We start from the raw sequence: 109,457 nt of genomic DNA on the forward strand, positions 1-109,457 counted from the left end.
GCATCGTCGGCATCAACGAAGGCGCGCTCGCAAGCGAGGCCGCGCCCTTCGGCGGCGTGAAGGAATCGGGCTACGGCCGCGAAGGCTCGAAGTACGGCCTCGACGATTACCTGTCGATCAAGTATCTCTGCCAGGGCGGACTTGAATGAGCAACCCGGCCTATCCGATCGAGATCGCGTTTCCGGACATCGCCGCTCACGAAGCGAGCGACTCCGGCATCGCGTATGTGCACACGTTCGACTCGGGCGAGCCCGGTCCGCACGTGATGATCAATGCGCTCACGCATGGCAACGAAGTGTGCGGCGCGATCGTCGTCGATGCGTTGTTGCGCGCGAAGCTGCGCCCGCGCCGCGGACGGCTCACGCTTTCGTTCGCGAACGTGGCGGCGTATGGACGCTTCGATGCATCGAAGCCCGATGCCGCGCGCTTCGTCGATCAGGACTTCAACCGCGTATGGACCGCGAAGACGCTCGACGACACCTCGCGCGGGTCGAGCGAACTCGAACGCGCGCGCGCGATGCGTCCGGTGATCGATACGGTCGACCTGCTGCTCGACCTGCATTCGATGCACGAAAAGAGCGCGCCGCTGATCGTCGCGGGACCGCTCGCAAAGGGCATCGAACTCGCGGCGAAGCTCGGTACGCCCGCGACGGTCATCTGCGACGAGGGCCATCCGGAAGGCCGACGCATGCGCGATTACGAAGGGTTCGGCGATCCGTCGAGTCCGAAGAACGCGCTCCTCATCGAATGCGGGCAGCACTGGGAAGCGAGCGCCGTCGATGTCGCGCGCGATGTCACCGCGCGCTTTCTCGCGCTCTCGGGCGTGGTCGACGCGAGCGATCTGGCGCAAGACTGGTTCGCGCCGCTGCCCGATGAAATGCGCGTGGTGCGCGTGACGGAGCCGGTCGTCGCGAAGAGCATGGACTTCCGGTTCGCGGGCGATTACACCGGCCTCGAAGTCTTCGACAAGGCGGGCAGCGTGATCGGCTGGTCGGACGGTGCTCCCGTCACGACGCCCTACGACGACTGCATGCTCGTGATGCCGTCGGTGAGGCAACTGCGCCCGGGCGTGACGGTCGTGCGGCTCGGCAGGATCGAACAGCGCATCGCTACTCCACGCTGATCCACTCATCATCATCTCCAGACGAGCGACATGAAAGTACAGCAGATCAGGCAGAGCATCGCATTGCAGGGACTCGAAGACTGGGGCACGGCCGGGCTTCCCGGCACGCCGGAGATCAGGGTATCGGGCGCGCAGCGTGTGATACCGGGCAATGAAGCCATCGACACGGGCGTGTTCGAATGCACGCCGGGCACCTATCGGCGCGCGGTGAAACAGGCGGAAGTGATGCACATGCTCGCCGGCCGCGGCCGCTTCACGCCCGACGGCGAACCGACGATCCACTTCAATGGCGGCGATACGCTGTTCTTCGAAGCGAATACGGAAGGCCTGTGGGAAGTCGAGGAAACGATGCGCAAGATCTATGTGATTCTCTGAAGGACGCAGGCAGGATGCGCCTGCGTCCACGCCGTGCGGCGGGATCAGAACTGCAGCGTGGCGCTCGCGACTGCCGTGCGCGTCGCCGACGGCACCACGTAGTAGCCCCACGCGGTCGTCCAGTAACGGCGGTTGAACAGATTGTTGATGCCCGCGCGCAGGATCACGTCCTTGCCGGCGATCCGCGTGTCGTAGCGGCCGCTCAGGTCGTAGGTGACATACGCCGGCACGAACTGCGTGTTCGCGGCATCGACCGCCATGTCGCTGACGTACTTCCCGCCGAACGCCACCGTGAGCGAGCGCAGATACGACGGGTTGTATTCGACGCGGCCCGTCGCCGTGAAGCGCGGCGCGCCATAGACGCGCTTGCCCTCGATCGTCGGATCGTCGACGTCGGTCGCCTTCGAATTCAGCCACATCACGCCGCCGAGCAGACGCCAGTCGCTCGCGATCTGCACCCAGCCGCTCGCATCGAGGCCGGTGTACTGCTTGTTGCCGCTCTGCACGAAGACGTTCGCCGAGTTCGAGTATTCATAGCCCTGATCGACGCGGAACAACGCGAGATTCGCGCCCCACTTCTGACGATCGGTCTTGAAGCCCACTTCATACTGCTTGCTTTTCAGCGGCCCGAACGTGTCCGGAAAGTTGGCGTTGGTATTCGACGCCGATCCGCCCTGCTGCAACGACTCGACATAGCTCGCGTAAAGCGTCGAATACGGATCGGTCTTGAACATCAGGGCGATGGTCGGCGTGACCGGGTCCGCGTCGTATTGCGCGGTCGTCGCGCCGCTCGGATCGTAGGTGTGCTGGCGGAACTGCGTGTAGCGCAGGCCGAGCAGCGCCGAGAAGCGCGAGTTGAACTGCACCGTGTCGCTCGCGTAGACGGCGGTTTGCGTCGTCAGCGACTGGCGATACATGTTCCCGCCGATGTGCACGGCCGAATTCGTGAGCAGCGTGCTGCCGTAGAGGTTGCCTTCGCCGAGCGGATAGCCGACGTTCCAGCCTTCGCTGTCGTCGTACTCGCTCACCTGCGACTGATAGCCGGCGCCGACCACGACATCGTGCTTCACGCTGCCCGTGTAGAAGTTGCCCTGCACCATCGCATCGACGTTCTGGTAGAAGTAGCGCGTCAATGCCGCGTAGAGCGTGTTGGTGTAGTTGCCGGCGGCGTCGGAGACGAACAGCAGGCTGTCCGAGTTGTAGCGGTTCTCCTTCGCGAAGCGGTACTTCACGCTCGCATGCCAGTTCTGCGACAGGCGATAGTCGACACCCGCGCCGAACGAGGCCATCTCCGTTTCGTACCAGTTCTGCGGCTGCGTGAGCTGGTGCGTGACCGTGCTGGCATCGGGGATTCCGAGGCCCGAGCCGAACAGAAGGCCGAACAGCGTGCCGTTCGTCTTGCGCTTCTGATAGAACGCGTCGATGCTCGCGGTCAGCTCCGGCGTGATGCGAAAGTCGAATGCCGCCGAGGCCACCTGGCGCCGCACGTGACCATTGGCCTCGGCCGTGTTGCCTTCCTCGTTCACGAGATTCACGCGGTAGCCGAAGCGCTTGTCGGCGCCGAGCCGCCCGCCCACGTCGATCTTCTCGCTGAACACGCCTGCCGACTGGTAGCCGATCGAAATGCTGCGGTACGGGTCGTCGGTCGGACGCTTGAGCACGTAGTTGACGATCCCGCCCGGCGCGCCGAAGCCGTACATGAAGCCGGACAGGCCCTTGAGCAATTGCACCTGTTCGAAGGGTTCGAGCGAAAGATCGGTGTCCCACGACGGGAAGCTCTGCCCGTCGACCTTGATGCCGTTGAGCGTGTCGATCGGCATGCCGCGCACGCTGAACATCGAGTTTTCCGCGATTGCGTTGGTGCTCGAAACCGACACCGCCGGGTCGTACTTGAAGAGATCGTTGGCGGTCGTCGCAAACATGTCCTCGCCCTCTTCGCTCGTGACGACGTGCGTCGAGAACGGCGTATCGACCTGCTTGCGCGAACCGAGTGCGCCGGCGCTGACCGTGTCGGTCTGCGTCGCGGCATCGGCGCGCGAAGCGGTGACGCTCACGGCCGGCAGCGTCGTCGAATCGGCGGCGGTCTGCGCCCAACCCGTCGACGACAAGGTGCAGAGCGAAATGCCCACGCTCGCCATGAGCGCGGCACTGAGAAACGAAGGGCGGCTCGCGGTGCGCAAGAACACCGGACGACAGTCGACGGTAGAAATCTGCATATTGTGTTTGAGTTGGACGTAGTCGGGCGCCGCGCAGCCTGGGAGTAGCTGGGCGTCGTCGCTCGAAGCGTGGAATTGACCTAAGCGGATTGATGAATGGCGAGCGCCATCTTAAATGCCAATGATTCGCATTTACAACTCATTTTTGCATTTGTCTTCTTTTGGTCACAACGCAAATAGCGCGGCCGCGCGCTTTCTCCCACGCGATGACCCGACTTAGCGCACGGCCTGCGTCGCTGCTTCACCGCGACTGCCTGCGCGGCGCCCGCCGATCATTTCCGCGAGCCAGTTCACGACCAGCGCGGTGTACGCGCGCTGGCTGCCTTCGTCCGAAAGGCCGTGATCAGCGCCGTCGATCACGCGGTACGTCAGCGAATGCGCCTTCAGAAACGCCTGCAGGTAACTGGCGATCACGGTATGCGGCACGATTTCGTCGCGCTCGGATTCGACCAGCAGCACGTCGCCACGAAAATCCGCAGCGGCGCGCAGCGCGCGGTTCTCGTCCGAGCCCACGATGCGCCGCCGATACGCCACCAGATCGTGCTCCTTGTGCAGCGCGCGCTTCGGGATGTCCCAGCCTTCGTCGAGATAGAGCGCGGGCACGCGCAGGCCGAGCCAGCGCACCGGCCGGATCGACGTGAGAATCGATGCCAGATACCCGCCGTAACTGCTGCCCACCACGGCGATCGAACTGCGGTCGATCAGCGGATGCGCGGCGAGCCTGTCATAGGCGGCGAGGACGTCGGCGAGGTTGGTCGCGCGCGTGACGGTTTCCTGCTCGTGCTGCGTGCGGGCGTGGCCGGTCAGATCGAAGGTGAGACACACGCAGCCGAGCGCCGCCGCCTGACGCGCGCGCTCCATGTATTGCTCCTGATTGCCGCCCCAGCCGTGGACGAAAAGGATGCCCGGGATCGTCGTCTGCGGCGCGACGAAGGTGGCGTCGAGATAGCCGCGCTCGATAGGAATCTCGATCTGGTATTTATCCGCCGTCATGGCTTTGCGCTCCTCTTTGCGGCCATTTCCGCCGGCCTCGTCGGGCGACTTACCGCGCTCGTTCGCCGTCGACCGTGCAGTACTTCGTGATCTCGCCCGCTTGCGGATCGATGCCGTGGTAGTACACGCATGCATCGGCCGGAACCGCCGCGTTCGCGCCGTAGACTTCGGTCGTCGAGGCTCGCACGATTCGTACCGCCGGGTCGTCGCGAAATGCCCTGAGCGCGCCGATCTCCGCGCCGCTCGCGCCGCCGATCCGCCACGACTGTTCCAGCACGCCGCAATATGCCTGCCCGTGCGCGTCGGTGCCGTGGCCGACGTCGTAATTGCGCCGCGATGCGAAGAACCCGTCGAATGTTTCGGACACGGCTTCGTCGAACGCGCGCGATTGTTCGATCGCCTTGCGCGCTTCGGCCGGCATGTCGATGCGTGTGAGCGCGTCGAAATCGCCGCGCACCACGACCAGACCCGAGCCGCCATACACCTGATGGCCGTGATTATTGGTGGTCGGCCGCTGCACGCCGTAATAGCTCGCTTCCAGATCGCCGAGCCGCAACCGCCCGACGCTCAGCGTCTCGATGTCCGGCAAGTCGCGCTCCAGCACGACGCCTTCCGCGCGCAACACCGCGTCGCCGATATCGTCGAGCTGGGCGTCGAGCGCCGCGCGGTCCGCGACGACCGCCTGGCCCGCTCCGCCGATTCCCGACGGCCGCTTGAGCCGCACCGCGCCGTCACGCCACAAGCGCGACGCCGCCGCGTGCGCATCGTCGCGCGTGAACGCCGCGAAGCCCGGCAGCACGATCGCGCTCACGCGCTCGCCGAAGGCGGGCACCCAGCCTGCGGGCGCCTCGCGCGCTCCGGGCGGCAGACCGTGGACGACCACTTTCGTCGCGACGAACGGAAACGGTACGACGCCGCCGTAAAGGTCCCGCTCGCTCGCGAGGTTCAGGCGCCGCGCGTCGCGGCTGTCGAGCGTGTCATCCGGAATCATGTAGCGGTTTGCCGGATACTGCCGCGCCGGATCGAACACGCCTGCGAACGACGCGCCCATCAGCGCCGCGATTTGCCGCGCGAGTTCGAGCTGGGTCTCGATCTCATGCTGTCCGCGGGCCGCCTTGCGCCCCTCGCTGTACACGATCACGACCGGTCCTTCGTCTGACGGCAGCGCGTTCATGTTGGCACTCCCGGCGCTCGACGCCGAATGGAAATGTCCGCCGAACGGGTGCAGCCGGCGGGATCAAACACCGACCGCCTCAGCAAGTCACGTACCGCTCGTCATCCGACTGAAAGCACACGGTTGTGCGAAAGCAAACTTTCTCGCGACACGCGCGGCCGAAACGCGGATCTAGCGCGATCCCGAAGCGCGCCGGGTCGGCGGCGGCGTCTGCACAACGGGCGCAGCCGCTTCGAGGATGTCCGCTCGCACGCGATTGCGCGGCGGATAGATGCGCTCGCAGTTGATCGTCTGCTTGGTTTTCTTCGCCGCCGCACCTTCGGTCACGAGTTGCCGGTCCCAGCCTTCCGTATAGACGGCGCCCCACGGACCGAGGTCGAGAATGGTCGTGTACCAGTCGATGGAAAGCGGCAGCATTGGCAGGCCGAACAGATCGCAGACGACGTTGTGTCCGGCAAAACGCCCCATCGGCCGGCTGTGCTGGCACGACATCACCGATGCCCGCACGCCATCGACCAGAAGTCGCGCGCAGTCGCCGGCGGCGAACGCGTCGAGCACGCCTTCGACGCGCAGGAACGAATCGACGGGAACGCGGCCCAGCGCGTCGAGCGTCACGGGAAACTGCGCCGCGAGCGGGCTCGCGCGCATGCCGCCGCACCACGCGACCGTGGACGCCTCGATGCGCGTGCCGTCGGTCAACTCGACGCTCTCGCCGTCGAGCGCCTTCAATGACACGCCCGACAGCAGTTCGACGCCGAGCGTCGTCAGCGCTCGCTCGATGACGCGCTGCGCGCCGCCCATCGCCTGCGCGATTTTGGCGGTGCGGTCCGCGAGCACGACGCGGATTGCGTGCCGGTCGGCCTCGGGCACGATGCTTTGCAGGCGCGAGGGCAACTCGGCGGCAAGTTCGACGCCCGTCAGTCCCGCACCGACCACGACGGCCGCATAGCGCCCCGGCGACGCACCGCGCGCACCGAGCGAGTGCAGATGATCCTGAAGCCGGCACGCGCCCGCGTAGGAATCGACGTCGAACGCGTATTGCGCGAGGCCGGGAATATCGGGATGAACCAGCCTGCTGCCCGCGGCGAGCACGACGCGGTCATACGGAATCTGCTGCGCGGGCTTCGAGTCATCGAGGACGTCCGGTAGCACCGAAACGCACTGATTCGCCACGTCGATTGTCGACACCGTTCCTTCGATCAGACGCACGCCGATCGGGTCGAGAACATCGGTCAGCGGGACGAGTGTCGCCGCGAGATCGGACTCGTAGTTGCGCACGCGGATGCTGTGAAAAGGCGCGCCGTTGACGACCGCTACCTCGACCTCGTCCGCTGTAACCGACAGTTCGTCGAGCTTGCGAGCCGCGCCAATGGCGCCCCACAGCCCGGCGAAACCCGCCCCGATCACCACGATTCGCTTCATGAGCCTCTCCCGTCAGGCGATGCGCAGCAACGGAGAACCGGCCGCCCGGCGCGGCCGGACGCTGCACGTAGCCTACTCGCCGCGCCGGCCGATGAAAAGGCGCGCCTAACGCAACGTCCCGAAGAACGCGCGCACTTCCGAGGCGAGCAAGTCCGGCTGTTCGAGCGCCGCGAAGTGGCCGCCTTTGGGCATGACGCTCCAGCGGCGCAGATCGGTGAACACGCGCTCGGCGGCCGAGCGCGGCGGCCTCAGGATTTCGCACGGAAATTCGGCATAGCCCGTCGGCACGCCGATGGTATCGCCCGGTGGCAGCGTCACGGCACCGTGCGTGCGTCCGTAGTACGGCCAGAACGACGCATTGATCGATCCGGTGAACCAGTAGAGCGCGATGTCGGCGAGCATCTTGTCGCGGCTGATCGCCCGCTCGACGTAGCCGCCGCAGTCCGACCACGCCCTGAATTTCTCGACGACCCACGCAGCAAGCCCCGCCGGCGAATCCGTGAGCCCGAACGCGAGCGATTGCGGCCGCGTTCCCTGAATCGACGAATACGCGCTTCCGTCGAAGGTCCAGTGGGCGAGCTGGTCGAGATAGCGCTTCTCCTCGGCGGTGGGGTCCGCATACGCCGCCGGATTGCGGCTCGCCGCCGACAGGTAATTGAGGTGCACGCCGATCATCGCATCCGGATGCACGTAACCGAGCCGGCTCGCGATGGCCGAGCCCCAGTCGCCGCCCTGCGCGCCGAAGCGCTCGTAGCCGAGGACGTCGTGCATCAGGTCGAACAGGCACTCGGTCATCGCGGGGATGTCGAAACGCGGCTGGTTCGGACGAAACGACAGGCCGTAACCCGGCAGCGACGGCACGACCAGCGTGAACGCATCGCGCGGATCGCCGCCGAAACGGGCGGGATCGGTGAGACGCGGGATGAGCTCGATGAACTCGAACACCGAACCCGGCCAGCCATGCAGCAGCATGAGCGGCATCGGCGCGGGACCGTTGCCCGGCACGTGCAGGTAATGCACGTCGATGCCGTGCAGGGCCACCTTGTATTGCGGGAATGCGTTGAGCGCCGCTTCCTGCGCGCGCCAGTCGAAACCCTCCCGCCAGTAATCGACGAGATCCGCGAGATAGGCGACGTCGGTGCCCGCCTGCCACGGCTCGCCGGGCGCCTGATCGGGGAAGCGCGTGCGGGCGAGACGCGCGCGCAGGTCGTCGATGTCTTCCTCGGGGACATGGAGGGAAAACGGAACCGGCTTCTCTTTCATGGTGTGATCCGCCTTGTCGATCGCGTGCCGGCCCGATGCCAGCCGTCAAGCAAGCACGTTACCAGCAGGCGCGCTCGCTGACGAACGATGAAAACTCACAGCAGTTGTGAGTAAAACTCGCTTGACATGCAACCGGATGGTTGCATAATCGGGTTCATGGACGACGACGCGGTATTTCGTGCTCTGGCGGATGCGAACCGCCGGCTTCTGCTCGACAGGCTGCACGCGAAAAATGGTCAGACGCTCGGCGAACTGTGCGTGGGGCTCGACATCACGCGCCAGGCGGTCGCGAAGCACCTCGCCATTCTCGAAGACGCGAACCTCGTCTCATGGAAGCGCCGCGGCCGCGAGAAGCTGCATTTCATCAATCCGGTTCCTATCAACGAGATCGCGGAACGCTGGATCGGCAAGTTCGAGCAACCGCGGCTCGCCGCCCTGTCCGATCTCAAGAAGTCCCTTGAAGGAGACGAGCATGACTGACGCAGGTTCCACTCAATTCGTTTATGTCACCTTCATCCGCACCACGCCCGAGCGGCTCTGGTCCGCGCTGACGAGCACCGAATTCACGAAGCAGTACTGGTTCGGCATGCATCAGGAAACCGACTGGAAAGCAGGCTCGCCGTGGCGGCTGATGTTCCCGGACGGACGCGTCGCCGATTCCGGCGAAGTGGTCGAGAGCGATCCGCCCCGGCGCCTCGTGCTCAAATGGCGCAACGAGTTCAGGGAAGAACTGAAAGAGGAAGGCTATTCGCATTGCCGCTTCGAGATCGAACCGGTCGAGCGCGCCACCAAGCTGACCGTCACGCATTCGATCGCCCGGAAGGAGTCGAAGTTCATCGGCGCGGTGTCGGGCGGATGGCCGCGTATCCTGTCCAACCTCAAGTCCCTGCTCGAAACGGGCGAACTCGTTTTTTCCCCCACCCCATCCACCTGACCGGGAGGAAACCGCATGAGCATCGACGTGCGTGTCAATCAAGCAACCCGCTATCCGTCGCAAGGCCTTCCGCCAACGCGCGACCAGATCGTGCGGCATCTGCGGCATGCAAGCGCCGTCGCCGAGCGCGCAACGCTGATGGGTCATCATCCGTTCGGCGCGATCCTGGTCGGCCCCGATCAGGATCGCGTGCTGATGGAGCAAGGCAACGTCGATACGGTCAATCACGCCGAGTCGGTGCTGGCGCGCGTCGCGGCGCTGAACTTCACGCCCGAGTATCTGTGGGGCTGCACGCTGTACACGACGGTCGAGCCGTGCTGCATGTGCGCGGGCACGGCGTACTGGGCGAATATCGGCCGCGTGGTGTTCGGCATGACCGAGGAACGGCTGCTCGAAGCCACCGGCGATCATTCCGAAAATCCGACGATGAGCGTGGCATCGCGCTACGTCTACGACCATTGCCAGAAGGCCGTGGATCTGATCGGCCCGGTGGCGGAGGTCGAAGAGGAAGTGCTGCGCGTGCAGCGCGCGTTCTGGTCGAAACGCTGACGCGCTAGATCAGCTTGCCGGGGTTCAGGATGCCGTTCGGGTCGAGCGCGCGTTTGATCGCGGTCATCGCCGCGATCTCCTCGGGCGAACGCGAGAGCGGCAGGAACTCGCGCTTGAGCAACCCGATGCCATGCTCCGCCGAGACCGATCCGCGATACGGCACGACCCTGTCGTAGACGAACGCGTAGACCTCGTGATGCGACACGCCCGGCACCGAATGTCCGTCCACGGTCACGTGCAGGTTCGAATCGCCGATATGGCCGAAGTAGTACGAGCGGTTCGACGGCCAGAGCGCATCGAGCGCGGCGCGGCATTCGTCGACGAAGTGGCCGATCGAGCCGATCGGCAAGCTGACGTCGAAATTGATCGGATCGAGCCGCGCGGGAAATTCCGCCGTGCACTCGCGGATTTGCCAAAGCGCGCGTGCATCCGCCACCGATTGCGCGACGATCGCATCGCGCACCGCGCCGGCGTCGAAGGCGTCGGCGAGCGCGGCGGCGAAGCGCTCGCCGTCGTCGTCGGCATCGAAGCCCGCATGTTCGATCAGCGCGTAAAGCGGATGCGGCGCGGCAAACGGCGAGCGCGCGGAGGATGTGAGGGAAACGCCGAAGTCGAAGAAGTCCGGCCACATGATTTCGAACGCGCCGATATCGTTGCCGAAGCGTGCCGAGAGCGTACGCAATAGCGCCACGACCTGATCGTAGCCATCGAGCGCAACGAGCGCCGTGTGACGCCCCGCGCGCGGCGGATGCAGCCGCAACACCGCGCGCGTGATGACGCCGAGCGTGCCTTCCGAGCCGACGAAAAGCTGCTTCAGGTCATAGCCCGTGTTGTTCTTGATCATCTTGTTCATGGAACTCAGCACGGCGCCGTTCGCGAGCACCGCTTCGAGGCCGAGCACCTGTTCGCGCGCGGTGCCCGACTGGATCACGCGATTGCCGCCCGCGTTGGTCGCGAGATTGCCGCCGATCTGACACGAGCCGCGCGCGCCGAGATCCAGCCCGAGTTCGAAGCCCGCCGCCGCCGCCGCTTCCTGCGCGGTCTGCAAGGTGGTGCCGGCGAGCACGGTCATCGTGGCCGATGCCGCGTCGATTTCCTCGATTCCGGCGAGCCGTTCGAGCGAAATCGCGATGTCGGTCGGGCGCGCGATCGCGCCGCCCGCGAGCCCCGTCATGCCGCCTTGCGGCACGACGCTTTGGCGCGCTTCGTTGCAGATCGCGAGCGCGCGCGACACCTCGTCGGTCGAGCGGGGCAGCACGAGCGCCGCGGGTCGCGCGGGCGCGTGGCCGGTCCAGTCGGTCATCGAGCGTTCGCCGATAGCTTCGCCCACGCGCACGCGGTCGTCGCCCAGGGCTTCGCGCAACGCGGCGATGGTGGCGTCGAGCGGCGCGCTCATGCGGCCGTGCCCTGCTGCTCGGCTGCGCGCTTCTTGCGATACCCCATCGAATCGTTGATGCGCCCGAGGATGTAATCGCCTGCCGCCACCGGCGCATGACGCACCTCGCCCGCCGGCGTGCCGAGTTCGGCCGGATCGACGATGGCGCCGTAGGTCGGATCGTAGAAGGTCGCGATCGAATAGCGCTCGCGGCCCGACGCATTGATCACGCGATGCAGCGTCGAGCGGAACCGGTCGTTGGTCCAGCGCGCGAGCAGATCGCCGACATTGACGACGAAGCTGCCCGGAATCGGCGGCGCATCGATCCAGGTGTCGTTCGCGATTTCGCGCACTTGCAGGCCGCCCACCTGGTCCTGCCAAAGCAGCGTGATGCAGCCGTAGTCCGTATGAGGCGCGACGCCGAACTGATCTTCGCCGGATTGCGGCGGCTGCGGCGGGTAATAGACCATCTGCGTGCGCTGCATGCGCTTCGTGTAGCGCGACGCGAAAAAATGCTCGTCGATGTCGAGACTCGACGCCACCGCGCGCAGCAGATGACCGCCGCACTCGCCGATCGCGTCGTAATAGCCGTAGAGCGCCGGCCGCAGTTCGGGCATGAAGTCGGGCCAGTTGTTCGGGCCGCGCAGCGCCTGACCCGCGAGCACGTCCGGATCGTCCTCGGGTAGTTCGAGGCCGATGCTGTAGAACTCCTTGTAATCGGGGCGCTTGGCCTGATACATGGTCGCGTCGCCGAGCGAATTGAAGCCGCGATGCCGGTGATTCACCGCCGCGCGCCGCTTCGTTTCGACGGGAAACGCGAAGAACTTGCGCGCGGCGGCTTCGGCTGCGTCGATCACATGTTGCGGCACACCATGATTGATGATGTAGAAGAAGCCGAGCGTCGTGCAGGCGTCGCGAATTTCGTGGCCGACGCGCGCGAGCGCGGCAGCGTCGCCTTCGCGCACGCCGCTGAAATCGATGAGGGGAATTCGGGTGACTGACGGCATCGGCTGGCTCCTGGAGCGGCGTGGCGACGGGGATGTTCGGCTCGCCGTCGCGCACATAAACACGCGCACGGCATGGCGCATCTCCGGTTGTATATACCGCCAATTCCAGCACCGCAAGTTGCAATGCAGCGACCGCACCGCGCGTTTTCCGGCACGCTCATGCGCCCATGAATCCGCGCGGAATTTCTTTTTGGTCATCGAAATTTCGCGGTATATACTGCCTCGCATACCGCGCTGACCCGCCCTCTGCCGGACGCGCGACGAGCTTTTTTGCCACCCCGGAGACTCTGATGAATATCCTTGCAGGCTGGAGAAGTCGTGTGCTGATGCTGACCCTGTGCGCCGCGAGCGTGTGCGCGCATGCCGAAGATCAGCTCGCGAAGGTGAAGAAGGCGGGCGAACTCGTGATCGGCACGGAGATGCAGTTCGCGCCGTTCGACTTCCTCGAAAACGGCCAGCAAGCGGGTTTCAACAAGGACCTTTTCGCGGAGATCGGCAAAGAGATCGGCGTGAAGGTGCGCTTCATCGACCTGCCGTGGCCGAGCGTGCTGCCCGGTCTCGAAGCGGGCAAGTTCGACATGGTCGGCGGCCCGATCACGGTGACTAAAGCGCGCATGGAACGCTATACGTACACGCTGCCCGTCGCCGATGCCACCGACGCCTTCCTCAAGCGCGCCAACGATTCGAACCTCAAGCAATCGTCCGATGTAGCGGGCAAGACGGTCGGCGGGGGCAAGGGCTCGGCGCAGCTCGATCAGTTGAAGGCCTACGCGGCCACGTTGCCGAAGCCGCCGGAAATCCGCGAATACGTCGACAACAACCAGGCCTATGCGGACCTCGCGGCGGGCCGGATCGTCGCGGTGGCGAATTCGATGACCAACATCGCGTACGTCGCGAAGCAGCGGCCGGAGACGTTCGCGGTCGTCCAGCCGCCGTTCGGCGCGAAGGTGTACTTCGCGTATTGCCTGCGCAAGGACGCGGACAGCAAGCCGCTCGCCGACGCGTTCAACAATGCGCTCCTCAAGCTCGACAAGGACGGACGCCTCGCCACGTTGCAGAAGAAGTGGTTCGGCGTCGCGATGCAGGTCCCGCCGACGCTGCCGGCGCCGAACTACTGAGCCACCGCCTCAAGCGTCCGAACACGGAGGCCCCATGTTCAGCATGACCGTTTTCGTGCAAGGCATCCCGCTCTTGTTGCAGGCGGCGGTCGCGACCATCGGCATTTCGCTCATCGGGCTCGTGATCGGTTTCTTCGTTGCGGTCGGCGTGTGCTCGGCGCGGCTCTCGCCGAGCCGGGCCTGGCGCGCGGCGGGCGGCGCGTACGTGTTCTTCTTTCGCGGCGTGCCGATGCTCGTGCAGTTGCTGCTCGTCTACTACCTGCTGCCGTTCGCCGGTATCAACGTGCCGCCGCTCGTCGCCGCAATCAGCACGGTGTCGCTGTGTTCGGCGTCGTATATCGCGGAGATTTTGCGCGGCGGCTTTCTCAGCATCCCGCCAGGCCAGATCGAAGCCGCGCGCATGCTCGGCCTGCCGCCGCTCGACACGCTGCGCCGCATCCTCGTGCCGCAGGCGTTCCGGCTGACGCTGCCGTCGCTCGTGAACGAGATGGTGCTGCTCATCAAGGCGTCGTCGCTGATTTCGGTGGTCGGTATCGCCGAAATCACGCGCACCGCGCAGAACATCGCGGCGAGCACCTACCGGCCGCTGGAGGCGTACGTCGCGGCGGGGCTTATCTATTTCGTGATCTGCGGCGCGCTGTCGCTCGTCGCGCACGCCGCCGAAGCGCGGCTGCAACACGCCTGAGGACGACGCCATGCAGCAGTTCGACCCCGCCGTCATCACGCACAACCTGTCCGCCATCGGCGCCGGACTCGCGACGACACTCGGCACGTGGATCGCCGGCGTCGTGCTCGGCCTCGCGATCGGTTTCGTCATCGCGCTGCTGCAACTCTTTTGCGGACGCTGGGTGCGCGCCGTGCTGCGCGCCTACATCGAACTCTTTCGCGGCACGCCGTTTCTCGTGCAGCTCTTTTTGCTGTACTACGGCGGGCCGTCGTTCGGGCTGACGCTCGAACCGCTGACGGCGGGCATCCTCGGCCTCGGACTCTACGGCAGCGCGTACTTCGCCGAAGCCTTCCGCTCGGGCTTTCGCGCGGTGCCGCCGGGACATCTCGAAGCGGCGTCGTGCCTTGGCATGTCGCGCTGGCAAATCGTGCTGCGCATCCAGATTCCGCAGATGTTCGTGCTGATCGTGCCCGCGATCGTCAATCTGATCATCGTGCTCAGCAAGGAAACCGCCGTGCTGTCGATCGTGACGGTTCCCGAACTCACGTTCGTCCTGACGGGCATCGGCTCGGCGACGTTCGCCTTCGTCGAGACGCTGCTTGCGCTGTGCGTGTGCTATCTGCTGCTCGTCGAACTCGCGTCGCGCGCGGGACTGTGGGCGGAGGCGCGGCTCACGCGCTTTCTCGTCTGATGTGTGGACCATGCGGACCATGTGGATTGCTATGCCTCGTCACCAGGTGAACCGATGAATGCCATGATCGACCTTCCCGTTTCCGCGTCCGAGTCCTCCGTCATCGAGACGCCCGCGCCCTCCTCGCCGCTGATCGAAGTGCGCAATCTCGGCAAGCGCTTCGGCGAGCTCGAAGTCCTGCGCGGCGTCGATCTCGACATCGAACGGTCGGAGGTGGTCTGCATCATCGGCCCGTCGGGCTCGGGCAAGAGCACGCTTCTGCGCTGTCTCGCCGCGCTCGAAACGTACGACGCAGGCGAAGTGCGCATCGAAGGCGAACTGCTCGGCTACGGCGAGAAGAACGGCCGGCGCGTGCGCGCGTCGCAGGGCGAGATCAATCGCGTGCGGCGCAACATCGGCATGGTGTTCCAGCAGTTCAATCTGTGGCCGCACATGACGGCGCTCGAAAACGTGATGGAGGCGCTCCTGCGCGTGCGCCGCCTGCCGCGCGCGGACGCGAAGCGGCGCGCCAACGCGATGCTCGACACGGTCGGCCTCGCGCACAAGGGCGACGCCTATCCGGCGAAGCTCTCGGGCGGACAGCAGCAGCGCGTGGCGATCGCGCGCGCGCTCGCGATGGAGCCGCACATCATGCTCTTCGACGAACCGACGTCCGCGCTCGATCCCGAACTCGTCGGCGAAGTGCTGCAAGTGATGAAGCAGCTCGCGCGCGACGGCATGACGATGGCCGTCGTCACGCACGAGATGGGCTTCGCGGCGCAGGTCGCGGACAAGGTGATGTTCATCGACCAGGGACGCATCGCCGTGCAAGGCAAGCCGCGCGAAGTGTTTCATAACGCCGGAGAGCCGCGTCTGCGCCAGTTCCTGCAGAACTACTTCGACCGCAACGCGTTCTGGTCGCGCGGCGGCGAAGGAGAAACCGCATGAGCGCGGCCGATGCGTTCATCGCGGCGTTGCGCCCCGAAGTGCGCGATCTGCCCGCCTACAACGCCGGCGCATCGGCGGAGCGCGTGCGCGAACAGTTCGGCGTATCGCGCGTCGCCAAGCTCGCGAGCAACGAGAATCCGCGCGGTGCCAGCCCGCTCGTTCGCGAGGCGTTGCAGCGCGCCGTCGAGGAAGGTGTCGCGCTCTATCCGGACCCGTCGTGCAGCGCATTGCGCGAGGCGATCGGCGCGACGCTCGACGTCGAGCCCGCGCGCATTCTGTTCGGCAACGGGTCGGAGGATCTGCTGTCGGTGGCGGCGCAGACGTTTCTCTCGCCCGCCGATGAAGTGGTCACCGTCACGCCTTCGTTCGGCTTGCATGTGATCTATCCGCAACTCGCGGGCGCACGCGTGCGCGCCGTGCCGATGCGCAACCTGCGCTTCGACGTCGATGCGCTGTGCGAAGCGCTCACGCCGCGCACGCGCATGCTGCTGGTGAGCAATCCGTCGAATCCCGTGGGCGCGGCGCTTTCGGGCGACGAATTCGAACGCCTGCTGTCGGCGGTCGCACCGGGCACGCTGATCGTGTGGGACGAGGCGTACTTCGAGTACGCGCGCGTCGATCCGTCTTACGCGGCAAGCCTGCCGATCCTTGAGCAATCGCACTCGCCGTGGCTCGTACTGCGCACGTTCTCGAAGGCTTATGGGCTGGCGGGTTTGCGCATCGGTTACGGCATGGCATCGGATGCGCGTCTCGCCGATCTCATGAACCGCGTGCGCACGCCGTTCAACATCAACCGTCTCGCGCAGTGCGCGGCGCTCGCCGCATGGTCGGACACGGCCTATGTCGCCGACAGCGTGCAGCACGCGATCCGCGAGCGCGAACGCATGCGCGCCGCGCTCACCGCGATGGGCTACGCCTGCGCGCCGTCGCTCGCGAACTTCCTGTTCTTCGACGCGCGCGAAGACGCGGATGCGCTCGCGCAACGCCTGATGCGTGCGGGCGTGATCGTGAAGCCGTGGCACGAACCGGGTTTCACGCGATGCGTGCGCGTCTCGACAGGCAGCCGCGAAGACAACGATCTCTTCATCGAAACGCTCGGGCGTGTGCGCTCGGCGCGGCACTGAGGAGGCGGCGCGATGTCGGGAACTCCGCACACGAAGCCGGCCGAGCCGGCGCACAAGGCCCTCGACACCGCCGATACCGATGCCGACACGGACGCCCCGCTCGCCCGCTACGCGCAGGTGAAGACCTACATCCGCGGCAAGATCGAGGCGGGGACGTGGCAGCCGGGCGATCGCATTCCTTCGGAACTGAGTCTCGTCGAATCGCTCGGCGTGTCGCGCATGACGATCAACCGCGCGTTGCGCGAACTGACGGGCGAGGGCTGGATCACGCGGCTGTCGGGCGTCGGCACGTTCGTCGCGGAGGCGAAGCCGCAGTCCACGCTGCTGATGATCGCCCACATCGGCGACGAGATCCGCGCCCGCGGCCACGAGTACAGCTCCGAGACGCTTCTCGTGCAGCGCGAGAGCGCGCCCGCCGCCGTGGCGAACGCACTGAGCCTGCCGCCGAGTTCGTCGGTGTTTCATCTGATCTGCGTGCATCGCGAGAATGGCGTGCCGGTGCGTCTCGAAGACCGCTACGTCAATCCGGCCGTCGCGCCCGCGTTTCTCGACCAGGATTTCACGTCCCTGCGCCCGTCCGAATATCTCTCGGCGACGGTGCCGGCGCACGAGATCGAACATGTCGTCGATGCGTGCCTGCCGACGCGCTCCGAAGCCGAACTGCTGGAGATCGCAGCCGACGAACCGTGTCTCACGCTCGTGCGCCGCACCTGGTCGGGCGATGCCGCGGTCACGTTCGTGCGCTTCGTGCATCCCGGTTCGCGCTATCGGCTCGGCTGCCGCTTCAAGCCCGACGACTCGCGTTACCAAAGCTGATCCGCCGCGACGCCGTAACGCTCGCCGCTTCCTCTTCCCTCCTCCCGGTATGTCCTGCGTGAGCACCGACGCCCGCGTTTTATTTGCGTCGCCTTGCATCCGTCCTCGTCACGCCTTCGTAACTGCTGTTGAAGACAGCCCGCGGTCGCATCCGTTCGACCCGCCGCCTCTTCGCGTTCTTCGCGCCCGCGCATCGCCATCGTCCTGTCGCGCAAGGCCGTTTCTTGCGTCCCGGAGCGCGCAGTCCCGCAGGCACGTCGTCAAATCGACAAACCATTGAAGGAGATCACCATGAACGATGCTTCCATGCTGATGGGTGTGATGGACCGCCGCGCCGAACGACGCGCAGAGCGGCGCCGCTTCTTTCGCAACGCGGGCGGACTGGGGCTCGGGCTCGTCGGCGGCACGCTCATCAGCGCATGCGGCGGCGGGTCGGGCAACAACGTGATGGCAAGCACGACCGCGCCGACCGACGAAGAAATCCTCAACTTCGCGCTCAACCTCGAATATCTCGAAGCGCAGTTCTACGCGTATGCCGTGACGGGCGCCGGACTGCCGGCCGGCATGCTCGGCGGACAGGGCACGCAGGGCGCGGTGATCGGCGGCGCGCAGGTGCCGTTCCAGGACCCGCTCGTCTCGCAGTATGCGAAGGAGATCGCGCGCGACGAGATGGAGCACGTCACCTTCCTGCGGACCGCGCTTGGCGGCGCGGCGGTCGCGCAACCGGCCATCGACATCGGCGGGACCGATCCGAACGGCGCGTTCTCGACGGCGGCCCGCGCGGCGGGTCTCGTGGGCGCGGGCGTCGCGTTCAATCCGTACGCGAACGACAACAACTTCCTGCTGGGCGCGTTCATTTTCGAGGATGTGGGCGTGACCGCGTACAAGGGCGCGTCGCCGCTCATCAGCAACAAGACGTATCTCGAAGCGGCGGCCGGCATTCTCGCCGCCGAGGCCTATCACGCGGGACTCGTGCGCACGACGCTCTATGCAAAGGGACTCGAAACGCCGAGCCTGCGCACGGCGGCCGGCGCGATTTCGGACGCGCGCGACAGTCTCGACAACACGGTCGACGACGACCAGGGCATCGTCGGCGCAACGCCCGACATCGCCAATATCGTCCCGCTGGATCAGAACGGACTTGCGTTCAGCCGGAGCTATGCCGACGTGCTCAACATCGTCTATCTGACGAGCGCGTCGGCGGTCAAGGGCGGCTTCTTCCCGAATGGCGTGAACGGGACGCTGCACATGAGTTCGTAGGCGTTCACGACGCCCGTTCGAGCAGACCACGCAGCACCGCTTCCAGGCCGACATCGCCCTTCACGATGCCGGCCGGGTCGCCTCCGAAATCGATCCAGCCTTCGTTGAAGCCGTCGAGCATCTGGATGCGCGGCATCGGGTCCTTCGTGCCTTGCGATCGGAAAAGCGCGCCCCACGTTTCGCGCGGGACGGCTTCGGCGCGAACCGGCCGGCCGAGGATGCGTGCGAACGTATCGGCGATGTCGTTCGGCGTGACGCGCTGCGGCCCTTCCAGTTCGACGATGCGCTTTCCGTCCCAGGTTTCCAGGAGCATGCGCGCGGCCACGCGCCCGATGTCCGCCGTGGCGATCATCGGGACTGGCTTGTCGAGCGGCTGCAGGAAGCTTTGGATCACGCCCGTGTCGCGCGCCGACGCGGCATCCCACGCCGCGTTCTCCATGAACCACGCGGGGCGCAGGAACGCGACGGGCATTGGCAGATCGCCGAGCGCTTCTTCCATCAGCGTGCGCTGCGTCAGCAGGTTCGACTGCTTCGCCTGCGCGCCGATCGTCGACAGGCACACGACCTTCGCAGACCGCGCCGCTTCGAGTGCCGTTTTCACGGCGTCGATGACCGCGCGGGCTTCGGGGAAGCCTGGCGATGGGTCGAATTCCGATGGCGGCAGGATGAAGACGCCTTGGGCGTCGCGGAACGCTTCGGTGAGCGATGCGGCATCGGTCATGTGCGCCACGGCCAGGGCGCAGTTGCGATCGGTCCATGCGCGGCCCTTCTGCGCGTCGCGCACGACGGCGCGTACTGGGATGTGCTTTTCCAGCAGCGCGTTGGCTAGTGCTCCGCCGACCTGTCCGGTAATGCCTGTGATGGCGTACATGGTTCCTTTTCCTTGTGAAGTGGGAGTGCATGCGTTGCATCTTAGGCGTCCGCCAGTGTTGATGGAATCGACGCTGCGTCACATAATTGGTGACTTTTAGTCAGTAATTGGTTTGGACGGTGCAAATCAAACCCGCCCAAAGGAACAAAAAATGAGCTTCGACAGCCGCATGCTGTCCAACATCAGCATCCTGACGGCAATCGTGGAAAGCGGCAGTTTCGCGCGCGCCGCCGACGCGCTCGGCCTGACCCCTTCCGGCGTGAGCCGCGCCCTCGGCCGGCTCGAAGCAAAGATCGGCGTGCGACTCTTCGACCGCACCACGCGCTCGGTCTCGCTGACCGACGAAGGCCGCCAGCTCTACGCGGAAATCGCGCCGCTCATCGCGGGCATCGGCGACGCGCTCACGCTCACGTCCAGTTCCTCAGAAGCCGTGCGCGGCCGCCTGCGCGTCAACGTCGACGGGTATTTCTCCCGGCGCATGCTCGCGCCGCACATCGCGAAGTTCCTCGACCGCTATCCGGACATCTCGCTCGAACTGGCGGCGCGCGACCAGTTGGGCGATCTCGTCGCGGAAGGTTTCGATGTCGCGGTGCGTTTCGGCCAGCCGCCGTCGTCGTCGCTCGTCGCACGCAAGCTGCTCGATACGCGCACGATCACCGTCGCCGCGCCGTCGTATGTCCGCAGGCGCGGACGCCCCGAAACGCCCGACGATCTCGCCCGCCACGACTGCATCCAGATGCGCAATACGCTGACCGGTGAACCGCTCGAATGGCAATACCGCGCGGCCCGCAAGACGCTGACCGCGAAGACGAGCGGGCGGCTGGTCGTCAACGACGCGGGCACGCTGCTCGGCGCGTGTCTCGCAGGCGCCGGCATCGCGCGGCTGAAGGCGGGCGGCGTGCAGGAACTCGTCGAGAAAGGACGCCTCGTCGAACTGCTCGCCGACTGGACCGGCGAATCGTTCGATCTCTACGCGCTCTATCCGTCGCGTCACCTGCCCGCGGCGAAGGTGCGCGCCTTCATCGATTTCGTGGCGGAAGTACTGGATGCGCCAGCGGATCAGACGACGCCCCAGGCGCCGCGCGGCCGGCCTGGTCGAGCAGCGTCGACAGCACGCTCACCTGATTGACCGCGTCGGCTTCCAGCCGCGTGAGCCGGATCGCCGGAAACGTGCGGGCGGCGGCAGCGCCCGCGTGCGCGCGCAGGCGTTCGTCGAGCGCATGGGCACTCGCGCGCACCCACGCCACCAGCCGTTCGTTGGGCGCGGGCGCGTCCGTCGAAAGACGCGCTCGCGTGGCCGTGCCCGCGATCCGGCGCAACAGCGCGAGCGCCGTCGAACCGAGCGCTTCGGTCGCCGATGCGTTGAGCCGCTCCAGACGCAGCCGCGTGAGCGTTTCCTCCGCGTTGTTGCTCGCGAGGCCCGCCGCGCGGCGCAGCCGCTCCAGTTCGGCATCGTTCGTGCGCGCCTTCGCGAGCGCGGCGGCAAGGTAGGCGAGATTCGCGTCGATGGCGCGCGCGAGCTTGTCGTCGAAACCGGCGCTCTCGCGGCTCGGCCACAGCAGAAAAGTCGCCGCGATCGCGATCACGCAGCCGAGCACGTTGTTGCCGAGGCGTATCGCGGCGAACGCCGGCGCGGGGCCGGTCTGCGACGCGAAATCGGCGACCAGCACGAAAGTCGGCGTCATGAAAAACACGAAAAGCGCATAGCTCACGGTGCGCAGCGCCATCGTCGCGCAGACGAGCGGGAAGACGAAAAGCGAAATGCCGAGCGGCGTATGCACGACGAGGCCGAGCCCCGCGGCGACGAGCGCGCCCGCGACGCTGCCCGCCGCCCGCTCGACGCTGCGCGGCCAGCTCGTCGCGATCGACGGCTGGAGAATCAGCAGGGTCGCCATCGTCGCCCAATAGCCAAACGGAACGGAGAGCGCGCGCACGATCAGGAACGCGAGCGTCGTCGCCACGCCCACACGCGCCGCGTGCCGCACGGCGATCGACTCGCCCGACGCGTTCGCCCTGAGCGTCTCGCGCGCGCGGCGCAGCACGCTCGCGGCGGCGGCGCGCCAGTGCTGTAGCGGCTCGGACGCCGCTTCCACTTCGGCGGGCTCCGTGCAGAATTCGAGCGACGTCCGCTCGCCGATCGCCGCATCGAGCCGTCTGCCGAGCGTGCGCAGGCGTTCGTGCAACTGCGGTGATTCGGCCGACGACGCCCACGATTCATCCGTCACCACGCCGCCGATGCGCTGCAGCGTCGCCGCGATGGCGTTCAACGCGCGCGCGGCGCGACGCGGGCTCGGCAGCGGAGCGTCCGGCGCGCTGCCGCCGCGCTCGCACGCGTCGCTCGCGGCGATCAGGTAGGCGAAGATCTGCTCGCTGTTCGCGAACGCGATCAGGAGGTCGTTGTAGCTGCGGCGCCGGTCCGTCCTCGCCGGCGGAATCTTGCCGAGCGCGACGCGCGCGGTCTCCACGGCGATTCGCGCGCGGCCGCGGAACGCCGCGGCGTGCGCGGCCCAGTGCGTCGCATCGGCTTCCTTGTCTTCGACGAGGCGGGCGCAGTCGCGCGCCATGTCCGCGAGACGCTGATAGGCCGCGCGCAGTGCCGCGCGTCCCGGCCCGAACGGGTGGATGCGCCAGACGGTGAAGCTCAGGAACGTCGCGAACGCACAGCCGGCGAAGTACAGCGCGAGAAAGCGCCACTCGGCCGCGCCGCCGTGAACCGGCCGGTCGACCATCACGACGCAGGCCGTCGCCGCGAGAATCGCGACCTGCGAGGCCGCCGCGCCCCAGATCCGCCCGAGCGCGCCGAGCGTCGAAAAGACGAGGACCGCCGCCGTCGCCGCCGCGAAACCGTGCCCGGAAGCCCACGCGGTGAGGCCGCCGCAGAGCGTCGAGAGCAGCGCGAACGCCGTCATCGACGCAAAGCGCATGCGGTTCGAACCGGCCGCGTCGGCGAGACAAGTCCAGAACGCGCCGATGGCCGCATAGGAAAAATCGGGCTGATGCAGGAAATTGCCGACGAGCAGCATCGCCGTCGATGCGCACGCGGCGCGCAATCCTTCCGACAGGTTCGCCTCGGCGAAAGCGAGCGACACCATCCACGCGGGACGGCGGCGCGCGAGCGTGTCGAGAAATGCCGACCACGCGCGCGCCTGCCGGCCGGCCAAGGTCGCGGACCACGCGCGCCAGTCAGCCAGGCGGCGCATGGAGCATGGCCTTCGGACGCGCTGAAATCGAACGGGCGGTCGCGTTCATGAGGCCGCCGCGCACGTTCTCACCATGATTTTTCGCGGCATTGACACGCGTTTTTGACGCGCGCAATTTTGTGTTGCAACGCAGCAAGCGAGCCATCCGAGCCGTTTCTTTTCGTGCGCGAGGTGCGTCATGTGGAAAATCATCCTGTGCGGTTCCGTGATCGTCGTGGCGTCGACGTCGGTTCCCGGCCAGTCGTCGGTCGCGGCGGACGAAGATCGCCGGCAGGCTTCGCCGGAGGGCGCAGAGATGCAGGTCGCAGAAGCCGCCGGGCGGCCGGGGCCGGTCGTCCGGGCGCGCTACGACACGATGTGCGGCGCGAATGCGCGTCGCGTGCAAGTCGACCTGCGCGGCTCGATCGACGGCGGCGCGCGCTGCAAGCTCGAAGCGGGCGAAGAAGAATGAGCGGCCGGCCGCCGCGCCGGGGAAACGGCGGCGACGGCCGGGTACGAAACGACCGCGACGAATCAGTGCGCTTCGTGCTTCACGTGCTTGGCAGGCGGGTACTTGTGATGATGATGCGTGCTCTTGGCGATCGCCGCGGTCGAAACGGCGAAGGAAGCGAGCAGCAAAACGGCGAGACCTTTCTTGACGACATTTTTCATCGGACGATCCATAGGTGAGTTCGCGGGGCTGATTCGGTTGACGCATCGCGTGTGCGCCGACGCCGCGATGCGGGATTAGTCTAACGCGTCATTTTTCCGGATGTCGAGATGGGTCGGTGTGTGCGCATGGCATTACCTGTGACGTAATTGTTCCCCTTCCCTCGAACTGCGACGATGAAGTCATCGAACGGCGCCTGCCGCGCGACCTTCCCGCCACCCAGAGGAGAACATCATGCTCACCGCCGCCACGCCTTTTATCAGCCGTCCGAGCCACGTCACCACGCGCGACGGCGCCGAGCTTTTCTATCGCGACTGGGGCACGGGCCGGCCGGTCGTGTTCATCGCGAGCTTTTCGCTGCCGAGCGACATGTGGGCGTATCAAATGTTGCCGCTCGTGCGCGCCGGCTTTCGCTGCATCGCCTTCGACCGGCGCGGCCACGGACGTTCGAGCGACCCCGGCCGCGGCTACGACTACGACACGCTCGCGGACGACATCGCCGCCGTCATGGACACCCTCGATCTCGAAGAAGCGACGCTCGTCGGCTATTCGATGGGCGGCGCCGAAGCCGTTCGCTATCTCACGCGTCACGGGACGGCGCGGGTCGCGCGGCTCGCGCTGATCGCGTCCACGCTGCCGATGCTCGCGAAGACGCCCGACAATCCGGACGGCTTCGAACCCGCGCACGTCGAGATGTTCCAGCGCGATCTCGTCACCGACTACCCGCGCTGGCTCGCGGAAAACGCGCGACCGTTCGCGGGGCCGGAGGTATCGGAGGCGATGATCGAGTGGATTCGCGAGATGGCGTTGCGCACGTCGCAGTTCGCGCTTTCGGCGTGTTACGGCACGATCAACGGCGGCGACTTCCGTGCGGAACTTGCGACACTCGACGTGCCGACGCTGATCGTGCAAGGCGACCACGACGCGTCGAATCCGCTCGAACTGACCTCGCGGCGCACGGCCGCGCTGATGCCGGATGCGCGGCTTGTCGTGTATGAAGGCGCGCCGCACGGCGTGTTTCTGAGCCACGCGGAGCAGCTCAACGCCGACCTGCAACGGTTCGCGAGCGGCGCCTGAGCGCCACGCGCGTGACCGGGTAAACGAAGCTGAATCGCGCGAACGGGCGGTGATACCTTACAAGGCGTCGACGAAACCGGAGCATCGCGATGATCTTCCATGCATCCATACCCGCCCGCGATCCGCAACGCGCCGCGAGCGTACTCGCCGAACTGTGGGGCGGCTTCATCGCGCCCTTCGCCGTCTTCCCCGGCTCGTGGATCGCGGTCGCGGGCGACGAGCGCGGCACGGTCATCGAGGTGTATCCGGCTGGCCGCGTCCTTCATCCCGCCGGGGCCGAGCCGGGCGTCCTACCCGCCGACGCGCCGCCCGTCCGCTACAGCGCGTTCCACCTCGCGGTCGCGACGAAGCTGCCAGCGGAGGACGTGATCGCGATCGGCCATCGCGAAGGCTGGCGCGCGGAGCGCTGCACGCGCGGCAATCGCTTTTTCGACGTCATCGAACTGTGGATCGACAACGCGACGCTGATCGAATGCCTGACGGACGAGATGCAGGCCGACTATCTGGCGTTCGCGACGCCCGACAACTTCCGCGCGATGGCGAACGCCGCGCCGCCGCGCTGAACTACGCGCGCTTGGCCGGCTCCTTCGCGACACCCAGCATCAGCGCGAGGCCGCTCGCGAACAGCAATCCGGCGAGCAGATAGACGGCGAGGTCCATGCTGCCGGTCGTCGTGCGGATCTGGCCGATCACCCACGGGCTCACGATGCCGCTCGTAATCCCGATGCTGCTGATGAGCGCGATTCCCGCCGCAGCGGTCTTGCCCGTGAGATAGCTCGACGGCACGGCCCAGAAAATCGGCAGCGCGGCGAAAATCAGCACGCAGGCGAGCGAGAGAATCGCGAGCATCGCCGGAAAGCTCGGCAGATGCAGCGTGAGCGCGGCGAGCGCGATGCCCCCGCCGATCGTGCAGCACGCGAAGTGCTTGCGGCGTTCCTTCACGCGGTCGGAATGGCGCGCGATCAGGATCAGGCCGACCGCGCCGATCGCGTTCGGCGCGACCGAATACAGGCTGACCGAAACCACGTCCTTGATGCCGAAATCGCGGATCATCAGCGGCATCCAGAAACTCAGCGTCAGCGAGGCGCACGTCAGCGAAAAGTAGATGAACGCGAACAGATACACGCGCGGATTCTTCAGCGCGGCGAATAGGCTGTCCGAATCGTGGGCGCCCGCTGCGGCGTGACCCTGAGCGCACAGCGTTTCCAGCCGGTCGCGCTCGTGCGGCGTGAGCCATTTCGCGTGGCGCGGCGAATCGACGAGATAGACGAGCGCGACGAACGCGAGCAGCACCGCCGGCGCGCCTTCGATCGCGAACATCCACTGCCAGCCGAAGAGGCCCATCACGCCGCCCATGTCGCGCATGATCCAGCCGGACACGAGCCCGCCGAACACGCCCGCCACCGCGACGCCCGCGAAGAACACCGAGAGCACCGCCGCACGGCGGTTCGCCGGAAACCAGTAGGTCAGGTACAGCACGATGCCGGGGAAGAACCCCGCTTCGAACACGCCGAGCAAGAAGCGCAGCAGATAGAAGTGTCCCGGCGTCGAGACGAACATCATGCCGACCGACGCGATCCCCCACAGCAGCATGATCCGCGTGAAGGTGCGGCGCGCGCCGTACTTCGCGAGCAGCAGGTTGCTCGGCACTTCGAACATCACGTAGCCGATGTAGAACACCGCGGCGCCGAGGCCGTACATGGCGTCGCTGAAACCGAGGTCGTGCTTCATCTGCAACTGCGCGAAGCCGATGTTGATGCGGTCGAGAAACGACACGACATAGCAAAGAAACAGAAACGGGATGATGCGCCACGCAACCTTGCGCAGCAGCAGGTCGTCCTCATCCGCGACGACGGTCACGGGGACCGTCGCCGGATTGATCGGCTTCGACATGTCTCACTCCAGAAAGCGGAAAAAGCGGGATGGATCGGCGTCTTCGCGCGCCGTCGGTCCGGGATGGGAGGCGAACGGCGAGCGCCGTTCGCTTGGGTTAGGGCAAAGGATCAGTCCTGCAGCGCGGCCCACATTTCCTTGTCGCGCTGGGCGGTCCAGATGCGCGGATGCGCGAGGCCGCTCGCTTCGTCGTAGGCGCGCGAGACGTCGAACGGCAGGCAGTGCTCGTAGATGAACACCTGGCCGAATTTCGGGTCCATCGACTTGCGCGCGAGCGCCATCGCGCCCTTCAGGTCGAGCTTTTCCGCGACCGCTTCACGGCCCGCCTGAAGCAGCGTCGTGACGAAATCCTTCGTGTAGTCGATGCCCTTGTTCACGTCGGCGGGCGAAAGCAGCGCCGGGCCGCGTCCCGGCACGAGCTTGTCGGCGCCGAGCGCGCGCAGCGCTTCGAGCGTCGTCGGCCATTGTTCGAGCTGGGCGTCGCCGCAATAGCAGGCCGCGTCGTACTCGACGAGATCGCCCGAAAAAAGCACCTTCTGCGACGGCAGCCAGACGACCGTGTCGCCCTTCGTGTGCCCCGAGCCGAGATGCGCGATCTTCACTTCGAGCTTGCCGAGCCACAGCGTGATTTCCTTCTCGAAGACGAGCGTCGGCCAGGTCAGGCCGGGCACGGTCTCGACGCCCGCGAAGAGGCGCGGAAAGCGTTCGATCTCCGACTTCATGTCCTGCTCGCCGCGCTCGACGATCATTTCATACGTGCCGCGGCTCGCGATGACCTGCTGCGCGCCTTCCGCGAAATACGCCGACGCGCCCAGCACGCGCACCGCGTGGTAATGCGAGAGCACGACGTACTTGATCGGCTTGTCGGTGACGCTGCGGATTTTCGCGATCAGGTCTTGCGCCATCGCGGGCGTGGCCGTCGTATCGACGATCAGCACGCCGTCGTCGCCGATGATCACGCCCGAGTTCGGATCGCCTTCGGCCGTGTACGCGTAGGCGTTCTCCGAAAGCTGCGTGAACGTGATCTTCTTCTCTTCCAGATCGGCCTGCGATGCAAATGCCTTTGCCATATTCGTCTCCTGCGTGTTCGTGGGAATGAGCTTGTGGGGATGGGATCATGATCGGCTGCATCATGATATTTGTCAACAGCAAGTCGCTTTGTTATTTGCAAACACCGGGTAAACGCCGGGTCGTTTTCCATGCAAACCCGGCGGGCGGCGCGTCGGCTACCATTTGCCTTTCTCAATATTCACCGGGATTTTTTTTGGCACAGCAATCGACCAGCGACGCGCCGGAAAAGAAGCAGCGCGGCGTGCAGAGCGTCGAAGTGGGCGGACGGCTGCTCGACGCGCTCGCGCGCCACCGCACGCCGCTCGCGTTGAGCGCGCTCGCCGACGCCGCGCAGCTCTCGACCGCGCAGGCGCATACCTATCTCGTGAGTCTGACGCGGCTCGGGCTCGTCAAGCGCGACGCACTGAGCGGCGACTACGAACCGGGCCCGCTCTCGCTGCGGCTCGGCCTGATGCAGCTGGAGCAGCAGAACGCGTACCGCGTCGCCGTGCCGCACGTTGCGGCGCTTGCCGAGGCGACGGGCGCGAGCGTCGCGGTGTGCGTCGGCGGGCCGCAGGGGCCGACCATCGTGCGTTACGAGCGCGGCGGGTTTCCGCTGCACGTGAACCTGCACGTCGGCACGGTGATGTCGCTGTCGGCGACGTCGACGGGGCGCGTGTTCCGCGCGTTCTACGATCCGGCGCGCGTCGCCGCGATGCGCGCGCATCAGAAAGACGACGCCCCGCTCGCCGACGACGACCTTCGCCGGCGCGGCATCGAGCGCAGCATCGACGCGCCGAGTCCCGGCATCAGCAGCATGAGCGTACCTGTGTGCGATACCGACGGGCGCATGCAACTCGCGCTGACGGTGATCGGCTCGTCGGGCTCGATCGACGTCGCGTGGGACGGGCCGGTCGCGCGGGCGCTCCTCGCCACCGCGAAAGCCATCGCCAACCTGCTCTGACGACGCCATGAATTCCCCTCTCATCGACGACACCCGCGCCCAGCGCGGCATCAACGCGCTCGACAACACGGGCGAACTGCTCGTCGCGCTGGCGGGCGCAGGCAAGCCGCTCTCGCTGCGCGATCTGGCGGCGGCCGCCGGCATGCCGGCGGCGAAGGCGTTTCCGCATCTGGTCAGCCTGGTGAAAACCGGCTTGCTCGCGCGCGACGACGCCGGTCTTTTCGAAGCCGGGCCGCTCGCGCTCGAACTCGGGCTGATCGCGCTCCAGCGACTTTCGCCGATCCGCGACGCCGAACCGGAAATCGCCGCCCTCGCCGCCGATACCGGGATGAGCGTCGCGGCTGCCGCGCTCGGCCCGCTCGGGCCGACCGTCGTGCGGCTGGAGGAATCGGCGCGGCCGCAGCACGTGAGCCTGCGGATCGGCACGGTGATGTCGCTCGTGAATACGGCGATCGGGCGCGTGTACGCGGCGCATCTGCCCGACGATGTGCTGTTGCGCCTCTTGCAGCAGGACGCGATCCGCCTCGCCGGCGCGACGCTCGCGCCCGATGAAGGCTACCGCGAACGCCTCGCCGCGATCCGCACCGGTGGCCTCGACACGGCGCTCGGCGCGCCGGTGCCCGGCATCCACACGCTGGCCGCGCCGGTTTTCGATCACACGGGCAGCGTGTGCCTTGTGATCGCGGTCATCGGGTCGTCGGGCGGGTTCGAGAGCGATCCGCACGGCGCGCTCGCCACGCGCCTGTTGGCCGCGACGCGGCGGCTGTCGTGGCGATTCGGGTTCGTCGAGGCTTAAGCGAGCAGCCCGCGATACACCGCGTCGTATTGCAGCGCCGCCGCTTCCCAGCCGAAATTCTGCTCCATCGCCCGCCGCGTCACCGCCTTCCACTCCGTGCGCCGCGCCTTGAGCGCAAACGCGCGCCGGATCGCCGCGACGATGCCCGCGCGGTCGAATGTCTCGAAGACGAAGCCGGTCGCGCGTTCGTCGGCGAGGTTTTCCAGCGATGAATCCACCACCGTATCCGCGAGTCCTCCCACCCGATGCACGAGCGGCAGCGATCCGTAAGCGAGCGCGTACAACTGCGTGAGCCCGCACGGCTCGAAGCGCGACGGCACCATCACGATGTCGCTGCCCGCGATGATCGAATGCGAGAGCGTTTCGTCGAAACCCAGCTCCACCGCCACCGCGCCCGGATGCGCCGCCGCCGCGTTCTTCATGCCGGTTTCGAGCGCCGGGTCGCCCGTGCCGAGCACGGCGAGCTGGCCGCCGCGCTGCACGATGTCGGGAATCGCCGAGAGCAGCAGGTCCAGCCCCTTCTGCTCCGTCAGACGGGAAACGACGCCGAACAGCAGCGCGCCGTCGTTCTGTTCCAGTCCCATGCGCGCCTGCAACGCCGTCTTGCACTTCGCCTTGCCGGCAGGCTTCGCGGCCGTGTAGCGCGTGTCGATCGTCGTGTCGGTCGACGGATTCCAGATCGAGTAATCGACGCCGTTCAGGATGCCGCTGATGTCGTGCGAGCGCGTCTGCAAGAGGCCGTGCAGGCCCGCGCCGTGATGCTGCGTCTGGATTTCGCGGGCGTAAGTCGGGCTGACCGTCGTGATGCGCTCGGCGTAATACAGCCCCGCCTTCAGGAACGAGACGTGGCCGTAGAACTCCAGCCCCTCGACCGCGTAGAAATCGGGCGGCAGTTGCAGCACGCCGTAATGCGCGGCGGGAAAGACGCCCTGATAGGCCAGGTTGTGCACCGTCATCACCGACGGCACGCGCGGCCTGCCGCTCGCGCGCTCGAACGCGCGCAGGTACGCGGGCGCGAGCCCGGCGTGCCAGTCGTGCGCGTGCACGACGTGCGGCGTCCAGCCGGCATCGGCGCCCGTGGCGACGCGCGCGGCCGCCCAACTGAGCAGCGCGAAGCGGCGGTCGCTGTCGGCGTAGGGATGATGCGAGGCGTCGAGATACGGATTGCCCGGCCGGTCGTAGAACACATCGGCCCGCACGACGTACACGACGACGCCGTGCGGTTCCAGCACGCCGCGCTCCAGCCGCACGTCGCCGATGCCGAACGCGTGCCCCAGATCGGCGACCGGCTCGACGCCGCTCAAACCCGCGAGGACGGCCGGAAAAGCCGGCAGGATCACGCGGGCGTCGGTGCCCAACTGCGACTGCGCGGGCGGCAGCGCGCCGACGACATCGGCGAGCCCGCCGGTTTTCAACAGCGGATACATCTCAGCTGCGACGTGCAGCACGCAAACGGTCATCTGCGATTCCTTTTATTGATTGTGTCGCGGACGTCGGCCGCTCCAGCCCCTTCAAGCCACTTGAAGCCGCTTCGGCGCTACTGGTCGAGCCGCCGCAGCGCCTCCTGCGTGACGAGCGTAATGCCGTTCTCGGTGCGGAAAAAGCGCCGCGCATCGTCTTCCGCATCCTCGCCGATCACGAGTCCTTCCGGCACGGTACAACCACGGTCGATCACGACGCGCGTCAGCCGGCAATTCGGTCCGACAGTCACCTGCGGCAACAATACTGCCTCGTTGATATGACAGAACGAATGCACCCGCACCGCCGACGACAGCACCGACTTCGTCACATGCGAGCCCGAAATCACGCAGCCGCCGCAGACGAGCAGATTGGTGATCTCGCCCTGCTGGCCGTTGAGGTCGCGCACGAACTTGGCGGGCGGAAGCTGCTCCTGATTGGTCCAGATCGGCCATTTGCGGTCATAGAGGTCGAGTTCCGGGATCGTCGAGGCGAGGTCGAGGTTCGCCGCCCAGTAGGCGTCCACGGTGCCGACGTCGCGCCAGTAGGCGGGCGCGTCCGGGTCGCTGTCCGAGGTGACGCACGACATGCCGAACGGATGCGCGATCGCCCGGCCGCTCGTCACGACGCGCGGGATGATGTCCTTGCCGAAATCGTGATCCGTGCTCGACGCCGCGATGTTTTCCTCGAGCAACTGGAACAGGTACTTCGAACTGAACACGTAGATGCCCATGCTCGCGAGCGCGATGTCCGGCTTGCCGGGCATCGGCGGCGGATCGGCGGGCTTTTCCAGGAACGCGGTGACGCGGCGGTCCTCGTCGACGTGCATCACGCCGAACGCGACCGCCTCCATGCGCGGCACCTCGATGCAGCCGACCGTGCAGTCCGCGCCGCTCTCGACGTGGTCGAGCACCATGCGCGTGTAGTCCATCTTGTAGATGTGATCGCCCGCCAGCACGACGATGAATTCCGGCGCGATCGAACGGATGATGTCGAGGTTCTGGAACACGGCGTCGGCCGTGCCGCGATACCAGCTCGAATCGACGCGCTGTTGCGCCGGCCAGATATCGATGAATTCGTTGAACTCGCCGCGCAGGAAACCCCAGCCGCGCTGGAGATGGCGCAGGAGCGAATGCGCCTTGTATTGCGTGACGACCGCGATGCGGCGGATGCCGGAGTTGAGACAGTTGGACAGCGCGAAGTCGACGATGCGGTATTTGCCGCCGAAGTGGACAGCGGGCTTCACGCGCTTGTCGGTGAGGGGTCCGAGCCGGGTTCCGCGCCCGCCGGCGAGAACAATAGCAAGCGTGGACTTCTGCAAATCGGTGCGATTCTTTGCCAGCGTCTCCATTCCAGCCTCCTGATTTGACTTGCGTTTTTGGTGTCGGTCTTCGTCTTTGAATCGCCTGTTGTCCTATTTATCGTATGAAGGTTGCGTGGCACGCACGCGTCGGAACATTATCCGGCGCATAAGAGAAATAGTGTGCCCGGAATGTTCGATTTTTTATCGCGCAGCGCGCGATTGAAGCGCTTTTCGATCGGCCGTCGCGATGAGCGCCGTGAGCAATTGCCATGCCGTTCGCGTCGCACGAAACGCGCCGGTGTTGCAACGGCGCGACCATTCGTGCACTGCAACGCGCGTCGGATGCCGGCAAGCACCGGCTTTGCAATTAAATAACGCTGCCGCAATGCCACGGCGCGCGGCGGCGCGGCACAATAGGCTTCGGCGCTGACGGGCCGCGCTTTCCGGTTTCGTTCTGTTTCTGTCCGGATCGCGGGGACCGGCGCGTCGCGGCAATCCATGCTTCACGCGGCTCGCGCATCGCGGCGCGAGTCCTTCGATCAACCGAGCATCCCGTCTTGCAGGGCGCCGTCCGAATCCCGGAAGAGATCATGAACAACGTCCTCAGTATTCAGTCGCATGTGGTTTTCGGTCACGCCGGCAACAGCGCGGCCGTGTTTCCCATGCGCCGGCTCGGCGTCAATGTGTGGCCGCTCAACACCGTGCAGTTTTCGAATCACACGCAATACGGCCGCTGGACCGGCGGCGTGTTCGACGCCGACGAGTTGCAGAACGTCATCGACGGCATCGGCGCGATCGGCATGCTCGCGCGCTGCAACGCGGTGCTTTCGGGTTATCTCGGCGCGACCGAGCAGGCGCGCGCGGTGGTGGAGATCGTGAAGACGGTGAAAGCCGTCAATCCTCGCGCGCTCTTCTTTTGCGACCCAGTGATGGGCGCCACGGGCGGCTGCAGCGTCGAGCCAGGCATCGAAGACTTCCTCGTCACGACGATGCCCGAAGTCGCCGACGCGATGATGCCCAACCATATCGAGCTGGAAAAGCTGTCCGGGCGGACGATCGAGACGGTGGAAGACGCCGTCGATGCGTGTCGCGAGGTGATCGGGCGCGGGCCGCGCTTCCTGCTGGTGAAGCATCTGATCGACCGCAACAGCCGCGCCGACACCTTCAACATGCTGGTCGTCAGCGCGACCGAAGCGTGGTTCGCGCAACGGCCGCTCTACCCGTTCGCGCGGCAGCCGGTGGGCGTGGGCGACCTGACGAGCGCGGTGTTCGTCGCGCGCACGCTCCTCGGCGACTCGTTGCGCGACGCGCTGGAACACACGCTCGCGGCCGTCAACGCGGTCGTCAAGGCGACTTATCAAGCCGGGCGGTACGAGCTGGAAATCGTGGCGTCGCAGGACGAAATCGCCAAGCCGACCGACCGGTTCCCCGCGATCCGCGTATCGGGCAACGACAGCGCCCGGCGGGCCTGAGGCGCGCGCCAGCGCGCCTAAGCGCGCGACCGGCAGATCGCGCGCTTAGGCGCTGGCCGACCCTGCCGGGTCCGGCACTTGCTGCCTCGCCGAAGACGCGCCGCTGTGACTGGCATCCGCCGCCGGGGCGCGTCCCCAGAGGATCGCCATGCACAAACCCCTCGAAGGCCAGACCGCGCTCGTCACGGGCGCAAGTTCCGGCATCGGCTTCGGCGTCGCCGAGGCGCTTGCGGCAGCCGGCGCGGCCGTCGCGATCAATTACCACTCGCACGGCGAGCCGGCCGAAAAGCTTGCCGCCGACATCGAAAAGGCCGGCGGCAGCGCGTTTGCCGTCGGCGCCGACGTCTCCGACGAAACCCAGCTCGACGCCATGTTCGACGCGGTCCGCGAGCGTTTCGGCACGGTCGACATCGTCGTGGCGAATTCGGGCCTGCAAAAGGACGCGCGTTTCATCGACATGACGCTCGACGACTGGAACACCGTCATGAGCGTCAATCTCGCCGGCCAGTTCCTGACCGCCCAGCGCGCCGTGCGCGAATTCGTGCGACGCGGCCCGCGTCCGGTGTCGAAGGCGCTCGGCAAGATCATCTGCATGAGTTCGGTCCACGAGATCATTCCGTGGGCGGGCCACGTGAACTATGCGGCGTCCAAAGGCGGCATCCAGATGATGATGAAATCGCTCGCGCAGGAGGTCGCGCCGCAGCGCATCCGCGTGAACGCCATCGCTCCCGGCGCGATCCGCACGCCGATCAACCGCGACGCCTGGGACTCGAAGGAAGCGCTCGACAAGCTGCTGAAGCTCGTGCCCTACGGGCGCATCGGCGAAGTCGACGACATCGGGCGCGCCGCCGTCTGGCTCGCGTCGGACGAAAGCGACTATGTCGTCGGCACGACGCTCTACGTCGACGGCGGCATGACGCTCTATCCCGGCTTCGCGGACAATGGCTGACCCCGCCCGCGCGCAGGACGCCCGCGCGCACAAGCGCGTGCCGTGCAGCACGCCGATCGAAGAACACGGCGTGATCGGCAACATGACCACGACGGCGCTCGTCGCTACCGACGGCGCGCTTAACTTCATGTGCTATCCGCGCGTCGATTCGCCCACAATCTTCGGCGCGCTGCTCGACGCGGCGCGCGGCGGCCATTTCCGGGTCGCGCCCGCGTTCGAGCGTCCGCGCGTCAAGCAGATGTACCTGCCGGAAACGAACGTGCTGGTGACGCGTTTCATGTCGCCGGACGCGGTGTGCGAGGTGCTCGACTTCATGCCGCTCACGCGTTCCGGCGACGATGCGCCGAACTGCGTCGTGCGCGTGGTGCGCTCGGTGTTCGGGCGCATCCCGGTGGCGATGCGCTGCGCGCCGCGCTTCGATTACGCGCGCACCGCTCACACGGCCGTGCAGCCCGACCCGCACAGCGTGCGCTTCGAGCCGGCGGGCGGCGGCGAGCCGCTCACGCTGCTTTCGACCGTCGCGCTGTCGATCGAAGACCACGACGCCTCCGCCCATTTCGAACTCGACCAACACGACAGCGCGTGCTTCGTCTTCGGCGCGGCGTCCGAGCCGCTCGAGCGCGGGCAGCCGTGCAAGGCCTTGCTCGACGAAACTGTCGCGTTCTGGCGCGCGTGGGCCGCCGAATCGACTTATCGCGGACGTTATCGCGAAGTCGTCCTGCGCTCGGCGCTGCTGCTCAAGCTGCTGAGTTCGCGCGAGCACGGCGCGATCGTCGCGGCGCCGACGTTCGGCCTGCCGGAGACGCCGCAGGGCGGCCGCCGCTGGGACTATCGCTATACGTGGATCCGCGATGCCGCGTTCTCCGTGTACGCCCTCCTGCGCCTCGGCTATACCGGCGAAGCGCAGCATTTCATGCACTGGATCGCCGAGCGCAACCGGCGCTGCGACTCCGACGGCTCGCTCTCCGTGATGTACGCGGTCGACGGCGAAAAGCCGCCGGAAGAAGCCGCCGCCGACCGGTTGCACGGCAGCGGCGTCGCGCCGCCGCTCATCGGCAATGCGGCGCGCGACCAGATGCAGCTCGACGTCTACGGCGCGCTGATGGACGCCGTCTACCTGTACAACAAGTACGGCGAGGCGGTGTCGCACGACGGCTGGCGGCACGTGACGCGCACCGTGAATTACGTCGCCGGACACTGGCACGAGCCGGATCACGGCATCTGGGAATTTCGCAACGGCCCGCGCGCCCTGCTGCACTCGCGGCTGATGTGCTGGGTGGCGCTCGATCGCGCGCTGCGCCTCGCGCAAAAACGCTCGCTGCCTGCGCCGCTCGCGCAATGGTTCGACATGCGCGACCGCATCCACGCGGACATCCACGAGAATTTCTGGAACGACGACCTGCAAAGCTTCGTACAGACGCCCGGTTCCACCGTGCTCGACGCGTCCGTGCTGATGATGCCGCTCGTGCGCTTCATCGGGCCGAAGGACGCGCGCTGGCTGTCGACCCTCGATGCGGTCGGCCGCGACCTGCGCGTCGATCCGCTGATCTTCCGCTACACGCGCGGCGGCGCGCTCGACGGCCTCGACGGCGAGGAAGGCGGCTTTTCCGCCTGCTCGTTCTGGTACGCGGAAGCGCTCGCGCGGGCGGGACGCGTCGACGAAGGGCGGCTCGTCTTCGAGAAGATGCTTGCCTATTCGAACCACGTGGGGCTTTACTCGGAGGAAGTCGCGTTGGACGGCGCGTCGCTCGGCAACTTCCCGCAGGCGCTCACGCACCTTGCGCTGATCAGCGCGGCCTTCCAGCTCGACCGCAGTCTCGAAGGCCGTCACGCGCCGTGGTCGTGAGCGGCGCGTTCAACGCTTCCGAAGGAATCAGATGAAAGAAACTCAAGTGGACGTCGCCGTGATCGGGGCCGGCACGGCGGGCATGTCGGCCTTTCGGGCCGCGCGCTCGGCGTGCGGGCGCGCGGTGCTGATCGAATCAGGCGAGTTCGGCACGACCTGCGCGCGCGTCGGCTGCATGCCGTCGAAGCTGCTGCTCGCGGCGGCGAACGGCTTGCACGACGCCACGGCGCTCGCGCCGCGCGGCATCGACGGCACCGAGTCGCTGCGCGCGAACGGCGCGCGGGTGCTCGACTACGTACGGCGCGAGCGCGATTACTTCATCGGCGGCATCCTGGAAGAAACCGACTCGTTTCCCGCCGATTCCGTGATTCGCGGACGCGCGCGGTTCGAATCCTCGGCGGCGGGTCGTCACGTGCTCTCCATCGACGATACGCGGCGCATCGAGGCGAAGAGCGTCGTGATCGCGACGGGCGCCGTCCCGACGATCCCCGACGCGTTCAAGGTGTTCGGCGATCGCCTGATCACGAGCGACGACGTGTTCGACCTGAAGACCTTGCCGCAACGCGCGGCCGTGTTCGGCGCCGGGCCGATCGCGCTGGAACTCGGGCAGGCGTTCGCGCGGCTCGGCGTCGACGTGTTCATGTTCGGCCAGGGCGGGCGCGTGGCGTCGCTCACCGACACGCCCGTGCGCGACGCGCTCATCGCGGCGCTCTCCAAGGAGTTCTATTTCGATCCGGATGCGAAGGTCGAATCGATGTCGATGCAGGACCGCGTGCCGACGATCCGCTTCAAGGCGCTCGACGGCCGCACGCGCACCGAGCAGTTCGACATCGTCCTGGTCGCGACGGGGCGCGCGCCGGACCTGAAGGCGCTCGATTTGGCGAAAACGGGTATCGAGCTCAACGAGAAAGGCGTGCCGCGATTCGACGAATCGTCGATGCAATGCGGCACGAGCAGCATTTTCATCGCGGGCGATTGCGACGGCACGCGGCCGTGGCTCTCGGATGCGGCCGACGAAGGCAAGATCGCCGGCGACAACGCCGCGCGCTTTCCCGACGTGCAACCAGTGAAGCGCAAGGTGCCGTTTGCGCTGGTGTTCTGCGAGCCGCAGGTGGCGATCGTCGGCGCTTCCTACGACGACCTCGACAGGCAGATGACCGTCACCGGCTCGGCGTCGTTCGAAACGCAGGGGCGCAGTCGCGTGATGCGGCAGAATCGCGGCGTGCTGCACGTCTACGCCGATGCCAGGACCGGCAAAATGCGCGGCGCGCAGGCGTGCGGCCCGGCGGTCGAACATCTGGGGCATTTGCTCGCGTGGCTGCTGCAGCTGGACCTGACCGTGGACGAGGCGCTCAAGCTGCCGTTCTACCATCCGGTGGTGGAAGAAGGATTGCGCACGGCGCTCAAGGACGCGAGCCGCAAGTTCTACGAAGAGCGGTCCGAAACGCCGCCCGCCTTGCCGACTGCTGCGGGATGCTGATCGATTTGTCGCCGTGAAAACAACAAGGCCGGTTGCGAGCAACCGGCCTTGTCGGATCGAGCGTCGATTCAGCGATCAGATCGCGTATTGCAGCGCGAGATCGAAGCCCAGCACGACCACCGAGCAGAACAGCCCGAGCAGCAGATTGCTCAGGCGATGCCCGAAATCGTGATGTTTGCTGAGGCCCGCCGCGGCGAGAAACGCGAGTTCGACGATCACTTGCATGGCAAACACGGCGACCATCAGCGCGAACTCATAGCCCATCGACCTGAAGTTCATGAAGTTGAAGCCGTTGACCGACACCCACGACCCCACTCGCCACGCTTCATAGGCCAATAGCAGCAACGGGAAAATGTAGCTCGCCACGTACGTCGGCACCGTGGCGTGGCGCAATTCCATGTTCAGGTGACGGGTAACTTGCATCGCGTACTCCTTTGTCCATGTCGGCGAAAATGCCGAAGTTCTACGTGCATCCCAAGTTCCGGCTCACGATTCGGATCGCTAAAAACCTGTGATAGCCAGTGCTGCGTTTTCGGTAGCGCAGAACGTCGTGCTTTCAGAATAGGACAAATTTAAGAAAAGCGAATCATCGTATTCCCGATGCCTAAGCCGGATAAGCCGCTGCGGTCGTCGTTGTGCAGTGCAACTTAATAAAGCGGTTATAGGAAGCAGGGAAACAGACACGCACGTACGTGCCCGTTTCCTCCGTTAAACGCACGTTTCATTCCTTCCCGTATAGCTTGATGATGCCTGAAAAATCGATTCCGCCCAGGCCCTGCTGGCTCATCGACTGGTAAAGCTGCTGCGCGAGCGCACCCAGAAAAACGGGTTGCTTTGCCTGCCGGGCGGCATCGACGGCGAGACCGAGATCCTTGAGCATCAGGTCCGCACCGAAGCCGCCGGAATAGCCGCGCGACGCGGGCGCGTTCGGCACGATCCCGGGATAGGGATTACACGTATCCGAACTCCAGCAGCGTCCCGTCGACGTATTCACGATGCTCGCCAGCTTCTGCGGGTCGATGCCGAGCGACTCGCCGAGTTTCATCGCCTCCGCCACGCCGATCATTGAAATGGCGAGCAGCAGGTTGTTGCACAGCTTCGCGATTTGTCCGGTGCCGGTTTCGCCGCAGCGCACCATGTTTTTGCCCATTCCGGCCAATACCGGTTTGAGCGTTTCGAAAAGCGCTTCGTCGGCGCCGACCATGAACGTGAGCGTTCCCGCCTGCGCCCCGACGACGCCGCCCGACACCGGCGCATCCGCGAACGGATTGCCGCGCGCGCGTGCCGTCTCGCCGATCATGCGCGCGGTCGCCGGGTCGATCGTGCTGCTGTCGATGAGCGGCACGCCTGGGCGCACGCCGGCAAGCACGCCGTCGTCCTCGTTCAGGTAGACGGCCTTCACGTGCGCGGACGCCGGCAGCATCGTGACGACGACTTCACTCGCTTCGGCCACCGCGCGCGGCGACGCCGCGAGCGTCGCGCCGTTCTGCTTCGCTTCGTCGAGCGCCGCTTCCGACAGATCGAACACCGTCAGCGCGTGACCCGCTTTCAGCAGGTTCGCCGCCATCGGGCCGCCCATGTGTCCCAGTCCTATGAAACCGATTTGCATCGCTGTCTCCTGATTGTCTTATCGCAGCGAAATGGTCGTGTTGACGCCGTCGTTGACCGTCGCGTCATCGAACCAGCGCGCGGTCACGGTCTTCGTCTGCGTATAAAACTGCACGACCTGCTTGCCGTACGGACCAAGATCGCCGAGTTTCGAGCCGCGCGAACCCGTGAAGCTGAACGACGGCACCGGCACCGGAATCGGAATGTTGATGCCGACCTGGCCAATATCTATTTCACTCTGGAACTTGCGCGCCGCTGCGCCGCTTTGCGTGAAAAGCCCGACGCCATTGCCCATCGGATTGCGGTTGACGAGCGCGATCGCGTCGTCGAGCGTCGCGGCTTCAAGCACGCAGATCACCGGTCCGAAAATCTCGGTCTGGTAGATCGACATGTCGGTCGTGACGCCGGAGAAGATCGTCGGGCCGATGAAGTTGCCCTTTTCATAGCCCGCAACCGCCACGCCGCGCCCGTCGAGTGACAGCGTCGCGCCTTCGTCGACACCCTTCTCGATCAGTCCGAGAATCCGCTCCTTCGCGCTGCGCGAGACGACCGGACCGACGTCCGTGTTCGGCTCGGTGCCGCCGTTCACCGTCAACCCGCGCGCGCGCTCGACGAGATCCGGCAGCCAGTCCTTCGACGCCCCGACCAGCACCACCACCGACGTCGCCATGCAGCGCTGCCCGGCAGCGCCAAAACCGGCGCCGGCGAGTGCGTTGAGCGTCTGCTCCTTGTTGGCGTCCGGCAGCACGACGGCGTGGTTCTTCGCGCCCATCATCGACTGCACGCGCTTGCCGTGCTGGCTGCCGAGGTTGTAGACGTGCGTGCCGACCGCCGTCGAGCCGACGAACGAAATCGCCTTGATGTCGGGATGCGTGCAGATCGCGTCGACCACTTGCTTGCCGCCGTGAACGACGTTCAGCACGCCCGGCGGAATGCCCGCCTGCACGGCGAGTTCGACGAGTTCCATCGTCGAAAGCGGGTCCTGCTCGGAAGGCTTGAGCACGAACGTATTGCCGCAGACGATCGCCATCGGGAACATCCAGAGCGGGATCATCGCGGGGAAGTTGAACGGCGTGATGCCCGCGCAGACGCCGATCGGCTGGCGCAGCGTGTACGTATCGACGCCGCCCGCCACGTTCTCCGCGAATTCGCCCTGTTGCAGCGTGCTGATCGAACACGCATGCTCGACGACTTCGAGCCCGCGGAAGATATCGCCTTCGGCGTCGGGCAGCGTCTTGCCTTGCTCGGCCGTGAGCGTCGCGGCGACGCGTTTCATGTTCTGCCGCACAAGATCCTGAAACTTGAGCATCAGGCGCATGCGCACGCCGAGCGGCGTCGTGCGCCAGGTCTGAAACGCCTTGTGCGCCGCCGCGACGGCCGCGTTCACTTCGTCCACGGTCGCGAACGGCACGCGGCCGATCACTTCCTGCGTCGCGGGATTGACAATGTCGCGCCATTCGGCCGATTTCGATTCGACGAATTCGCCGTCGATCAGCAGTTTCGCGGTGCGCAGACCTTGCTGTGCGGCCTGCGCCGGATGTTCAGCAGCGATGTTCACGTGAGCCTCCTTGGGGCGTGATCGGAGAGAAAACGGCGGGGATGGATGCGCGAGGCCGCACGCGCTGGCGCGTGGAGGGAAATGGCATGTCGTCTCCGTTTTCGATTTGCCCATCGGTCGGGCGGCGGGTCTGTCTCATTGAGTATAGTTATGCAAAAGTCCATCAACCATCGACAAAAATACCCGTCTGATATGCAGAAAAGCATCAAACTGGATGTTGCCACGCTGAACTGGGACGACCTGCGCTATTTCCTCGAAGTCGCCCGCACGCAGCGCGCGAGCGGCGCGGCGAAGCGCCTGGGCGTCGATTCCACGACGGTCGCGCGGCGCGTGCGCGCGCTGGAGGACGCGCTCGGCACGCTTCTCTTCGACAAATCCCGGAGCGGAGGATTCGTGCTGACGGCTGAGGGCCAGCGGCTGCTCGGCTACGTCGATTCAATCGAAACCACGGTGCAGTCCGCGACCGAGCAGATCGCCAATACGGGCCACGCGTTGTCGGGGCACGTGCGGGTCGGATCGACGGAAGGTTTTGGATGTTTTTTCCTCGCGCCGCAACTCGCGCGCTTCCAGGACGCGCATCCGAACATCACGATCGATCTGCTGCCTGTGCCGCATTTCGTGAGCCTGTCGAAACGCGAGGCCGACATCGCGGTCACGCTGGAACGCCCCGAACAGGGACAGTACGTCTACACGAAACTCTGCGACTACCGGCTGAAGCTCTACGCGACGCCCGGCTATCTCGCGCGCCACGCGCCGATCGCTTCGCCCGACGACCTGCGCACGCACCGCTTCGCGAGCTATATCGACGACCTCGCGTTCAGCTACGAACTGCTGTATCTGGAGCGCGCGGTGCCGGGCGCGCAGTCGCGCTGGCGCAGCACGAGCGTGATCGCGCAGTATTTCGCGGCGTTGCAGGGCGGCGCGCTCGCGATCCTGCCGTGCTTCATGGCCGCACAGGACCTGCGGCTCGTGCCCGTGCTGCCCGGCGAGATCGAGGTGACGCGCGCGTTTTATCTGTCGTGCCGGGAAGATTTGCGCAAGCTCAAGCGCATTACGGCCGTGTGGGACTACTTGCGCGCGGCGGCGGAATCGAATCGCGCGCTGTTGATGGGCGAAAACAATGCGATGGTGTGGAACGAAAGCGGGACGCCGCCCTGACTGGCGCGCCCCGTTTGCGCGTGACGACGGCGCCGCGCTTCAGTGCACCGGCGTGACCGCGACCGACACGGCTTCCGTATAGGCGAGCGACACCTGTGTGCCCGGCATGACGCCGGCGAGCTTCGCGCGGTCGTGGACCTGCACGTTCAGCAGATTGCCTTGCGGGCCCTTCAACTGCACGACGCCGCTCGTCTGATCGACTTTCACGACGTCGGCCATGACTGTCACCGGGGGCGCGGAGCGCGCCATCGACGTGAGGGCGGCGGCCGCGACCGCGCCGCCCTTCGCCGCACGCCCGAACCGGACGACGACGTCGCGCATCATGCGAACGCGCACTTCGTCGCCGGCATTGAGTTGAGCGAAATACTTAGCATCGGGCCGCACGGTGATTTTCGTCCGGCCTCCCTGCCTGTCGCCGATCATCACTTCGCGCGTGGTGCGGTTGACCGCCTGGATCGAGCCAACCGTCTCCACGACGCTCACGCCTTCGACTCCGCCCATCGGCGCGGAGGCGTTGATGGCCGTGGCGGGCAGCGCGGCGGCCGGCGAAGGTGCCGCGAGAGCGATCGACAGGAACGCGGGCGACAGCGAAATCATCGTGCCGGCGACGATGTTGAAAGCGTTGTTATGCATGTTTCCTGGATACGTCGAAAAAAGTGGCGAAGCGTGCCCGTGGAAATCGGTTTGATTGGTTTTCCGAATTTTCTGAAAAGGCGGTCCGAACGCAGTGTGTTTTTCGAGATAGCGTTTGTCAACGGCGGCCGGCCGGACGCGATTACCAAGCATTGCAGATCATCCGAAACGGCGCCGCGCAAGGGAAGCCGGACTTCGCCGGTGCGGTTGAAAGCGGTTTCGACGACGCTCGTCACGTCGCGCGCCGGGGAAGATCGCACGCATCGACCCGGCAAATCCCGCAGCCGGAACAGCGCATTGCCGACTTACTGAGATGCGGCGCTCGCGAGGCCATGCATAATTGCCGACCGATTCAAATATCGCCCGCGAGTTGCCGCGGCACCCTTTCCACGACGTGACACTCATTCCGATCAAGCCGACCGCGCAGTCCGCGCGCCAGGCGGCCGCCTTCACCCGCAAGGTTCACTGATGGCGTTCGTCATCTGGTCCCGCCGATCCGTTTCCAGCCAGCGTGTGCGCTTCGTCGAAGCGCGCACGGCGCGCGTGATCGCGATCGTCGCCGGCATCGCGCTGATTCTGGCCGCGCTCGCGCTCGGCATCGCGATTGGTTCGACGCTCGGAAGCAGCCACGCCTTCGACGAGCGCGCCCAGTCCGCGCGTCATTCGTACGAGCTGGAGGAACTCGGCAAGGTCAGCGCGACGTTGACGAAGATCGAGCCGCGCGTCGCGCAACTGAGCGCGCAGGTCGGCGAGCTGCGCGACTTCGAGGATCGCCTGAAGGCGTCGCGCAAGTCCGCCGACGGCCCCGACGTTCATATCGTCCCGCCGCTGCCCGACAGCGAGGAAACCGCGCCGCTCGACGGCGCGGGCGGCCCGCTCCTGCCGCCGCGGCTCTGCGGCGCCGGCAAACCGGCGAACGAAGGCAGCGCGCCGCAGCGCATGAAACGCACGCAGAAGTTCATCGACTGTCTCGACGACACGCTCTCGCAACTCGAAAGGGACGTGTTGCCGCACTACGCTTCGTATATGGCGTTTCCGGGACGCGACCCCGCGCCGGGCTCGCACGCGGGTTCGCCGTACGGCAACCGCATCGATCCGTTCACGAAGCATGCGAGCTTCCACCCGGGCGTCGATCTCGTCGCACCGACCGGCGCCACGATCCTCGCCACCGCGGGAGGCCGCGTGATCCAGGCGGGTCCGCACGGCGGCTACGGCAATGCCGTCGACATCCGGCACAGCGACGGGATCGTCACGCGCTACGGCCATACGTCGAAGATTTTCGTGCGGGTCGGCGACGTCGTCATGCCCGGACAGAAGATCGCGGAAGTCGGATCGACCGGACGTTCGACCGGGCCGCACCTGCACTTCGAAGTGATCGTCGATGGCGCTCAGATCAATCCGACGCCTTATCTGGCGCTTTTCAGGCTCAAGTCCCATGCGCAAAGTTGACCGGAACCGCGCGACGCACCGGCTCGCGCGGCGCACCTATTCGCTCACGGCCCGGCGCGCGCCGACGCTCCTGCTGGGCGGCATCGCGGCGGCGTGTGCGATTTCGGCGCTGGCGGCAGCCGGTTTCGCGCTGAAGAGTTCGCGCGAGCACGTCCGGCAAGTCGACGCGATCTGCGCGCCGCCCGTCTCCGAGCAGGAACTGCGCGACCAGCTCACGCACGCGCAACTCGCGCTCGATCACGAAGCCGCCACGCGTGCCGCGCTCGAGAAGCAGGCGCAAGGCACGGCGGCCGAACTAAGCCGCCTGCACACCGACCTCGCCTTTTTCAGACGCCAGCACGACAAGTCCGACTGATTCAACGAAGTCCTACTGAACCACCGCTTTTCAACGAACCGACGCAACGGAAGAACCCCGCCATGTTTGCAAAGAAGAAATCCCCCGGCATCCAGCAGGCCAAGCTTGCCACGCTCATCGCGCATGACGTCCATCTCAGGGGCGATCTCGAATTCAGCGACGGCCTGCGCATGGACGGCCACATCACCGGCAATGTCACCGGGCGCCCGGGCGAACAGACACTGCTCGTCGTCAGCGATCAGGGGGCGATCACGGGGAACGTCTGCGCCTACGACATCGTGATCAACGGCACAATCACGGGCGATGTCACTGTCGAACATTTCGTCGAGCTTCAGTCCAATGCGCACGTGAACGGCAATATCTTTTACCAGCAACTGCGGATGGACGTCGGCGCGTCGGTGGAAGGCAAGCTCACGAAGCGCGAACACGCGCCCGCGCGTCCCGACGCCATCGCCGACCACACCACCGACTGATCGCGTCTCCCGTTCCATCCGGCCCGCGCCCGACCTTCGCCGGCGCGCGCACGGCACAAGCAAGCCCGGGCAAATCCGCTAAGATGCAAAACAAGAGCGACGCGCCGGAAGCATGCTGAAAGACACGCGCCACGGCCGTCGCAGCACAAGCGCGCTGTAAGCCGGCGGCGCGCGCGGACCTCAATACATCACACCCGGGGCACTCATTCATGCTGGTCAATTGCGCGGCCTATCAGAACGGCCGCAAGCTCGCCGATGTGCCGATCGACGATATCAACGCATATCGCGACCTGCCCGACAGCTTCATCTGGGTGGCGCTCAAGGAGCCCGGCCCGGGCGAACTCGCGCACATGATGCATCAGTTCGGCCTGCACGAACTCGCCGTCGAAGATGCGCAGCACGGCCATCAGCGGCCGAAGATCGAGGAGTACGCCGAGTCGCTGTTCGCCGTGTTCCACACCGTCGAATTCGACGAGGAAGGCGAACTGCTCGTCGGCGAAATCAATGTGTTCGTCGGGCCGAACTACGTCCTGTCCGTGCGCAACCGGACGACGCAGGGCTTCCAGGAAGTGCGCAAGCGCTGCGAGCGCGAACCGCATCTGTTGCGGCACGGTCCGGCGTTCGTGATGTATGCGCTGCTCGACAACGTCGTCGACCGCTATTTTCCGGTGCTCGAACAGCTCGCCGCCGAACTCGACGAAGTCGAGGAGCGCATCTTCGAGCGCAACGGGCTGGCGGCGTCGCGCGAGATCATCGAGGACCTGTATTCGCTCAAGCGCCGTCTCGTGCTGCTGCAGCATCACACGGCGCCGCTGCTCGAAGCCGTCAGCAAACTGTACGGCGGACGGCCGCCGGGCGTCTGCGCGGGCATGCAGGAATATTTCCGCGACGTCTACGACCACCTGCTGCGCATCGTGAAAACGATCGAAGGACGGCGCGAAATGATCGTCACCGCGATTCAGGTGAATCTCGGCCTGATTTCGCTCGCGGAAAGCGAAGTGACCAAGCGTCTCGGCTCGTTCGCGGCGCTTTTCGCCGTGCCGACGATGATCGCCGGCATCTACGGGATGAACTTTCACCGCATCCCCGAACTGGACTGGGCATACGGCTATCCGGCGTGCCTCGGCGTGATGCTGGTGGTCGACATCTTGTTGTATTGGCGGTTCCGCAAGTCGGGTTGGTTATAATGGATACTTCGGTGCATTGGACGCGACATTGAAAACACGATTCGCGGCATCGAGAGGCGGGGCTTCCGGCGACAGCGGAACTATTTTCCGATTTCGATGTCTTACTTGATCTTGCGCGTGAGCGGCACTACATGCGTCGCAGGATCTCCCCGGCAGCAGCGACCACCCAGCATGTCAGCGCGAACTCCCAGAATCAGGCGCTGAATGTCATCGCCCCGGCAATGTCGGCAGCAGTTTCCCGGCATTCGTCTTCAAGATTCGGCCCGGGTTCGGGCTACAGTTGAGTTTCAGCGACGTCGGCGGTCGTGACCGTCACGTTCTTCATTACGAAAAGCCCATGAAGCGACCGCGCCGCCGAAGCGCAGCGCTTCGTTTTTTTGCTCGCTTGGCATACGAGCCGGCCCCGAGCCGCGCTTTTGAGCCGCCTCTGGCCGCTTGTGGCTGTCCGCAGCCTCTTGCAGAGCCTCGCCGGCTCGCGGCCTCGGCTTCATGGCCGCTCACGTGCGCGTTCCGGGGCGAGCGCAACACAGGACACAGGAAACATGAAAGACACGATCAAGACGTATAAAGGATACGAAATTCATCCGCTGATTTATCCGCGCGGCGCGCGGGACGGCGTCGCGGTTCGCGCGGCGGATGCGGGCTACGAGGCGTCGGTGCGAATCCGCCGCGCGGTGCCCGAAGGCGAGGAAGCCGCGGGCGACAGCCGCGTGTTTCGCGTCACCCAGCCGCAGGCGTTCGAAAACGGCGGTCAGGCGCGCCGCGCATGTCTCACGCATGCCGAAAAGCTGATCGACGGAGAAATCGACGGCCAGACGGTCGCGGACCTCTGACACCCGTTTCGATATCCGCGTGATGCGGGAGCGCAAAGCCCGCGCGTCACCTACAATCTCATTATTGTTCAGACAGGAGCTTCATATGGCGAAAGAAGAACTCATCGAGTTAGACGGCATTGTCGACGAAGTACTTCCCGATAGCCGCTACCGCGTTACGCTCGATAACGGCGTCGTGGTCGGTGCTTACGCGTCGGGCCGCATGCGCAAGAATCACATTCGCATTCTCGCGGGCGACCGCGTGACGCTGGAATTGTCGGTGTACGACCTGACCAAGGGCCGCATCAACTTCCGGCACAAGGACGAGCGCGCAGGCGGCGGCGGACCCCGTCCGCAGATGCGTCGCCGCTGATGCATCGGCGTGCGTCCGCCATTTCGACGGACGAGCGCCAGGAAGAGCACGGTTCGACGTCGCCCGGCATTGCCGCCGGCGGTGCGCGCGCGTCGAAGCCGCCCTCTCCCGTCCCGTTTTCCTCACGGCCTATCCCGCGACCTCGGCGCGCGCAGCCAGCAGCGCATCGATCGCAATAGCAAATCCCTCTTCGTCGTTGCTCGCCGACACCAGGCACGAACGCGCCTGCACGGCTTCCGACGACTGCCCCATCGAAATCGCAAGCCCCGCTGCATCGAACATCGGGACGTCGTTCGCCATGTCGCCGAGCACGGCCACGCGGCCGAGCGGCACGCCCGCATGCCGCGACAGCTCGCACGCCGCGTCGCCCTTGTTGGCGAGCACGTGCGTGACGTCGAGGTAATAGCTTTGCGAACGCGCGGCGTTCGCGCGGCCGCGCAACGCCGCCTGCAATTCGCTTTCCGCGCGCGCGAGAAGCGTAGCGTCGGCGCTCGACCCGACGATCTTGTCCACGGCCGCCAAATCCACCTCGTCGAAGCTTTTCACCGATACGCCGTCGTAACCCACCGTGCGCCGTTCGAGCGGCACGTAGGCGCCCGCGGGGTTCGTCAGATACCACGCGTCGCCGATGAACACCCACGCGTCGATTCCGTCGCGTTCGAACCGCGCGAGCACGGTATCGACCGCCTCGCGCGGCAGCTTGTGCGCGCCCAGCACGTCCCACGTGCCCGGCGCCACGATATTGCCGCCGTTGTACGACGCGAACGGCAATTTCACATCGAGCGCCTCGACGATCTTTCGCATGCCCGCGCCCGGCCGGCTGCTCGCGACCGTGAACTTGACGCCCGCCGCTTGCAGGCGCCGGACCGCGTCGATGGCGGCGGCGCTGAGCGTCTTGTCGGTATGCAAGAGCGTGCCGTCGCAATCGGTGATCACGAGGTCGATTTGCGCGAGCGCGTCGAACGCGGCCTGGCCGTCGCCGATCACCGCGCGCAGTCCGTATTTGCGATGAGCCGTCATTCGAACGCTCCCGTGCGCTGATTGGCGGCGGGCAACTGACGCGACTCGCGCACCGAGCGCGGATGCCAGAGCCGCGCGCCGCCCTCGATGCCCGCCGCGTTCGACACCACGCCCACGTTCGCGGGCAGGTCGAACGTGAGATGCACGGCGTTGCCGCCGCCGATCCACAGCCGGTCGAAATTCACGAGCGACGCCAGCACGCCGAGGATCTTCTCGACGCGCCGGTTCCAGCGCTTGCCGCCGACCTTTTCGCGCGCCGCATTGCCGATGTACTCGTCGTAGGTCTTCTTCTTCGCGACCGGATGATGCGCGAGTTCCAGATGCGGCATCAGTTCGCCGTCGCGAAAGATCGCCGTGCCCGCGCCGGTGCCGAGCGTCAGCACGAACTCGATGCCGTGCCCTTCGATCGCGGCGAGACCCTGCATTTCGGCGTCGTTGATCATTCGCACTGGCGGGTTGCCGATGCGCGCGGCGAGCAGGTCGGCGAGCGGAAAATCGCGCCAGCTCGCGTCGCCGATATTCGGCGCCGTCAGCACGCGGTTGTTGCGCACGACGCCGGGAAAGCCGATCGAGACGTGCGTCGGCGGCGGTGCGACGAGCGGTGCGACCAGTTCAGCGAGCGTGTCGACGAGTTGTTGGGGCGTGCACGGATGCGGCGTCGCAACGCGCAGGCGCTCGCTCTGCATGTCGCCGTCCGCGCCGATGAGCGCCGCCTTCAGGCCCGTTCCGCCAATGTCGATAGCAAGAATTCGCTCGGGCCGGCCTGGTTTCTTTTTTGTTGCCACGTGTTGGGTCTCCTCAGTCTTCTTTCTTGCGAGTATCGACGAGCGGCCGCCAGGCGCGCCCATCGGCGGCGAGCAGCGCGTCGGCTTCGGCCGGACCGCTGCTTCCGGCCGCGTAACCGTGCACCGGCAGCGGCCCGTCTTTCGGATGCAGCACCGGATCGGCCGCGGCCCACGCTGTTTCGATGCTGTCGGCGCGCTGGAACAGCGTTTCGTCGCCGAGCATGCAGTCGTAGAGCAGCGTCTCATAGCCGACGTTCGCGCGCTCGGCGAAAAAGTCGGCGTAATCGAACGACGACCGCACCGCGCCGATTTCCATCACCGGCCCCGGCACCTTCACGTTGAAATCGAAGCTCGTGCCGTGCGCCGGATCGATGCGCAGCGTGAGCACGTTGGGCGTCAGGCGGTCGACGGGCGTATCGCGGAAAAGGCGAAACGGCACGGTCTTCAACTGCACCGAAAGCTCCGTGCGGCGCGCCGCGAGCCGCTTGCCCGTGCGCAGGTAAAACGGCACGCCGGCCCAGCGCCAGTTGTCGATGAACACGCGCGCCGCCGCGTAGGTCTCCGTCTGGCTGTCGGGCGCGACGTCGGGTTCTTCCCGGTAGCCGGGGCCCGCCGGCCCCTTTTCGTACTGCCCGAAGACGACGTCCTGCGCCGTGAGCGGCTTCATGGCGTCGAAGACTTCGGCCTTCTTGTCGCGCACGGTTTCGGCGTCGAACGAATTGGGCGGCTCCATCGCGATCATGCCGAGCAACTGGAACAGATGGTTCGGCACCATGTCGCGAAACGCGCCCGTCTGCTCGTAGAAGCGCCCGCGCCCTTCCACACCGATCGTCTCAGCCGCCGTGATCTGCACGTGGTCGATGTATTCGCGCCGCCACATCGGCTCGAAAAGCGCGTTCGCGAAGCGCACGGCGAGAATGCTCTGCACCGTGTCCTTGCCGAGAAAGTGATCGATGCGATAGATCTGCTGTTCGTTCGCGTAGCTCAGGATGTGCGCGTTGAGGTCCTTCGCGGAGGCGAGATCGGTGCCGAACGGCTTCTCGATCACGATCCGCCTGAAGTTGCCGTTCTCTTCCTTCAAGAGCCCCGCGCGCCCGAGATGCTCGACGATCGGCTTGAAAAAGCGCGCCGTCACGGCGAGATAGAACACGACGTTGCCTGTCTTGATCGTCGAGAGAAGCTGCTTCAGGCCTTCGAAGGTATCGTCGGATTCGAACTCGCCCGCGAAGTACTGCGTGCGCTCCACCACCCAGTTCCACGCCTTTTCGTTCAGCTGCGACGTGTGGAACGTGCTCGCGCGGTCGGCGGCGAACTTGCGCAGCGACTGCGTCAGCTCGTCGCGAAAGTCGCTGGTCTCGCGCGCGCCATGATTCACGCCGACGATCTGCATGCCCTCGTCGAGCAATCCGTCCGACGACAGGTTGTAGAGCGCCGGCATCAGCAGGCGCTTCGTCAGGTCGCCGCCCGCGCCGAAGATGACGAGCGCGCAGGGCGGCGCCGGATGCTTGCCGGCGAGCGGCGCGGCGTCGGTCCCTTCGGCATGCGTGGCGGGTTGGTCGTGTTCGGTGGGCATGGTCCGTCCGTAAGTGAGTGAAGCGGAGGGTGAGCGCGTGAATCTGGAAAGACCGCTTTGCCTGCGGCACAGTTCAAAACGTCGGCATCGCGCGTCGAGAAAGCGCATGAGAGAGCACGTCGTCGTAGGTATTTTGTAATTTTTAACCTTTCGTGTCGTAAAATGTGCGCCATTCGGCGGCGGGCGGTCGCGCCCCGGCACGCTTTCACGGACAAGACTTCGAACAATGAACGCACCCAATTCTTCGATCGACCTCGACGCGTATTTCGAGCGCATCGGTTATGACGGTCCGCGCGAGGCCTCGCTCGACACGCTCGCGGCGCTTCACCGGCTGCATCCGCAAACGATTCCGTTCGAAAATCTCGATGCGCTGCTCGGGCGTCCCGTGCGACTCGATCCGCAATCGATCCAGCAAAAGCTCGTCGGCGCGCGGCGCGGCGGCTACTGCTTCGAGCACAACCTGCTGTTTCGCGGCGCGCTCGACGCGCTCGGCTTTACGACCCGCAGCCTCGCCGCGCGCGTCGTCTGGGGCCGCACCGATCCGCAGATGCCGGCGCGCACGCACATGCTACTGCTGGTCGATCTGGAAGGCGTCACTTATCTGGCCGACGTCGGGTTCGGCGGCGTGACGCTGACCGCGCCGCTCGTTTTCGAAACCGGGCGCGACCAAGTGACGCCGCACGAGCCGTTCCGAATCGACGCCATCGACGCGAACAACTACCTGCTGCAAGTGAAGCTGGACGATACGTGGGCGCCGCTCTACCGCTTCGACCTCGAACCGCAGTTCGACATCGACTATGAACTCGCGAACCACTTCGTTGCAACGCATCCGCAGTCGATTTTCGTGAGCAACCTGCTCGTGGCGCGCGTCGCGGCGCATTCGCGCTACGCGATGTTCAACCGACGGCTGACCGTGTACGGCCCCGATCCGTCGCAACGCGAACTGACGACGGTCGACGCATTGCGCGACGTGCTGCAAAACGAAATCGGCATCCGTCTGCCGGATGACGCGAACCCCGCTCTCGACGCCATGCTCGCACGCCTGCCCTGACCCGCCGCCATGTTCAACAAGAAGAAGACGCCCGGCCGCGTCGCTTACCAGACGCCGCACCCGAATCCGATGCTCGCGAGCCGCCTTCCGAAGTGGCGCTCGACGCTCGTCCTCTTGTGCGTCTCCAGCGCGTTCGCCGCGCTCGCCGGCCGCGCGCTGTGGGTGCAGGTGCTCAACCAGGACTTCTACATCAACGAGGGCCAGAAGCGTTATCAGCGCACGCTCGAACTGGAGGCGACGCGCGGCCGGATCGTCGACCGCAACGGCGCGATGCTCGCTGTGAGCCTTTCGACCTACGAAATCTGGGCGACGCCGAAGCTCTTCGATGCCGAACGCGCCCGCGACATCGCGCGCCTCATCGACATGCCGGAGAAGGAATTGCTGCGGCGCCTCAACGCGAGCCGCTCGTTCGTGCTGCTCAAGCGCCAGGTCGACGCCGACACGGCGACGCGCATCGCCGAAGCCGGCCGTGCGGGCGTCACGCTCGTGCCGGACACGAAGCGTTTCTATCCCGAAGGCGAGTCGGCGGCACACATCGTCGGCTTCACGAACAGCGAGGACAGCGGCCAGGAAGGCATCGAACTCGCCGCCGACGCGCGCCTCACGGGCGAGCAAGGCCAGCGCGAAGTGATCCGCGACCGGCTCGGGCGGGTGATCTCCGAAATCGGCGAGAGCGCGCCGCCGCAGAACGGCGAAACGATTCACCTGACGATCGACCGCCGCATCCAGCAGCTCGCGCACACGCAGCTGAAGGCGGCGATCACGAAGCATCAGGCGCGCGCGGGGAGCGTCGTCGTGCTCGACGCGCGCAACGGCGAGATCCTCGCGCTCGCGAACTATCCGACCTTCGACCCGAACGACCGCGCCCGTCTGACGGGCGAGCAGTTGCGCAACCGCGCGCTCACCGACACGTTCGAACCCGGCTCGACGATCAAGCCGCTCGTCGCGGCGCTGTCGATCGACCTCGGGCTGGCGCGGCCCGACACGCGCATCGACACGTCGCCGGGCACGTTCAAACTCGGGCCGAACGTGATCCACGACACGTCGAATCACGGCGTCATCACGGTGTCGCAGGCGGTGCAGATGTCGAGCAACATCGCGCTCACCAAGCTCGCGCTCAGGCTGCAGCCCGAAACGATGTGGCAGAAGTATCGCGAATACGGCATCGGCAGCGCGCCCGACTTGACGTTCCCCGGCGCCGCCACCGGCCGGCTGCGCTCGCACGAGCGCTGGAAGCCGATCGAGCAGGCGACGATGGCCTACGGCTACGGACTCTCGCTCTCGCTATTGCAGATTGCGCAGGTCTACACCGCCTACGCCGGAACCGGCCACTTCCATCCGGCCACGCTCGTGCTCGACGACACGCGCGCCGCGCCCGTCGCCGTCACGAAACCCGCGACCGCCGCCGCGATCCGCACCATGCTCGAAATGGCGATGGGACCCGAAGGCACCGGACGCGCGGCGAACGTCGAGGGGTATCGCGTCGGCGGCAAGACGGGCACGGCGAGAAAGCAGGTCGGGCGCGCGTATGCGAAGAATAAATACCGCGCGTCGTTCGTCGGCATGGCGCCGATGAGCGCGCCGCGCGTGATCGTCGCGGTGATGATCGACGAGCCGTCGACGGGGTCCTACTACGGCGGGACGGTGGCGGGGCCGGTGTTCTCCGGCGTCGTCGGCGGGACGATGCAGCTGCTCGGCGTGCCGCCCGACGCGTGATTCGCCGCGTGCCGGGCGCGCGCCTTGCTGCCGTCATACTGTCGAAACCGTAAGGGCGCCGTGCTCTAATGACGCCTTCAGAACGAGAGAAACGAATGCTCAGAGAGACCATGAAGAAACGCGCAGCGCTCTTCGCGCTTCCCCTGCTGCTCGGCGCATGCGGCTACTTTCACAACCCGGACGCCGGCGAACCGGAAGTCGAGAAGGCGTCGAACAGTTCCGTCGACAGCATCGTGCGGTGCATCACGAAGGAAGCCGACAAGCACGACGCGCCCTACAAGAAAACGCCGATCCCGCAGGGCGTGATGCTCGAATTCGGCGAATCCAACGTGATCAAGGTGCGCTTCGACAACGGCGAGACGAGCTATCGCTTCTATCCGGGCCAGCGCCACACGTCGAACATGTGGATCGAGGGTGCGGGCAAGAAGTGCGCGCCTTGAGATAAGACCGAACATGCGCTCCACCAAGGCAATCGCCGCTGTCGAGCGGCTCAAGATCCGCAGCGGCAATCCGCAGTTCGCGGCCGTTAGCCTGAGCGGCGGCCTGTTCTATCTCGTCGACAAATCGGCGGACGGCGACCAGAAAGTCTCCGCGCCGCTGCCGATGGACCAATTCGTCGCGTTCGTCAACGCGATCCAGCCCGCGAAGCCGCGCAAGACCAGCAAGCTCGATCTCGCGATGGAAGAGCAGATCCGGCGCAGCGGCAAGACGCGCGACACCGGCGAAGGCTGAACGCTCGCACTTTTTCATTGCCCCTGCGCGCATCCCTGTTCGCCGCGCCACGGCACGACGCAAACATGGCGCCGTTCGGCGAAACAATGTGCGATGCCAGACGGAGCACCTACCCTCGCCTTGCGTACATTTTTGACAACGGTCGCAAAAACCGAGGGGCCGCCTGAAACGACGTCGAGCGTTCGGGCGAACGGGGTGCCCGCGCGGCGACGGAAGCGTTGATTCGCGTCCGTTGCCGCGTGGCTCAAACGGTGACGAGTACATGAAAAAGAAGAAAACCGAGACCACGGGCAGCCTGCTGCCCTCGGCGATGGCCGATGTCGAACTTCAGCACATCGAACGCGCGCTCGCCCAGCTTCGGACGATGAGCGCGCAATCCTCCGGAACACTGAACGTCGAATACTGGCGCGAGCGGCTCAACGCCGTTGGCACGCAGTACGCGCTCGTGCCCGCGCAGAGGCGGCGCATCGAGGCGCTGCGGGGCGCGCTCGACGCGGTCGGCAAAGGACCACGCGACTCCACGCCGGGTCGCAGGAAAACCACCAATAGGCTTTGGGCGAAAGCGGCCTAACCACCGCTTTCGCCCCTTCGCGCCGCGGCGCGAGCCACGAGCGCCGTCGCGCGAGCGACGGCGCGCAAGCTTTCCTGTAAGCGTTCCCGTCGATGCCGTCAGGCATTGTTCCTGCTCCTCGCAGAGACCTTGGTCTTTCTGGAGCCCGCATGTCCCGATTCGATTCCACTTTCCTTCGCCGCGCTGCAACGGCCGCTTTCGCGTGCTCGATCGCTTTGACCAGCAGCAGCGGCTTCGCGCAGATCACGAGCAGCAGCGGCTCCGAGCAGCAGGAAAATCGCACGTCGGCGATGGGCACGCAGCCCGCCGCCGCCAACTCGGCCGTCCACGAATCGCAGGCGCCCCAGTCGAAGGACGCCGCCGGCACGAACCGCGGCGCGACCGCCGGCAAGGGCCATAAGACCGAAGGCGCCGGCGGCTTCAACAACGGCCTGTACGGCACGGGCGCCGGCAGCAACAAATAACGCCGTCGCGCCGGCTCGCGTCAGTCCTGCCGGTTCGGCGCGCCGGCGATCTCCGGTGCGATCGCCGCGTGGTTGACGATCGCCACGAGCGAGATTCCGCCGATCATGTTGCCGATGAACGTCGGCAGCAGGAACACGCCGAAGTAATCGCCGATGCTCGCCGCGCCGGTCATCACCGCGTACGACGCCTCGACCGACCCCGCGATCACGTGCGACAGCTTGCTCACCGCGACCGTGTAGGTGATCAAGAGGATCGTCAGGAGTCGCGCCGAACGCGCGCTCGGCAGCAGCCACACCATCAGCGCGATCAGCCAGCCGGCGAACATGCCACGCACGACGGTCACGCCGAAGCTTCCCGTCAGCGGCGCCTGCGCGACGTTGGCGAGCGACTCGGTGACCTCGGGCGAGAACACGCCGGGAAACTGCAAAAACCCCGCGAAGATTACCGTGCCGACCAGGTTGAACAGCAGCACGATCGACCAGAGGCGCAGCGTCTTGAGCAGCGTCTTCATGTCGCGCCGCGTGAGCACCGGCAGCACCGCCGAGAGCGTGCTCTCGGTAAAGAGTTGCTGGCGCCCGAGAATCACGATCACGAAACCGACCGTATAGCCGAAGCTCGATACGAGCCCGCGCCAGCTCGTGTCGGGCAGCGCGCTTTCGAGGGTCGCCTGCACGAGAAAAGAAAATCCCATCGACAACCCCGCCGCCAGCGCCGACCAGATCAGCGCCCCCGCGGTGCGGTCCATCGCGGCCTCGCCTTCCTCGCGCACGATCTCGTGGATCACCAGCGCGCGCGGCGTCGAGTGCTCGGCGGCCTGGTCCTGCTCGTCACGGTTCAGGTGGGGCGAATTCGCGCCGGCCTCCGACGCTTCCGGCGTGGCAGCGGACGCGTCCGATCCGGAACGCGCGCGTGAAGGGTTCTGCTCGTCTGACATGGACTGGTTGCTCCGGGATGCTCGCCGACGATCCAGGAACGAACGCGGCGAATGAACGGGAATGGCGCGTCCGTGTGTGTGCGGAAACGACGTCCCGATCTAGCACGAACGATGCCCGCCACGCGCATCACTGGAGCATGAAGGTTTCGTATTCGAGCGTATCGAGCTTGCGGTCGAGCCAGTAGAGGCTCAGGAGCACGACGGCAAGCAGCGCGAGCGCAAAACCGTAGCCGTACCAGCCCGGGTTGAGCGCAAGCGTGATGCCGGTGAACGCGACGTTCAACAGCACGAACAGCGCGACGAGCGTGAGCACCACGCGGCGCTTGTCGAGATAGAAGAACACATTGATCACGCCCATGAAGATCACCTGCAGGCTCGCGGCGATCACGTCGACGTAGAAGAGCGGCAGATAGAGCGTCGAAATCCGCAGCCAGTCGAGCAGCACGGTGCCGATCGCGAACAGCATCAGCGCGGCGGTCGCCTGCACTTTCACGATCTCGTAGAGCCCGTTGCGCAGCGCCTCGACCATCGCGTTGCGCATGCGCTCGATGTGCTGCAGCGAGGCGCCCTCGCGCACGGCGTTGTAGAACTCGTCGTAATACTCGACGAAGTCCGTCTCGATGCGCATCAGGAACACCGCCATCCCCGGGATGATCGCGAGGTAGGAGAGGAACACCGGAATGTCGTAGATGATCGACGCGCGCAGCGGTCCGATCACGCTTTGCCCGGTCGCCGGCGAGTACCAGAACATGAACTTGTCGGCCCAGACGCCGAGGTTGTACAGGAAGCCGGTGAGCATCAGCGTCGGATAGCGATAGCGCTTCATGAAGAGCTCGAACGCCATGAAGCGGCTGCCGGTGTAGTCGCGATAGATCAGCGTGAGGAGCCCCGCGAGCAGCACCGTCTGTCCGACGACGAAGCCGCCCAGCAGGCCCGTGAGCCCGAACACGTTCAGCGTGATCGCGGCGCCGGTCGTCAACGCATAGCCGATGAAGAACACCCACAGGATCGACATGTACTGCTTCATGCCGGAGAGGAAGATCGTCGCGAGCCAGATGTTGCTCATCACGACGAAGCCCGCCAGCATCAGCAACCGGTAAGCGGCGCTTTGCGCCGGAAAGAGCATCACGACGGCGAGCCCGCCCAGCACCGCCGCCGCCACTGTGATGACGAGCGCCGCGCCGTGGAAATTCGGCAGCACGAGGTCGGCACGCTTTTCGAAGAGGCGATCCGACGTGAAGCGCGTATAGGCGAGTTGCAGCGGCCCCGTCAGCACGAGGCTCAGCGAAATCAGATACGTGACCGACACCTGGAACTGCGTGATGAGTCCCGTCGGCAGCACGAACGGCAAGCTGAGAATGCCGATCAGCAGAATGCCGACGATCGAGAGAATCCACGGCCCCGCGCTGATGAGGCCAGCGTACGCGTAGGCCTGCATCAGTCCCGCGAGCGTGTCGCGGCGGAGCATCTTGCGCAGTTCGAAGCCGATTCCAGCCATGTCCGTGCCTTGGAAGTGGGTGAGCGTTCAGCCCGGCGTCGCGATCAGGCGCGCGTAGAGCGACCGATAAGCGCCGACCATTCTGTCCTGCGTATAGAAGCGCTCGACCCGCGCGATGCCGGCCGCCTGCGCCGCGTGCCAGTTTCTGTCGTCGAGGAGGTCGAGCGCGGCCTGCGCGAGCGCGCGCGGATCGGCGATCTGCACGACGCGTCCCGCCGCGCCGAGCGCCGCGTCCTCGCCGGGCAGCCCGTCAATCAGTTGCCGGCACGAGCCGACATCCGTCGTGACGGACGGCACGCCCGCCGCGAACCCTTCGAGCACGACGAGCGGCAGCGCCTCCGAGATCGAACTCAGGATCAGCACGCCGCAGCGCGGCAACAGTTCGTCGATCTTCTGGAAGCCGAGAAACTTCACCTTCTCTTCGAGCCCCAGGCTCTCGACGAGACTGCGGCATTCCTTCGCGTATTCCTCGTCTTCGTCCTCGGGACCGGCGATCCACGCCTCGGCTTGCGGCTCCTCGCGCACCACCGTCAGCATCGCGCGGATGAAGGTCTTGATGTCCTTGATCGGCACCACGCGGCCGATCAGGCAGAGCGTCTTCGGCACCTGCGACGCGCGCTTGCCGCGCAGCGCCGCGAGCCGCGCGAGATTCACGCCGTTCGGAATGCTCGCGGTCTTGTGCGCGGGCGCGCCGTCGGCGACCTGGCGTTGCCGGTTGCCTTCGTAGAGCGCGATGATGTCGGCGGCGGCGTCGTAGCACACGCGTCCGAGCGTTTCGAAGAAGCGCACCCACAGATCGCGGAAATAGCCGACCTGCGAGACGTCGCGCTCGAAGATGCTGCGGTTGTCGCGAATCCACTGGCTCTGGAACAGGTCGATCTTGCGTTCCTTCGTGTAGATGCCGTGTTCCGAGACGAGCAGCGGGCGCCCGGTCCGATGATGCGCGAGCGCGCCGAGAAAGCCCGCATAGCCCGTCGATACCGTGTGGTAGACGCCCGCGAGCGGCAGCGTCTGCGCGATGCGCGCGAGTTGCCAGAGCGGCTTGTGCATGATCCGCACGGTCCAGAAGTAATCGACGAAGGACGGGTCCGTGCAGCGCTCGCGATACTGCTCGGTGATGAACTTCCACGCCTCGCGCGAGTAGAGGAATTCCTGCTCGGAGAGCTTGCCGCCGGGCGCCAGTTCGCCGAGCATGTCCTTGAGCATCGCGCCGGCCGCCGCGCGCATCGCGGGGTTGCGCATCGCGTCGTGCAGTTGCGCCGACTGCGCGAACGCCGCACGGTCGCCACGGCCCTTTTCGATCGACGGCGGCGCGTCGAAATCGTAGAGGAAGTGGTTTTCCTGATGCACGACGTTGTCCGGCAGCGGATACGAAAGCTTCGGATAATCCTGCGGCCGGCTGCCGAGAAAGCACAGCGCGAACGAGTGCTCCGGAAACGCGCGGATGATCTGGTTGACCCAGCTCGACACGCCGCCGCTCACATACGGAAACGTGCCTTCGAGCAGCAGGACGACATCGGCCTTCGAAGCCTTCGGAAGCGCCGCGCTGGCGGTTTGCTTCGAAACGTGCTCGACGGTACTCATGGCAGCGCCTTTTTTGGGGAGGCAGTTGAAGCAGCGAAAGCCGGCAGCCAGTAGTCGAGCACGGGCTCCATCACGGGCAGCACGGCGGACGAATTCATCTGCACAAGGAGCGATCGCACGCGGACATAATCGCCGCGCAAGTACGCGGCTTCCGCGAGATAAGGCAGCATGCGGTCGCGGGCGAAGCCGCATTCGATGGCGCGCGCGAGCAGCGCTTCGGCGTCGTCGAGATCGCGCCGGTCGAGCGCGAGACGCCCGCGCATGCGCCACAGCGACGCATCGCCCGGCTCGATGGCAAGCGCCGCCTGCGCGTAGGCGTCGGCCTGCTGGGCTGCGTTGCGATAGACGTCGCCCTGCACCAGATACCCGTAGATCAGCTCGCCGTAGAGCGCCGCCAGCGTCTTGTTCACGCGATACCGCTCGCGCGGCGCGAGTTCGCGCGCGAGCTTCGGGCGCTCGGCGAGAATCTTCTGTGTCAGGAGCTTCTCCTGGCTGTCGAGCATGCCGTAGGCGAGCAAGCGAATGTCGTCGAGCGGATCGGCCAGCATGCCGCGCAGCAGCGGACTGATGGTGTGCGCGGGCATCGACTGCATCGCGAGCAGCGCGGTCATGCGCAGCGACGTCGCCGCTTCGGCGTTCTGCAATTCGGCCTTCAGGCGCGCGCCGCGCCCGTACGACACGTGCGGGATCAGGTGCGTGGCGAACTGCGGCTCCTCCACATAGGCGATGCCGCTCGCCTCGACCCGGCGCGGCAGCGCGAGCGCGAGCGTCATTGCGCAGACGGTGGCGAGCACGCCGCCCACCGGCACGCTGAAGTTGAAGAGCCACAGATAGAACCACGACGCCTTGCCCGGAATCCGGTAGCGGCGCGGCAGCACCTGCCATGCCGCGAGCGCGATCAGCGCGGCGGCGAGCGCCTGCAGTTCGAGACAGCGCAACAGCAACGCGGTCTGCGGCCCGTCCCCCGCCGCCATCACGAAGACGCGAACTTGCAGCGCCGCCCCGGCGACTGCCGCGACGAGCGCGAACGCGGCGACGACGCGCGAATCACCGATCGACATGACAGAGCCTCAGAAAAGCGAGCAGCGCCTCGACGGGCGCCGCGCGTCCGACGCGCATCGAATAGGTCGCGACGTGCGCCGTTTCGAAGTCGGTGCCGAATTGCGCGCGCAGGTTCTCCTCGATGCGCAGCAAATAGCCGTCCACCGCGCCCTCGCCCGACAGCGGCATCAGCGTGAGCACGGCGCGCTGGCCCTGCTGCGCGATCGGCCACTGCACGTCGAGCGAGCGGCGCGAGCGCAGCACGTGCTCGTAGAGTGACGCGGACAGCGCGCTCGCATCGAACACCAGCGCGACGAGCGACGATTCGATGCCGGTATCCTTGTGCAGATGTTCGAGGCGCGCGTAGTCGAGAGCGAAGTCGTAAGGGACGCCCGGAAACGCTTCGATGAGCGCGCGCGTGATCTCGGCGTGGCGCACGCCGTCGGCGTAATAGCCGCACAGCACCAGCAGGAATTGCAGGTTGTCGCGCGTGAGCGCCAGGAACGGCATGCGCTCGACGACCAGCAGCGCCACCCGGCGCCCGCCCGCATCGAGCAGCGGCGCGACCGCCTGATAGCGCGTGTGCAAGCGCGTATCGGCGCCGCTCGCGTCGCCTTCGGCCGAGCGCGGGTGAGCGAGCGCGTGTTTGTCGAGCGCCTCCACGACGAGCGGATCGGCAAGATCCAGCTCGAACGGCGCGCCGACCGTCGCGGCGGGCGTCGACACGACGCCGCCGTCGCGCCATTCGTAGAGCGCCGCCGTCTCGATCTGACAGGCCTGCGCGGTCGCCTCCAGAAAGCGCGCAGCGCCCTTGAGCGCGCCCGGGTCGTCGTCGCGCAACGCGAGCGCGCGCAGGCGCCCGAGCGAATCGCGCAGGGTCGCGGGCCGCGCGAGCAGGTCCTGTTCGAGCCGCTCGTGCGAAAGCCGCAGCAGGAACTGGTTCTTCGTGAGGATCGACAGGCGCTCGGCGAGATAGTCGTTCGCGACGCGCGCCTGCCGTTGCCGCCCGATCCAGATATCGCCGAACTGGCCGCAGAGCAGCGTCGCGATGAAGCCGCCGAAGAAGAACGCGCCCGGAAACGCCGCGCGGACAGGCGCGCCCGTGTGCGCGCCGGACACGAGCGGCACGAGCGGCCCGGGCGCCTGCACATACCAGCCGGCGAGCAGCAGCAGGCCGCTCGCGGTCCCGGCGATCGTCCCGTAGCGCAGCGCGAGCACGATCGGCACGAGCCAGACCCAGCCGAAGCCAGTGCGCACTAGGAGCGGATCGGCGGGATCGACGAGCCGGCAGATCGCGAGCAGCACGAACGTCGCCACGACGACTTCCGCCGCGACATACGCGGCGCGCTTTCGCGAAATGCGCGACGGCGCGATCACCCGCGCCCACAGCATGTCCTGCGCGATGCTCTGGCCGCCCTGCGAGCTGGTGCGGCGCACGCGCGAGTCGCCGCGCTTTTCGCCTGCGGCACGCCCTGTCTGGTTCGCCACGTCGTCTCTCCTCATTGCCCGGCGCTGCCGCTCAGCGCGTGAGCGGCGCGAGCAGTTGCTTTTCGAGCTTCTGCGCGACGCCCGAAAGCGCGTCGCGGCTCCAGCCGGTGCGGCTGCCCGCCGCGCTCCAGAGCACCTTGCCGCTCTCGACGTCGATCACGTCGAAGGTCAGGCCGACGGCGGGCTCCCCGTCGACGCCCACTTTATAGCGCCACTCCGTCACGGTGCCCGTGAGCGCGTAGCGGATCTTCTGCGAGCGCGCCCAGTCGAGCGCCTTCGCGGCGGCGTCGGGCCGCGCGGGATCGAAGAGATTTTCGTCGTCGCCGCTTGCCGGATAGCGCGTCAACTGCCGGAAGCCGCCCGATGACAGCAGGCTCTGCGCAATCGACGCGGCCCGCTGACCCGCCTGCGGCGTCTCCGTCTGATTGACGATCGGCAGGACGGTGAAGCTGTCGTCCTTTGAAACGCTCGTCACCGCGTCGCTGCGATCGACGACCGCGCACGCGTTGAGCGCGAGCGCCGCCACGAGCGCAATGCTCACGCGGACGGCGCCGCCGTTGACCTTTGCAATCCTGTTCTTCATGTCGATTCTCCATGTGCTGCAAACCGGTTCAGTACAGCCAGCGATATCGCACGCCGTATTCCGTGAAAGGCTGCGAGCGGCCTGAACTCGCGCCCGCATGCTCGTAGTAGACGACCGCCTGATCGTTGCCGAAGACGCTGCCCGCGAGCCCGACGCGCACTTGCGCGACCCAGCCCTGGTTCGAGTCGTGCACGGGGCCGGCCGCGAAAAAAGGCCCCCAGCGGCGCGTGTAGCCGCCGTCGAGATCGTCGCCGACCGAGAACAGCACGCCCGCCTGCGTGAACGTCTGCGGCATGAACTGCGAAGCGGTGAGCGGCACGCCCGCCGGCAGGAGCCCGAGAAGCTTGCCGCCCGGTGTGCCCGAGGCGCTGTATTGTCCGTGCGTGAAAACCGCGCGCACGGTGTAGTCCGGATAGCCCGTGCGCAGCTTGTAGCCGGCGCTCAGGTCGTAGACGGCGCCCGTGCCGAGAAACGACTCGTCCTGTCCATAGAAGCGGTCGTATTCGAAGCGGCCGTTCAGGAACACATGCGGATCGGGGCGATACAGAAAGCCCACGCTCGCGAGATTCTTCATCCCGCCGACGATCAGCTGGCTCGTCTCGGTCGCCATCTGATGCACGCCGAGCGCGTAGCTGAAGCTCAGGTTGCGCGTATCGCGCAAGGTGCCTTCGAGGCGGAACGTCGTGAAATCGTCGAGTGCGTTGCGGCGGCCGAGCGTCGCCTTTTCGCTGTGATCGAGGCCGAGGTTGCGAAACGTCAGGTCGAGCCTGCGATCGTGCTGCGGCACGCCCGGCAGCGACTCGCTGCCGGTCTGGTTGCGCTCGCTGTAGTCGAGCGCGAGCGACTGCGTCGGCGAAAGACGGAGGCCCGCGCCGATGCCGCTTTCGGTGAAACGCAGCCCGCCCTGATCGACCACCCGGAAGCGCGGCGCGAGCGCCTGCGCGTTGCGCAGCAACTGCTCGCGCAGCACCGCGTTGACGGTCTCGTCGTCGGGCAGCGCGAACTGCTGGTCGTATGCGTGAGTCTGCACGGCGCCGAAGCGGCCCGTCGCCGCTTCGGCATCCAGACGGTTCTGGCGCGGCACCCAGTCCGGCTCGGTGTCGAGCAGACGTTCGATCGTCGGCGTGTCGCGTTCGGCGAGCGCGATCGTCATCTCGGCGTAGACGGGGCGCGTCGCGCTGTCGATGTATTCCCGCAGCAGCCACACGCGCTCCAGATCGTAGGCTTCGTGCGACTGCGCCCAGCCGAGCGCCGCCTCGCGCGCGACCGCCGAATAAAGACGCTGCCTGCCCGCGATGCGCGCCGCCTCGCTCGCGGGCAAGGCATTGGCGGGCGATGGCGCGGCCGCCGTATCCGAGTCGCGGTCTTCACGCAGCAATTCGATCAGCACCGCCCGCGACGCATCGCCGCCCCGGAACAGGTCCGTGAGGCCGACCATCCGCGCGCGCAGGTCGGCACGCTGCGCGTCGTCGAGCTTCGGGCCGGCGTTGCCCGCGCGCGCTGTCATCTGGCGGCGCCAGACGGCGTTGCGCACGCGCCAGGCTTCGTCGATCCGGCTGTTCAGCTCCAGCGCGTCCGCGTAGCCGAGCGCCCAGAGCGGATCGTCGCGGCGCGTCGCGGCTTGCTTGTGCATCATGTGCAGTGCGGCGCGGCCGTCGCCGAGACGCAGATAGGCCGCCGCATAAGGTCCCCACAGCGAGCCGTCGTCTTCGGCGTCGCGGGCGTAGCGTCTGAGCGCGGCGCGCAATTCTGCGTCGCTGCCGCGCTCGGCGAGCGCCCACATCAGCGCCGTGCGCGCTTCCGCATTGCCGGGCGCGAGCGCGAGCGCCGCGCGCACGTCGCGCAACGCGCCGTCCGGATCGCCCGCGTCGCGCAGATACTGCGCCCGCGCGAGCAGGAACGCCGGACGCCGTTCGGCGGCGGCCCGCTGCGCCGGATCGAGCGACGCCAGCAGCGACGCGATGCGCGCCGTCGCATGCGCGCGCGTGTACTCGTAGACGGCGAGTTCGAGCAGGCGCTCGCGGCCCGTCGAGCGATAGGCGAATTCGGCGAGCCGCCCCGCTTCGAGCGGCGCGTCGTCGTAGAGGCCGACCATCGACGCCATGTCTTCGGACGACGCCTTCCCGCCCTGCACGAGCGCCTGATAGCCCTCCTTGGCGGCGGCGTCGTCCTGACTCACGGACGCCGTCATCGTGTAGAGACGCCAGAAGTCCTCGTCGGCGGGCGTGGCCGCGCGCCTCGCGTTCTTCAGGACCGCGAGCGAGCGCTCGAAGTCCGTGCGCACGTAATACAGGATGCCGAGCCTGAACGCGTACTTCGGATCGGGACCGTACTCGCCGTTCAGGCGCGTGTAGGTGGCAAGCGCGAGATCGTCGTCGCCCTTGCGACCGGCGAGCGCCGCATAGCGTTCGAGCAGCGCGCGGCGAACCGGGCCGCGCGGCTGGCGGTCGATGCGCGCTTTCAGGAAGCGCAGCGCGGAATCCGGGTCGCCGAGCAGTTCGTAGGCGTTCACGACGCGATCGACTCGATTCATGTCGGCGGGATCGCGGTCCGCTTCGAAGATCGACGCTTCGAGCAGCGCCGCGTCGTCGCCCAGCGCCGGGGCGAGGCGCTCGACTTGCGCCCAGCTTGCGGCGTCGTTGCGACGGCGGGCGAGGATCGCGTAGTTCTTCAGCGCGACGTCCGGCGCGTGATTCCATTCGGCGACCTGCGCCAGTCGCTCGCGCCAGACGATCGAATCGGGATCGTGGTCGACGGCGCTTTGCGCGACGCGCTGCGCGTTCGCCACGTTGCCGTTCGCGAGGAAGACCTTGAAGGCGAGTTCGTAGTCGTCGTTGTCGAAGGCGGCGCGCGGGGCGCTCTGGTGCGATGGCGGCGCTGCATCCGATGCGATCCGGCTCAGGCCGTCGCGCAGCGTGTCTCGCGGACCGGGCGTCCAGACGGCGCGTCTCACGTTGTCTCGATTCGACGCCATATTCGCGCGGACAAACGGCGTTTCGGAAATCGCTTCGGGTCGCGATTCGCCATCGCCACGCCCGCGCGCGGACATGTCGACGAGCCGCCGCGCATAACGGTCCGCGAGATCCGGCCGCCCCGCCGCCAGCGCGAGCCGCGTCAGAAAGCGCAACGTCTCGCGGTCGCGCGAGAGCGAGCCGAGTTGCTGATCGGCGGCCAGCAACGCTTCGTTCAACCGATTTCCCGCCTGCAGCGCCTGCACTGCGCTCAGGAAAAGACGCCGCTCTTCGTCGATGCCGTGCGCCTTCCCGCGCGCCGCGAAGAACGCATCGGCCGCTGCGGCATAGTCGCGCGCGCCCAACTTCAGCTTCGCGCTCGCCTCCAGCCAATCGCCTGCGCGCGCCGGCTCCGCATCGGCGAGACGCGCGTAGTAGCGGCCCGCGAGCGCGGCATCGCCGAGCGCCGCGGCCTTCGCCGCGAACGCTTCCAGTTCGCCCGGCGGCCACGGCCTGGTGGCCGCGACCGTCAGCAGCCGGTCGAGTTCGCGCAGCCGCGCTGCGCGCGCCGGATCGTTCGGCTTCAACGCGTACGCCTGCGTCTCCGCCAGTTCGATGCGCACTTTCAGCGAGCGCGTCTGCGCGTCTTCGTCGGACGACCCGGCGAGCCGCGCGAGCAGCCGTTCGGCATCCGCGATGCGTTGCGCTTTCAGATACTGCCGCGTCAGTTCGGTCAGCACTTCGGCGTTGTCCGGCGCGATGCGCAGCCACGCCTCCAGGTACGCGATGGTCAGCGTGTCGGTCTTCTGGCCCTGCAGCAGCCGCTCCTGCAAGCGCTCGCGCGGAAACGCGAGCATCAGCGTGAGCATCACGAGCAGGCCGAACGCGGCGATGACAATGGGCGAGAACAACCGCTCGCGATCAGGTTCCGCAGGCGACATCGACGTGGACCGGATTTGTGTCGGCTGAAGACCGGCGCGGCGGCGCGTACTCGGCGCGCGCCTGCCGGCCGGAGCCAGGCGTGGCCGACAGCGCGCGGCCATCGGCGCTGACGCGGCACGCGCGCGCGCCCGCGAGCGAAAAGCGCGGCGCCACATGCGATGCAAGATCGAACGACAGGCCGTTCGCGGTGCGCGTGAAGCGCGAGATCGCGCCGTTCGCGTCGGCGAGATACGGGAGGCTTTGCGCCCGCGCGGCATCGACGGTGCGAAAGCGCGCGTCGGTGCCCGTCAGGTGCACGTAGACGCCGCCCGGCCCCGCGAGATAGCCCGCGACGCCTTCGGCGCTTGCCAGCTCCGGCGCGCGCCCCGGCGGCAGCCGCACGGTGCGCAGCGCGCCGCCGCCGTGGACGCGCCAGAAATCGCCGTCTTGCTCGATGCTCATGCGCTCGAAATCGAGCACCTTCTGCGCATATTCCGATGCGTACACCGGCATCAGCGGCTCCGCGAGCAGCCTGCCGTAGACCTGCTTCAACGCCTCGACCGACGCGAACTTCGTTCCGCTGAACATGTGGTAATAGACGTCGACGGGCTTGAAGCGGATCGGCGTTCCGGTCATCTCGAAGGTTTCGAGCACGCGCGTGTAGCCGTAATACGGCCCCTGCCAGAGCTGCGTGTACGCCTCTTCGTTCTGGTTCGGCGCGAACACCTGAAAGTAGCCGTCCTTGTTCACGCCGAGCGGCGCGATCGCGCTCCAGGTCGGGTCGCGCTTCGTGATCAGCGTGTCGCCGCCATTCATGTTGTAGACGCCCGCCGCGTCGGCGGCCTGGATCACGCTCGCCGGCACCTGGCAGTCGCCGCTCAAGAGCAGCACCTTCACGCGCTTGCCCGGCGGCGCGAGACGGTCGATATAGCCGATCGATCCGCCGATCTCGCGCGCGGTGTCGTACCGGTAGCCGGGAATGTCGATCGACAGGCCGTTGTAGTTCGCGCGGCTGCCGCCCTCGGTCGTGGTGTCTTCGCTGTTCTGCGCGGCGAGGCCGGTCACGCGCATCCATTGCAGCGGATGCGTGTAGGTGTGGCTCGCCATCTCGACGTTCGGCAGCGCAAACATCCGGCGCGCGATCTCCCGCAGACGCGGCGCGATGCTGCGATACGGGCCGTCGTCGGAGACTTCGCCCTCGATCACGGAGACGGTCGTCGGCAGGCCGAATTCGCGGATCACTTCGTAGAGCGCGTCGCCGGAGTACTGCGGGGCCTTCGAATTTATCGCGCCGCCGTCGACCGGATATTCGGCGCGCGACGCGAGACCGTCGCCGTCGATATGCGTCATCAAAAGACGGCGGCCGTTTTCCGTCGACGGGTCGGGCGCGGGCATGTCGTCGGGCAGGCGCAGCGCCGCCTTGAAGAAGCGGATCGGCTGCACGACCCAGCGCGCCTGGTTCGCCATCGGCATGTCGAACACCGCAAACGGCCGAAGCGCATAGCCGCCCCACGGCGTGATCGCGGCGGCGTCGATGGCGTAGTCGTTGCCGGGGTCCGCCGAAACGAGGCGCAGGAGCGAACGGCTGTGCGGACCCGCGCGCACGCCGGTGGTGTCGCGCGGATCGGGACGCGGCTTCATTTCGAAGCCCATCATCGCGTCGTCGATCGATTCGACCTGCAAACGTTTGCCCGCAAGACCGCGAACCGGCTTCAGATCGAGCCTGGCGGCGAGCGCATCGTCGAGGTTCATGCCGAAGCTCGTCAGCATCGCGACATGCATGCCGTTGCCGATCTGCGCGAGCAGCCACGCGCGGAACGCGCCGGCGTCGGGCGGCGGGCCGTCGAGCCAGACGACGATGCCCGCATAGCGCGCATCGAGCGGCGCGGCGGGCAGCTTCGATGCATCCGCGAATTCGACGCGGTAGCCGAGGTAATTCAGCGGCATCGACACGTAGCGCACGCCGGGCGTCACGTTCAGGTTGGTGCTCGCGGGCACGTTCTGGACGACGAGGATCGTGCGGGCGAGCGCGTGCGGGGCGCCCGTCCGCGCGTTCTGCTGCGGCGCGTCGCCAAGCGCGTTCGCCGCGCCGACGCCGACCGTGCTCAACGCGCCATCGGTGACGTACGGAATCAGGCCGTCCGCGCTGATTTTCGCGGCGGTTTCGCGCGCGCAGCGCCGGTCGGCGGGCGCGCAATAGTCGATGGCGAGGACCGGCAGGCCGTACTGCTCGCGCAGCGTCTTCGCCTGCGCGAGCAGCCAGTCGCGATCCGCCTGCGGGACCGCGACATATTGCTTGCGCGCCTGATTCCAGCCGCGATAAAGCGATTCGAACGCGACCGCATACGCGAGATCGTGGACCTGCGGCATCAGTTCGAAACCGCGATTGAAGATGAGCCGCGCCTCGGGATAACGCGTCTTGATCGCGCGGATCACCGCGACGAGGCCGGCTTGCTGGCGCGCGCGGGCGTCGTCGGAATGCGCGGCGAGCTGATAGGAATCGAGCGTATCCAGGAAAAAGCCGCGATAGCCTTTGTCCCACAGCGGCGCGATCACTTCGTCGACGAAAAAGCGCGGCCAGCCTGGCGCCGACTGATCGACGACATGCGATTGCCACGCCGCATTGCCGCCCACGAGCCAGGACGGCGGGATCTTCCGATAGTACGAACGCGACGACGTCACCTCGCCGACGCTCACGTACGCGAGCCATCTGGACGCATCGGTGGATTGCGCACGCGGATCGAAGCCGCTGTCCGGCTCGACGACGACCGCATCGAACGCGGACAACTGCGCGGCCGGCACCTTCGCCCCGTAAAAAAGCGCGATCGACGGCGCGCCCGACGCGGCAGCGCCCGCGCACCACGGCAGGAGCATCGCCGCGAAAGCGGAGAACCACGCCAGCGCGGTGGCTCGCATCCGGCAGCAGCGCTTTTCGCCCACGCGTGCGCGGCGCGGTGACCGCATCAGTCGACCGGGCGGCACGCTGCGCCGCCTGCTTCGCCGGGCATCGGGCGCGGGCCCGGCTGCCTCGGCGCTGCGCGTGTGCCCGGGACAGCCGCTCCCGAACGGGTGTTATTGAGAGTCATCTATTGTTCTCGATTTTTTAAGCCGCGCTCACGTACTCGGAAACGGGATTTACTCAGACTAGTGCCAAAACCGTCTTAAGACACGGAAGCGACGTGGCTCCGGTAGCAAATGCCGTACCGCGCCGCGTCGATGCGCAAACCTTTCCCGTCGGCGGCACATGGTTAGGCGCAATGCTTGGTTGGGCTGGGCGGCGGGCGTCGCTACCATTTGGGCTCGCCAAGTCACCGAACGCCGATGTCCCTCTATCTCGACGACGCCCAACGCCGCGACATCCACCGCCTGCGCGCCTCGTGGCGCTGGCGCAGCCAATGGCCGACGTGGCTTTTGATCGCCTGCGTGTACGGCGGATGGTTCACCGTCGCGCTCAATGCCCGCACGCTCGGCATGCCGCTCGCGCTCGGCGCGCTGGCGCTGCTGTCGTGCTGGTACATGTCGCTGCAACACGAACTGCTGCACGGCCATCCGACGCGCTTTCCCCTCGTCAATGCGCTGTTCGGCATCGCGCCGCTCGCGGTCTGGTTCCCGTATGCGGTGTATCGCGAGTCGCATCTGCGTCATCACGACGATGCGCATCTGACCGATCCCGCACGCGATCCCGAGAGCTTTTTCGTGTCGGCCGAGTGCTGGGCGCGCGCCGGAACCTGCCTGCGCGCGCTCTTCGCCATCCGCAACACGCTGCCCGGCCGCATGCTGATCGGGCCCGCGTTCGCGATCGCGGGGACGTTGCGCGGCGCGGTATCGTCGATGGCTCGCGGGGATTGGCGCGCCGCCGGCAGCTGGGCGCTGCACGGCGTGTTGCTCGCCGTGCTGGTCGACTGGCTCGATCGCCGCTGCGGCATCGGCTGGTTCGCGTTCCTGTTCGGCGTCGGCTATCCGGCGCTCGCGCTGGGCGCAATCCGCTCGTTCCACGAACACCGCGAGGCCGCCGATCCGGCCGCGCGCACCGTCATCAACGAAGCGGGCTGGTTCTGGCGACTGCTGTTCCTGAACAACAACTATCATTTAGTGCATCACGATTTGCCGCACGTCCCGTGGTTCGCGCTCCCCGGCATCTACGCGAAGGCGCGCCCGGCGTACCTGAAACGTTGTAACGGCTTCATGTACGACGGTTACTGGGCGATGGCGCGCCGCGTGGCGTTCGCCGCCGTCGCGCATCCCGTGCATGTGCGGACCTCGGCCGGCATCCCGCTTCGCCCGGCGCGCGCCGGCACGCACGCGACGGCCGCAGGCATCGCCGCCATCGTGCGCGCGGTCCAACCGAGGAAGCCATGTCTGCCACCGAGCCCTGGACATGCCCGACGTGCGCCATCCGCGTCGCCAGCCCGTTCTGCCCACAATGCGGCGAGAGCGCTCTTCGGCCGCCAGACCTGACGCTGCGCGGGATCGGCGCGAAGCTGCTGCACGCGGCCACGAGCATCGACGGCAAGCTGGTTCGCACGCTCTGGCTGCTGTTGCGTCATCCGGGGCGGTTGACGGTCGCGCATCTGAACGGCCAGCGCATGCCCTACGTGCCGCCGTTCCAGTTGTTTCTCGTCGCGAACGCGTTTTTCTTCGCGATGCAGTCGCTGACCGACACGCAGATCTTCGGTTCGACGCTCGACTCGCATCTTCATCATCAGGACTGGAGTCCGCTCGCGCAGTCGCTGGTGGCCGAACGCGTCGAGACATTGCGGATGGACGCGGCGCAGTACACGCTCGTTTTCGACCGCGCCGCCGTGCTCAACGCGAAGTCGCTGATCATTCTGATGGTCGTCCCGTTCACGCTGATGTCGTGGCTGCTCCTGCCGCGCGCGGGCAGGCCGTTCGTCGCGTTCTTTTATTTCTCGCTGCATCTTTACGCGTTCCTGTTGCTGCTGTTTTCGCTCGCGCTCGCGATCGCGGCCATCGACGTCCGGCTGGGCGGCGCCGGCCTCGGCTCGCCCGTCGTGGACAAGATTCTCTCGATCGTCAATCTGGGCGTGTGCGGCGGTTATGCGTTCCTGGCGCTGAAGCCCGCGTTCGGATCGCGGGGAATCGGGCGCGTCGTGAAGGCGGTCGCGATGGCGCTCGCGGCGGGTGTCATCGTGCTGGGTTACCGGTTCGCCATTTTTCTGATCACGCTTTACACCGCGTAACCGGCCGCAAGCGCAGGCCGAACGGGCGACTATACTGCGCCTCTGCGGCGCGCGCCGCTATGCCATCGCGCCCTAGCGGCAAACGAACCCCAAAGCCATGAACTGGATCGCCGCCCTGCCGATGTACAACGTGACACCCGAGCTCGCCGCCCACTGGCGGGCGCTGCTCGCGCACGTCGGCGCGCGGCTCGAACCGTGGCTCGCGGCCCGCGGCGATTCGCTCGCGCTCATCGAGCCGGACGAGCAGCTCGAACGCTTCTGGCTGCGCGACGATCTTCTGCTGTCGCAGACCTGCGGTTATCCGCTGGTCCACGCGCTTTCGGAGCGGGTTCGCGTGATCGCGACGCCCGCATTCGACATCGACGGCTGCGCGCACGGCAACTATCGCAGCGTGCTCGTGACAGGCGCGCACGTCGACGCGACGACGCTCGCGCAGTGCCAAGGCCTGCGCGCCGCCTTCAACGACGACGACTCCAACAGCGGCATGAACCTGTTTCGCGCGGCCGTCGCGCCGCTCGCGCTCGGCAAGCCGTTCTTTTCCGCCGTGCTGCGAACCGGCGGCCACCTGCAATCCCTGCGCGCGCTCGCGATCGACCGCAGCGCCGACGTCGCCGCCATAGACTGCGTGACGCTCGCGTTCGTGCGCGACCGGTTACCCGAACTGGCCGATGGAATACGCGAGATCGGCGTGACGCAAAGCGCGCCGGGCTTGCCGTTCATCGCGTCGAAGGCGGTGCCGGCCGAAGTGCCAGCCCTTCTCGCCGACGCGCTCGACGACGCCGTCCGCGCCGATCCCGCGCTCGCGCGCCGGCTGAAACTCACCGGCTTCGTGCGCCGCCCGGCGAGCGACTATGCCTCGATTCTCGACATCGAGCGCGGCGCCATCGAGCAAGGTTATCCGGTGCTTGCGTGATCGCCGGGGCTTTCGCAAACGTCCCGCGAATAACCCTACATTCGGTGTGACGGGCAGGTTTTCCCGACTTTCGGCACAATCGGGGTTTCATACGGCGTCGCGAGACGCGCCCCGCAATCTGCACACGCCTCATGCAAGTCGCCCTGCGCGCCCCGACGCCTCCAGACACCGGAGCCGTCGAATGATCCCCTTTTCAGTACTCGATTTATCCCCGATTCCGGCCGGCGCCACCGCCGCCGACGCCTTTCGCCATTCGCTCGACCTCGCGCAGCACGCCGAACAGTGGGGTTATCTGCGCTACTGGCTCGCCGAGCATCACAACATGACGGGCATCGCGAGCGCGGCCACGTCGGTCGTGATCGGTTATATCGCGGGCGGCACGAAGACGATTCGCGTCGGCTCAGGCGGCGTGATGCTGCCGAATCACGCGCCGCTCGTGATCGCTGAGCAGTTCGGCACGCTCGCCTCGCTGTATCCGGGCCGCATCGACCTGGGACTCGGCCGCGCGCCCGGCACCGACCAGACCACTTCGCGCGCGCTGCGCCGCGACCTGCAAGGCAGCGCGGACTCGTTTCCGGACGACGTCGTGGAACTGCAGCGCTATTTCGCCGATCCGGTCGAAGGCCAGCGCGTGCGCGCCGTGCCGGGCGCCGGGCTGAACGTGCCGATCTGGCTGCTCGGCTCGTCGCTCTACAGCGCGCAGCTGGCCGCGGCGCTCGGCCTGCCGTTCGCGTTCGCGTCGCACTTCGCGCCGGACTACCTGCTCACCGCGTTGCAGGTGTATCGCGCACAGTTTCGTCCGTCGAAGACGCTCGAGAAGCCCTACGCGATGGTCGGCGTGAACGTGTTCGCCGCCGATCGCAGCGAAGACGCGGCGTTTCTCTTCTCGTCGCTGCAGCAGCAGTTCGTCAACCTGCGACGCGGCACGCCCGGCCAGCTTCCGCCCCCGACACGCGACATCGCGTGGAGCGAGACGGAGCGCGCGGGCGTCGAGCATTCGCTCGCGTGCTCGGTGGTCGGCGATCCGGGCGAGGTCGAAGCCGGACTGGCCTCGCTGATCGACCAGACGCAGGCCGACGAACTGATCGTGACGGCGCAGATCTTCGATCACGCGGCGCGGCTGCGCTCGTTCGAGATCACGGCGCAGGCACACGCGGCGCTCGCGGCGCGTTGAGCGCAGGCGCGCGCGAAGCCGCGACGAGCGCGTGCCGCCCGCATCCGCGATAATCCGCGCGCCTCTGGACGCGCGCGGATTTGGCAAGCAATAATGGAATCGTCGCCGGCGCGTCTGGCTGACGCGGGCTGCGGGCGCTGTGCCTGTCGCGCGCACGTTCCACCTGCGACTTGGCACGACGCACGCAGGAGAACGATCACGTCGATCACCGGAACGGAGAATGTCGATGCCAAGAGGTCCCGCCACAGGATCGATGACCTTGCTGACGGAATGCGATGAAGCGACCGGTCAGGAACTGCGCACGCTGCGGCTCGTGCCGGCCGACGACGGCAAGGCCGTCGTCCTGATCGAAATCGACGAGCGTAAAGCCGGCATTCACCGCGAAGTGCGCTATGAAATTACGGCGGCGGAATTGATCGCGGCCATTCGCGCGCACGGCGCCGAATTGCCGGGTGAACAACATAATCGTTAAAAGGATTTAGCGATTACAATAAGCGGCATACAATAGAAGGGTTCGAGGTTTCGAAGCGCCCTGGCATCGCTGGCCGGCTTCCCGGATTCCGCAAGAGCACCCTGACGTGTCTTCTTTACGCGCCTGTCCTTCGCAACGTCCGCCAGCCATAGCCGAAGCGCCGCCGGCCCCTCTTCGTGTTCTCAGGGAATGACGGTATTGCGGTATTACACTAATTGACGTGCGGTTCGCCACGCGCCACGCTTTGTAAAAATCATTTAACTCATCGAACCGCCCCGGTCCGCGCGGGATATCGGTTCGCCTTCCAGAAAGTAATAAGCTGAATCAGGACAGCCGTGGACGAAAGAAAGAGAGACAGCATCATTGCCTATTTGCGTGGCCGAATGGTCGAGTTCGGCATAACCGAAACGGCGCTCGCCGAGGCCCTGGCCGAAGCAAACGTGGCAGCGACTCCCCTCCCCCCGAAGACGAACGGCACGAAGCGGCTGATGCCGCAATTGCCCTCCGTGCCGCACGCCGGCAACGGCGCGAAGCCTGCGTTCATGAACGCGAGCGGCGACACGTGGGACGGTATCGGCGACATGCCCGAGTGGCTCAAGCGCGCGGTGCACGCCGGACAGGACATCGAGTTCTACCGGGTCTGACAGCGAGTCGGAAAGCGCGCGACACGCCGCCGCGCGCGCACCGCGCGTGGGGCAAGGCTAGGCGACCGCCTTTTCCGCGCGTCCCGCGTTCTCGCGTGCATGCTCGTACACGCGCACTCGCTCCGTGGCGGCGATGAGCCGCTTCTGCTTCATCGTCGCGTTCTGTAGCGGCGACGATCCGACCACCGCGGCATATTCTCCGTTGCGGCACCGGCGAAAGCGCTGGAAGAAATCGGGACCCGGCAGGCCGTTGTCGCAGGCGAGCAGGACGCCGTAGTCGACCGACGAGACATCGGCGAACGAGCGCACCGCCGCCTCCAGCACGCGATAACGCTCGGTGAGCGGCACCGTGCGCTCGAACATCGCGTGGAACTTCACATAGGGCAACATACCTTCGTTCGCCGCGGCGCGCGCCAGGGCGCGGGTGATGCGTTCGGTCATCGGGGTGTCCATGAAGGCTCCTTTCATAGGATCGAGTCCGGGTTTGCGTGCGCGGATTCGCGCGCACTTGTGTTGAAAAGCGGACCGGTTCGCACGAAGCGGGTACCTGTGTGCGTCGCCCGCCGGACCCGGGCGAATCTGTCCGCATGACGCGGCGTGCTCATGGCGCGCGCGCTCACTCAAACGTCGCGCTGAGCGAAAGCAGCACGGCGTTTCCTTTCGGGCGGTCATGCGCCTCAAATTCGTTGACCCGGCGCAGTCCCGCCGAAACCGGGCGAAAAAGCCGGACTAATAACCCGAAATGACCGGCGACGTCTCGACGCCATATCCGATCGAATGCGTCGCACATTAAAAGTGCTTCGGTGAAATCGACCACGAGTCGACACCACGCGTTTAGCTCGCTTCGACGATCCATTTCAAGGCAATCCTTTACGTCGGTCTTAACGGAACACCGAAAAAAACGCGCGCGAATTCTCCCGCCCTTTGCGTGCGCATTTAGAAGAACGCTCGATACGGTTACGCTGGCGGACTCGGCTGACAGGTCGAATGAAGGGACGCGAAGGTCCGCGCGGTTTCGACTGGCGAATCTGGCTCGCGGGCAGCTAGCAAGGGAAAGCCATGCACGTTCCTCGGAAAACGTGGGCGGCGCGCGAAGCCGCGGTGACGCGGATGATTGCCTTACAACGAGCTTCTTGGCCTCTTTTTACAGATGCTAACAAACGTTTTTTATCCATGCCAAGAACATTTTTATTACTGCATCAAGAAATGCAACACGCGCGCCGGTAATTTCATTCTCCGGATTCTCCAGAGCGATTGAATCTGGAGGTTTCTTCCATAGGAAAAATGAAATCGAATTACAAGGAAAAAATTTCGGTTCCTTTTTCCCAATTCGACGAGAAACCGTATATTGATACATGCTGTAAGCGACTTCGAGGTTTTGGCATCGGAAAACGGATTGTGCTTTCCACGAACGGCTTCGGTCCTGGCGGTTGCGGCGTTTGCGCGACGCCGGGCATCAGCCGCTTTCCTGCGATCACAACGACGAGTGCGCAGATGCTTTCCCGACCAGAAAACCTTCCGAGCGTCGTCCGGAGAATGACAGCCGGGCAGATGCTGCTCGACGGCGCGTCGGTGGAAGCCGTCGCCGAGCAGTTGCATCTTTCCACGCAGACCGTGAAGCGCTATCGGGCCATCGTGTCGGCGGGCGGGCTCGAAGCGTTGCAGAAGATGGGCGTCGGCGGCCGCTCCTCGGTGCTCGATCAGGAGGCGCTCGAATGGATCGCGTCGGCCCTGAAAGGACCGGCGCGCGCGCATGGCTTCGAAAGCGACGCGTGGACCAACGCCCGTCTGCGCGCGCTGATCGAACGACGTTATGGCGTGCGTTTTTCGCGCGTCTATATCTGGCAGATCGCAACCAACCTTGGTCTCGGACACCTGCTGTCGAAATCGCGGCGCTAGTCGCGCCGCCCGGGACGTCTTCTCACTCAAGCAAGGAGCAACGTATGTCACTTCAAGCTCAATCACGCGTCCTGCATACGACCCTCGTGCGCGCGGCCGCTTTCGCCGCAATCGCGCTCGCGCATCCGGTCCTTGCACAGGACGCGGCATCGGGCGCCGCGGGCGCGGCGGGCGATGCGCGCGGCGCCGCGGCGGTCGCCGAGGTTCAGGCGCATGTGGTCGGCATCGATCCGGCAACGAACAGCGTGGCGCTGCAGGGGCCGCAAGGACGCATCGTCGAGGTCGCGGTGAATCCCGAAGTCGGTGACGTGAAGAAGCTGAAGATCGGCGATACGGTCAACATCCAATACCGGAACGCGCTCCTCGTGCGCGCGACGAAGGTCAAGTCGACGGGGATTCGCGAGCGTGTCGACACCGAGGCCACCATTCCCGCTTCGGGCGGCGTGACCGCGACCGCGCGCAGCGTGCAGATTCTCGCGACGATCCAGAAGATCGATCCGAAAAAACGGCTGATTACGTTGCGCGGGCCGAACCGTACCGAAGTGTTCGAGCTTTCGCCGGACGTCTCGCTCGACGGGTTGAAGACCGGCGATACCGTGCGGGCGGAGTTTGTATCGGCGACGGCGATACAGGTGTTGCGCGGCGGGTCGACGGTGAAGTGAGCGGGGAGTTGTCCACAGTTTCGGTGCATAGACTTGTGGACAGCCCGTGCGCGAACGAGCCAACGCACTGATCGGCAAGGGTTTATCCGCACGCCACCTGCAAGCGGCAGCGAACAAAAAAAAGCGCAGCGACCGATGATCACTGCGCTTCCCGCCAAGCTCGACCTCAGAAGTTGAAGTTGTCGATATTAGCCGCATCGAACGTGGTCGGCGGCCCGAGGATCACCTCGCCGCTCTTGCCGACCGTGCGCTTGCCGAGCTTGCCCGCTTCGAACGAATCGCCTTCTTTGCCTGTGATCTTGCCCGACGCCAGATTGGCCGCCGCGAACGCCGCGAGATAACCAAGCTGGCCCGGGTCCCACAGCTGGAACGCCTTCACGGTGCCGTTCTTCACGAACGCGCGCATCTGGTTCGGCGTGCCGAGCCCGGTCACGACGACCTTGCCCTTCGCCGGCGACGACTGGATGTAGCGTGCCGCCGCCGCAATCCCGACCGACGTCGGCGCGACGATGCCCTTGAGGTTCGGATACGCCTGCAACAGGCCCTGCGTCTCGACGAAGGACTTCTGGTCGTCGTCGTTGCCATACGCGATCTTCACGAGCTTGAGCTTCGAATACTCGGGCTTCTTCAGTTCCTCCTGCATCCATTTGATCCACGTGTTCTGGTTCGTCGCGTTCGGCGTCGCCGAAAGAATTGCGAACTCGCCTTCACCGCCGACGAGCTTCGAGAGCAACTGGACCTGCCCACGCCCGATGGCTTCCGAATCCGCCTGGTTGACGAAGATCTGCCGGCCGTCCGGTGCGGTGTCGGAGTCGAAGGTCACGACCTTGATGTTCTGCGACATCGCCTTCTTCAGATAAGGCACGACCGCGTTGGCATCGTTCGCGGCGATCACGATCGCGTCCTGCCGTTGCGTGATGAGCGTATTGATGTACGAGACCTGCGAAGACGCGCCCGCATCCGACGGGCCGACCACCTTGCCCTGCCCGTTCATCTCCTTGATCGCGGCCATGCCGCCGTCGTCGGCGATCACTTCGTAGGGGTTGTTGATCTGCTTCGGCAGGAACGCGATCTTCAGACCGCTCTTCAAATCGGCGGCGTTGGCCGTCATCGCGACGCAGGCCGCCAGTAGCGCGGCCGCGAGCGCCGGATGGCGGATCGAGCGTAATGGTTTGAACATGGCCTTGAGTCTCCTGATATCGCGCGCGGCTTCGCTAGGCGCGAAGTCTTTGACGCGCGTGGTTATGAAACCTGCGTTAAAGCGTCTGAGTCATGAAGCGCTTTTCCCTTGCCGCGCGAAAGCGCGCAACGAGATTCGGTATCAGCACCGACGACAGCAACAGCGCGCCGGTCACGATGGTCAGCGTTTCGCTAGACACATCCGCGAGCGTCAGCGCATTGCGCAACACGCCGATGATGAGAAGCGACAGCAGCACGCCGATCATTGAGCCGCGTCCGCCGAAGATGCTCACGCCGCCGAACAGCACGGCCGCGATCACGGAGAGCTCGAAGCCTTCGCCATTATCGCCGCGCGCGCTCGTGAAGCGAAGCGTATAGACGACGCCCGCGAGTGCCGCCATCGCGCCGGACAGCATGAAGAGCCTGAGCTTTGTCTTAGCGACATCGATGCCGGAGAACTGCGCGGCCACCGGATTCGCGCCGATCGCATAGAGGCTGCGACCGAACGGCGTCGCCTGCAACAGCACCGTGAAGACGATCGCGCCGACGATCACGAGGATGAACGGCATCGGCAGGAACGTGGCCGCGATGGTGTCGATGCCGAATGCCGTGTACGCGGCGGGAAAATCGGCGATGGCCTGATCGCCGAGCAGCACGTAGGCGAGCCCGCGAAAGAGTGCGAGCGTGCCGATCGTGACCGCAAGCGACGGCAGGTTGAACCGCACGATCACGAGCCCGTTGAAGAGCCCCGCGAGCGTGCCGGCAACCAGCACGATGGCGATGACGAGCGGCATCGGCAGGCCCATGTGCCATAGCACGCCCATCAACGCGCTCGATGCGCCGAGCACGGACGCCACCGACAGATCGATCTCGGCGGCGATGATGATGAGCGTCATCGGCAAGGCGATCAGCGCGATTTCGGTGAAGTCGGCGAGCATGTTCGAGAGGTTCGCCGACGACAGGAACATCGGCGAGAGCACGCGTCCGCCGGCGAGCGATACGAGGAGCACGATCGCGAGCATCGCTTCCCATTGAAGATGGCGGCGCCTGGTCGTGGAGAGAGCGGAATCGGGTTTAGCCATGATCGCGTTTCCTCATCATGCGTTTGGCGACGGAGCGGGCAAGCAGCGTATCGAGCGTGATGGCCGCGACGATCAAGAGGCCCTGGATGGCCTGCTGCCAGAACGGCGACACGCGCAACACCACGAGCGCGATGTTGATCACGCCGAGCACGAGCGCGCCGAGCGTCGCGCCCATCACGGTGCCGACGCCGCCCGTGATCGCCACGCTGCCCACCACGGCGGCGGCGACCACCTGCAACTCGATGCCCTTCGCCGTGCTCGCATCGACGGTGCCGAAGCGCGCGAGCCAGAGCACGCCCGCAAGTCCGGCAATCGCACCGGAGAGCAGAAAGCCGATCATCACGCGGCGTTCGACGCGAATGCCCGCGAGTCGCGCGGCCTCCGGGTTCGAGCCGATCGCGTAGTGCTCGCGTCCGCCGCGATATTGCCGCAGATAGATGGCGAGCGCGACGAGCACGACGAACGCGATCAGCACCAGATTCGGAATGCCGAGAAGCGATCCGGTGGCGATGAGCGCAAACGATTCGGGAAGACTCGTCGCGTTGATCTGGCCGCCGTGAACCCACGCGTAGTCGGCGCCGCGCACGATGTAGAGCGTCGAGAGCGTGGCGACGAGCGAGGGCACGCGGCCGAACGTGACGAGCGCGCCGTTCAGCGCACCGATCGCGAGACCGATGCCGATGCCCGCGAGCATCGCGAGCACGACGGGCATGTGCGGAAACATCACGAACAAACTGCCGACCGCATACGCGCTCACGCCGACCACCGACGCCACCGAGAGATCGATGTGCCGCATCAGCATCACGACCGTCATGCCCGCCGTCAGCAGGCCGATGATCGAGACGTTGAGCAGCACGTCGCGCAGGTTCTGAAGATTGAGGAACTCCGGCTTGACGGCGGCCGTCGCCGCGACGAGCGCGATCAGCACGATGAAGAGCGTGGCCTCGCGGCTCTTCACGAGTCCCGCGACGAGATTGGGCCGCTTGTGCTTGGGTGCATGCATCGCGGGCATCGTAGATGAGTGTCGTGTCATGCTGCGCGTTCCAGATGCGGCGATGCACCGAGCGCGGCGCTCATCACCCGTTCCTCGTTCGCATCCGCGCGCGCGATGTCGGCGCTGATGCGGCCTTCGTGCATCACGAGCACGCGGTCCGCCATGCCGAGCACTTCGGGCAGTTCGCTCGAAATCATCAGCACCGCCATGCCTTCGCGCACCAGGTCCGCGAGCGTGCGATACACCTCTGCCTTCGCGCCGACGTCGATACCGCGCGTCGGTTCGTCGATGATGAGCACCTTGGGATTCGTCGCGAGCCACTTGCCGATCACGACCTTCTGCTGGTTGCCGCCCGACAGCGTGCCCACCGGCGCATCGAGATCGCTCGCCTTAAGGCGTAGGCGCTTGCCCCAGTCGGCGGCGAGCGTCGATTCGCTTTTCGCCGAGATGAGACCGTGCTTTATGAGCCGCCCGAGCACCGTGAGCGACGCGTTGCGCGCGATGCTGAGTTCGAGCGCGAGGCCCTGCGCACGACGATCTTCCGGCACGAGCGCGAGGCCCGCGCGGACCGCCGCCGCTGGCTTGCCGAGCGCGAGCGGCTTGCCCGCGATCTTCACTTCGCCCGCGTCGACCGGGTCGATGCCGAAGATCGCGCGCGCCACTTCGCTGCGTCCCGCGCCGACGAGGCCTGCGAGCGCCACGATCTCGCCTGCGTGCACATCGAACGAGACGTTGCTGAAGACGCCTTCGCGCGTAAGACCGCGCACCGACAGGCGCACTTCGCCGCGCTCGACATCGGCCTTCGGATAGAACGTGTCCAGATCGCGGCCGACCATCTTGCTGACGATCGCATCGATGGTCATGTCGGCGGTCAGCGCGTCGTAGACCTTCACGCCGTCGCGCATGATCGTCATGCGCTGCGTGAGCGCGAATACTTCGTCGAGCCGGTGCGTGATGAACAGGATCGCGACATCGCGTTCGCGCAACGCGCGCACGATTGCAAAGAGCCGCTCGACTTCCGGCAGCGAGAGCGCCGCGGTCGGCTCGTCCATGATCAGCACGTTCGCGTTGAGCGACAGCGCCTTCGCGATCTCGACCACCTGCTGGTCCGCAATCGACAGGCCGCGCACGAGCCGTTCCGCGCGCAGGTTCACGCCGAGCGTCGCGAGCAGCGTATCGACTTCGCGGTTCATCTCGTCGTAGCGAATGCGGCGCAGGCCATCGCGCGGCTGCCGGCCCATGTAGATGTTCTCGGCAATCGACAGGTCGGCGAACAGCGTCGGTTCCTGATAGATCACGGCGAGCCCGGCGTCGCGGGCCTCGGCGGGGTTCGCGAAGCGACGCGCGATTCCGTCGACGAGCAGTTCGCCCGTATCCGGCTGATGCACGCCCGCAAGGATCTTTACGAGCGTCGACTTGCCCGCGCCGTTCTCGCCGAGCAGCGCATGCACTTCGCCCGGCCACAGCGCGAGACTGCCGTCGCCGAGCGCGCGCACGCGTCCGAACGACTTGCTCGCATGCCGAAGTTCGAGCCTCGGCGTTTTCGTGTCAGTCATGCTGTCTCCATGCAAGCTGCCGTTACGACATTCAAATTCGGTAGATCCGCTCCGCGTTGCGTCGGAACAGCGCTGCCTTTTCGCTGTCGGTTGCATCTGCAACTATCTCTGCATACGCGCGCCATAATGCGCCATACGAACCGAACAACCGGTCGACCGGAAAGTTCGACGCGAACATCGCGCGCTCGCAACCGAACGCATCGATCGTTTCCAGGACATAAGGCCGGAAGCTCTCGACGGTCCATGCATGATCGAACATCGCGAGCCCGCTGATCTTCACCGCGACGTTCTCACAGGCAGCGAGCGCGCGCATGCCGTCGCGCCACGCGCGATAGCCTTCAACCGACGAACGGTCCACGAACATGCCCGCATGATTCACGATGAACTGCGTGTCGTGATGCTCGCGTGCCAACGCGGCGGCATCGTTCATCTGCGACGGATATAGTTGCATGTCGAACGACATCGAATGGCGTTTCAGCAAGCCGAAATTCCTGCGCCATGCCGCCTCATGCATGAAATGACGGCCGCCGTAGTCATAGTGCGGATTCTCGTGCACATTGAGAATCTGGCGAATGCCGCGCGTGTTGCTGAACGCCGCATGCGCTTCCAGCAGCGCCTCTGCGTTATCCCCCGAAAGATCGGCGTACGCCACGATGCCGTTCGGCATGCCGCGCCCCTCGCCATCGGCGATGCCTTGCAGCCAGCGCGTTTCCTCGACCGGATCGGCCGGGTCGTGATTCGCATCGACGTGCACGAGCTTCAGCACTTCGATGTCGCCGGCATCGCGCAGAAAATCGCCGATCAGGTAGTCGTGCTGCAACGCGCGCGCATCGCCGACGAACGACGTCTGCGGATTCGCGAGCCACGGATAGTGATGCGTCTTTAGATCCCACAGATGAATATGCGGATCGACAACCTGCATGGCGGTGTCCTCGTGCGGTTCGAAAGCGCCGGCGATTCAGGGAAGATGAAAGACAGGCACGAGCGGTGTCGACACCGGCGAATTGTCCGGGTTCGTCGCCATCAGTTCCGCCATGTAATCCCACCATTTGCGCATCACCGGCAGCGTCGGCAACGCATCGGTCGAATGCGATTCCTCGCGCTTGAATGTCGCGAACAGGTGTCCGGTCGATTCGTCGAGAAAAATCCAGTAATCGCGGATGCCGGCTGCGCGAAGCGCCTCGGCCAGCTCGGGCCATATCTCGCGATGACGCCGTTCGTATTCATCGCGCATGCCGGATTTAAGGGTCATTCGAAACGCAAGTGTCTCCATGGCGGCCTGCCCTTTCGATGGTGTTGTGATCGTTGAAATCAGGTGCGTCCAGGCTCTTGTGCTGCGACTATAATGCGCCGACCGATAACATCACAATCCGATTGCAGGATTGGCCGATCGCAAAACCGTATCGCCCAGGCGTCTCGCGATGAACGAAAACATCTCCCACGCACTCGTCAACCGTCTGAAATTCAAGCATCTCGCGCTGCTCGTCGCGCTCGACGACGCACGCAACCTGCATCAGGCGGCGGACGCCATCAACGTCGCGCAGCCGAGCGCGAGCCGCATGCTGTCCGACATCGAGGAAGCGTTCGGCTTCCAGCTTTTCGAGCGCAACGCGCGCGGCATGCAGCCGACGCCGCTCGGCACCGCGACGCTCGCCTATGCGCGCCGCTCGCTCGCGGACCTGACGCGCTTCGCCGCCGACCTCGACAGCAAGCGGCGCGGCGGCCACGGGCAACTGACGGTCGGCGCGATCATGGGCGCCGCGCCCGACGTGCTCGCGATGGCCGTCGCCGAACTGAAGTCGGAGCGCCCGCTGCTCAACGTGCGCATTCTCGGTGAAACGAGCGATCAGGTCGTGCAACTGCTGCACCGCCGCGAAGTCGATCTCGCGCTCGGCCGCCTCACGACGCCGCTGCAACACAACGACTTCGACTTCGAACCGCTCGCGCGAGAAGCCATGCGGCTCGTCGTGCGCGCGAAGCATCCGCTTGCCGCGAAGACGCCGCTCGCGCTCAATGCGCTGATCGCCTGGCCGTGGATTCTCCAGCCGATCACGAGTCCGGCGCGCGGCCTGTTCGAAGAGGAACTCGCGCGGGCTGGCCTGACGTCGCCATCGAACGTGGTCGAGTGCGCTTCGATCTTCGCTACGCTGCAATTGCTGCAGAACAGCGAAGCGGTCGCGATGCTGCCCGAATCCGTCGTGCGCGATTACTTGCGCGCGCAACTACTTGTCGAGTTGCCCGTCGAGATCGGCAAGAGCCTGTCGGGCTTCGGCTTGTTGCGTCGCAAGCAGGAGACGCTCTCCGAGCCCGCCGAATACTTCATCGCTTTGTTGCGCAAGTATTCGGCGTCTTCGCTCATTGCAGGTTGACGAAGAGCCCGCCATCGACGAGCAGCGCCGCGCCCGTCACATAGCGCGCACGATCGGACGCGAGGAACACGACGCACTGCGCGACATCGTCCGGCTCGCCCAGGCGGCCGAGCGGGATGCGTTTTTCCATGTACGCACGCTTCTCCGTATCGGAGAGATCATCGGCGTTGAGGTCGGTCGCGATGGTGCCCGGCATCACCGAGTTGCAGCGAATGCCATAAGGGCCGAGCGCGATGGCGCACGACTGCATCAGCGAATGGACGCCCGCCTTGGTCGGCGTGTAATGCGTCTGCATGCCGCCGCCGACGAGCGCGCTGATCGAACTGGTCGCGACGATCGCGCCGCCCGTGCCCTGCTCCTTCATCTGGTTGGCGACCGCCTGCGTCACGTAGAACGCACCGTTCAGGTTGACCGCGACCGTCGTCTCGTAGACGGACGCAGGCATGTCGAGGAATGCATGAAATGGGCAGATGCCTGCGTTGCTCGCGAGCACGTCGACATGGCCGAATGCTCCGACGGTACGCTCGACGAGTTGCACGCCCGTTTCCTTGTCCGCGACGTTGCCTTCTATCGCGATTACGCGGCGGCCCAGCGCTTCGATCTCGCCGACCACTTCCTCGACCGCCGACAAGCGGCCGTAAGACTTGTCGTTGTCGCCCCAGTAGTTGATGGCGATGTCCGCGCCCTCTTTGGCGCTGGCGACGGCGATCGCGCGGCCGATGCCTCGCGACGCGCCGGTGACGATGACCACTTTGTTCTCTAGCAGCACGGGCTTGCCCCTCAATCGTGTGTGTAAGGCCGGACGAGCGCGCAGTCGGGATTGAGCCGCACCCCGAAGCCGGGCGTCTCCGGCACCTTCATGCGGCCGTTCACCGGCACCGGCTCATCAAGCAGGAGCGGCGTGAACATGGGCACGACCTCGTCGGCCTTCGGCGCCATCATCAGGAACTCCGCGAACGGCGAGTTGTGCCGCGTCACCACGAAGTGATAGCTGTACACCGAGGACCCATGCGGCACGACGAGCACGTTATGGGCATCCGCGAGCGCGGAAATCTTGATCAGCTCCGTGATGCCGCCACACCAGCCGACGTCCGGCTGGACGAGATCCGCACAGCCCATCTCGAACAACATCCGGAAGCCCCAGCGCGTCGCCTCGTGCTCGCCCGTCGTCACCATCATGCCGCGCGGCACCGAGCGGCGCAGTTCGGCGTAACCCCAATAATCGTCGGGAGGAAGCGCCTCTTCGATCCACTTGAGCCCATGCTCGTGCGCCGCCGACGCCAGACGCTTCGCATAGTTCAGGTCCAGGCTCATCCAGCAGTCGAACATCAGCCAGAAATCGTCACCGACTTTTGAACGCATGTCGGCGAGCTTCGCGATGTTCTTCGCAAGTCCCGCTTCGCCCTCGGCCGGTCCATGCTGCAACGGCATCTTGCCGCCGATGAACCCCATCTCCTTCGCAAGATCGGGACGCGCGCCTGTCGCGTAGAACTGCAGTTCGTCGCGCACCGGGCCGCCGAGCAGATGAAACACCGGCTCCTTCCGAACCTTGGCGAGCAAGTCCCACAGCGCGAGATCGACGCCCGAAATCGCGTTCAGCACGATGCCCTTGCGGCCGTAGTAAAGCGTCGCGAAGTACATCTGGTCCCACATCTTTTCGATGTCGGTCACGCGCTGCCCTTCGAGAAACCGCGCCAGATGTTTCTCGACGATGAAGGCGCCCACTTCGCCGCCCGTCGTCACCGCGAAGCCGACGGTACCGTCGCTCGCCTCGATCTCGACGACGAGCGAGCCGAGCACGTTGATCCCGAACGACTGCCGGCTTTGCCGATACTCGGGATAACGCGCCATCGGCGTCGAGATGTGGTCGTCGATCCAGTGGTCGGCACCCTGGTCGTGGTAATCGGCGCCGCCGCCCCGCACGGTGAAGGCGCGCACTTGCCGAATGGTTGGCATGGACATGATGTGACTCCGTTGAATGTTCTGGTTATGACGCTTTCGCGGGCTTGGCGCGGGCGAACTCGGCGGCTTTCGGCTGGCGCACGAACACGACGATGACAAGCGCTGCCAGCACGCTCGCCGCTCCGAGCGCGACGAGCCCCGCGCTCTTCGATGCATACGCGGCTTCGACCGCCGTGCGCAGCATCGGCGCGACGAAGCCGCCAAGGCTGCCGAGCGAATTGATGAGCGCAATGCCCGCCGCGGCGGCCGCGCCGGCGAGATAGCGCGTGGGAAACGTCCAAAAGAGCGGCTGCGCGCCGATGAAGCAACTCGCGGCAAAGCACAGCGCGATCATCGAGACGACCGGCTGGCTCGCGAGCCCCGACACGGCGATGCCCACGCCCGCGACCAGCAGCATCAGCACCGCGAGGCGCCGGTGCAGGCCGCTCGCGTCCGCATAGCGCGGCACGATCCACGTAACGACGACAGCGCAGATCCAAGGGATCGCCGTGACGAGTCCGACCTTCAGGCCCACTTTCGTGCCGAGTAGCGCGGACACCTGTTGCGGCAGATAGAAGATCACGCCGTAGACGGCGATCTGGATCAGGAAATAGACGGCAGAGAGAATCAGCACGCGCACGTCGACCAGTGCCGCGAGCACGCTGTGCGGCCCATGCGACGAAGCGGCGCGCGCATCGCTTTCGATCCGCGCACTGAGCAGCGTGCGCTCGTCGGACGTGAGCCAGCGTGCCTTCGACGGCTCGTTGTCGAGATACCAGAACGCCCACACGCCGACGATCGACGCGAGCCCGCCTTCGACCAGGAACAGCCACTGCCATCCCGCGAAACCGAGCGCGCCATGCAGGTCGAGCAGGAGGCCCGAGAGCGGGCCGCCGAAGATGAACGCGAGCGGCGCGCCGAAGTAGAAGACGCCGAGCGCGCGCGCACGCGCCGACTGCGGAAACCAGCGCGTGAGGTAATAGACGATGCCCGGAAAGAAACCCGCCTCCGCCACGCCGAGCAGAAAGCGCAGGACATAAAACGTGGTCGTCGAATGGGCGAAGGCCATCGCCGCCGAGACGAGTCCCCACGTCACCATGATCCGGCACATCCACAGCTTCGCGCCCACGCGATGCAAGAGCAGGTTGCTCGGCACCTCGAAGAGCGCATAGCCGACGAAGAAGATGCCCGCGCCGAACGCGAACGCGGCGTTCGAGAGCCCCGTGTCCTGTTGCAGCGCCTTTTGCGCAAAGCCGATGTTCGCGCGATCGAGAAACGCGAGCACGTACATCAGGAGAAGAAAAGGCAGCAGACGACGCATGACCTTCGCGGTCACCGCGTCCTCCGCGTGGTGCGGATCGCTCATGGTTGTCTCCGGTATTCTCGTCGCGCCGCGCCTAGTAGGTGGCGCGTCCGCCCGACAAATCGAACACGGCGCCGGTGCTGAACGCGCAGTCTTCGGACGAGAGCCAGAGGATCAGCGAAGCGGCTTCCTCCGGCAGCAGGAAGCGGTTCATCGGAATCTTGGAGAGCATGTAGTCGATGTGCTGCTGCGACATCGAATCGAAGATCTCGGTCTTTGCGGCGGCCGGGGTGACGGCGTTGACGAGGATGTTCTTCGTCGCGAGTTCCTTGCCGAGCGACTTGGTGAGCCCGATCAGCCCCGCCTTCGACGCGCTGTAGTGCGACGCGTTCGGATTGCCTTCCTTGCCCGCGACAGACGCGATATTGACGATCCGCCCGTAGCCGTTCTTCAGCATGTGCGGCACGATCGCGCGACACGTGAGAAACGGGCCGATCAAATTCACGTCGATGACCCGGCGCCACACGTCAGGCGCGAGTTCCCACGTCGAGCCGTTGCCGCCCGTGATGCCCGCGTTGTTGACCAGCACGTCGATCTTGCCGTGCGCGGCGAGCGTCTTCTGCACGGCGGCCTCGACCGATGCCTCGTCGGTGAGTTCGACCACCGTCGCGCTGACGCTCTTCGCGCCGTCGAGTTCGTCGGCGGCGCGCTGAAGGCGCTCGGCGTCGATGTCCCAGAGCGCGACCTGCGCGCCCGACTTGAGCGACCGTTGCGCGACCGCATAGCCGATGCCGCGCGCGCCTCCCGTAATCACCACCGTGCGTCCTGCCAGATCGACCTGGTTCATCGCGTCTCCTTGTCCTGTTGTCTTCACGAGTGAAGCCACTATAGTGAAGTGGCAATAGCCGGACAATTCGACTTGATGATGACGCGATAACGAAAGTGGATCGTTGCCGTGACGGCGGCCGCGCCCGAACCGGCGCAAGCGGACGGATTGCTCTGACCAAAGCGCTCGTGCGTCGTTACGAGGCGGACCTTGCCTGCGCGCACGCAAACCGCGATGATTGGCGAGACCTCAAAGCGCGCGCGTATCGCGCCCCGAATCGTGTTCCTTTGCTCAGTTGAGGACAACGTGGACTGGAAGTTCTGGAACAAATCATCGCCTTCTCAGGGCGCGTCCGACTCGGCCTCGGACACTTACGGCGCGCTGCGCAAACTGCTGGGCATGCTCATGAGGGCGGACGCTCCGCCTTTTTCCAACTGGAACATGGCCGGCATCGTGTTCACGCCGGAAGTCGAGAACACCGCCCAAAGCGCGACCAAGGGCTACGCGCTCGCGCTCTGGTTCTGGCTCTTCGCCGAAAAGCACGGCGTGGTCGCGGCGCGGATGGCGCGCGATACTTTCTGCCTGCTCGCGGACGAAGCCCAGCCCGCGACGGGCGACGTGCTGGACGCGTTGATCGAACTGGAGAACCGCCTCATTCAGTCCTTCGACGCCACGCCTGTCGAACAACGCAGTTTCCTGCTCGAAGGACAGCCGCTGGAACTGCCGATGGAGTTCGTGCTCGCGACAGGCTTCCTGCTTCAGGCGCCGGATTCGCCCTACTACGGTCGTGCCGGCGGCGATCTGGAAGGCAACGACATCCGTGTAGCCGCGTGCCTGCGCAATGCCACCGAGCACGCCATGCCCCTTTTCCGGGAAATGGTCCGCGGCCTGCCCGAGTTCGACGCTCACGCCCTGCCTCAGTGGAAGTGGAGCGCGACACCGGGCGCCATCGAGCGGCATTTGCAGCGCCGTTATAACAATCCGCTATTCCCGCTGCATCGACAGGTCGTGACGTCGAAGGACGTGTACGAAGCGCGTCTCGCCGACCACCAGACGGCCGCCGAGATTCGCAAGGAGCTGACGGATCTCACGAGCGAGTTCTACGCTCACAATGAACTCCCCGCGGACTGGCATCCCTTTCTGAATGGCTTTCGCGAGCGGCTCGATGCGCTCGAAGACCGGCGTCTCATGACGGGCGGCGAGACGGCGGCTCTCGGCGCCGCGATTGCGGAGATGCGCGGCAATGTGATGACGCTCTGGCGTTCCGCGCTCGAAAACAACCGCCAAAGCCTCTCGGCGCTCGATGCGGCCGAGGCCCGCGAGCATCGACGGCGCGCCACGCTCCATGCGACCGACTGGATGCGCCAGTTGCGCAGTCACTCGTCGCCCATCCCGCCGCAGGAGGTCGTCGCCGCGCTGCTGAGCGACACGCCGGCCGAAATGGAAGCGGCCGTGTCCGTGCTCAAAAGCGAGCCCGAGTTGCATGGAACATTGGAGAACTGTCGCTCCTACGCGCACCGGCTCGTCGCCGAAGTCCGCGCGAGCGGCCATCCGCTCGCGGATATCGACGAAAAGCTCCGGATCCTCGACGAGACGCAGCCCAAAGCGCTGGAGCAGGACGACGCGTCGTGAACGGCGGCCCGACGCGAATCGCTGCCCCCTCGTCAGTCGAACGCGATGCCGCCATCGCGTCGAAGCGCGTCGAGCCGTCGAATCTGCTCGGGCAGGATTCGCCCGAGCGACAGCGGCGGCAACGCGTCGATCGCGAAAAAGCCGACGCCGTTCGTTTCGACGCCGATGACATCGCCCGCGCTCACGATCCTGCCGAGAAACATGAGCTTCCAGATATGAAAGACCGAAGGCGGATGGGGATGCTTCGCCGTATCCCACACCGCGAGCAGGCGCTCCACGGTCACCGTGTATCCGCTTTCCTCGCGCACTTCCCTGGCGGCGTTTTCGGCCGGCGACGCGCCGACATCCGCCCAGCCGCCGGGAAGTGACCACAATCCGTCCGCCGCCTCGCGTACCAGCAGGACTTCGCCGGCGTCGTTGAACACGGCGCACCGAACGTCGAGCTTCGGGTTCGCGTAGCCCGCTTCATGTGCGAACAGGTTAGCGACTTGCTCCGCGTCCATGTCGGCGAGTTCGCCAAGCTGCGCGTGGGCGATGGCGGCGATCTCCTGATAGCGCTCCTTGTCGAATGCGCCTTCGGTGTAGTGCAAGCCGGTTTGCGCCAGTGCCAGCAAACGGCGCGCTTGCTCGAGTCGTCGAATGGACAAGCGGACCTCTGCGATCGTTGATGTCTTGACGATGACGTGCGGCATGCACGCCAGGATTTGTTCTAATGTCACCCTATGTTTTTTGCGCAGAGTAACTGGCCGAACTATGACACATGCGCCCTCCGGGCATCGCTTCGTACCATCATCGATTCCATACGCCAGCCACGCCCGGCGCATGAGCGCATTGGGCATCGATTCGCTCTGGTGGACCGTGATCGTGCTTTTCGTGCCGCTCGGTCCGTCGACGGAGGAACTGCTCGCGCAACCGGAGTCGCTCGTCGCGACGATCCTTCTGTGGACCCTGCTCGCGCAATGCGTGCCGATATTGCTGACCGGCGTGATGTGGGTCGTCTGGGGCACTTCGCCGGGCAAGCGGGCGCTGCATCTGAAAATTGTCGATGCGGATAGCGGGCTGCGGATGACCGCGAAGCAGGCCGCCCTGCGCACGGTCGGTTACCTGATCTGCTTCGCGACGTGCGGTGCGGGCTTCCTGCCGATTCTGTTCAACGAACGAAGACAGGGATGGCACGACCGGATGGCGAATACGATCGTCATCGAGGAAGAGACAGGCGACGGCGGTCGTCCCGCGGCGTAGCGATCATGTTGCGCTTCCGACGAACGGGATATGCCTTGACGCTCTCACGGTCGCAGCCGTCGGCGACATGGTGAGACAGGATCGACGCGCGCTTCCGGTCATCTACGCGGCAACGAAGACCACCGCGCCGACATCGGCGATCTGCGTAAAGCTCCTGAAAAAGCGGTATGTCTGGTCGCCGACAGTCAGCCGGTTGACACCGCCCTGCGTCAGTTCGAGGATCTCGTTCGCCACCGCCGCAGTGATGGTCGCGTGGCTCTTCAGTTTCTCGTCCTCGTTCTCAGGATTGCCGAGCCAGACGGAAAAGACGTCGGGATCGCGACGCATCATGACGACGCCTTTCCCCGTGTCGAGCGATAGTTCGAGGTATCCGACGAGCGTGTGCAGCGCCCCGGATGTTTCTTTCAGCGGACCGTCGGCCAAACCAGAACCCGTAGTCATGCTAGCTCCGTCGTCTATGCCTGCCTGAGTTTTTGCGAGCAATCGCTGCATCGCGCCTGAACATCACTGGCTCGCGGCAACCGGGCGCGCGGGCGTCGGCGCGACGCTTCTCGACGGCGCGGGCCGCGTGTTCCTCGCCCACCGAAGCTGACTCGTCGCCATCGAGAGCATGACCTGCGACTGCGCGCTGCCCGAATCGAGATCCTTTGCGTGTGCGGCGTTCTGCGCCATGCAGGACCAGTCCTTGCCCGCTTCGCAGTATCGCGCGCGCTGCAAGGCGGCATCGCGTTCGCGCTCGCGCCGGATCAATTCGTCCGATACCTGCCGACCCTCCGGGCGCGCCTGTACGCCCTGGCGCAGCCGTTCGAAGCGCTCGCGCGCGTCGGTGAGGTCGCCCTGCTTCAGGGAGTAACGCACGCTGTTCACGATGTTCATCTCCGACGCGGTGACGGCATTCTTCGCCGGCGGCGTCTCCGCTTTCGGCGCGGGAACAGCGGCAGCGGGCCTGGCGGGTGCCGCATCGGTCATCGCGGAAGTAACCGTGCCGGCAGCTTCCGGCGAAGCAGAGTCCGCAATCGATTCGCCGCCGGCATTGCCCGCTGCCGTTGCGGGTGTGGAAGTGGGACGCGCGTGCGTGGCCGTCTGCGGTGGCGCGTTCGCTGCGGCGACGGCAGGCGGCGCGACGACCGCACCGGAATCGTAACCGCGCTGCGATTCGATTTCCGGTTGCAGCGCCTGCTGCGGCTGCGGACTTTCGTGACGAAAGTAAACAGTGATGAACAAGGCCGCGCCCAGAACGGCGAGCACATAGGGCCACACAGGCTTGCGTTCCGGACGATCGCCGTCGAAAGGAAAAAACACGCCGCCGCCCGAATCCGGATGCGACCGTTCGGCACGGGGACGCGGCGCGCGGGTTGCCGGCTGCGTCGCATCCGCGCGGTGTTTCCCCCCGGCCGCTTCCGACACAGGGACCGTATCGGCACCGCAAATCAGGCAGACGTCGCTGTCCGCGTATCCCGCGGGAAAGCGCTTGCATACAGGGCAGATGCGCCGTTCCAGAGTGTCAGCGTGGCTCATCTTCATCTCCCGGTCGTTCGTAAAAAAACACCGCCGTGTGGGAGTACCCGGTGGCAGCACTGCAGGTCATCGCCTGAAAGACCGTACCGCCTTCGCATGCAAGGCATGGCGACTGGACGTGCGGGCGGCGATGCCGGTTATTCGGTTGTTTTCGGGCGAGCATCGAGGCTCGCGGATTCGCGCGTGGCCGCGCGGCGGATCGCACCCGAGGCGAACGCGTGACGAGACAAAGGCAGTCGGTTGCGAAGCATGGCGCGATGCGTTCCGCCCGGTGTCGCGCCAGAAAGGTCCGGCGTGCTGCGCGCGGAGGCGAATTTCGACGAAATCCGTGTGCGATCGATGCGGCCCCGAAAAAGAACCGACTGATGCCAAAGATTACCATTTGCACGGGGTCGCCGTCGGATTCGGCCGGACGCGACGACATCGGCGGCGCGTGTTTTTGTCGCGCGTGACTAGCGCTTTCTGGCGAGGCACGACGATTGCAGTGAAGGTCATGCGGGTCGCATCGCACTGAATGCGACTCCTATCCACACTCAAGGAGATGACCATGAAACTCGCTACGAAGGCAACACAAGGCCTGCTGATATCGGCGCTCATCCTCGGCCTGTCCGGAGGCGCGTATGCGCAGGCCGGCGGCGGCGGTGGCGCGGGCGGCGGCACCGCGGGCGGCAACGGCGCGGGCCAGGGCGGCACCGGCATGAGCACGCCGAACGCGAATGGCGAAACCGGCGCGAACTCCAACGCAACCGGCGGCAACTCGATGGGTTCGTCGAAGTCCGGCATGTCGCACAAGAAGACGCAGAAGAAGGGCGCGTCGACGATGGACGCGCCGGCTTCCGGCAGTCAGTAAGCGCCTGCGGGCTTTGCACCGGCAAAGCCCATGACCGTATGAAGCGGCCGGACCGGGTTCCGGCCGCTTCCATTGCATCCCGCACACGGGCCCGGACCGTTCCGCTTTACAATGACGCCGCATCACACCCTCGCGGACCGCGCTTGCGGGAACGGGGCGCCCCTCTCTTCGTCGAACCGGCAATGGTCACTGAAACATCTTCATCGGAATCGCTCGCCGTCGCGGAGCGCGTGCGCGAACTCATGAGCCGCCATGGCATCGGCAAGCGGCAGCAGACCGCCGAGCTATGCCGCATCCTCGACCTCAGTTTCTCGCAGGGCCATCGCAAGCTGCGCGGCAACAGTCCGTGGACGCTCACGCAGATCCGCCGTGTCGCCGATGCGTTCGACGAACCCGCGCTCCAGCTCTTCGATGCAAAAAATGCCAGCGTCGACGACACCGAAGGCACCGCTCACGACGCCGTCTTCAAGATCGGCTCGGCGGAAATCCCCTGCACGGCGTGGGTCGGCGCGGCGCTCGACGCGGGCAGCCGTCCCGACTTCATCGTGCAAAAGCTGAACAATCGCTGGCTCGTGACGAAGCACGAGGGCGTGTTGCTGCACGAAGCGTTCGACGTCCACAAGATCGAGATCCAGCCGCGTCGCGCGGACATGGAAAAGCCGGTGATCGCGGTTGTCGACGACGATCAGGCCTCGGCCGACAATCTGCACGACTATCTGGAGTGCACGGGTTTCACGGCCATCGCGTTCTACCAGCTCGACACGTTCCTCGAATCGCTGCAGACGCAGGTGTTCGATGCGGTCGTGATCGACTGGCTGTTCGGCGCGCATACGTCGGCGGGCGCGATTCGCGCGGTGCGCGAATCCGACAACCCGGACGCGCCGGTCTTCGTCCTCACGGGCGAACTCACGACCGGCAAGGCAAGCGAGTCCGACATCAGCCAGGTGATCCGCGACTACAACGTCGCGTGCTTCGAAAAGCCGGCTCGCCTCGCCATTCTGGTGGCCGATCTCTCCAAGCGCCTGCTGCGCGCCTGAGCTTGAACACGAGCGTTCACGCGATGCGTCGCGTCGCCGATACCGCGCGCGCCACCGCGCCCTTGAGCACCTCGTAGCGCACCGGCTTCAGCAGGTAATCGAAGAACAGGATCGTCGCGGCCGGATCGACGAGTTCGGGCGCGTAGGCGCTCACCGCGATGATCGGCACGCTCGCGCCGGGCGCGAGCCGCGCGCGATACTCCTGCGCGAACGAATAGCCGTCCTTGCCGGGCATGTGCAGGTCCGCGAGGATCACGTCGGCCTGATTCGACGCGAGCCAAGCGAGCGCACTGTCCACGTCGCCCATGGCGACGGCGGCGTAGCCGAGATGCGTGAGCATTTCCGTGAGCGACTCGCGGATCGATTCGTGGTCGTCGATCACGAGCACGCGCGACTTCCTGAACGGCGCGCTCTCGGCGGCCTGTTCGCGGCGCTCCGGCAGCCTGTCGGCCGACGCGGCCGGCAGGTTCACGCGAAACGCCGCGCCCTGCCCGACTTCGCTCGACACCTCGATCCTGCCGCCGAGCAGATCGACGAGTCCGCGCACGACCGCGAGCCCCATGCCCGCGCCGTCGAACCGGCGCGTGCTCGACGAATCGAGTTGCGTGAACTCCTGGAAGATCAGCGGAAGCTGCTCGCGCGCGATGCCGGGGCCGGTGTCGATCACCGAGATGTCGAGGCGGTCGTCGGTGCGCTCGAAGCGCACGTCGATCGAACCTGCGTCGGTGTACTTGATCGCGTTGGTGACGAGGTTCGTCACGATCTGCCTGAGACGATGCTGGTCGCTCTCCATCGGGCCGCGCTGCCCGAGAAACTCGCCGCGTAGTTCGAGGCCCTTTGCCGTCGCGGCCGGCGTGTTCGCATCGACGATGGAATCGAGCAGTTCGAGCGGATCGAACACCGTCATGCGCAGTTCGAGCTTGCCGGCGCCGAGCCGCGCGTAGTCGGTCAGGTCGCGCATCTGCGCTTCGAGATGACGCGCGCCGGTTTCCAGACGCTGGATGATCCGGCGGTCCGCGTCCTCGCGCAGGCTCAGGCCCAGCAATTCCACCGACGATACGATCGCATGCAACGGCGTGCGCAGTTCGTGGCTGATCATGCCGAGGAACGTGTCCTTCGCGACGCTCGCCTCGCGCGCGGCGCGCGTCGCCTGATGTTCGGCCGCGAGTGCGGCGCGCTGCTGCTCGATCAGGCGCGTGCGCCGGTAGCCGTTCAGGAGCAGCAGCGTGGTCGCCGCCGCCGAGAGCAGCGCGAGGAGGATGCCGCCATAGATCAGATAGCGACGCTTGGCCTCGAAGTCGCTCACGATGCCTTCGCGCTCGGCCACATCCACCATGCGCCGGCCGTTCGACAGTTCGGTGACCGCCGCGAGGTTCTGCCGCAGCACGCCCACGATGCGCAACGTGTGCTGCGGGTCTTCCTCGATCGTATCGACATCGGACGAAATCGATTCGATCGCATTTGCCAGCTGGCGCAGGATTTCTTCTTGCCGGTTGCGCAACGCCTCGTGGGTACCGAGCATCTTCGTGGACCCGGCGACGACGTTGAGCTTCGATTCGACGATCTGGTAGCGCAGGCGGACCGCGCCGGCGTCCTCGTCGATGCCGCCGCGATACAGCAGCACCTGGTCCGCGAAACGCCCGTAGGCGATCTCCAGTTGCGCGGCGTCCCAGTAGAAACCGTCGTAGGCCATGACGATCTCATGCGGCGTCTGCTCCACGAGCAGGCCCGTGTAGAGCATGTAGGCGACGGCGCCGATAGGCGGCGCGATCGCGAGCGCGATCAGCGCCGCGTACCACACGCGCCGGTACCACGGGCGCGTCATTTGAGGATCAGTGCTTTGACCTGCCATACGAATCGGGCGTCGGCGGCCGCGCCCGTCAGTTCCGACGGATACGCGTCGCGGGGATAGACGAGAAAGAACGGGCCGAAGTCGCGCACTTCGAGGCGCTTGCCGTTCATCGTGTAGGCGAGGATCGCGCCGTAAGCCTCGGCGTTGTTCGCGGGCATGCTGACCGTGTAGTCGTCGAGCGTGACGAAGTCGACCGTGCGGCCCGTCGCGCCGACGAGTTTCAGCACGTCGGAAAAAAGCGGGCCGGTGAAGGTCGACCTGGGCGTCCAGCGCGTCGAGGTGACGATCGTATGCACCGGAAGCTTCAACAGTTCCGCCTCGGAAATGCGATAGACCGTGTGCGACGCGTCGTTCGTTCTTGAAATTTTTCCCTGCACTTCGAGCGCGAGGGGCGGCGCCGCGCGAGCCAGCGGCGCGCTCGCCAGGAGCAGCCACAGGGCGGCGATGCGCAAGGTTGGAACCGCCATCAGTGCGCCTCGTCGAACGCCTTCGCGGCGCGCTCCGACGCCACGACGATCAGCTTCATCGTCGCACGCGTCGCGCCGACGAAGAACTTGCGCGCGGCCTGCTCGTCGAGCGCATCGAAATCGACTTCGGTCAGGATCACGCACGGCGCCGACTGCCCCTTGAAGCGATAGATCGATTCGAGCAGCACGTCGCCCTCGCGGTATTCCGGATTGCCGAAGAGATCATAGCCGCCGGTGAAACGGCGCAACCGGTGCGGGCCGAGTTGCTCGACCGCGGTCAGCACCGAGCCTTCGCGCCCGCGAAACGACAGCACCGCGATGTCCTGCTTGCGAAAGCCGAGCGAGAGCGCCTGCGTGATCGCGCGCTTGGTCGCCTCGATCACTTCGTCGACGTGACCGCTTGCGTAGGTCGACATGCTGACCTCGGAGCCGTCGAAGGGACTACCCGCATCGAGCCGCACTTCGTTGCCGACGATGCGCCGGATGTACGCGAGCAGATCGCGCGGGCTGCGGTAATTGGTGCTCTCGCGCAGCGTCGTCCAGCCGGGCAGCGGAACGGGCTCGCGAAAGTACAGATTCTGCATCGGGTCTTCGAGCCACCACCAGGCGCCCTCGGGCTTCAGAAGCCGCGCGAGCGCATCGACCCACGCCGCGTGAAAATCCTGCCCCTCGTCGACGATCAACACGTCGAACGTCCAGTGCTCCGGCACCTCGACGTTCGCGAAGCGTTCTTCGAGCGTCGCGAACGCGTTCGGCTGGCTGAAGTCGGGCGGACTGCCCGCATCGCGCGCAACCGCCGCGCTCAGTTGATGATAGTTGGCGATCTTCGCTTCGGCGGGCGCGACGAGCCGGATGTGATCGGCAAGCGGCCGGTTGAAGCAGACGTACAGCACGCTCTTGCCCTTCGCGACTGCATCGCGCATGACCTGCACGGCGAGTTGCGTCTTGCCCGAGCCGGCCGTGCCGATCACGCGCAGACGGAACGGCTCGAATTCGAGCCGGCGCGCCCAGGTCGCGAGGCCGCCGGACAGGCGCGTGACGAGCATGTCGGCCTGCCCGACGAGCGCGTTCGTATCGGGCGTGAGCGCGAGTTCGTCGGCGAGGAAGTGATGGATGCGAGCCGACGATTCGAAGCGCGGTTCGTCGGGCGGCAGGATGTCGAGCACGACTGCGGGCAGCTTGCGCTTGCGGCTCGCGTCGACGATACGGGCGGGCGGCACGCCTGCGATGGAGTCGTCCTTGACCGTGTAGTCGGGGCAGTACAGGAGTTCTTCGATGCGATAGGTGCCTGCGCCGAACGCCGCGGTGAAGCGCCGATGGAGATTTTCCAGCGTGCGTGCGAGCTGCACGGCGACGTTGCGTTCCTTTTGCAGATAGACCTTCACCAGCCCGGACGGCGTTTCGCGCAGGAAGCCCGCCTTCTGTTCAATGACGAGCACGCGGCCCGACGGCGCCACGACGACGAAGTCCGCTTCGCCGAAGACCGAGAACCCCTCGTTGATGCGGGTCCAGTGAACGCCGTGATACACGGTGTAGTCGTCGGGGAGCTGTTCCAGGAGCGACAGCGTCTCGAGTTCGCGCACGGCGGCGCCGGTCGCTTCGAGATTCTTCCAGTCGTCGGGGACGATGCGGGCCATGCTCAGCCTTTTGTTTGCGCGTCAGCGCATGGGGTTGGGGAGGGTAGGCGCAATTGTACGCATGACGCTCGGCGGGTCGCGGGTTTTGGACGGTTTGGGCCTCTGTGAAGCGCAAACTCATCGGATCAAGCCGCCCAACCGCCGCCCTCAATCGGCAAAGTCGTACTTCCCCCCACGCGCCAGCGCCCGCTGATACGCATCTCGCGCATGAATGCGTTCGAGGAACGCGCGAACATGGGGAAGCGCCTTGGCCCCGGCGCGATGACTGGCAGCTTCGAGCGGAAAACTCATCTGCACATCGGCGGCGGTGAACGCGTCCCCGACGAACCACGCCGACTTGGCGAGTTCCGCCTCGACATACCCAAAGTGCAGCTTGAGCTGAGGGTCGATGAAACTGCTTTGCATCGTCTGAGCGATCCGGCGTGCGATGGGCTTCACGAAAAACGGCATCCGCGCGCTGCCGATACGCAGTGCCACCAGCTTGAGCAGCAGCGGCGGCATCGCCGAGCCTTCCGCATAGTGCATCCAGTAGTTGTAGCGCACGCGCTCCGGCGTCGCGCCGTGGGGCGGCGCAAAGCGGCCCTTGCCATAACGATCGACCAGATACTCGATGATCGCACCCGACTCGGCGATCGTGAGACCCTCGTCGGTGATGACCGGCGACTTGCCGAGCGGATGCACCGCACGCAGTTCGGGCGGCGCAAGCATCGTCTTCGGATCGCGTTGATACCGCTTCAGTTCATACTCGACGCCGAGTTCCTCCAGCATCCAGAGCACACGCTGCGAACGGGAATTGTTGAGATGATGGACAGTGAGCATATGAATTCGATCTTTTTCACTCGCTAAACCTTACCAGACGGGGCTTTCGAATCGGAGAAATATCCCTCTCCTAATATTCCGGAAGTGGGATTCCTAATATCCGTGCGTCCCAAATGGTGCTTCCACCCGCACTGTACGTAAACACAGTATAACGAATGCAACAATGGAAGTGTTCAAGCCGACTCGGAAAGTATCCATGCCACATGGATATACTGTTCATCCGTACAGTATTGAAGGATGATTCCAGACGTGGGAAACGGAGCCGTCGACCTGGGCGATGTCGCTGCGCGAACAACGCACATTGAGGTCGCATGCACGAGGTGCGAGCGGAAGGGAAGGTATTTGCTTGCGCGGCTGGTACAGAGGCTTGGCCCTGACTTCCCAATGACGGATCTCGGCGCCGAACTCGCGAGTTGTCCGAGACGTCAGGCGTCGAGCGCGCACGAGCGATGCGACGTCTACTTCCCTGGCTTGGTACAGGCGATGGGTGGAGCTGGCGAAGGCGCGCGCGTTTCGAAAGGCGAAGTCAACAATTTCGACGACGCGGATTGAGCGCGGCCGCGATGTGCGAGAGTATGTCGACGGGCGCACGCATCCGCGCCCGGCTTTTCGGATATTGCCCGGCCGCGCGCCGGGCTTTTTGCCGGGGCAGTATTTCGTTATGGGAATCTGAGCCGCCGACCGGAACGGTGGCTCGTCAATCGTGCGTGGCTGCCGCCATGTACGGCAGGATTTCGTCACGGCGCACGCCGAGTATCTCTAATGCTCGTCTCACGGTTTCAATCGGCGCGGCGAAATTCATCGTTATATTTTCTCCTTCGCTGATGGCCTTCATTCCGTGATGCACAACCAGCGCTTGCAGCGCCACGTTGAGGGCGCGCGCGATCTCGCCGTCGCGTCCCGGGTCCTTGAATAGTGGGTTGACCATGATGCACCTCCGACTTTCGGTCGCTACACTTCTAGCAACGATCGTTCCGGAGAAGGCAATGAACTTCGACGAATTCACCGTGCAGCTCGGGGCGCTTTTGCGGGAACAGCCGCGTGCCACTAGCGCAGAGTTGACGGATGATATGACGGCCTTCTGGAATGGGCACCGGGTGATTTATGCGTTCCTGTGCGAGAACGGAACGGGACGGCTCGACGAGGAGTTCGATCCGAAAGAATACATTTGGGCGGAGTGGTCGCCGGACTTGATCCGATGGCTGGACAAGCCCCGCTACGGCACACGTGCCGAAATACTGGAATGGATCAAGGAACCGGAATCTCCGGAAGACATTTCGTGACCGGCAGGTCCCCAAGATTTTTTTCGGCGAACAAGGCGTCAACGGAGCAGTCAGACTGGGTGCGGGCATGTTAGAGCATGGCATGCTCCGCATCACCCCTGATTGCCCGCCGGGTCATTCTCGGCGGGCTTCATTTTGGCCGGGGAATTGCTGCAGGATCTCCTACCCTTTATGAGGACGCTTTTCCTTAAGCGCCCAGTTGGCCTAATCCGATCGTCCCACTAGGTCTCCTTGACTGGCGGGTTTTTTCGCCCGCTAGGCATTCCGTTCACTTGCAGTTCGCTCAGAACGTACTAAGCTGGTTTTTGAGTCGGCGCGCATGGCGAACTCATCACGCAAGACCCTTCGTGCCCGTTAGGCCGTTCGACCGGCGGGCTTTTTTTTCGTGCCTCTATCTTCCCCTCTGCGTCAACCATTCCTCGATACGGTCAATTCGGCCTTTGAGACGCAGATACGCTCCGACGCTCAACGTTTGTATGCCTGCAAAGGCGACTTGTCGCGGGGCGACTTTATCAAGCGCAACCTTGGCAAGCTGGCAATCCAGCCTTGACACGAGAATGCGGCTTGGATAAATGCGCTCCGCCGCCACTAAAAGCTCCATCTGCACAACAATCCCCTGCGCACGTTCCAAGTCTGTCATATCACGCTCCGGCATGAATGGCAGACCCAGTATAGAGCGACACATCCGCAAGGCTTTTATTTCGATGGGCAATTCTTTGCGACCGCAAGGTCGTGTGCGAGGATCTGGCGCTTCGTGTCGACAGTGTCGGCGGTGAGCGAGTTCGCGACCGCACGCGCGCAGTTCGGCTGTGCGTTTTCGGTTCTGGCCATTGGGACGGACGACCAGTCGGCGCCGAAGCGCCGACACTTGAGATCTATGTAGGAGGCACTAGACTAGGTCGTGAGTCCTCTTGCATAGCGACTCTCAAATTTGAGCCTCGTGCCCGCCGGCTTTGCCGCTAGCGGGCCTTTTTTTACCGCCAGACCTTAGAGACCGAGGGAAAAATGATGGCTAAATTAAGTAGAAGAGAGAAGCGCCAAGCTAAAATAATCCGTGATATGGAAACGCGATCCGACACGGCAAATGAGAAGGAGGCTGATATTATATACGGCAACCACAATTTGGCACTTAACGCATTTCTTGCCGCCATGCTGGGCGCACCGGTGGTAGCGATTGGATCCGCATACGCGAATCATCCTGGTCTCCAAAAATTCCCATACGACTCGATTTGGTGGGTCAGCGTAGTTGGCGATCCAATTCTCTCGCCTATTTTCTGGGTTGGTTTAACCGTGATACTACCTATATGGTTAATGGCCGGTGAAAAGGCTTTGATTATGTACGACTACTTGGATAAAAAAAAGAAACAAAGGGCACAGACGGAAGGCACGGTGACTTTCGTTCACTATGCGGGATAGCAGCATGCGACGTCGAGACGTGTGCCACTCCCGTGCCTTTGGACGAGGGCGATCGGGACGGACGATGAATCTGGAGCAGGAACCACTCGTGCTTACTCTCCGTTAACGAAGGAGACAAGCCATGTGCTACGGAAACCCTGAAGAACTTCTCGTCACCATCCTGCCGGACCCATTGCCGCGCAATAAGTACGGCCATACCGTGTTAGAAGACTTCGACCACTTCTGCGCCTTTTCGGGCCTGAGCGTGCAACATGCGGGGCAGATCGCATTCGATTGGGCGAAGGCCGCGTTTGTTTCCGCCTCGCTGAGCCGCAATGAAAAGGAAGCGTCGATCGCGCCCAGCCTTTAAGGCGCGTTCGAAGCCGACGCCCGATCCTATCTGCCCTCAACAGAGATCAGGATTGATCGTGCGTCGGTTCGTCCGGCAGAGGTTCTCACTTGACACTTGACCGCGCACGTCTGGCCGGACGTGCCGCCTGAGATCCACGCAGAAACGCGCGCGCCCGAGACCGTCGACGAATTGACGGTGAGACCGTTTGTGGCTATCGCCGATGCTTCGGCGATCGTCTCGCCGGAAGCCAACCAAGCCGACCAGTCCCACTCGAAATCAAGGACCGCGATCGGGTCCTTCGTAAAGCTCTGCATCTGACCTCCCCGGTTCACTGCGCTTGCGAGACGACCTTCAGGCGTGTCTCTGAGGTAATGAAAAAGCGACGCGTCTCCGATGCCGTGAAGATGACGCGCGTTTCGGATCGGTGGATCGTCGATCTCGTCTCGGGCGAAACGATCACACTCCGACCTTCAGCCTGAACAGCGATGCGAATCGGCGCCGCCGAGACGTGTGTGATGGGCGAGACGGAAACAACGACTATGCTTGCCGTCGCGCCATCCAACGCGCCCGAGAGCGACGCACTCATGCTCTCACTGGCCGAGAACGCGCCAGAGACACCCGCAAGCGCGCCAGAGATCATCACGCCAGCGATGGTCTGCAAAGCGGAGAACGAGCCAGTCACGTCATCGAGCCGGCCGACAATAACCGCGCCCGAGCCGCTGATCGCATTCGCCGAAAAGCTGCCGGTGACGCCGGCGAGCTGGCCCGCGAGTGATGCCGCGATGAGCTCGCTCGCGGCAAGCGCGCCCGTCACACTGGACAGCGCGCCGGCGACTGTTGCCTGTATCGCCTCGGTCGCCTGGAATGCGCCCGTCATTCCCACGAGGGTGCCCGCGAGCGTCGCACCGATCGACTCGCTCGCTGACACCGAGCCGGTGACGTTCGCGAGCTGCCCCGAGATCGACGCGCTGATCGACTGTGACGCCGACAGCGCGCCGGTCGCGCCGGCGAGCTGACCGGCAAGCGACGCGGAGAGCGTCTCCGATGCCGCGAATCTACCTGAGACGCTCGCGAGCGTGCTCGCGACGGATGCCGACATCGACTCGGAGGCGGAGAGCGAGCCGGTGACATTGCCAAGCGTGCCGGCGATTGTCGCGGTCGTCGTCGACGAAGCCGTAAAGGTGATGAGAATCTGGCCGGCGCCGCCTGTGCCGCCTGTGCCGGTGTTGTCCGAGCCGCCACCGCCGCCGCCCGGTGCGCCGCCGCTGCCTCCGGCCGCGCCCGTCTGCGAGTTGTACGCGCCCGAGCCGCCGCCGCCGCCCTTCGTGTTCGCCGTGCCTGCTTTGCCGGCCGGTGCGCCCGAGGTCGAAGCCGTTCCGCCAGCGCCGCCGAGCGCGTTGTCGCCAGCGCCGCCAGCACCGCCAGCGCCGTTCGCGACACCCGTCGAGCCGTTCTTACCCGCGCCATCGGGACCAGCCGCACCGCCGCCGCCACCACCGCCGCCAGTCGCCGAACCCGCAGCGCCGCCGCCCAATCCGCCATTGCCGCCCGAATAGGCGACATCGCCGACCGACGCCGACGCTTGACCGCCGAGCGACGCGGACGCTTGCAGATCGCCGCCAGCGGCATAGCCTGCGCCTTTGCCGCCTTTCGCGAGCACGGTCGTCGTCGAGCCGAACCACGTATCTCCGCCATCGGCGCCCGCCGCGCCCGTACCGTCGCCGACGCCGCCCGCGCCGATCGAGTAATTGAATACTTGGCCGGCTGTGACCGCGATCGTCTTTTTCGCGTATGCGCCGCCGCCCGCGCCCGCCGAGCCGTAGTTGCCGTTACCCGATGCGCCGCCGGCCGCGCCGGTCAGTTCGACGACGATTGTGCCGGCGCCCGGCGCGGTGTATGTGCCGGTCCCGGCCGTGTTGAGGGTTGTCGTTGCCACGGCCTATCTCCGGCCGTTAGGCGTTGCCTTCGGTGAGCGACCCCGAGCTGATGGACACAGTCGCGCTCGACACAATCGAGGTGTTCGCCATCTGCACCTCGCCGGCGCCGCCGGTCGTGCTCACGTCGAAGTCAGCGACAAAGGTGCCGCCCGAGGTCGTAAGACGCGCCCACGTCGCTGCGCCGCTCGCCGACGCGGTGGCGTTGCCGATCGCGCCGAACGTGAGCACGCCGTTCGATACCGTGCCGAGGGTTGCTGCGCAGGTGTGCGCCGAAAGCGCGGTCGTGGCCGTGCCGCCGCTCGCCGGGCGCGTGCCGCTGTAGAGCGTGAGAATTGCGTTGGCGCCGGCCTGCGTAACGATGGCGGTGCTGCGCGCGTTGCGCACTGCCGTGGAAAGTCCGATTGTCATTTGAACCCCAGTAGAGAGCGATTACTTCCAATGCGACCAACCGAATGCGCGCACGCCGGCCCACATGAGCCAGCGGCGCCATGCGGGAACGCCAGTAACGGCAGACGCCTCGCGCAACACGGCATCTGCGACACGGCGCGGCACTGGCTTGTCGGTGTAGAGCATGTCGTGCACGACGGCCGCCTCGGCGCTGCTGTCGCCAGTAAGCAGAAAGACGATCGGCAGGCGCGGGACTGACGCAAGGTCAGTCGCGAACCCCTTCGGCACGATGAAGGTCTGGCCGGCGACGTCGGACTGGTAGACGAGCGGCGCGGTGAGCGCCCAGTGCCCGTCGTCATGGTCGTCGGCCGCCTGCATCGTCAGGCGCGTCAGGAACCGGCTCATGCAGAGGCGGCCCCGCTCGCTGGCGCAGGCGCTGCTGTCGGCGACCCGTACGGCGCAAGAGCGGCCGAGAGTGCCGTCCGGAACGCGATAAGGCCGATCTGCACCCCCGTCTTCGCCGCGGGGTCGAGAGGAAGCAGCGTGACGACCTGAAGCGCGGCAGGAATGCTGGTGTTGATCAGACTCGCAACCGTGGTCGTATCGATCGTTCCGCCGCCCGAGCAGATTGCCGCGTTGTCTTTGATGAGTTGCGCGAGGATTGCCTGCTGAGGAGCGTCCGCTACCGTAACCGCCTGCACCGACAGAAGCGTCGGCTGAACGACCGCGCATGCCTTCGCAACCTGCACTTGAACTGCGGCCGCGATCTGCGCGGGCGACTGAGTGGCGGTCGATGCACAACCGGCGACGAGCGCGACGAGGCCTGCCGCGAGCAGCATGGAGAAGCGTTTCATGATGATTTCCTTCGAGTGTTTGCCGCGCACGCGGCGGGAGAGTTACTGCTGGGAAGTCTTGAGCGGCAAATTCGTGATGCCATGCCAACCGGTGATCACGCCCACTAGCGTCATCACGGCGTACTTCAGTTGTGCGTCATCGATCTTCAGCACGTCGAGTAAGAGCCACAGCAGAAGGAGCCCGGCAACGCTGAGTTGCTTTGAGTACTGACCCAGTTGCATCTCGCCTCCTACAGGTGTTCGTGGTGAATGACTTCGGTCGGCGTGAATTGATAGCCGTCCTTGCCGTAGCGCTGCGCGACGAAGTAAGGGAATGGCGTCCAGTGAATGCCTTCGTTCTTGCCGCGGTGATGGTCGGCGCACAGCAACAGTCCATTGACCGTCTGGTCGTCGACGAACGAATACGGTTCGTCGGCCGAGAACTTCGACCAGTCAAATTCCTGCGCATGCTTGCCCCACAGACCCGCCTCACAATCCTTCTGGAAGCGTCGCCAGTCGATCATGTTGGCGAGCGACCGCTCGATCGGATGGTGATGCGATTCCAACGGATGTCCGCTGTCCTCCGCCGTGCGACCGCACACTGCGCATCGGCCACCCTCGCGCGCGACGAGCAACTTCTTGCTGTGCGTGAAGAGTGCGGTCGTCGTGCGCGGCTCGTGCCCCGGAAGGAACACATCGACTTGGCACGTCTCTTTTTGCTCATGAATTTGCTCGACGCTCATACGATCCCCAATGCGTGTTTTGCCGCGCCATAAAGCGCGAGGCGTTGCGCGGCGCCATTCGTGCCGCCGTTGATGATGCGAGTAATGCGGTCGAACTGGCCGACATCCGCATAGCCGTTGAGGTAGTGGTTCGTCCACCACCACGCGGCAGACATTGCGGCGTTCGCTGGTTGCTCGAGTAACTCGGGATGCGTTATCAGGTCTAGATCGAGTCCGATGCTTGCAAGCTGATAGTTGCGACGCCCGGTGATTTGGATAAGTCCACGACCCATGAATCGCTTGCCGTCGCCGGCCTGCGTGTTGCCAAGATCGGCCCGGCCTTCATACCGTGCCTGCGCAGGCGTCGGCCCCCAGATCTCTTTCATATAGACGAGGCCGCCGGATTCATGGCCGATCTGCGGGAAGAACGCGGCGACGCGGCGCGGCGTGTTGATCGCAAATCGATCGCATGCAGCCTGGAGATGAGGGAGCCATTGCGCCGCGCGTAACTGCGCCGCTCCGCTGCTCGCGGCGACGATGCTTGATGTCAGATTCATGATCAGTCCAGCGTCGGCCACTTTCCGTGAGCGATGGCCCAAATGACGCCCCCGACCGTGATAAACGGTCCGAGCCATATCGCGGCGCTGCGTACGAAGCGCGCAGTACGGGCGAAAAACGTTGCGCTCCTGCCCGCGCGATCGAAGATCTCGATGAGCGCGCGGGTGTTGTCTTCGATCCGGCGCGATCGGTCGTCCGCCTGCTGCGTCAGGACCGTGTTGACCTCGATGGACTCATGGACGCCGTTGAAGCGGCGATCTATCTGCGCTTGAAACTCAGCGAATCGTTGATCGATCATCGCAAACTTCTCTTCATGGCTGAGTCTTCGCTCTGCGTGCGCTGGACTATTCAAAAGTGGCCCCGGAATAAATAAACCGCCCCGGGGCGGCTGTTGGTCGATGATGTATCATTCCCGATCCTCACCGGACTTTGTCATTTCTTACATGGAAAACAGGAAGCTGGATTTTATCCAGGCGCTGCGTGGCATTGCCGCGATGTTGGTCGTTCTCAGTCACGCTGGCGACAACCTGAAGGGCACACCCTACGCAGCCTTGAACCAGGCTTTTTTTTGGCCTGGCGTTAGCGGCGTTGACTTGTTTTTTATCATCAGCGGCATCGTCATGGTCGTCTCGACACGCAACCTGGCCGGTAGCGCGCATGACTCAATGATCTTCGTTGTCAAGCGTCTTGCGAGGATATGGCCGCTATATATAGTTGCCACTCTTCTCTACCTTTTGGTGACAGGTTCTCCGAACATATCGTCGTCGACATTCGCCGAATATGCACTTCCCATCAAGAGCATGTTGTTCATTCCGCCCGACCTAAGCGCAATGGCACCGTATTTCGGGCCGCCTGCTCTATTCGTGGGCTGGACGCTCAACTTTGAGATTTTCTTCTACGCTTGCTTTGCCGTCTCGTTGCTGTTTGGACGCTGGCGGTATCCGGCGTTGTTCGTAATAGGCATCGCCATCTCCCTTGTCATTCCATATCTCGACCACAGTTTGTCTGTCGAATCTGGATTAAACCCGCATCATCGGCTTTCCTATTTCAACCTCACCGGGAATTGCATGGTTTGGGAGTTTTTCGTCGGCGTGGTCGTCGGCCTGGTTTATACGTCGACTCGTCTGAGCTTCCCCAGCACGTTTCTTGCAAATGTTGCTCTCGTCGGTGCGGCAGCGCTTGAAGTGTGGGCTTATTTCAGCGGTTTTTACGACGGCAATGGCCCGACACGAGCCGGCTTTATCATGGCGATTTTTCTGCTTGTTCTCATGCTCGCGTCGAAAAGCACGCATGTCCCTGCGCCGAAATGGCTTGCATCGCTTGGGGACATTTCGTATTCACTCTATCTGACGCATCCTATTGCACTGCTTTTGCTACACAAGTATTTCGTCCATACACAGCGCGAAATCGGAACGCATTCCCCTGCTTACCTAGTGCTCGCGGTAGGGTTCTGCGTCGTTTTCGCTTCGCTCTCTTGGAGATATGTCGAAATTCCGCTCGAACGCATGGTACGCGCATGGACTCTTTGCGGCATCGACAGGTCAATCAAGCGGCGCGGCATTTCAGTAGCACGATAGTCAGCCTTCGGCGGGCGGGCTGAATGTACTTCCGTCCGCCGTCGTATAGCCGATGCCAATCGGCTGCGATCCGTCTATCAGAACAGTTGAAGCTCCTTCTGGCGGTTGCCAAGAGGAGGTGGCGCCGTCCCAAATCACAACGTTCGTTACGACGCCATTCTCGACGATCGCGTGTTGCTTGGCTTCCATTATGCGTACTCCTCGACGATCAAATAACCATTACCGCCCGGGCCGCCCGCCGCGGCCGCGCCGCTCAGCGCCGACAGCGCGCCCGATCCGCCTGCGCCCGGTCCGTTAGCGCCGAGGCCCGCGCTAATCGATTGCTGTCCACCTTGGCCCCATTGTGAATTTGCCCCTTGTCCGGAAATGAATGCCGCCGATGCGTTAATCGCGAGCCCCATACCGCCGAGCGCGCCGCGTCCTACGACGATGAGCGTCCCCGATCCCGTCACCGCAGCAGGCGAGCCAGTGCCTGGGGTCGCGATAATCGGCGCCGCGGCCGCCGCACCAGACGAAACTCCGCCCGGGCCGCCGCCGCAAACCATCAATGCGCCGAAACTTGTCGAGCCGCCTGCGTTGCCGG

General features: G+C 65.5%; 117 protein-coding genes (2 of these 117 only partly in view). 54 read left to right on the plus strand and 63 right to left on the minus strand.

Annotated features, from left to right (window positions below; genetic code table 11):
• The 3 genes in view from AWB66_RS06770 to AWB66_RS06780 are tightly spaced (at most 30 nt apart) and all read left to right on the plus strand, a layout consistent with a single transcriptional unit that may run on beyond the window.
• Positions 1 to 149: the 3' end of an NAD-dependent succinate-semialdehyde dehydrogenase gene (locus tag AWB66_RS06770; RefSeq protein ID WP_087629738.1), read on the plus strand. 1,324 nt of this gene lie to the left of the window's left edge; 149 of the gene's 1,473 nt are visible here — the last part of the coding sequence; its start codon lies off the left edge, out of view; it ends in the stop codon at positions 147 to 149.
• Positions 146 to 1,123: a M14 family metallopeptidase gene (locus tag AWB66_RS06775; RefSeq protein WP_087629515.1), complete on the plus strand. Its 978-nt coding sequence runs from the start codon at positions 146 to 148 to the stop codon at positions 1,121 to 1,123. The genes AWB66_RS06770 and AWB66_RS06775 overlap by 4 nt, the downstream gene beginning before the upstream one ends.
• A gap of 30 nt (positions 1,124 to 1,153) precedes the next feature.
• On the plus strand, positions 1,154 to 1,498 hold the full coding sequence (locus tag AWB66_RS06780; RefSeq protein WP_087629516.1) for a cupin domain-containing protein: 345 nt from the start codon (positions 1,154 to 1,156) through the stop codon (positions 1,496 to 1,498).
• A gap of 44 nt (positions 1,499 to 1,542) precedes the next feature.
• On the opposite strand, the gene AWB66_RS06785 is transcribed toward AWB66_RS06780, so the two are convergent.
• The 5 genes from AWB66_RS06785 to AWB66_RS06805 all read right to left on the minus strand — a co-directional run bounded on the left by AWB66_RS06785 (position 1,543) and on the right by AWB66_RS06805 (position 8,566).
• Positions 1,543 to 3,714, minus strand: coding sequence for a TonB-dependent siderophore receptor (locus AWB66_RS06785; RefSeq protein ID WP_087629517.1), 2,172 nt, complete (start codon positions 3,712 to 3,714; stop codon positions 1,543 to 1,545).
• 216 nt (positions 3,715 to 3,930) lie between these two features.
• A complete protein-coding gene (locus AWB66_RS06790) occupies positions 3,931 to 4,707 on the minus strand; it encodes an alpha/beta hydrolase family protein (RefSeq protein WP_087629518.1) in 777 nt (258 codons plus the stop codon).
• A 49-nt stretch (positions 4,708 to 4,756) separates the two neighbouring features.
• Entirely contained in the window at positions 4,757 to 5,881 is a 1,125-nt protein-coding gene (locus AWB66_RS06795) for a DUF3182 family protein (RefSeq protein WP_087629519.1), read from the minus strand.
• A gap of 171 nt (positions 5,882 to 6,052) precedes the next feature.
• Positions 6,053 to 7,303 carry an NAD(P)/FAD-dependent oxidoreductase gene (locus AWB66_RS06800; RefSeq protein WP_087629520.1) on the minus strand — a complete coding sequence of 417 codons (1,251 nt, stop codon included), beginning with the start codon at positions 7,301 to 7,303 and terminating at the stop codon, positions 6,053 to 6,055.
• A 105-nt stretch (positions 7,304 to 7,408) separates the two neighbouring features.
• A complete protein-coding gene (locus tag AWB66_RS06805) occupies positions 7,409 to 8,566 on the minus strand; it encodes an epoxide hydrolase family protein (protein WP_087629521.1) in 1,158 nt (385 codons plus the stop codon).
• A 156-nt stretch (positions 8,567 to 8,722) separates the two neighbouring features.
• Here AWB66_RS06805 and AWB66_RS06810 point away from each other — a divergent pair, with 156 nt between their 5' ends.
• Genes AWB66_RS06810 through AWB66_RS06820 form a run of 3 tightly spaced genes read left to right on the plus strand, consistent with a single transcriptional unit; the run spans position 8,723 to position 10,049 of the window.
• Complete coding sequence (locus AWB66_RS06810) at positions 8,723 to 9,046, plus strand: ArsR/SmtB family transcription factor (RefSeq protein WP_087629522.1); 324 nt, start codon at positions 8,723 to 8,725, stop codon at positions 9,044 to 9,046.
• The gene (locus AWB66_RS06815) at positions 9,039 to 9,500 is read left to right on the plus strand and encodes an SRPBCC family protein (RefSeq protein ID WP_087629523.1); all 462 of its coding nucleotides are present in this window, start codon (positions 9,039 to 9,041) and stop codon (positions 9,498 to 9,500) included. Before AWB66_RS06810 ends, AWB66_RS06815 begins: the two co-directional genes overlap by 8 nt.
• Before the next feature lie 15 nt (positions 9,501 to 9,515).
• Positions 9,516 to 10,049, plus strand: coding sequence for a nucleoside deaminase (locus AWB66_RS06820; RefSeq protein WP_087629524.1), 534 nt, complete (start codon positions 9,516 to 9,518; stop codon positions 10,047 to 10,049).
• 4 nt (positions 10,050 to 10,053) lie between these two features.
• On the opposite strand, the gene AWB66_RS06825 is transcribed toward AWB66_RS06820, so the two are convergent.
• Both AWB66_RS06825 and AWB66_RS06830 read right to left on the minus strand, forming a co-directional pair.
• Positions 10,054 to 11,445 (minus strand): FAD-binding oxidoreductase, encoded by a 1,392-nt coding sequence (locus AWB66_RS06825; protein WP_087629525.1) that lies wholly within the window; start codon positions 11,443 to 11,445, stop codon positions 10,054 to 10,056.
• Entirely contained in the window at positions 11,442 to 12,431 is a 990-nt protein-coding gene (locus AWB66_RS06830; protein WP_087629526.1) for an isopenicillin N synthase family dioxygenase, read from the minus strand. Before AWB66_RS06830 ends, AWB66_RS06825 begins: the two co-directional genes overlap by 4 nt.
• A gap of 290 nt (positions 12,432 to 12,721) precedes the next feature.
• Between AWB66_RS06830 and AWB66_RS06835 the strand changes: the two genes are divergently transcribed.
• The 7 genes from AWB66_RS06835 (at position 12,722) to AWB66_RS06865 (ending at position 19,034) form a co-directional block, all read left to right on the plus strand.
• On the plus strand, positions 12,722 to 13,549 hold the full coding sequence (locus tag AWB66_RS06835) for a transporter substrate-binding domain-containing protein (protein WP_087629527.1): 828 nt from the start codon (positions 12,722 to 12,724) through the stop codon (positions 13,547 to 13,549).
• Positions 13,550 to 13,583: 34 nt separating this feature from the next.
• Positions 13,584 to 14,234: an amino acid ABC transporter permease gene (locus tag AWB66_RS06840; protein WP_087629528.1), complete on the plus strand. Its 651-nt coding sequence runs from the start codon at positions 13,584 to 13,586 to the stop codon at positions 14,232 to 14,234.
• Positions 14,235 to 14,244: 10 nt separating this feature from the next.
• The gene (locus tag AWB66_RS06845; RefSeq protein ID WP_087629529.1) at positions 14,245 to 14,907 is read left to right on the plus strand and encodes an amino acid ABC transporter permease; all 663 of its coding nucleotides are present in this window, start codon (positions 14,245 to 14,247) and stop codon (positions 14,905 to 14,907) included.
• Positions 14,908 to 14,961: 54 nt separating this feature from the next.
• Positions 14,962 to 15,834: an amino acid ABC transporter ATP-binding protein gene (locus AWB66_RS06850; protein ID WP_087629530.1), complete on the plus strand. Its 873-nt coding sequence runs from the start codon at positions 14,962 to 14,964 to the stop codon at positions 15,832 to 15,834.
• Positions 15,831 to 16,958 carry a histidinol-phosphate transaminase gene (gene hisC / locus AWB66_RS06855; RefSeq protein ID WP_087629531.1) on the plus strand — a complete coding sequence of 376 codons (1,128 nt, stop codon included), beginning with the start codon at positions 15,831 to 15,833 and terminating at the stop codon, positions 16,956 to 16,958. The genes AWB66_RS06850 and hisC overlap by 4 nt, the downstream gene beginning before the upstream one ends.
• Before the next feature lie 12 nt (positions 16,959 to 16,970).
• On the plus strand, positions 16,971 to 17,774 hold the full coding sequence (gene hutC, locus AWB66_RS06860; RefSeq protein ID WP_087629532.1) for a histidine utilization repressor: 804 nt from the start codon (positions 16,971 to 16,973) through the stop codon (positions 17,772 to 17,774).
• A 291-nt stretch (positions 17,775 to 18,065) separates the two neighbouring features.
• Complete coding sequence (locus tag AWB66_RS06865; RefSeq protein WP_087629533.1) at positions 18,066 to 19,034, plus strand: ferritin-like domain-containing protein; 969 nt, start codon at positions 18,066 to 18,068, stop codon at positions 19,032 to 19,034.
• Positions 19,035 to 19,038: 4 nt separating this feature from the next.
• Here the strand turns inward: AWB66_RS06865 and AWB66_RS06870 are convergent, their stop codons facing one another.
• Positions 19,039 to 19,905, minus strand: a complete 867-nt coding sequence (locus AWB66_RS06870) for an NmrA family NAD(P)-binding protein (protein WP_087629534.1) — start codon at positions 19,903 to 19,905, stop codon at positions 19,039 to 19,041.
• A 151-nt stretch (positions 19,906 to 20,056) separates the two neighbouring features.
• Here AWB66_RS06870 and AWB66_RS06875 point away from each other — a divergent pair, with 151 nt between their 5' ends.
• The gene (locus AWB66_RS06875) at positions 20,057 to 21,034 is read left to right on the plus strand and encodes a LysR family transcriptional regulator (protein ID WP_087629535.1); all 978 of its coding nucleotides are present in this window, start codon (positions 20,057 to 20,059) and stop codon (positions 21,032 to 21,034) included.
• Here AWB66_RS06875 and AWB66_RS06880 read toward each other — a convergent pair.
• Positions 20,925 to 23,105, minus strand: a complete 2,181-nt coding sequence (locus AWB66_RS06880; protein ID WP_087629536.1) for an FUSC family protein — start codon at positions 23,103 to 23,105, stop codon at positions 20,925 to 20,927. The two genes, AWB66_RS06875 and AWB66_RS06880, sit on opposite strands and share 110 nt — an antisense overlap.
• A 178-nt stretch (positions 23,106 to 23,283) precedes the next feature.
• Between AWB66_RS06880 and AWB66_RS06885 the strand changes: the two genes are divergently transcribed.
• Positions 23,284 to 23,556: a hypothetical protein gene (locus AWB66_RS06885; protein ID WP_087629537.1), complete on the plus strand. Its 273-nt coding sequence runs from the start codon at positions 23,284 to 23,286 to the stop codon at positions 23,554 to 23,556.
• 62 nt (positions 23,557 to 23,618) lie between these two features.
• Here AWB66_RS06885 and AWB66_RS33605 read toward each other — a convergent pair whose 3' ends face one another.
• A complete protein-coding gene (locus AWB66_RS33605) occupies positions 23,619 to 23,756 on the minus strand; it encodes a hypothetical protein (protein ID WP_159462884.1) in 138 nt (45 codons plus the stop codon).
• Positions 23,757 to 23,988: 232 nt separating this feature from the next.
• On the opposite strand from AWB66_RS33605, the gene AWB66_RS06890 reads away from it, so the two are divergent.
• The gene (locus tag AWB66_RS06890) at positions 23,989 to 24,831 is read left to right on the plus strand and encodes an alpha/beta fold hydrolase (RefSeq protein WP_087629538.1); all 843 of its coding nucleotides are present in this window, start codon (positions 23,989 to 23,991) and stop codon (positions 24,829 to 24,831) included.
• 89 nt (positions 24,832 to 24,920) lie between these two features.
• Positions 24,921 to 25,394 (plus strand): hypothetical protein, encoded by a 474-nt coding sequence (locus AWB66_RS06895; protein WP_087629539.1) that lies wholly within the window; start codon positions 24,921 to 24,923, stop codon positions 25,392 to 25,394.
• Position 25,395: 1 nt separating this feature from the next.
• On the opposite strand, the gene AWB66_RS06900 is transcribed toward AWB66_RS06895, so the two are convergent.
• Together AWB66_RS06900 and AWB66_RS06905 are read right to left on the minus strand one after the other, a co-directional pair.
• Complete coding sequence (locus AWB66_RS06900; RefSeq protein WP_087629540.1) at positions 25,396 to 26,724, minus strand: MFS transporter; 1,329 nt, start codon at positions 26,722 to 26,724, stop codon at positions 25,396 to 25,398.
• 110 nt (positions 26,725 to 26,834) lie between these two features.
• Positions 26,835 to 27,794: an MBL fold metallo-hydrolase gene (locus AWB66_RS06905; RefSeq protein ID WP_087629541.1), complete on the minus strand. Its 960-nt coding sequence runs from the start codon at positions 27,792 to 27,794 to the stop codon at positions 26,835 to 26,837.
• Between the two features lie 194 nt (positions 27,795 to 27,988).
• Here AWB66_RS06905 and AWB66_RS35080 point away from each other — a divergent pair, with 194 nt between their 5' ends.
• Together AWB66_RS35080 and AWB66_RS35085 are read left to right on the plus strand one after the other, a co-directional pair.
• On the plus strand, positions 27,989 to 28,738 hold the full coding sequence (locus tag AWB66_RS35080) for an IclR family transcriptional regulator (protein ID WP_407642270.1): 750 nt from the start codon (positions 27,989 to 27,991) through the stop codon (positions 28,736 to 28,738).
• Positions 28,739 to 28,745: 7 nt separating this feature from the next.
• Complete coding sequence (locus AWB66_RS35085) at positions 28,746 to 29,534, plus strand: IclR family transcriptional regulator (protein WP_087629542.1); 789 nt, start codon at positions 28,746 to 28,748, stop codon at positions 29,532 to 29,534.
• Here AWB66_RS35085 and glgA read toward each other — a convergent pair.
• The 3 genes from glgA to AWB66_RS32835 form a co-directional block, all read right to left on the minus strand.
• The gene (glgA, locus tag AWB66_RS06920) at positions 29,531 to 30,994 is read right to left on the minus strand and encodes a glycogen synthase GlgA (RefSeq protein WP_087629543.1); all 1,464 of its coding nucleotides are present in this window, start codon (positions 30,992 to 30,994) and stop codon (positions 29,531 to 29,533) included. The two genes, AWB66_RS35085 and glgA, sit on opposite strands and share 4 nt — an antisense overlap.
• Before the next feature lie 77 nt (positions 30,995 to 31,071).
• The gene (gene glgC / locus AWB66_RS06925; RefSeq protein ID WP_087629544.1) at positions 31,072 to 32,343 is read right to left on the minus strand and encodes a glucose-1-phosphate adenylyltransferase; all 1,272 of its coding nucleotides are present in this window, start codon (positions 32,341 to 32,343) and stop codon (positions 31,072 to 31,074) included.
• A 107-nt stretch (positions 32,344 to 32,450) separates the two neighbouring features.
• Positions 32,451 to 32,795: a hypothetical protein gene (locus AWB66_RS32835; RefSeq protein WP_125469671.1), complete on the minus strand. Its 345-nt coding sequence runs from the start codon at positions 32,793 to 32,795 to the stop codon at positions 32,451 to 32,453.
• A gap of 90 nt (positions 32,796 to 32,885) precedes the next feature.
• Here AWB66_RS32835 and pdxY point away from each other — a divergent pair, with 90 nt between their 5' ends.
• The 4 genes from pdxY to AWB66_RS06945 all read left to right on the plus strand — a co-directional run bounded on the left by pdxY (position 32,886) and on the right by AWB66_RS06945 (position 38,042).
• Positions 32,886 to 33,767, plus strand: coding sequence for a pyridoxal kinase PdxY (gene pdxY / locus AWB66_RS06930; protein WP_087629740.1), 882 nt, complete (start codon positions 32,886 to 32,888; stop codon positions 33,765 to 33,767).
• 148 nt (positions 33,768 to 33,915) lie between these two features.
• On the plus strand, positions 33,916 to 34,716 hold the full coding sequence (locus tag AWB66_RS06935) for an SDR family oxidoreductase (protein WP_087629545.1): 801 nt from the start codon (positions 33,916 to 33,918) through the stop codon (positions 34,714 to 34,716).
• A complete protein-coding gene (locus tag AWB66_RS06940; RefSeq protein ID WP_268811139.1) occupies positions 34,709 to 36,562 on the plus strand; it encodes a glycoside hydrolase family 15 protein in 1,854 nt (617 codons plus the stop codon). The genes AWB66_RS06935 and AWB66_RS06940 overlap by 8 nt, the downstream gene beginning before the upstream one ends.
• A 31-nt stretch (positions 36,563 to 36,593) precedes the next feature.
• On the plus strand, positions 36,594 to 38,042 hold the full coding sequence (locus tag AWB66_RS06945; RefSeq protein ID WP_087629546.1) for a dihydrolipoyl dehydrogenase: 1,449 nt from the start codon (positions 36,594 to 36,596) through the stop codon (positions 38,040 to 38,042).
• A gap of 75 nt (positions 38,043 to 38,117) precedes the next feature.
• Here AWB66_RS06945 and AWB66_RS06950 read toward each other — a convergent pair whose 3' ends face one another.
• From AWB66_RS06950 to AWB66_RS06960, 3 genes are all read right to left on the minus strand, one after another.
• The gene (locus AWB66_RS06950) at positions 38,118 to 38,465 is read right to left on the minus strand and encodes a hypothetical protein (RefSeq protein ID WP_200818936.1); all 348 of its coding nucleotides are present in this window, start codon (positions 38,463 to 38,465) and stop codon (positions 38,118 to 38,120) included.
• 298 nt (positions 38,466 to 38,763) lie between these two features.
• Positions 38,764 to 39,651 carry a 3-hydroxyisobutyrate dehydrogenase gene (gene mmsB, locus AWB66_RS06955; protein WP_087629548.1) on the minus strand — a complete coding sequence of 296 codons (888 nt, stop codon included), beginning with the start codon at positions 39,649 to 39,651 and terminating at the stop codon, positions 38,764 to 38,766.
• An 18-nt stretch (positions 39,652 to 39,669) separates the two neighbouring features.
• The gene (locus AWB66_RS06960; protein ID WP_087629549.1) at positions 39,670 to 41,208 is read right to left on the minus strand and encodes a CoA-acylating methylmalonate-semialdehyde dehydrogenase; all 1,539 of its coding nucleotides are present in this window, start codon (positions 41,206 to 41,208) and stop codon (positions 39,670 to 39,672) included.
• 192 nt (positions 41,209 to 41,400) lie between these two features.
• On the opposite strand from AWB66_RS06960, the gene AWB66_RS06965 reads away from it, so the two are divergent.
• Positions 41,401 to 42,366 (plus strand): LysR family transcriptional regulator, encoded by a 966-nt coding sequence (locus AWB66_RS06965; RefSeq protein WP_087629550.1) that lies wholly within the window; start codon positions 41,401 to 41,403, stop codon positions 42,364 to 42,366.
• 39 nt (positions 42,367 to 42,405) lie between these two features.
• Here AWB66_RS06965 and AWB66_RS06970 read toward each other — a convergent pair whose 3' ends face one another.
• Entirely contained in the window at positions 42,406 to 42,999 is a 594-nt protein-coding gene (locus AWB66_RS06970) for a hypothetical protein (protein ID WP_087629551.1), read from the minus strand.
• 39 nt (positions 43,000 to 43,038) lie between these two features.
• Between AWB66_RS06970 and AWB66_RS06975 the strand changes: the two genes are divergently transcribed.
• The 7 genes from AWB66_RS06975 (at position 43,039) to infA (ending at position 47,648) form a co-directional block, all read left to right on the plus strand.
• On the plus strand, positions 43,039 to 43,311 hold the full coding sequence (locus tag AWB66_RS06975) for a hypothetical protein (protein WP_087629552.1): 273 nt from the start codon (positions 43,039 to 43,041) through the stop codon (positions 43,309 to 43,311).
• Positions 43,312 to 43,467: 156 nt separating this feature from the next.
• Positions 43,468 to 44,448 (plus strand): M23 family metallopeptidase, encoded by a 981-nt coding sequence (locus tag AWB66_RS06980; RefSeq protein WP_087629553.1) that lies wholly within the window; start codon positions 43,468 to 43,470, stop codon positions 44,446 to 44,448.
• Complete coding sequence (locus AWB66_RS06985; protein WP_087629554.1) at positions 44,435 to 44,803, plus strand: hypothetical protein; 369 nt, start codon at positions 44,435 to 44,437, stop codon at positions 44,801 to 44,803. The genes AWB66_RS06980 and AWB66_RS06985 overlap by 14 nt, the downstream gene beginning before the upstream one ends.
• A gap of 62 nt (positions 44,804 to 44,865) precedes the next feature.
• A complete protein-coding gene (locus AWB66_RS06990; protein ID WP_087629555.1) occupies positions 44,866 to 45,276 on the plus strand; it encodes a bactofilin family protein in 411 nt (136 codons plus the stop codon).
• Positions 45,277 to 45,485: 209 nt separating this feature from the next.
• Positions 45,486 to 46,463 (plus strand): magnesium/cobalt transporter CorA, encoded by a 978-nt coding sequence (corA, locus tag AWB66_RS06995; protein ID WP_087629556.1) that lies wholly within the window; start codon positions 45,486 to 45,488, stop codon positions 46,461 to 46,463.
• Between the two features lie 542 nt (positions 46,464 to 47,005).
• On the plus strand, positions 47,006 to 47,296 hold the full coding sequence (locus AWB66_RS07000; RefSeq protein WP_062632301.1) for a hypothetical protein: 291 nt from the start codon (positions 47,006 to 47,008) through the stop codon (positions 47,294 to 47,296).
• Between the two features lie 85 nt (positions 47,297 to 47,381).
• A complete protein-coding gene (gene infA / locus AWB66_RS07005) occupies positions 47,382 to 47,648 on the plus strand; it encodes a translation initiation factor IF-1 (protein ID WP_061162366.1) in 267 nt (88 codons plus the stop codon).
• Between the two features lie 129 nt (positions 47,649 to 47,777).
• On the opposite strand, the gene AWB66_RS07010 is transcribed toward infA, so the two are convergent.
• Genes AWB66_RS07010 through zwf form a run of 3 tightly spaced genes read right to left on the minus strand, consistent with a single transcriptional unit; the run spans position 47,778 to position 51,026 of the window.
• Positions 47,778 to 48,668 carry a Cof-type HAD-IIB family hydrolase gene (locus AWB66_RS07010; RefSeq protein ID WP_087629557.1) on the minus strand — a complete coding sequence of 297 codons (891 nt, stop codon included), beginning with the start codon at positions 48,666 to 48,668 and terminating at the stop codon, positions 47,778 to 47,780.
• On the minus strand, positions 48,665 to 49,453 hold the full coding sequence (locus AWB66_RS07015; RefSeq protein WP_235021016.1) for an ROK family protein: 789 nt from the start codon (positions 49,451 to 49,453) through the stop codon (positions 48,665 to 48,667). Before AWB66_RS07015 ends, AWB66_RS07010 begins: the two co-directional genes overlap by 4 nt.
• A gap of 13 nt (positions 49,454 to 49,466) precedes the next feature.
• Positions 49,467 to 51,026, minus strand: a complete 1,560-nt coding sequence (gene zwf / locus AWB66_RS07020; RefSeq protein ID WP_087629559.1) for a glucose-6-phosphate dehydrogenase — start codon at positions 51,024 to 51,026, stop codon at positions 49,467 to 49,469.
• A 226-nt stretch (positions 51,027 to 51,252) separates the two neighbouring features.
• Here zwf and AWB66_RS07025 point away from each other — a divergent pair, with 226 nt between their 5' ends.
• From AWB66_RS07025 to AWB66_RS07050, 6 genes are all read left to right on the plus strand, one after another.
• Entirely contained in the window at positions 51,253 to 52,077 is an 825-nt protein-coding gene (locus tag AWB66_RS07025) for an arylamine N-acetyltransferase family protein (protein WP_087629560.1), read from the plus strand.
• A gap of 9 nt (positions 52,078 to 52,086) precedes the next feature.
• The gene (locus tag AWB66_RS07030) at positions 52,087 to 53,793 is read left to right on the plus strand and encodes a peptidoglycan D,D-transpeptidase FtsI family protein (RefSeq protein ID WP_087629561.1); all 1,707 of its coding nucleotides are present in this window, start codon (positions 52,087 to 52,089) and stop codon (positions 53,791 to 53,793) included.
• Positions 53,794 to 53,903: 110 nt separating this feature from the next.
• The gene (locus AWB66_RS07035) at positions 53,904 to 54,233 is read left to right on the plus strand and encodes a hypothetical protein (protein ID WP_087629562.1); all 330 of its coding nucleotides are present in this window, start codon (positions 53,904 to 53,906) and stop codon (positions 54,231 to 54,233) included.
• A 13-nt stretch (positions 54,234 to 54,246) separates the two neighbouring features.
• Positions 54,247 to 54,525 (plus strand): hypothetical protein, encoded by a 279-nt coding sequence (locus AWB66_RS07040; protein WP_087629563.1) that lies wholly within the window; start codon positions 54,247 to 54,249, stop codon positions 54,523 to 54,525.
• Between the two features lie 262 nt (positions 54,526 to 54,787).
• Entirely contained in the window at positions 54,788 to 55,096 is a 309-nt protein-coding gene (locus AWB66_RS07045; protein WP_087629564.1) for a hypothetical protein, read from the plus strand.
• Between the two features lie 149 nt (positions 55,097 to 55,245).
• A complete protein-coding gene (locus tag AWB66_RS07050) occupies positions 55,246 to 55,560 on the plus strand; it encodes a hypothetical protein (protein ID WP_087629565.1) in 315 nt (104 codons plus the stop codon).
• 20 nt (positions 55,561 to 55,580) lie between these two features.
• On the opposite strand, the gene AWB66_RS07055 is transcribed toward AWB66_RS07050, so the two are convergent.
• From AWB66_RS07055 to AWB66_RS07090, 8 genes are all read right to left on the minus strand, one after another.
• The gene (locus tag AWB66_RS07055; RefSeq protein ID WP_087629566.1) at positions 55,581 to 56,495 is read right to left on the minus strand and encodes a formate/nitrite transporter family protein; all 915 of its coding nucleotides are present in this window, start codon (positions 56,493 to 56,495) and stop codon (positions 55,581 to 55,583) included.
• Positions 56,496 to 56,622: 127 nt separating this feature from the next.
• The gene (gene pelG, locus AWB66_RS07060) at positions 56,623 to 57,993 is read right to left on the minus strand and encodes an exopolysaccharide Pel transporter PelG (protein ID WP_087629567.1); all 1,371 of its coding nucleotides are present in this window, start codon (positions 57,991 to 57,993) and stop codon (positions 56,623 to 56,625) included.
• Between the two features lie 27 nt (positions 57,994 to 58,020).
• Positions 58,021 to 59,577, minus strand: coding sequence for a GT4 family glycosyltransferase PelF (gene pelF, locus AWB66_RS07065; RefSeq protein WP_087629568.1), 1,557 nt, complete (start codon positions 59,575 to 59,577; stop codon positions 58,021 to 58,023).
• Positions 59,574 to 60,638: a tetratricopeptide repeat protein gene (locus tag AWB66_RS07070; RefSeq protein ID WP_087629569.1), complete on the minus strand. Its 1,065-nt coding sequence runs from the start codon at positions 60,636 to 60,638 to the stop codon at positions 59,574 to 59,576. The genes pelF and AWB66_RS07070 overlap by 4 nt, the downstream gene beginning before the upstream one ends.
• On the minus strand, positions 60,625 to 62,106 hold the full coding sequence (locus tag AWB66_RS07075) for a PelD GGDEF domain-containing protein (RefSeq protein WP_235021017.1): 1,482 nt from the start codon (positions 62,104 to 62,106) through the stop codon (positions 60,625 to 60,627). Before AWB66_RS07075 ends, AWB66_RS07070 begins: the two co-directional genes overlap by 14 nt.
• A gap of 31 nt (positions 62,107 to 62,137) precedes the next feature.
• On the minus strand, positions 62,138 to 62,689 hold the full coding sequence (locus AWB66_RS07080) for a penicillin-binding protein activator LpoB (protein WP_087629570.1): 552 nt from the start codon (positions 62,687 to 62,689) through the stop codon (positions 62,138 to 62,140).
• Positions 62,690 to 62,717: 28 nt separating this feature from the next.
• The gene (locus AWB66_RS07085; protein ID WP_235021018.1) at positions 62,718 to 66,551 is read right to left on the minus strand and encodes a tetratricopeptide repeat protein; all 3,834 of its coding nucleotides are present in this window, start codon (positions 66,549 to 66,551) and stop codon (positions 62,718 to 62,720) included.
• Positions 66,552 to 66,561: 10 nt separating this feature from the next.
• A complete protein-coding gene (locus tag AWB66_RS07090; RefSeq protein WP_235021019.1) occupies positions 66,562 to 69,477 on the minus strand; it encodes a bifunctional glycoside hydrolase/polysaccharide deacetylase family protein in 2,916 nt (971 codons plus the stop codon).
• 405 nt (positions 69,478 to 69,882) lie between these two features.
• On the opposite strand from AWB66_RS07090, the gene AWB66_RS07095 reads away from it, so the two are divergent.
• The 6 genes from AWB66_RS07095 (at position 69,883) to AWB66_RS07120 (ending at position 74,965) form a co-directional block, all read left to right on the plus strand.
• On the plus strand, positions 69,883 to 71,019 hold the full coding sequence (locus tag AWB66_RS07095) for a fatty acid desaturase (RefSeq protein WP_087629572.1): 1,137 nt from the start codon (positions 69,883 to 69,885) through the stop codon (positions 71,017 to 71,019).
• On the plus strand, positions 70,917 to 71,762 hold the full coding sequence (locus AWB66_RS07100; protein WP_087629573.1) for a DUF3667 domain-containing protein: 846 nt from the start codon (positions 70,917 to 70,919) through the stop codon (positions 71,760 to 71,762). Before AWB66_RS07095 ends, AWB66_RS07100 begins: the two co-directional genes overlap by 103 nt.
• Positions 71,763 to 71,859: 97 nt before the next feature.
• Positions 71,860 to 72,675, plus strand: a complete 816-nt coding sequence (locus AWB66_RS07105) for a phosphate/phosphite/phosphonate ABC transporter substrate-binding protein (RefSeq protein ID WP_087629574.1) — start codon at positions 71,860 to 71,862, stop codon at positions 72,673 to 72,675.
• A 181-nt stretch (positions 72,676 to 72,856) separates the two neighbouring features.
• On the plus strand, positions 72,857 to 73,849 hold the full coding sequence (locus AWB66_RS07110) for a luciferase-like monooxygenase (RefSeq protein ID WP_087629575.1): 993 nt from the start codon (positions 72,857 to 72,859) through the stop codon (positions 73,847 to 73,849).
• Between the two features lie 226 nt (positions 73,850 to 74,075).
• Positions 74,076 to 74,321 (plus strand): hypothetical protein, encoded by a 246-nt coding sequence (locus tag AWB66_RS07115; protein ID WP_200818937.1) that lies wholly within the window; start codon positions 74,076 to 74,078, stop codon positions 74,319 to 74,321.
• Between the two features lie 440 nt (positions 74,322 to 74,761).
• Positions 74,762 to 74,965 carry a histone-like nucleoid-structuring protein gene (locus AWB66_RS07120; protein ID WP_407642271.1) on the plus strand — a complete coding sequence of 68 codons (204 nt, stop codon included), beginning with the start codon at positions 74,762 to 74,764 and terminating at the stop codon, positions 74,963 to 74,965.
• A 57-nt stretch (positions 74,966 to 75,022) separates the two neighbouring features.
• Here AWB66_RS07120 and AWB66_RS07125 read toward each other — a convergent pair whose 3' ends face one another.
• Both AWB66_RS07125 and AWB66_RS34290 read right to left on the minus strand, forming a co-directional pair.
• On the minus strand, positions 75,023 to 75,418 hold the full coding sequence (locus tag AWB66_RS07125) for a hypothetical protein (protein WP_087629578.1): 396 nt from the start codon (positions 75,416 to 75,418) through the stop codon (positions 75,023 to 75,025).
• Positions 75,419 to 75,581: 163 nt separating this feature from the next.
• Entirely contained in the window at positions 75,582 to 75,782 is a 201-nt protein-coding gene (locus AWB66_RS34290; RefSeq protein ID WP_235021021.1) for a hypothetical protein, read from the minus strand.
• Between the two features lie 437 nt (positions 75,783 to 76,219).
• On the opposite strand from AWB66_RS34290, the gene AWB66_RS34295 reads away from it, so the two are divergent.
• The gene (locus AWB66_RS34295) at positions 76,220 to 76,864 is read left to right on the plus strand and encodes a helix-turn-helix domain-containing protein (RefSeq protein ID WP_235021022.1); all 645 of its coding nucleotides are present in this window, start codon (positions 76,220 to 76,222) and stop codon (positions 76,862 to 76,864) included.
• 44 nt (positions 76,865 to 76,908) lie between these two features.
• The gene (locus tag AWB66_RS07135) at positions 76,909 to 77,526 is read left to right on the plus strand and encodes a copper-binding protein (protein WP_200818938.1); all 618 of its coding nucleotides are present in this window, start codon (positions 76,909 to 76,911) and stop codon (positions 77,524 to 77,526) included.
• A gap of 166 nt (positions 77,527 to 77,692) precedes the next feature.
• On the opposite strand, the gene rhaS is transcribed toward AWB66_RS07135, so the two are convergent.
• From rhaS to rhaM, 6 genes are all read right to left on the minus strand, one after another.
• Positions 77,693 to 78,706: a rhamnose ABC transporter substrate-binding protein gene (gene rhaS, locus AWB66_RS07140; RefSeq protein ID WP_087629579.1), complete on the minus strand. Its 1,014-nt coding sequence runs from the start codon at positions 78,704 to 78,706 to the stop codon at positions 77,693 to 77,695.
• A 76-nt stretch (positions 78,707 to 78,782) separates the two neighbouring features.
• The gene (locus AWB66_RS07145; RefSeq protein ID WP_087629580.1) at positions 78,783 to 79,787 is read right to left on the minus strand and encodes an ABC transporter permease; all 1,005 of its coding nucleotides are present in this window, start codon (positions 79,785 to 79,787) and stop codon (positions 78,783 to 78,785) included.
• On the minus strand, positions 79,780 to 80,820 hold the full coding sequence (locus tag AWB66_RS07150; protein WP_087629581.1) for an ABC transporter permease: 1,041 nt from the start codon (positions 80,818 to 80,820) through the stop codon (positions 79,780 to 79,782). Before AWB66_RS07150 ends, AWB66_RS07145 begins: the two co-directional genes overlap by 8 nt.
• Positions 80,817 to 82,337 (minus strand): sugar ABC transporter ATP-binding protein, encoded by a 1,521-nt coding sequence (locus AWB66_RS07155; RefSeq protein ID WP_087629582.1) that lies wholly within the window; start codon positions 82,335 to 82,337, stop codon positions 80,817 to 80,819. Before AWB66_RS07155 ends, AWB66_RS07150 begins: the two co-directional genes overlap by 4 nt.
• Before the next feature lie 31 nt (positions 82,338 to 82,368).
• Positions 82,369 to 83,259: an amidohydrolase family protein gene (locus tag AWB66_RS07160; protein WP_087629583.1), complete on the minus strand. Its 891-nt coding sequence runs from the start codon at positions 83,257 to 83,259 to the stop codon at positions 82,369 to 82,371.
• 36 nt (positions 83,260 to 83,295) lie between these two features.
• Positions 83,296 to 83,610 (minus strand): L-rhamnose mutarotase, encoded by a 315-nt coding sequence (gene rhaM / locus AWB66_RS07165; protein WP_087629584.1) that lies wholly within the window; start codon positions 83,608 to 83,610, stop codon positions 83,296 to 83,298.
• Positions 83,611 to 83,758: 148 nt separating this feature from the next.
• Here rhaM and AWB66_RS07170 point away from each other — a divergent pair, with 148 nt between their 5' ends.
• The gene (locus AWB66_RS07170; RefSeq protein WP_087629585.1) at positions 83,759 to 84,706 is read left to right on the plus strand and encodes a LysR family transcriptional regulator; all 948 of its coding nucleotides are present in this window, start codon (positions 83,759 to 83,761) and stop codon (positions 84,704 to 84,706) included.
• Here the strand turns inward: AWB66_RS07170 and AWB66_RS07175 are convergent.
• Genes AWB66_RS07175 through AWB66_RS33985 form a run of 5 tightly spaced genes read right to left on the minus strand, consistent with a single transcriptional unit; the run spans position 84,693 to position 89,105 of the window.
• A complete protein-coding gene (locus tag AWB66_RS07175; protein WP_087629586.1) occupies positions 84,693 to 85,475 on the minus strand; it encodes an L-rhamnose 1-dehydrogenase Lra1 in 783 nt (260 codons plus the stop codon). The genes AWB66_RS07170 and AWB66_RS07175 overlap by 14 nt on opposite strands.
• 11 nt (positions 85,476 to 85,486) lie before the next feature.
• A complete protein-coding gene (rhmD, locus tag AWB66_RS07180; RefSeq protein ID WP_087629587.1) occupies positions 85,487 to 86,668 on the minus strand; it encodes an L-rhamnonate dehydratase in 1,182 nt (393 codons plus the stop codon).
• A gap of 25 nt (positions 86,669 to 86,693) precedes the next feature.
• Positions 86,694 to 88,013, minus strand: a complete 1,320-nt coding sequence (locus AWB66_RS07185; RefSeq protein WP_087629588.1) for an MFS transporter — start codon at positions 88,011 to 88,013, stop codon at positions 86,694 to 86,696.
• A gap of 31 nt (positions 88,014 to 88,044) precedes the next feature.
• Positions 88,045 to 88,797: an SDR family NAD(P)-dependent oxidoreductase gene (locus tag AWB66_RS07190; RefSeq protein ID WP_087629589.1), complete on the minus strand. Its 753-nt coding sequence runs from the start codon at positions 88,795 to 88,797 to the stop codon at positions 88,045 to 88,047.
• 38 nt (positions 88,798 to 88,835) lie between these two features.
• A complete protein-coding gene (locus tag AWB66_RS33985; protein ID WP_200818948.1) occupies positions 88,836 to 89,105 on the minus strand; it encodes a hypothetical protein in 270 nt (89 codons plus the stop codon).
• Positions 89,106 to 89,181: 76 nt separating this feature from the next.
• Here AWB66_RS33985 and AWB66_RS07195 point away from each other — a divergent pair, with 76 nt between their 5' ends.
• Positions 89,182 to 90,408, plus strand: coding sequence for a tryptophan leader peptide (locus AWB66_RS07195; RefSeq protein ID WP_235021023.1), 1,227 nt, complete (start codon positions 89,182 to 89,184; stop codon positions 90,406 to 90,408).
• 32 nt (positions 90,409 to 90,440) lie between these two features.
• On the opposite strand, the gene AWB66_RS07200 is transcribed toward AWB66_RS07195, so the two are convergent.
• Entirely contained in the window at positions 90,441 to 91,055 is a 615-nt protein-coding gene (locus tag AWB66_RS07200) for an NUDIX hydrolase (RefSeq protein ID WP_235021024.1), read from the minus strand.
• Positions 91,056 to 91,161: 106 nt separating this feature from the next.
• On the opposite strand from AWB66_RS07200, the gene AWB66_RS07205 reads away from it, so the two are divergent.
• Entirely contained in the window at positions 91,162 to 91,650 is a 489-nt protein-coding gene (locus tag AWB66_RS07205; protein WP_268811140.1) for an RDD family protein, read from the plus strand.
• Between the two features lie 102 nt (positions 91,651 to 91,752).
• Here AWB66_RS07205 and AWB66_RS07210 read toward each other — a convergent pair whose 3' ends face one another.
• Both AWB66_RS07210 and AWB66_RS07215 read right to left on the minus strand, forming a co-directional pair.
• Positions 91,753 to 92,091 carry a hypothetical protein gene (locus AWB66_RS07210; RefSeq protein WP_087629591.1) on the minus strand — a complete coding sequence of 113 codons (339 nt, stop codon included), beginning with the start codon at positions 92,089 to 92,091 and terminating at the stop codon, positions 91,753 to 91,755.
• A 63-nt stretch (positions 92,092 to 92,154) separates the two neighbouring features.
• A complete protein-coding gene (locus tag AWB66_RS07215; protein WP_125469672.1) occupies positions 92,155 to 93,168 on the minus strand; it encodes a hypothetical protein in 1,014 nt (337 codons plus the stop codon).
• Positions 93,169 to 93,715: 547 nt separating this feature from the next.
• Between AWB66_RS07215 and AWB66_RS07220 the strand changes: the two genes are divergently transcribed.
• Positions 93,716 to 94,018 carry a hypothetical protein gene (locus AWB66_RS07220; protein ID WP_087629593.1) on the plus strand — a complete coding sequence of 101 codons (303 nt, stop codon included), beginning with the start codon at positions 93,716 to 93,718 and terminating at the stop codon, positions 94,016 to 94,018.
• Positions 94,019 to 94,200: 182 nt separating this feature from the next.
• The gene (locus AWB66_RS07225; protein WP_087629594.1) at positions 94,201 to 95,055 is read left to right on the plus strand and encodes a helix-turn-helix domain-containing protein; all 855 of its coding nucleotides are present in this window, start codon (positions 94,201 to 94,203) and stop codon (positions 95,053 to 95,055) included.
• Between the two features lie 16 nt (positions 95,056 to 95,071).
• Here the strand turns inward: AWB66_RS07225 and AWB66_RS07230 are convergent, their stop codons facing one another.
• From AWB66_RS07230 to AWB66_RS07255, 5 genes are all read right to left on the minus strand, one after another.
• Complete coding sequence (locus AWB66_RS07230; RefSeq protein ID WP_235021026.1) at positions 95,072 to 96,880, minus strand: ATP-binding response regulator; 1,809 nt, start codon at positions 96,878 to 96,880, stop codon at positions 95,072 to 95,074.
• Positions 96,877 to 97,374: a putative pterin-binding protein gene (locus tag AWB66_RS07235; protein WP_087629596.1), complete on the minus strand. Its 498-nt coding sequence runs from the start codon at positions 97,372 to 97,374 to the stop codon at positions 96,877 to 96,879. The genes AWB66_RS07230 and AWB66_RS07235 overlap by 4 nt, the downstream gene beginning before the upstream one ends.
• The gene (locus AWB66_RS07240; RefSeq protein ID WP_087629597.1) at positions 97,374 to 99,011 is read right to left on the minus strand and encodes an ATP-binding domain-containing protein; all 1,638 of its coding nucleotides are present in this window, start codon (positions 99,009 to 99,011) and stop codon (positions 97,374 to 97,376) included. Before AWB66_RS07240 ends, AWB66_RS07235 begins: the two co-directional genes overlap by 1 nt.
• Positions 99,012 to 99,158: 147 nt before the next feature.
• Entirely contained in the window at positions 99,159 to 99,830 is a 672-nt protein-coding gene (locus AWB66_RS07245) for a glutathione S-transferase family protein (protein ID WP_087629598.1), read from the minus strand.
• 697 nt (positions 99,831 to 100,527) lie between these two features.
• Entirely contained in the window at positions 100,528 to 100,758 is a 231-nt protein-coding gene (locus AWB66_RS07255) for a hypothetical protein (RefSeq protein WP_087629599.1), read from the minus strand.
• Between the two features lie 58 nt (positions 100,759 to 100,816).
• Between AWB66_RS07255 and AWB66_RS07260 the strand changes: the two genes are divergently transcribed.
• Entirely contained in the window at positions 100,817 to 101,113 is a 297-nt protein-coding gene (locus AWB66_RS07260) for a hypothetical protein (protein WP_125469673.1), read from the plus strand.
• A gap of 391 nt (positions 101,114 to 101,504) precedes the next feature.
• On the opposite strand, the gene AWB66_RS07265 is transcribed toward AWB66_RS07260, so the two are convergent.
• Positions 101,505 to 101,753, minus strand: a complete 249-nt coding sequence (locus tag AWB66_RS07265) for a hypothetical protein (protein ID WP_125469674.1) — start codon at positions 101,751 to 101,753, stop codon at positions 101,505 to 101,507.
• 365 nt (positions 101,754 to 102,118) lie between these two features.
• Between AWB66_RS07265 and AWB66_RS07270 the strand changes: the two genes are divergently transcribed.
• Entirely contained in the window at positions 102,119 to 102,529 is a 411-nt protein-coding gene (locus tag AWB66_RS07270) for a hypothetical protein (RefSeq protein ID WP_087629602.1), read from the plus strand.
• 121 nt (positions 102,530 to 102,650) lie between these two features.
• A complete protein-coding gene (locus tag AWB66_RS07275; protein ID WP_087629603.1) occupies positions 102,651 to 102,878 on the plus strand; it encodes a hypothetical protein in 228 nt (75 codons plus the stop codon).
• 26 nt (positions 102,879 to 102,904) lie between these two features.
• Here AWB66_RS07275 and AWB66_RS35265 read toward each other — a convergent pair whose 3' ends face one another.
• From AWB66_RS35265 to AWB66_RS07320, 9 genes are read right to left on the minus strand one after another with little or no spacing between them, the layout of a single operon-like run.
• Entirely contained in the window at positions 102,905 to 103,174 is a 270-nt protein-coding gene (locus tag AWB66_RS35265) for a phage fiber-tail adaptor protein (RefSeq protein ID WP_456151189.1), read from the minus strand.
• Between the two features lie 14 nt (positions 103,175 to 103,188).
• On the minus strand, positions 103,189 to 104,796 hold the full coding sequence (locus AWB66_RS07285) for a glycine-rich domain-containing protein (RefSeq protein ID WP_087629605.1): 1,608 nt from the start codon (positions 104,794 to 104,796) through the stop codon (positions 103,189 to 103,191).
• A 16-nt stretch (positions 104,797 to 104,812) separates the two neighbouring features.
• Positions 104,813 to 105,205, minus strand: coding sequence for a hypothetical protein (locus AWB66_RS07290; protein ID WP_087629606.1), 393 nt, complete (start codon positions 105,203 to 105,205; stop codon positions 104,813 to 104,815).
• 21 nt (positions 105,206 to 105,226) lie between these two features.
• Complete coding sequence (locus AWB66_RS07295; protein ID WP_200818939.1) at positions 105,227 to 105,589, minus strand: DUF1353 domain-containing protein; 363 nt, start codon at positions 105,587 to 105,589, stop codon at positions 105,227 to 105,229.
• Entirely contained in the window at positions 105,586 to 106,038 is a 453-nt protein-coding gene (locus AWB66_RS07300) for a hypothetical protein (protein ID WP_087629607.1), read from the minus strand. Before AWB66_RS07300 ends, AWB66_RS07295 begins: the two co-directional genes overlap by 4 nt.
• A 42-nt stretch (positions 106,039 to 106,080) precedes the next feature.
• Positions 106,081 to 106,260 (minus strand): hypothetical protein, encoded by a 180-nt coding sequence (locus AWB66_RS07305; protein WP_087629608.1) that lies wholly within the window; start codon positions 106,258 to 106,260, stop codon positions 106,081 to 106,083.
• Positions 106,261 to 106,268: 8 nt separating this feature from the next.
• Positions 106,269 to 106,760 (minus strand): hypothetical protein, encoded by a 492-nt coding sequence (locus tag AWB66_RS07310; RefSeq protein WP_087629609.1) that lies wholly within the window; start codon positions 106,758 to 106,760, stop codon positions 106,269 to 106,271.
• Positions 106,757 to 107,296, minus strand: coding sequence for a glycoside hydrolase family 19 protein (locus AWB66_RS07315; RefSeq protein ID WP_087629610.1), 540 nt, complete (start codon positions 107,294 to 107,296; stop codon positions 106,757 to 106,759). Before AWB66_RS07315 ends, AWB66_RS07310 begins: the two co-directional genes overlap by 4 nt.
• A 2-nt stretch (positions 107,297 to 107,298) precedes the next feature.
• Positions 107,299 to 107,595, minus strand: a complete 297-nt coding sequence (locus AWB66_RS07320) for a hypothetical protein (RefSeq protein ID WP_087629611.1) — start codon at positions 107,593 to 107,595, stop codon at positions 107,299 to 107,301.
• Positions 107,596 to 107,695: 100 nt separating this feature from the next.
• On the opposite strand from AWB66_RS07320, the gene AWB66_RS07325 reads away from it, so the two are divergent.
• Positions 107,696 to 108,874, plus strand: a complete 1,179-nt coding sequence (locus AWB66_RS07325; RefSeq protein WP_087629612.1) for an acyltransferase family protein — start codon at positions 107,696 to 107,698, stop codon at positions 108,872 to 108,874.
• On the opposite strand, the gene AWB66_RS07330 is transcribed toward AWB66_RS07325, so the two are convergent.
• Both AWB66_RS07330 and AWB66_RS07335 read right to left on the minus strand, forming a co-directional pair.
• Positions 108,875 to 109,063 (minus strand): hypothetical protein, encoded by a 189-nt coding sequence (locus AWB66_RS07330; RefSeq protein WP_087629613.1) that lies wholly within the window; start codon positions 109,061 to 109,063, stop codon positions 108,875 to 108,877.
• Positions 109,063 to 109,457, minus strand: the final stretch of a protein-coding gene (locus AWB66_RS07335) for a hypothetical protein (protein WP_087629614.1). It continues 526 nt past the right edge of the window; 395 of the gene's 921 nt are visible here — the last part of the coding sequence; the start codon falls outside the window, past its right edge; the stop codon is at positions 109,063 to 109,065. The genes AWB66_RS07330 and AWB66_RS07335 overlap by 1 nt, the downstream gene beginning before the upstream one ends.

It is taken from the genome of Caballeronia telluris (assembly GCF_001544495.1).
GTDB lineage: Bacteria > Pseudomonadota > Gammaproteobacteria > Burkholderiales > Burkholderiaceae > Caballeronia > Caballeronia telluris.

What these genes read in the sequence shown, in the direction of transcription:
- AWB66_RS06965 (WP_087629550.1), top strand. Translation starts at nt 41,401, where the DNA reads ATGCAGAAAAGCATCAAACTGGATGTTGCCACGCTGAACTGGGACGAC.
- AWB66_RS07150 (WP_087629581.1), bottom strand. Translation starts at nt 80,820, where the DNA reads ATGACACGACACTCATCTACGATGCCCGCGATGCATGCACCCAAGCAC.
- AWB66_RS07255 (WP_087629599.1), bottom strand. Translation starts at nt 100,758, where the DNA reads ATGGTCAACCCACTATTCAAGGACCCGGGACGCGACGGCGAGATCGCG.
- AWB66_RS07195 (WP_235021023.1), top strand. Translation starts at nt 89,182, where the DNA reads ATGAGGGCGGACGCTCCGCCTTTTTCCAACTGGAACATGGCCGGCATC.
- zwf (WP_087629559.1), bottom strand. Translation starts at nt 51,026, where the DNA reads ATGCCCACCGAACACGACCAACCCGCCACGCATGCCGAAGGGACCGAC.
- AWB66_RS06885 (WP_087629537.1), top strand. Translation starts at nt 23,284, where the DNA reads ATGTGGAAAATCATCCTGTGCGGTTCCGTGATCGTCGTGGCGTCGACG.
- AWB66_RS07220 (WP_087629593.1), top strand. Translation starts at nt 93,716, where the DNA reads ATGAAACTCGCTACGAAGGCAACACAAGGCCTGCTGATATCGGCGCTC.
- AWB66_RS07245 (WP_087629598.1), bottom strand. Translation starts at nt 99,830, where the DNA reads ATGCTCACTGTCCATCATCTCAACAATTCCCGTTCGCAGCGTGTGCTC.
- AWB66_RS07080 (WP_087629570.1), bottom strand. Translation starts at nt 62,689, where the DNA reads ATGAAGAACAGGATTGCAAAGGTCAACGGCGGCGCCGTCCGCGTGAGC.
- AWB66_RS07225 (WP_087629594.1), top strand. Translation starts at nt 94,201, where the DNA reads ATGGTCACTGAAACATCTTCATCGGAATCGCTCGCCGTCGCGGAGCGC.
- AWB66_RS06805 (WP_087629521.1), bottom strand. Translation starts at nt 8,566, where the DNA reads ATGAAAGAGAAGCCGGTTCCGTTTTCCCTCCATGTCCCCGAGGAAGAC.
- AWB66_RS07190 (WP_087629589.1), bottom strand. Translation starts at nt 88,797, where the DNA reads ATGAACCAGGTCGATCTGGCAGGACGCACGGTGGTGATTACGGGAGGC.
- AWB66_RS07025 (WP_087629560.1), top strand. Translation starts at nt 51,253, where the DNA reads ATGAACGCACCCAATTCTTCGATCGACCTCGACGCGTATTTCGAGCGC.
- AWB66_RS07325 (WP_087629612.1), top strand. Translation starts at nt 107,696, where the DNA reads ATGATGTATCATTCCCGATCCTCACCGGACTTTGTCATTTCTTACATG.
- AWB66_RS06990 (WP_087629555.1), top strand. Translation starts at nt 44,866, where the DNA reads ATGTTTGCAAAGAAGAAATCCCCCGGCATCCAGCAGGCCAAGCTTGCC.
- AWB66_RS06795 (WP_087629519.1), bottom strand. Translation starts at nt 5,881, where the DNA reads ATGAACGCGCTGCCGTCAGACGAAGGACCGGTCGTGATCGTGTACAGC.
- AWB66_RS06825 (WP_087629525.1), bottom strand. Translation starts at nt 11,445, where the DNA reads ATGAGCGCGCCGCTCGACGCCACCATCGCCGCGTTGCGCGAAGCCCTG.
- AWB66_RS06810 (WP_087629522.1), top strand. Translation starts at nt 8,723, where the DNA reads ATGGACGACGACGCGGTATTTCGTGCTCTGGCGGATGCGAACCGCCGG.
- AWB66_RS06815 (WP_087629523.1), top strand. Translation starts at nt 9,039, where the DNA reads ATGACTGACGCAGGTTCCACTCAATTCGTTTATGTCACCTTCATCCGC.
- AWB66_RS07160 (WP_087629583.1), bottom strand. Translation starts at nt 83,259, where the DNA reads ATGCAGGTTGTCGATCCGCATATTCATCTGTGGGATCTAAAGACGCAT.
- AWB66_RS35085 (WP_087629542.1), top strand. Translation starts at nt 28,746, where the DNA reads ATGAATTCCCCTCTCATCGACGACACCCGCGCCCAGCGCGGCATCAAC.
- hutC (WP_087629532.1), top strand. Translation starts at nt 16,971, where the DNA reads ATGTCGGGAACTCCGCACACGAAGCCGGCCGAGCCGGCGCACAAGGCC.
- AWB66_RS06890 (WP_087629538.1), top strand. Translation starts at nt 23,989, where the DNA reads ATGCTCACCGCCGCCACGCCTTTTATCAGCCGTCCGAGCCACGTCACC.
- AWB66_RS07090 (WP_235021019.1), bottom strand. Translation starts at nt 69,477, where the DNA reads ATGCGAGCCACCGCGCTGGCGTGGTTCTCCGCTTTCGCGGCGATGCTC.
- AWB66_RS07125 (WP_087629578.1), bottom strand. Translation starts at nt 75,418, where the DNA reads ATGGACACCCCGATGACCGAACGCATCACCCGCGCCCTGGCGCGCGCC.
- AWB66_RS06895 (WP_087629539.1), top strand. Translation starts at nt 24,921, where the DNA reads ATGATCTTCCATGCATCCATACCCGCCCGCGATCCGCAACGCGCCGCG.
- AWB66_RS07305 (WP_087629608.1), bottom strand. Translation starts at nt 106,260, where the DNA reads ATGCAACTGGGTCAGTACTCAAAGCAACTCAGCGTTGCCGGGCTCCTT.
- rhaS (WP_087629579.1), bottom strand. Translation starts at nt 78,706, where the DNA reads ATGTTCAAACCATTACGCTCGATCCGCCATCCGGCGCTCGCGGCCGCG.
- AWB66_RS35265 (WP_456151189.1), bottom strand. Translation starts at nt 103,174, where the DNA reads ATGCAGAGCTTTACGAAGGACCCGATCGCGGTCCTTGATTTCGAGTGG.
- AWB66_RS07115 (WP_200818937.1), top strand. Translation starts at nt 74,076, where the DNA reads ATGCCAAGAGGTCCCGCCACAGGATCGATGACCTTGCTGACGGAATGC.
- AWB66_RS32835 (WP_125469671.1), bottom strand. Translation starts at nt 32,795, where the DNA reads ATGGATTGCCGCGACGCGCCGGTCCCCGCGATCCGGACAGAAACAGAA.
- AWB66_RS07315 (WP_087629610.1), bottom strand. Translation starts at nt 107,296, where the DNA reads ATGAATCTGACATCAAGCATCGTCGCCGCGAGCAGCGGAGCGGCGCAG.
- AWB66_RS07265 (WP_125469674.1), bottom strand. Translation starts at nt 101,753, where the DNA reads ATGACAGACTTGGAACGTGCGCAGGGGATTGTTGTGCAGATGGAGCTT.
- AWB66_RS06985 (WP_087629554.1), top strand. Translation starts at nt 44,435, where the DNA reads ATGCGCAAAGTTGACCGGAACCGCGCGACGCACCGGCTCGCGCGGCGC.
- AWB66_RS07230 (WP_235021026.1), bottom strand. Translation starts at nt 96,880, where the DNA reads ATGACGCGCCCGTGGTACCGGCGCGTGTGGTACGCGGCGCTGATCGCG.
- AWB66_RS07320 (WP_087629611.1), bottom strand. Translation starts at nt 107,595, where the DNA reads ATGATCGATCAACGATTCGCTGAGTTTCAAGCGCAGATAGATCGCCGC.
- AWB66_RS06775 (WP_087629515.1), top strand. Translation starts at nt 146, where the DNA reads ATGAGCAACCCGGCCTATCCGATCGAGATCGCGTTTCCGGACATCGCC.
- AWB66_RS06945 (WP_087629546.1), top strand. Translation starts at nt 36,594, where the DNA reads ATGAAAGAAACTCAAGTGGACGTCGCCGTGATCGGGGCCGGCACGGCG.
- pelF (WP_087629568.1), bottom strand. Translation starts at nt 59,577, where the DNA reads ATGAGTACCGTCGAGCACGTTTCGAAGCAAACCGCCAGCGCGGCGCTT.
- AWB66_RS07240 (WP_087629597.1), bottom strand. Translation starts at nt 99,011, where the DNA reads ATGGCCCGCATCGTCCCCGACGACTGGAAGAATCTCGAAGCGACCGGC.
- AWB66_RS07155 (WP_087629582.1), bottom strand. Translation starts at nt 82,337, where the DNA reads ATGACTGACACGAAAACGCCGAGGCTCGAACTTCGGCATGCGAGCAAG.
- AWB66_RS06785 (WP_087629517.1), bottom strand. Translation starts at nt 3,714, where the DNA reads ATGCAGATTTCTACCGTCGACTGTCGTCCGGTGTTCTTGCGCACCGCG.
- AWB66_RS07310 (WP_087629609.1), bottom strand. Translation starts at nt 106,760, where the DNA reads ATGAGCGTCGAGCAAATTCATGAGCAAAAAGAGACGTGCCAAGTCGAT.
- AWB66_RS06950 (WP_200818936.1), bottom strand. Translation starts at nt 38,465, where the DNA reads ATGCAAGTTACCCGTCACCTGAACATGGAATTGCGCCACGCCACGGTG.
- AWB66_RS07040 (WP_087629563.1), top strand. Translation starts at nt 54,247, where the DNA reads ATGCGCTCCACCAAGGCAATCGCCGCTGTCGAGCGGCTCAAGATCCGC.
- AWB66_RS06980 (WP_087629553.1), top strand. Translation starts at nt 43,468, where the DNA reads ATGGCGTTCGTCATCTGGTCCCGCCGATCCGTTTCCAGCCAGCGTGTG.
- AWB66_RS33605 (WP_159462884.1), bottom strand. Translation starts at nt 23,756, where the DNA reads ATGAAAAATGTCGTCAAGAAAGGTCTCGCCGTTTTGCTGCTCGCTTCC.
- AWB66_RS07275 (WP_087629603.1), top strand. Translation starts at nt 102,651, where the DNA reads ATGTGCTACGGAAACCCTGAAGAACTTCTCGTCACCATCCTGCCGGAC.
- AWB66_RS07235 (WP_087629596.1), bottom strand. Translation starts at nt 97,374, where the DNA reads ATGGCGGTTCCAACCTTGCGCATCGCCGCCCTGTGGCTGCTCCTGGCG.
- AWB66_RS06870 (WP_087629534.1), bottom strand. Translation starts at nt 19,905, where the DNA reads ATGTACGCCATCACAGGCATTACCGGACAGGTCGGCGGAGCACTAGCC.
- AWB66_RS06970 (WP_087629551.1), bottom strand. Translation starts at nt 42,999, where the DNA reads ATGCATAACAACGCTTTCAACATCGTCGCCGGCACGATGATTTCGCTG.
- hisC (WP_087629531.1), top strand. Translation starts at nt 15,831, where the DNA reads ATGAGCGCGGCCGATGCGTTCATCGCGGCGTTGCGCCCCGAAGTGCGC.
- AWB66_RS06820 (WP_087629524.1), top strand. Translation starts at nt 9,516, where the DNA reads ATGAGCATCGACGTGCGTGTCAATCAAGCAACCCGCTATCCGTCGCAA.
- AWB66_RS07035 (WP_087629562.1), top strand. Translation starts at nt 53,904, where the DNA reads ATGAAGAAACGCGCAGCGCTCTTCGCGCTTCCCCTGCTGCTCGGCGCA.
- AWB66_RS07070 (WP_087629569.1), bottom strand. Translation starts at nt 60,638, where the DNA reads ATGTCGATCGGTGATTCGCGCGTCGTCGCCGCGTTCGCGCTCGTCGCG.
- infA (WP_061162366.1), top strand. Translation starts at nt 47,382, where the DNA reads ATGGCGAAAGAAGAACTCATCGAGTTAGACGGCATTGTCGACGAAGTA.
- glgC (WP_087629544.1), bottom strand. Translation starts at nt 32,343, where the DNA reads ATGGAGACGCTGGCAAAGAATCGCACCGATTTGCAGAAGTCCACGCTT.
- AWB66_RS07210 (WP_087629591.1), bottom strand. Translation starts at nt 92,091, where the DNA reads ATGACTACGGGTTCTGGTTTGGCCGACGGTCCGCTGAAAGAAACATCC.
- AWB66_RS06865 (WP_087629533.1), top strand. Translation starts at nt 18,066, where the DNA reads ATGAACGATGCTTCCATGCTGATGGGTGTGATGGACCGCCGCGCCGAA.
- AWB66_RS06790 (WP_087629518.1), bottom strand. Translation starts at nt 4,707, where the DNA reads ATGACGGCGGATAAATACCAGATCGAGATTCCTATCGAGCGCGGCTAT.
- AWB66_RS07185 (WP_087629588.1), bottom strand. Translation starts at nt 88,013, where the DNA reads ATGAGCGATCCGCACCACGCGGAGGACGCGGTGACCGCGAAGGTCATG.
- AWB66_RS06840 (WP_087629528.1), top strand. Translation starts at nt 13,584, where the DNA reads ATGTTCAGCATGACCGTTTTCGTGCAAGGCATCCCGCTCTTGTTGCAG.
- AWB66_RS06845 (WP_087629529.1), top strand. Translation starts at nt 14,245, where the DNA reads ATGCAGCAGTTCGACCCCGCCGTCATCACGCACAACCTGTCCGCCATC.
- AWB66_RS07110 (WP_087629575.1), top strand. Translation starts at nt 72,857, where the DNA reads ATGATCCCCTTTTCAGTACTCGATTTATCCCCGATTCCGGCCGGCGCC.
- AWB66_RS07105 (WP_087629574.1), top strand. Translation starts at nt 71,860, where the DNA reads ATGAACTGGATCGCCGCCCTGCCGATGTACAACGTGACACCCGAGCTC.
- AWB66_RS07295 (WP_200818939.1), bottom strand. Translation starts at nt 105,589, where the DNA reads ATGAGCCGGTTCCTGACGCGCCTGACGATGCAGGCGGCCGACGACCAT.
- AWB66_RS07135 (WP_200818938.1), top strand. Translation starts at nt 76,909, where the DNA reads ATGTCACTTCAAGCTCAATCACGCGTCCTGCATACGACCCTCGTGCGC.
- AWB66_RS06905 (WP_087629541.1), bottom strand. Translation starts at nt 27,794, where the DNA reads ATGGCAAAGGCATTTGCATCGCAGGCCGATCTGGAAGAGAAGAAGATC.
- corA (WP_087629556.1), top strand. Translation starts at nt 45,486, where the DNA reads ATGCTGGTCAATTGCGCGGCCTATCAGAACGGCCGCAAGCTCGCCGAT.
- AWB66_RS07100 (WP_087629573.1), top strand. Translation starts at nt 70,917, where the DNA reads ATGTCTGCCACCGAGCCCTGGACATGCCCGACGTGCGCCATCCGCGTC.
- AWB66_RS06780 (WP_087629516.1), top strand. Translation starts at nt 1,154, where the DNA reads ATGAAAGTACAGCAGATCAGGCAGAGCATCGCATTGCAGGGACTCGAA.
- AWB66_RS06830 (WP_087629526.1), bottom strand. Translation starts at nt 12,431, where the DNA reads ATGCCGTCAGTCACCCGAATTCCCCTCATCGATTTCAGCGGCGTGCGC.
- pelG (WP_087629567.1), bottom strand. Translation starts at nt 57,993, where the DNA reads ATGGCTGGAATCGGCTTCGAACTGCGCAAGATGCTCCGCCGCGACACG.
- AWB66_RS07045 (WP_087629564.1), top strand. Translation starts at nt 54,788, where the DNA reads ATGAAAAAGAAGAAAACCGAGACCACGGGCAGCCTGCTGCCCTCGGCG.
- AWB66_RS07330 (WP_087629613.1), bottom strand. Translation starts at nt 109,063, where the DNA reads ATGGAAGCCAAGCAACACGCGATCGTCGAGAATGGCGTCGTAACGAAC.
- AWB66_RS07030 (WP_087629561.1), top strand. Translation starts at nt 52,087, where the DNA reads ATGTTCAACAAGAAGAAGACGCCCGGCCGCGTCGCTTACCAGACGCCG.
- AWB66_RS07260 (WP_125469673.1), top strand. Translation starts at nt 100,817, where the DNA reads ATGAACTTCGACGAATTCACCGTGCAGCTCGGGGCGCTTTTGCGGGAA.
- mmsB (WP_087629548.1), bottom strand. Translation starts at nt 39,651, where the DNA reads ATGCAAATCGGTTTCATAGGACTGGGACACATGGGCGGCCCGATGGCG.
- rhaM (WP_087629584.1), bottom strand. Translation starts at nt 83,610, where the DNA reads ATGGAGACACTTGCGTTTCGAATGACCCTTAAATCCGGCATGCGCGAT.
- AWB66_RS07145 (WP_087629580.1), bottom strand. Translation starts at nt 79,787, where the DNA reads ATGGCTAAACCCGATTCCGCTCTCTCCACGACCAGGCGCCGCCATCTT.
- AWB66_RS07270 (WP_087629602.1), top strand. Translation starts at nt 102,119, where the DNA reads ATGATGGCTAAATTAAGTAGAAGAGAGAAGCGCCAAGCTAAAATAATC.
- AWB66_RS06940 (WP_268811139.1), top strand. Translation starts at nt 34,709, where the DNA reads ATGGCTGACCCCGCCCGCGCGCAGGACGCCCGCGCGCACAAGCGCGTG.
- AWB66_RS06900 (WP_087629540.1), bottom strand. Translation starts at nt 26,724, where the DNA reads ATGTCGAAGCCGATCAATCCGGCGACGGTCCCCGTGACCGTCGTCGCG.
- AWB66_RS07300 (WP_087629607.1), bottom strand. Translation starts at nt 106,038, where the DNA reads ATGAAACGCTTCTCCATGCTGCTCGCGGCAGGCCTCGTCGCGCTCGTC.
- AWB66_RS06880 (WP_087629536.1), bottom strand. Translation starts at nt 23,105, where the DNA reads ATGCGCCGCCTGGCTGACTGGCGCGCGTGGTCCGCGACCTTGGCCGGC.
- AWB66_RS07010 (WP_087629557.1), bottom strand. Translation starts at nt 48,668, where the DNA reads ATGACGGCTCATCGCAAATACGGACTGCGCGCGGTGATCGGCGACGGC.
- AWB66_RS07170 (WP_087629585.1), top strand. Translation starts at nt 83,759, where the DNA reads ATGAACGAAAACATCTCCCACGCACTCGTCAACCGTCTGAAATTCAAG.
- AWB66_RS06850 (WP_087629530.1), top strand. Translation starts at nt 14,962, where the DNA reads ATGAATGCCATGATCGACCTTCCCGTTTCCGCGTCCGAGTCCTCCGTC.
- AWB66_RS07000 (WP_062632301.1), top strand. Translation starts at nt 47,006, where the DNA reads ATGAAAGACACGATCAAGACGTATAAAGGATACGAAATTCATCCGCTG.
- AWB66_RS07215 (WP_125469672.1), bottom strand. Translation starts at nt 93,168, where the DNA reads ATGAGCCACGCTGACACTCTGGAACGGCGCATCTGCCCTGTATGCAAG.
- AWB66_RS06800 (WP_087629520.1), bottom strand. Translation starts at nt 7,303, where the DNA reads ATGAAGCGAATCGTGGTGATCGGGGCGGGTTTCGCCGGGCTGTGGGGC.
- AWB66_RS07290 (WP_087629606.1), bottom strand. Translation starts at nt 105,205, where the DNA reads ATGACAATCGGACTTTCCACGGCAGTGCGCAACGCGCGCAGCACCGCC.
- rhmD (WP_087629587.1), bottom strand. Translation starts at nt 86,668, where the DNA reads ATGTCCATGCCAACCATTCGGCAAGTGCGCGCCTTCACCGTGCGGGGC.
- AWB66_RS06835 (WP_087629527.1), top strand. Translation starts at nt 12,722, where the DNA reads ATGAATATCCTTGCAGGCTGGAGAAGTCGTGTGCTGATGCTGACCCTG.
- AWB66_RS07055 (WP_087629566.1), bottom strand. Translation starts at nt 56,495, where the DNA reads ATGTCAGACGAGCAGAACCCTTCACGCGCGCGTTCCGGATCGGACGCG.
- pdxY (WP_087629740.1), top strand. Translation starts at nt 32,886, where the DNA reads ATGAACAACGTCCTCAGTATTCAGTCGCATGTGGTTTTCGGTCACGCC.
- AWB66_RS06935 (WP_087629545.1), top strand. Translation starts at nt 33,916, where the DNA reads ATGCACAAACCCCTCGAAGGCCAGACCGCGCTCGTCACGGGCGCAAGT.
- AWB66_RS07095 (WP_087629572.1), top strand. Translation starts at nt 69,883, where the DNA reads ATGTCCCTCTATCTCGACGACGCCCAACGCCGCGACATCCACCGCCTG.
- AWB66_RS07205 (WP_268811140.1), top strand. Translation starts at nt 91,162, where the DNA reads ATGACACATGCGCCCTCCGGGCATCGCTTCGTACCATCATCGATTCCA.
- AWB66_RS06875 (WP_087629535.1), top strand. Translation starts at nt 20,057, where the DNA reads ATGAGCTTCGACAGCCGCATGCTGTCCAACATCAGCATCCTGACGGCA.
- AWB66_RS07050 (WP_087629565.1), top strand. Translation starts at nt 55,246, where the DNA reads ATGTCCCGATTCGATTCCACTTTCCTTCGCCGCGCTGCAACGGCCGCT.
- glgA (WP_087629543.1), bottom strand. Translation starts at nt 30,994, where the DNA reads ATGACCGTTTGCGTGCTGCACGTCGCAGCTGAGATGTATCCGCTGTTG.